Source organism: Paraburkholderia acidipaludis NBRC 101816 (assembly GCF_000684975.1).
In the GTDB taxonomy this organism is placed as follows: Bacteria; Pseudomonadota; Gammaproteobacteria; order Burkholderiales; family Burkholderiaceae; genus Paraburkholderia; species Paraburkholderia acidipaludis.
In genome coordinates, this window is sequence record NZ_BAXZ01000024.1 from 1 (window position 1) to 112,837 (window position 112,837).

The window sequence follows — 112,837 nt, forward strand, 5'->3', positions numbered from 1 at the left end:
CGTCCCCGCCGCGCATCGCCGCACAACTCTCTCAAAACCCGCAACAGTCAATCGCACACCAGGGTCTTTGTCGTACTTCGGGCCACTTCCAGACTACCGCCACAGTGCTGCAAAACCGTACGCAGCGCATTTCAGAATAATCCGTGGAGAGAGTCACCATGAAGCTGGTCATCCGCACCCTTGCCGTCACCCTGCTCGTCGCCGCTCCGATGGCCGCATTGGCCCAAACGAGCCAGCCCGTTACCCGCGCCCAGGTGGAAAACCAGCTCGCGCAACTCGAACAGGCAGGCTACAACCCGAACGACTGGATGCACTACACGAGCAGCCTGCCGCAAGCCGAAATGCGCGTTGCCCGGCAAAACAGCGGCAACACGGCTTATGGCGGCGCCAACGGCGGCACGTCGCAAGCAGGCAAGTAAGCCAGCCAGTCGATCAACGCCCGGACCTTGGGCGGCAGAAAGCGGTTTGGCGGATAGAGCATCCAGACCGGGCCGCTATAGGCCCGCGGCTCGAACTCCCATTCGGGCAGCACCCCCACCAGCCGGCCTTCGCGCAGCGCCTGTGCCGCTGCGAACTCCGGAAGGCTGGCAATTCCCCAGTCATCGATCGCGGCGTCGAGCCGTGCCCCGACGTCGTTGGCGATATAGCGCCCGCTGACCTGCACCGTATGCCGTTGGGCGCCGCGCCGGAACGACCAGCGGTTGTCGTCCGCGGTCTCGCCCAGATAGAGGCAATCGTGCTGCGCGAGGTCCTTCGGGTGAAGCGGCGTGCCGCGCTCGCGCAGATACGCCGGCGAGGCGCACGGCATCCAGCGCACCGTCCCTAGCCGCCGCGCGGCAAGCCCGGGCGGCGGCGCGGACGTCGGGCGGATGACGAGATCGACGTGATCCCGTATCGGATCGACCTCGCGATCCGTGAAAATGAGCTGGACCTCGACTTCCCCATAGGCGCGCAGGAAACCCGGAATCAGCGGATGGATCACGCTTCTCGCCACCGAAATCGGGGCGCTCAGACTCACGCGGCCCTGCGGATGTCCGGTCGACTGGCTGGCCGCATCCGCCGCGCTGGCAGCGGCGTCCACCATTTCCTGGCAGTGCCGATAGACCTGGGCCCCCGACTCCGTGAGCCGGATGCTGCGCGTGGAGCGCTCGAGCAGCCGCGCGCCCAGCGCCCGCTCGAGGCGCTGCATCTGGCGGCTGACGGTCGAAGGCGTGCTGCCGAGCTGGCGCGCGGCGACCGAAAAATTGCCGGCCTCCACCACTCGGGCAAACGTGGCCAGATCCGGCAGCAACGAAAAGAGATCGGTGGGATTCATGTCTGCCATGAGCCGTCCAGAAGGGCACGCATCTGTGCATTCCAGACATAAAAGATGTTCCTGGAGACCCGATTATCGCGCCACAAGCATCGTCGGACAATGTGGGCGTTTTCAACGACAGCCCGCAAGGGATCCTCATGAACGCACTCTCTCCCTCGTCCCCGCCGTCGTCCCGCTGGGCAGACCTGCTGGTGATCGCCGTGGCGCTGATCTGGGGCACCAGTTACGGCGTGGTCAAAGGCACGCTACTGGTCTACCCGGTGCTAAGCCTGCTCGCCCTGCGCTTTGGCATTACCTTCGTGCTGCTCGCGCCCGCGCTGCGCAAGCTCGCGAAACTGCGGCCGGTGCAACGCTGGGGCGTGTTCGGCGCGGGCCTCCTGCTGCTCGGCATCTTCCTCGCGGAGACCTTTGGCGTCGCCGCGACGAGCGCATCGAATGCGGCCTTCCTGATCAGCCTGTGCGTGGTCTTGACGCCGCTCGTCGAGTGGGCCTGGTTCGGGCGTGCGCCGCGGCCCGCCGAATGGGCAGCGGTGGGGCTTTCGTTCCTTGGCGCGTTCCTGCTGGCCGGCGGCCATTTCGTGTTCGGCTGGGGCGACGCGCTGATCGTGCTCGCCGCCTTGCTGCGCGCGCTGAGCAGCTGTGCGGCGAAGCGCGTGATGAAGGCCGGGGCCGTGCCGCCCCTGACCTTGACGGCCGTACAGGCCGGCACCGTCTCGTGCGGCTGCCTCGTGCTGGCAGGGACAGTGGCCTGCGGGCAATGGCAGCCGCCGCCGGCCTTCAGCGGACACGGCCTGTTCTGGGGCAGCGTGATCTATCTCGTGGCGGGCTGCACGCTGTTCGCGTTTCTTGTGCAGAACTACGCAGTCCGCCGCAGCAGCCCTACTCGCGTCGCGCTCCTGATGGGCAGCGAGCCCGTGTTCGGCGCGCTGTTTGCGTGCGTATGGCTCGGGGAACGGCTCTCGCTCCCGGCATGGCTTGGCGGGCTGCTGATCGTCGCGGCCTCGCTCGTTGCCGTCGCCCGCCGCGAGCCGGCGGCGGTGCCGGAAAGCGTGACGGCTTGATGGCTTGATGGCTTCACGAGGAGGCCATCGAGTGCGCAGTCACAACACCATCACGTCCCGGTATAGCGCCGCGGGAATGCGCACACCGTTGCGCTCGCTGCGCGCACGCGCTTCGAACCGGCGTTGCGAAGGCAAGCGTGCGCCCTGCCCCGTCACCGCTTCAAACAAGCGCTCGGCACGCGCCTCTCCCGCCCGATAGTCGTCGCCCAGGAAACGCCGCGGATCGATGGCGATCACGAGTTCGCCGTGACACGGGCTGGCGCCCGCTCCGGCATCGAAGGCTTGCGACTCCATGCTGGTGAGGTCGCCAATCAGCGCGCCCGCCAGCAATTCCACCATTGCGGCCAATGCCGAGCCCTTGTGCCCGCCGAAGGTCTGCATCGCGCCGGCGAGCGCCGCGCGGGCGTCGGTCGTCGGCACGCCATCGCGATCGATGGCCCAGTGCCCGGGAATCGGCTTGCCTTCGCGCGCATGCAGTTCGATGTCGCCGCGTGCAATCGCACTTGTGGCGAAGTCGAAGACGAAGGGATAGCCCCCGGCACGCGGCCACGCAAAAGCGATGGGATTGGTGCCGAACACCGGGCGCGTTCCGCCCGCGGGCGCAACCCAGCTATGGCTCGGATTCATCGCGAGGCCCACGAGGCCCAGCGCCGCGATCGCCTCGACTTCGGGCCATAGCGCGGAAAAGTGAAAGCAGTGGTTGATCGCCATCGCCGCAATGCCCTGCGAACGCGCTTTTTCGGCGAGTCGCGGCAGGCCCGTCTCGAACGCCAGCAGCGAAAAACCGTAGTGCGCGTCGACGGCAAAGAGGCCCGGCGCGATGTCGCGCAAGGTGGGTTCGGCGCGCGGGTCCACTTTGCCGCTTCCGATCGAGCGCACGCAGCCAATGAGCCGGTAAATACCGTGCGAATGGCATTCGTCCCGCTGGCCCTGCACGATCACGCGCGCGATGGCGTCCGCGTGCGCCGGCGAAGCGCCATGACGCACGAGCACCTCGCGCGCCAGCGCAAACAGTTCGTCGAGCGAAAGAACGACGTCTGCGTCTTCGTCAGCCATTCGGGTCTCCGCTTTGGCGTATCGCGTTGTCGATGGCACCGTCGATGCGCCGTGCGAGCCTGGCGGGCCGGCACGGCTGCGCATCAGAGACCGACGTCGGGCAGCGCGGGACGCGTGGCGAGCGCCTTTTCGACAATCGCCTTCACGTGAGCGAGCGCCTCGCCTTCCAGCGCCAGCCGCGGCGGACGCGTCAGCGCGCTGCCCCGGCCCACGAGTTCTTCGCACAGCTTGATGCACTGAACGAGATCGGGACGCGCGTCGAGATGCAGCAGCGGCATGAACCAGCGATAGAGCGCGAGCGCCTCGTCGAAGCGCTTTTGCTTCGCGAGCCTGAAGAGCGTTTCGCCTTCCTTCGGGAACACGTTGGACATGCCCGAGACCCAGCCCTGCGCGCCCACGGCAATGCTTTCCACCACCACGTCGTCGAGTCCCGCGAACAGCACGAAGCGGTCGCCCACGGCGTTGCGCAGGTCGATGAAGCGGCGCGTGTCGCCTGAGGAGTCCTTGAAGCAGACGATGTTTTCGCAGTCCTGCAAGGCGATCAGCACGTCGGGCGTGACATCGTTCTTGTAGATCGGCGGATTGTTGTAGACCATCACCGGCAGGTCGGTGCTCGACGCCACGGCGCGAAAGTGCGCGGCGGTCTCGTGCGGCTTCGCGGAATAGACGAGCGCGGGCATGACCATCACGCCGTCCACGCCCACACGCTGCGCCTCGCGCACGGTCTGCCGCGCGAATTCGGTGGTGAATTCGGCAATGCCGGCGATCACGGGCACCTTGCCGGCCGCCGCGTCGCGCGCGGCTTCGATCACGGCGACTTTCTCGGAGGTGCTGAGCGAGGTGTTTTCGCCCACCGTGCCGCACACCACGAGGCCCGACACGCCATCCCTCACGAGATTGCTCACGACCCGGTGCGTCGCCTCGATGTCCACCGAGAAATCGCGCTTCAACTGCGTACTGACCGCGGGAAACACACCGCTCCATTGGATAGCGTTACGGCTCACTGTGACAATCTCCTTCGTTGAATGTGTCGCTCCACGCTACGGCGGGAGGCATGGACGAAGTATCGCCATCCAGATCGCGCGAGGCTTGAGGGCAATCGCGGCGCAAAGAGACGAAATCAGCACAGTCGCGGCCCGGCAACGGCACAGCAGCGGCACAGTCTCGCGCGGATCAGCCCTCGTGGGAATCGGCGGCGCCGTGCTGCGACTGCAGCACGGCACGGTACTGGCTTGGCGTGAGACCGACGGTGGCCTTGAACTGGCGCGTAAAGGCGCTGTGATCGTTATAGCCGCAACGCGTGGCGACGTCGGTGATGCTCAGGTCGTCCGCCAGCATCTCCGAAGCGGCGTCGAGACGCGTTTTCAGCAACATCTGACGCGGCGTGAGGTGGAAAATCTTGTGGAAGTAGCGCTCGATCTGCGCGACCGACATGTCGATCAGCGTGGCGAGGTGCGAGAGCTTGAGCGGCTGCGCATAGTTGTCCTGGATGTACTTCGCCGCGATGGCGAGGCGCTGGTAGGCGGGGTGCGTGCCCTCGGCGGCCTGCAGGTCGCGCGAGATGCCGGCCACGCCCAGCACGCGGCCGTGAGCGTCGTGCAGCGGAACCTTCGAGGTGAGACACCAGCCGGGCTGCCGGCCCGGATACAGGTGCAGCTCCAGCTGGTCCACGAGCCGGATGTTCTGGCGCACGACGGCCTTGTCCTGCTCCGTGTAGATGCGTCCAAAACGCGCGGGAAAGACCTGCTCGGCCGTCTTGCCGAGAATCGCGCGCTTCTCCTTCACCGCGCAGCGGGCCGCGAGCGTGGCGTTGACGAGCACGTAGCGCGCCTCGTGGTCCTTCACGAAGAAGACCACGTCGGGCATGGCGTCGAAGAGCGGTTCGAGCAGGGAGAAGTGCGCCACCATCTGCGGCAGCGTCATGTTTTCCGCGGCGGCGGGCAAAACCAGATCGGGCATGGCTTGGTCGGGCGAGTCGGAACCGGACCGATTATGCCGGTCTTGCGAACGCTTGCGCATCGGCAATTCCATCAGGCGCGGGCTTTGGAGCCGCCCGTGCGTCGAGATTCAGGTGCCGGCTTCGGCCTCAGCTTCGGCTTCAAGCAGCGTGCCGATGCGCGCGGGCGCGAAAGGCGGGCGCTGTCCCGCCCCTTGCCAGCCGAAGCAGAACGCCGCCGCCTCCCCGCAGACCTTGCCCTGGCATGCGCCCATCCCGCAACGCGTCTGCAGCTTCGCGTCGCGCCAGGAACGGTGCTGCGCGGCCTCGCCGAACGAGACGTCTTCGCAGCGGCACAGCAAGGTGTCGGGCGTGGCGAGCGTTTTCAACTGCGGATCCAGCGCAAACGCGGCGTCGAGGCGCGCGGCGAAGCGCCGATAGCGTTCGCGCGTCGCGACGAGCGCGCCAGCCTTTTCGCGTTCGCCGAGCGCGGCATGGGCCGCGATCCGGCCTTCGACGGCCGAGAGCTCCATGCCCCCCACGCCCGTGCATTCGCCGGCCGCATAAACATCGGCTACCGATGTCGCCTGCCAAGCGTCGACGGCAAGCGCGGCCCCGCCCGCGCCGTCTTCGATTTGGCAACCAAGCGCGGCGCCCACGAGCGTATTCGGAACCAGCCCGTAGGCGCAGGCAAGGCGATTGCATTCGATGCGCTCGATCGCGCCGCCCCTGCGCACGAGCACATGCGTCAACTGGGTTTCCCCGCCGGCTTCGACAACGTGTGCGCCGCACCAGTACGGCGTGGCGCGCAAGGCGGCGCGCATGCGCATGGCCTGCGCGAGTTTGGCCGGAGTCGACACGAGGCCCAGCGCGAAGCGCGCCACACGCCGGGCATCGGCCTGCTCGACGACGGCCAGCACGCGCGCACCCTGCTCGTGCGCCGTAACGGCGGCAGCGAGCAGCAACGGCCCGGTGCCTGCGATCACGATGCGTTCGCCCCTCACCGGCATGCCGGCTTTCACGAGCGCCTGCAAGCCGCCCGCGCCGGTAACGCCGGGCAAGGTCCAGCCGGGATACGGAATGAACCGTTCACGCGCACCGGTGGCCAGAATCAGCTTGCCATAGCCGATTCTGAAACCACGCCGCGCGTCCTGCACGAGCAACTCGCGCCCCGCAAGCGCCTGCACGACGCGTGTGGCACCGAGGTAAGTCACGTTGGCGCGCTGCGCGAGCGGGTCCAGCAACGCACGCGCGTCGCGATTGGGCGCATGGCGCGGCCCCTGGCGCCAGATCTGGCCGCCAGGTTTCGCATTGTCGTCCACCACGCCCACGCTCGCGCCCGCTTCGGCCGCCACACGCGCCGCATTCAGGCCCGCGGGCCCGGCGCCCAATACGAGAATGTCGAATTTCATTGGCCCGCGCTCCCGGTCACGACTTCCATGCCGAGCGCGCAAACGGTTTGGCATGCCAACTGATGCGGCGTGCCGTCGATCGTGACGCGGCACTCCTGGCACACGCCCATGCCGCAGAGCGGCCCGCGCAATGCGCCGCCCACCGAGCGCCGCGTAACGCAGCGCCGAGCCCCGTCGGCGATCGCAATGGCGGCCACCACCGAACTGCCTGCAGCCACGTCCACCCGCTTTCCATCGACAGTAAGCGTCACGATCTCAGACACGGAATGCCTCCCTGGTCGCGAAGCGGGCGGGCAGGTAGGGCGTGGCATCGATCGGCAGGCCCTGCCCCGCATTCAGCATCTGGGCGGCAATGAGCTTGGCCGTGGCAAGCGCCGTAGTGACGCCAAGGCCCTCGTGCCCGGCGGCGAGCCATGTCGAGGGGTGCGCATCGACCGGTGCGAACGGGGCGGCCGGTCCGATCAGGGGCATGCCATCGCGGGTTGCGGGGCGCATGCCTGTCCACGCGCGGATTCCGTTCAGGGACGGCAGTTGCGGCAGGTACTCGGCGGCGCGCCGCAGCATGCGCGCGAGAATCGCGGGCTCCACCGCCGGATCGTCGTTGTCGAACTGTCGCGACGAGCCGATCAGCAATTGCCCCGTGGGGCGCGGCTGCACATTGAACGCCACCGACGTGCCGCTCGCGTTGTGCGCGCTCTTGATATAGCCGAGTTCGAGAATCTGGTGCCTCACTGTGCCGGGGTAGCGGTCGGTGATGAGCAGGTGTCCTTTCTTTGCCTGCAGCGGCAGCCCCGGCAACAATTCGGATGCCTGAAGGCCGTTGGCGAGCAAGACCGCGCCCGCTGCAACCGTTTCACCGCTCGCCAGCAAGACCCCGGTGCGCGCCACGCGCGCCACTGCCGTATCGAAGCGGCACACGATACGGCCCGGCCCGGGCTGCGCAAGCAGGTGAGTGCAAACCGTCGGCGCATAGACGGCCGCATCGTCGGGCACGATCATGCCGCCTCGCAAGCCTGCGCGCAGATGCGGCTCCGCTTCGCGCAGCGCCTGCTCGTCCAGCATGGCGCACGCCACGCCCTGATCGGAGAGCGCCTGCTGACGCGTCCTGGCGAGCGCATACTCTTCGTCGTCCGCAGCAACCCAGAGCGTGCCGCAACGAATGAAGGCATGCCGCGCGTCGAGCTGCGGCGCCAGCACGTGCCACAACGAGCGCGACCAGGCGGAGAGAGCAAATTCCGCCGGCGTATCGTCCATCACGACAAGGTGCCCCATGCCCGCCGCCGTCACGCCGCTGCCCGCGCCGGCGCGGTCGACGACGAGCACGTCGGCGCCCAGCTGCGCAAGCTCGTGAGCGCACGCCGCGCCGACAATACCCGCGCCGACCACCACGACGTCCGGATGCGTGCCGGGCGCTTTCATCACGCGCGGATGCCCCACGCGAAAGGATCGTCCTCGCCGAAGATCAGCTTCGACTCGGCGTTCACGTGTGCCGTGCCGCGAATGACCGGTCGCACGTAACCCGCCGGCAGCGCCGGATCCGTTTCGTAGCACGCCTCGAACACGCTGCCGATAATGCTTTCCTGGCGCCACGTCTCGCCCGGCGCGAGCGCGCCGTCGAGCGCGAGGCAGGCCACCTTCGCGCTCGTGCCGGTTCCGCACGGCGAACGGTCGTAGGCCTTGCCGGGGCACAGCACGAAGTTGCGGCTGTCGACATCGGCGCGCGCCGGTTCGGCGAAAAGTTCGATATGGTCGATGAGCGCGCCGCCCTCGCCCGTGATGCCGTTCGCTTCCAGCGCCTGCCGGATGCGCCACGTGGCATCGGTCAACGATTCGACGTTGGCCGCTTCGAGCGGCAGACCGTGGTCCGCCACGAGAAAGAACCAGTTGCCGCCCCACGCAATATCGCCATGCACGCGCCCAAGGCCGGGCACGTCGAGCGGCACGGCCTTGCGATACCGGTAAGCCGGCACGTTGCGCACCGTCACGCTGCGGTCCGCGTGCAGTTCGGCCTCGACCACGCCCACGGGCGTTTCGATGCGGTGCACGCCGGGCTGGATGCGCCCGAGATGCGCCAGCGACGCGACAAGACCGATCGTGCCGTGGCCGCACATGCCGAGAAAGCCCACGTTGTTGAAGAAGATCACGCCCGCCGAACACCCCGGGTCGTGGGGTTCGCAGAGCAGCGCGCCAACCAGCACGTCCGAACCGCGCGGCTCGTTGACGACACCGGCACGCACGCGGTCGTACTCGCGGCGGAAAATGTCGAGCCGCTCGTCGAGCGGGCCGCGGCCGAGATCGGGGCCGCCTTCGGTCACGAGCCGCGTGGGCTCGCCGCCGGTGTGGGAATCGATTACGGTTAGCGTTTTCATGCCGCTAATCGTAGGTCCCGCCCTCGCGGCCGTCTTGGTCGATTGCGTTGCCCGCGATGACGATTTCCGCATAGCGAAGCCGGAAATGAACCCCGCGTCATCCCTCTGATTAGCAGGGTATGACGGGCTGACCCGCTTCGATAGGATATTTGTAAGCAAGGGCAGTCAGCAGCCATTACACCGGGCCGTAAAGCGTCGAAAGAAACATAACAACCTGAGAGAACCACATGAAAACGCGGACGATGGAGGCGGCAGCAGAGAAGGTGCCGTATTGCGCGCAGACCGCCGACGCGGCCATCGCCCATCTGGAGCGGGTCCTGACCGTCGAGGGTGCGTGCGCAATCTTCGGGCAACGTTACTGGCTGGAGCGCGTGCAGCACCTGCTGGCCGCACCGGACCTGCTTCCGCCGCACCGCGTCCGTCTGATGCATCTGCTGGAACGCCTGCACGCATTGTCTGTAGCAGTCCAGACATAATCGGCGAGGCACGCCTCTGCCGCTATACCTGGCCCCTGTCCGAAGGCCAGACGCCTGTGGAAAGGTGCTTCAGCCACAGACTCATCAGGCCGGCGCGGCCACGCACGCCGTATTTGCGAAAAATCCCGGTGATATACGAATGCGTGGTCGAAACGGCCAGCCCTAGCCGCTCGGCAATCTGCTTCTCCGTCGCCTCCGTCAGCAGCATCGCGAGGACCTTGCGCTCGTGGGGCGCAAGCTGGGCCAACAGGGCCGGTACGCCCGTGACACCGCGCCTGAATTCCGTCACGTCGCGCGCCACCCCTATGCGCAACCGCTCGTGTTCGAGCCAGCGCGCCGACCAGGTGACGTAGACGTCGCTGCCATCCTTGTGGCGATAGCGGTTCTCGAAGCCCACCCGCTTGCGGCCCGCCAGCACCTCCCGCGCTTCCCTGAGCGTTGCGTCCTGATCGGCGGGAACGACGAAGTCGATAATCTGTTGATCGATGAAGTCGGACGGCGCATAGCCGAATATCTCCCGACAGGCGTCGCTCACGTGGCGTATGTGTCCCCGCTCGTCCACGAGAAAGGTGGCGTCCGGCGCAAACTGCGCCGAAGTAATGACGAGTTCCAGCGAAGATTCACGCTTCATGGCGGTCTGGATGCTCTCGTGCATGACGGAATCAGGCAGCGCATCTGGCGCCGGCGCCCGACGCACACGGCGGGCACAAGGGGCCTGATACAAACAGAATACAGCACGATCCAGCCGGCCGCGACGTCTTGTTCAACCTGCTTAGGGGACCGAATGTACTGGACATTCAAATGAGGAATTCTAAAATGCTAACGTCCGTGGCGAACGCCGCATAATCTGCCAGGCTTCCGTCAAGACGACCGCAACCTCCTCGCGCTGCGGCGTTGCTGCGTTTTTTACTGTTGCGTTTCCTTCAACAGGGAGGCGACATGAGCACAAACGGATCGGCACAGGCGCTCGACCCCTCGGAATATATCGCCCGGCATTTGCAGAGCTTCTCCGTGCCCCAGCCGGTGCCGGCGGTCGCCGGTCATCACGCCGGATTCTTTCCGTGGAATCTCTACGTGCTGGCTCTCGCGGCGGGCCTCTTTGTTCTGATGGCCGGCGTTGCCGCGCTCACGGACCGGCGGCCTCTGTTCCGTCTCCCCCGGAGCATGAGCTTCGGGCGGCGCTTCTACGTATGGTGGTCCTGCGCCTGGCGCCAGTGGCTCGCCAGCGCGCTGCTCTGCCTCGCCCTTCTGGTCGGGTACCACTCCCTGGATTTGAAGCTGGCCGCACCGCTCATGAAGCTCTCGACGGCGCTGACCCCGTCGGGCGCAACGGCACTAGCGGCCATCGTGCCGGGCGTCATCATGGCGCTGCCGCTCGTGGCGGCCGTTCTGGTCTACGTGCTCCTGAGCCTGCCGCTCTCGGGCTACATGGTTCGCGGCGGGCTGGCCGCGCACGCGTTGCCCGGGCCCGAGCGGCTCGGTCTCTGGCACGCAACCCTGCTCGGCCTGACCACCTATCTGTGGTCCGTACCGGGCAGCCTGCTGATTGCCGAGCTGATCGTGGTGCTGCCGCATCATGTCGAGGATGGGCTTCGCGCGATGCTCCTCGTGATCTGGAGCATGTACATCGTGCTGCCGCGCCAGCTGCGCCGGGTCGCGCGCCTCGCCGCGCCTCTGCATTGACATGCGGCTACCGTCCTAACGCATGCTCTCCGCGCAGTGTCATTACGGCGCTCGCCACCGTCGCCACCCGCTTGCCTGCACCTCGGACCGTCCTGCGCAGGCGCGGAAACTCGCCCTTCTGCCGGTGCCGGCGCGCACGAACGGACCCGACCTGGATGCGCTCGGCGCCGTGCTGCAGTAGGTACGCGAGACGATCGCGCGGTTTCCGGTGTGACCATCGCGTCATAACGCCCCCCGGCCGAATGAGACGTTCGAGCAGGATATTGCGTCGCCGTGGCATTCATTGGCGGGCGCGCTTTTTCTACACTGCCTCCATGCCGTGATGAATGGCGCGCCGCGAAATCGCGTGAAGCCCGTCGGTCACGTCCTGCCACTCAAAGAGGGATTGCGCCATGCGCACCATACAGAAAGACGTCGCCATCATCGGCGCGGGCACCGCGGGGCTGAGCGCCTATCGCGCGGCCCGTGCGGAAGGCGCCACCGCGGTGATCATCGAAGGCGGCCCCTATGGCACGACCTGCGCGCGCGTGGGCTGCATGCCGTCCAAGCTGCTGATCGCGGCTGCCGAGGCGGCGCACGCGGCAAGCCACGCGGCCCCGTTCGGCATCGACGTAGCCGGCGTGCAGGTCGATGGCGAGGCGGTGATGGCGCGCGTGCGCCGCGAGCGGGACCGTTTCGTCGGCTTCGTGGTGGAGGGCGTGGAAGCGCTGCCGGCAGAGGACCGGCTGGTGGGATATGCGCATTTCGTCGACGACCGCCTGCTGCAGGTGGGCGACCACACGCGGGTGCTCGCCGGGCGCGTGGTGATCGCAACGGGCTCGAAGCCCGTGGTGCCGGAGGTGCTGAACGGGCTTGGCGACCGCGTGGTGGTCAACGACGACGTGTTCGAGTGGACGACCCTGCCGCGTAGCGTCGCGGTGATGGGCCCCGGCGTGATCGGCCTCGAACTCGGGCAGGCGCTCGCACGGCTCGGCGTGCGCGTGAGCGTGTACGGCGGACGCGGCAGCATCGGCCAGCTGACCGACCCGAAGCTCGTGGAAGCGGCGCGCGCGATTTTCGGCGAGGCGTTCCATTTCGAGCCGAGCGGCACTATGCTGAGCGCAACGCGCGTCGACGACGGCGTGAAGCTGCGCTATCGCCGTCCCGACGGAACCGTTACTGAGGATAGCTACGAATATGTTCTGGCGGCCACCGGCAGGCAACCCAACGTCCATGGCCTCGGACTCGAGAACACGTCGATCGAGCTCGACAAGCACGGCATCCCCCGCTTCGACGCGGACACGCTGCAAGTGGGCCAGCATCCGGTGTTTATCGCGGGCGATGTGAACGGCGTCCTGCCGCTCCTGCACGAAGCCGCCGACGAAGGCCGCGCGGCAGGCCGCAATGCGGCGCGCTATCCCGACGTGGCGAAAATAGAGCGCCGGGCGCCGCTCGCGGTCGTGTTCTCCGACCCGCAAATCGCCCTCGTGGGTGCACGGCATCGCGAACTGCCCGAGGGCAGTTTCGTGACCGGCGAAGTGAGCTTCGAGGACCAGGGGCGCAGCCGCGTGATGCTGAAAAACCAGGGGTGGGCGCACGTGTACGTCGATCGCGCGACACGGCGCTTCGTTGGCGCGGAGATGTTGGGCCCGTCGGCCGAGCACATCGGCCACCTGCTCGCGTGGAGCCTGCAGATGGGCCTGACCGTCGATGCGATGCTGGCGATGCCGTTCTATCACCCCGTCGTCGAGGAAGGGCTGCGCACGGCGCTTCGGGATGCGGCGGCGAAGCTCGCGGCATAGGCCTCGGCCGCTTCCCGACACGAAAAGGCCGGATGGGTCGGCTCCCGCCCTCGCCTAAACGCGGGGCGGAAGCGCCTCGGCGAAAAACTCGGTTACGCGGCGCAAGCGCGCCGGCACGAACCGGCGCTTCGGCCAGACGAGGCTCACGTCCCGGCTGTCGCGGATGAAGTCGTCGAGGACCGTGACGACGTCCGGATGCTGGAGTTCCTCGGCAAGAGAGGCTTTCGTGAACAGGCCGATTCCCACCCCGGCCAGCACGCTGGCCCGAATCGTTTCGACGCTGTTGGACGAAAGATTGCCGTGAACGGCCACGCTGAATCGCCCTTCCGGCCCGACAAACGGCCAGTTGACCGATTCCATCAGGCCTCCGTATAAAAGACAGTTGTGGCCGGCGAGGTCCGCGGGGGTGTGGGGTATGCCGTATCGCTCGAAATAGCTGCGGGACCCGACGCACACGAGCGGGGTGCTGGCGATGGACTTGACCACCGCATCCGGTTCGTCGACGGGGCCCACGCGAATCGCCAGATCGATCCGGTCTTCCACCATGTCGCGCACGAAGTCGGAAAGGATCAGATCCACTTGCAGGCCAGGGTGGCGCGACAACAGCTCGGGTATCAACGGAACGACATGCAGGCGGCCGAAGGTCGAAGCCGCGGCGATCCGGACGAGTCCCCCGGCTTCGAGTGTGCTGCTCGCGAGTTCTCCATCCACTTCCTCCATCTCGTCCACGAGCGGCTTGGCCCGATCGTAGTACCGCTGCCCCTGATCGGTCAGGGTCACGCTGCGCGTGCTGCGGTTGAACAGCACGACGCCAAGGCGCTTTTCCAGGGCGCCGATGGCCTTGCTGATGGCCGACTGCGACTCGCCGGTCCTGCGCGCAGCGGCGGAAAAGCCGCCCGCCTCCACGACGGCAATGAAGGCGCTCAGTTCGTGAAACCGATCCACGGCATTCCTCCAGAGAATCAATACTGCGAAACGTGCCGCCATTATGAGCACTTTTGGCATGATCCACGTGACGCGGCCACAGCGGGCCGATTCCCCCTGCGAATAGGTCTTATGAAAAATCTGCGAATTATCATCGGCACAGCCGGCAATTACGATCTTCCTGTCACTCATCACTCGACGAAGGAGGATTCCCGTGTCCACTCTCGCAGACAAAGTTGCCGTCATTAGCGGCGGAACGACCGGCATCGGCCTGGCAATCGCCCAACGGTTCGCAGCCGAAGGCGCGCATGTTTTCATTTTTGGGCGACGGCAAGCCCAGCTAGACCAGGCCGCCATCCAGACAGGCCGCAACGTCACCGCGATCCAGGCCGACGCCGCGAATCTCGACGACCTCGACCGCGTCGCCGCGGCAGTGAGGGCCGAAAAGGGGCGCGTCGACATCGTCGTGTCGAACGCGGCCCTGGTGGAGCAAGCTCCCATCGACACGCTGACGCCCGAACATTTCGACAAGACCTTCAACCTCAACGCCCGTGGTCCCGTATTCCTCGTGCAGAAACTGCTGCCGCTGATGACACGGGGCGGATCGATCATCCTGGTCTCTTCGGCCATGCACGTCATGGGCATTCCCGGCCATACCGCCTACGCGGCGACCAAGGCGGCGCTGCGTTCCTATGCCCGCACCTGGGCTGCGGAATTCAAGGATCGCGGCATTCGCGTCAACACGCTGAGCCCCGGCGTCACCGACACCCCGATGCTCGACTCCCAGGTATCGACGCCCGAAGAGCGCGAGGCGCTGGTGAACATGTACCTGAGCATGGTCCCGCTCGGCCGGCTTGCCCGGCCCGAGGAGATGGCCAACGGGGCGCTTTTCCTCGCATCCGACCAGAGCGCCTACATGACCGGCGCGGATTTGATGACCGACGGCGGCGTCGGTCAGGTTTGAGTTCCCGCACCAAGGAAGGAGAGTTCAATGAGGTACGCAATCATCGGGCTTGGCAAGATCGGCACCGCCATCGCCCAGGCGTTCGCCATTCAAGACATCGAAGTCGCGTTAGCGGGCAGGCGGCCGCCGGAGGCCCTCGCGGCGCTGGCGGCACAGATCGGCCCTTCGCTCGTGCCGCAACGCGTCGAGGACGCGGTCAAGGCCGACGTCGTTATCCTGGCCATGCCCTTCGCGGCCCGCGGTGACATCGCGCGAGCGGCCGCAAGCTGGCAGGGGAAGCTCGTGATCGACGCCACCAATGCGCTCGGCGTCCCGCCGGAGGAACTGGAGGGGCTGCCCTCGACCGCCGCCATTGCGAAAGCGCTGCCGGGGGCGAAGCTGGTGAAGGCATTCAATCACCTGCCGGCCGCCACACTCGCCCACGGGGCGACGACACAGCAGGGCGGCCGACGGGTCATATTCGTCTCCAGCGACGACGACGCGGCCAGCGCCGCGGTGGCGGCCCTCGCCGACCGGCTCGGCTTCGCGCCGGTCGAACTCGGCAAGATCGCGGAGGGCGGCCTGCTCATCCAGGCGCGCGGCCACACGTGGGGCCGGCTCATTTTCCAGGACCTGGCCAGGTTCGACCCGCTGACATGGACAGGAATCCGGGGCCGCCAGCAAGACAGCGCGGATAAAGACGAAGTCTCGCCGGACGAACTTACAGGAATCCTGAATAGTTCACGATGATCGTGTCCGGGATGATCAGTGCCCCAAACCACTGGCTGCAATCTGCTGCTCCACGTACTGGGCGAACAGCGCATGCAAATGCGTAGTCGGATGCAGGTCGTCGGCGAACAGATACGTCTGGTCCGCGTTGGGCGCGACGTAGGTCGCCGGCGAGCACAGCAACGAGGTGTCGTCGGGCGTTTTCGAGGGATCGCACGCCTGGGCCGTGTTGGACACGGCAAAGCCGTTGGCCTGAAAATTCGCGATCATCTGGTTCACCCAGGTGTACGCATCGATCTCGATGACCTTGCCCTGCAGCCCGTCCGATTGCAACGCGGCATTCAGCGTCGTGTTGAACAGTTGCGACAACTGGGTCAGGTTCGCGCCGCCGTCGGCCGAGGCCAGCCCCTTCGGCGACAAGCCGATGTTCGGAACGTTGACCACCACGACATGGGTGGCGCCGCCCTGGACGATCTGCGTGACAACCTGGGCCAGTGTCGTTGCAGCCGTTTGCACGGTCGAGGTCGCGGACGGCGGGTTGCCGGCGCGAAGCACGTCGTTCGCGCCCGCCCACACCAGCACCAGTTGCCCGGAGTTGAAGCTGCCGTACGTTCCCAGATAGCTCGAGACCTGCTGATTGACGGGCATTTCCACATTGCCGATCACGTCGGTGAGAAAGTCGTAGTCGGTTGCCGGTGTTGCGACTGTCGCTCCGCCCTCGGCATAGCCAAGGCCGCCTTGCGCACTCAATTTATGGTCGAAGCCGATCGTGAATGCGGCGTTGAGCGTGTTGCCGTAGTACTGCGCGACGTCCTGGGTCCAGACCTGCCCAGGATTGGTCGTGAAGCGGCCGCCGCCCACCGCGCTCGCGATCGGCGCATAGGTGCCGACGTCCGACAAGCTGTCACCGAACGAAACGACCTGCAGCGCGACGCCGCCCGGCGGCCCGCCTGGACTGCTGCCGGTTGCACCGCTGTTGCCGCCGCCCCCTCCTCCGCAAGCCGTCAGCACTGCAAACAGTAGGGCATGCATTGCCAGACGAACCGTGTTGTTGAACCGTCGCATCGTGCCTCCTCGCCGCTCTCGCATGGGTTACGCCTGCCTCACGACAGATGTGCGAGAAGTGGAGGAGCAAAAAAGGTGCCGCTCAGTGCTGCATCGACCGTGCGGCGAGCAACTGCCGATGGCGTGCTTCGGTTTCTTCGTCGGCGGGAAACATGGATTCCAGCCGTAGCTCCTGAGCCGCAACGTTCTGCGGCGTGCCCACGGTCGTGACCATCGAGAAATAGCGAAGCACGACACCCTCGCTGACGAAGCCAAGTGGAATGACGGGCATCATGGACGCGGCAGGCGACCCATGATGCGCCTTCCAGTCGCGCGGCACGTCGGGATAGGCCAGCAGTTCGTCGAGCAGATGCTGCGTGCCGGCGTCGATCACGCGCCCCACCGATTCGCGATACACGCGTTGCAGCAGGCTGCGCGAGACCGTGTCCCAATCGGCCACGAACGGACGCATCCCCTGAGGATCGAAGACCAGATGGAGCATGTTGCGCGGGCTTTTGCGCGCAGCCATGTCGATGAAGCAATTAAAGAAGCGCGGTGCGGCTTCGTTGGTCATCAGAACGTTCCAGTGACGATCCATCACGATCGCCGGGAACGGCTCGTGCTGGCGAACGACCCGCTCCAGCGCGCGAATGACGCCATGCATCTCCTGCGCATTCCATGCCGCCTCCGAATACAGCGGTGCGTAGCCGGCAGCGAGCAGCAAGTCATTGCGCTCGCGCAGCGGCACATCGAGCGTTTGGGCGAGCGTCAGCAGCGTGTCCCGGCCCGGCACGCTGCGCCCGCTTTCGATAAAGCTGATTTGACGCTGCGAGATACCGGCGTCGAGCGACAGATCGAGTTGACTCACGCCGCGCAGATCGCGCCAATAGCGCAGCAAACCACCGAGTTCGTTCACCGGCGCTTTCGAATCGAGGCTGGTGGCATTCATCGTGTTTCCTGATCGAGTTGGATGAAAACGAAAAGACGACAACGGAAGAATAGAAGCCGCCATGCATGGCGCCAATTACATCCCATGTAATCATTGCACCGCAAAGTCCGCACCGCCAGCCAGTGTCCATGAGCCGAAGTCGCCGAAGAATAATCGGTAGCAGAACAAACGAGCAAGGGGACAATTCCACGCGCACATCTCGTCAGACAAGGCTGTTGCGATTCGCCACCGCAACGGACCCGTCGATTGATCTCCACGCCGAAGTGGTCCATATTCAAGCTAACGCTTTCTTCCATCGTCCACCGATCCGCACTATCCCGCACTATCAGGCATCGATTTTGCGGCGCCCCCTGACCCGCCGCTACGCCAGCGCGCATAGCGGCAGTCAGTCCGATCTCTCGACGCTATGGTTTTTCCCATGTCCAAAGAATTCGAGCGGGTCGAGCCTGGCTTGCGGCAGTGCCCCTGCTGCGGGACCAGGCTCACTGGACCCATGAAATTCTGTCCCGAATGCGGGGCGAACCAGATGAGCGCGTCTCCCCGGGTGGAGGCGGCAAGCGAAATCCCGGCACCCCGCTCGCGACAGCAGTTCTATGCCTTCGCCAGCGTGGCCGTGTTCGCGCTCGCATTCGCCGCCTACGGGATCGCGCATCACGAAGAAAAGGAATCAACGCCGGTTCAGATGGCCAACGGGTCGGTGCTCGCGCCGCAAGTGGTGGCGATCCCGGCCGCCCGTGCCACCGACGACGACGACGAGCCGCCTGCGGCCCCGCAAGCGTCACCTGAACTCACGCCGCCGCCGGCGCCTCGCGTGGCGAGTCTCGACACCGTTCAGCACAATGCCGATGCGCGAGTGAGCCCTCACGAGGAACGCGTTGCTGCCCGCAAGACCAGCGCAAACATACATGCCGACGTGGCCAGAAATCTCGCCATTGCACGTGCGAGTCTGGACAAGAGCAATCTTTGGCCGGCACGCAGGGCCATCATGAGCGCGCTCGCCGAAGAGCCCGGCAACGGCGAAGCGCTACAGATGCAAGCCGAACTGGTTTCGCGCGAGCAGGAGCGCGACGCCCTGCTTGGCTACGCCCGGTTATGCGCGCGTGAGGGACAGTGGGTTTGCGCGTGGCAGAATGCGGGCCACGCCCTGACCGTCGACGCGTCGAGCCACTCGGCGAGCGAGTTGCTCTCCCGCGCCATTGCGAAGCGTGGAGCGAGCACGGCGGGAAGCCTCGACGCGGGCCCGCCCGCCGATGACGTCGATCAGTAGTCTTATGGTTGGCGATCTGCCGCGGGTCTCAATACCACCCGGAAGCGCGCCTTGCCGCGCATCGTTCGATCGTAGGCATCCGCCGCGCCCGCGAATGGACTACGCAGGGTTTCCTGACCGGCGCGCCCCCGGGCCTGCTGCCCAAGCCTGCTGACTGGCCGGACAACGCGCGCCTTTGCGGGCAGCGGCAGCGTCGCTGAAGGCAAGCCGAAAGCCCCGTTACACTTCAGAATCCTCATTTTTCGCCGTTACAGTATTGATGGCATGTCTTGTTGCGCCCCGGCGGAAAGGCCGGTTCCGGGAAAGCCAGCGTAGACGGCCTTGAGCGAACAATCAGCTTTCTTAACAGCATGGAAAACCCTGAAATCGACGCCGAAAGCGAATACTCTGTGCCGGTCCACGGTTTGCCCATGCCTGTGATCCGCTACGATGCGCGCGGTCAACGGCGCCACATGAATCGCGCGGCGATCGCGACGATGAGCGCCGCATCCGGGCCCGAGCCGCGGCTGTACACCGAAGCCGAACTGCTGTCACCGCAAACGCTGCAGCTCTATCTCGACGCCATTCTCGAAGTCGCCGCCACGGGTGCCGCGCGCAAGCTCGAACTGTCGTTCGACGGCATGCCCGCGACACGGTGCGAGCACTATGTCGTGCAGTTCGTCAGCGACCCGCTGCAGGACGCCACGCCCGGCGTACTGGCAATCTGGTTCGACGTCACCGCGCGCAAACGCGCGGAAGCCAAGCTGCGCGAACGGGAATCCTTTCTCGAGTCCCTGCTCGATACCATTCCCATTCCCGTTTTCTCGAAGGACCGCGAAGGACGGTATCTGCATCTGAACAAGGCGTTCGAGGCATTTCTCGGCGTGCCGAAGCAGCAATTCGTCGGCAAGACCGTGTTCGAAACCAGCCCCCGCGAACTGGCGCAAACCTATTTCGACATGGACGAAGCGCTCTTCGCGAGCGGCGGCATCCAGCAATACGAATTCAAGGTTCGAAACGCGCGGCGCGAAGTGCGCAATGTGGAATTCAGCAAGGCGGTCTTCCACGACGGCGAGGGCCGCCAGGCCGGCCTGATCGGCGCGATTCAGGACATTACCGAGCGCAAGCGCGCGGAAGGCGAACAGCGCGCCCAGTACGAAAAGATTCTCCAGCTCAACAAGCGCCTCGAAGACAAGGCGCGGGAACTCTCCGAGGCGCGCGCGCAGTTGATGAACGTGCTGCACACCATTCCCGACATGGTGTGGCTGAAGAGCACGGCCGGCGTCTTCATGCTCTGCAATCACGGCGTCGAGCGCTTTGTGGGCAAGTCGAAAGCCGAAATCCTCGGCAGAACCGACTATGATTTTTACGAAGCCGATATGGCCGATTTTTTTCACGAACGTGAAAAAGCGGCAATCGACGCCATGCGTGTTTGCGTCAACGACGAATGGGTGGTCTCGCCGGCAACGGGCGAACGTGCCTTGCTCGAAACCCGCCGGCTGCCGGTGCTCGACGCGCGCGGCACCGTGACGGGCGTTCTCGGCGTGGCGCGCGACATGACCGAGCGGCGCCGCGCCGACGAAACCCTGGCCCGGCGCGAGCGCGAATTCAGAACCCTCGTCGAGCACTCGCCCGACACGGTGGCGCGCTACAGCAGGGATTTTCGGCGCATCTACGTCAATCCGACTTTCGCCTCGCTCCTCACGAACGGCGCGGCAGCCCTGATCGGCAAGACACCGGCCGAATCGCCGGGCGGCCCCAATATGGAGCTTTACGAGCAGCAGCTCGAAGCAGTCTTTGCCACGGCACGCGACCGGGAATTCGAATTGAGCTGGGGCGAACCCGGCGGCAAAGAGCTATGCCACCTCATCAGGCTGACGGCGGAGCTCGGGGCGAACGGCACCGTGGAAACAGTGCTCGCCGTAGGGCGCGACATCACGGAGCTGCACGCCTCGCGGGAAAAAATCCATCGCATGGCGTATTTCGACGCGTTGACGGCACTGCCGAATCGCGCCCGGTTCAACGAGTACCTGCGCCAAACCATCGCCACCAGCGCGCCCGGGCACCTGACGGCCGTGATGATGATCGACATGGACCGCTTCAAGGGCGTCAACGACACGATGGGTCATGCGGTGGGCGACGAGCTGTTGCGCGAAGCAGCCGTGCGGCTGCAGGCTTGCGCACGACCTGGCGACACGGTCGCGCGTTTCGGCGGCGACGAGTTCGCCGTGCTGCTGCCCGGGATTCGCGAGCGCTGCCTTCTCGAACAGATTTCCGCGCAGATCATCAAGCGGCTCGACGAACGTTTCCTGCTGGACGGCCGGGAGGTCTTCGTGTCGTGCAGCCTTGGCATCGCGCTGCATCCCGTCGACAGTACCGACGCCGAAGACCTGCTGAAGTACGCGGATTCGGCCATGTATCTCGCGAAGCGCTCGGGCCGGCGAGGTTTTCGCTTCTACACGAAAGAACTGACCGTCGAGGCGACCGCGCATCTGCTGCTCGAATCGGAACTGCGCCGCGCGATCGATCAGGGCGAACTCGAACTGCATTATCAACCGCAGGTCTCGTTTCGCAATGCCGAAGTGATCGGCTCCGAAGCCTTGCTGCGCTGGAACCGGCCCGGCGTGGGCTATGTGTCGCCCGTGCAGTTCGTGCCGGTGGCGGAGGAAACAGGCCTGATCGGCGATCTGGGCAAGTGGGTGCTTCGCGAGGCCTGTCGTTCGGCATCCGAATGGAATTCGGGAAGCAAAACGCGCCACAAGGTGGCCATCAATCTGTCCGCGCGGCAGTTCCAGTTTCGCGACCTGGCCGTGACGGTGAAGGAAATCCTGGACGAAACCGGCTGCCGGCCCGAATGGCTCGAGTTCGAGATCACCGAAAGCCTGCTGCTGGAGGAAGACGATGCGGTAACCGGCACGCTTCAGGCCTTCAAGAACATGGGGCTTTCGATCGCCATCGACGACTTCGGCACCGGCTACTCCGCGCTTGCCTACCTGGCGCGCTTTCCGATCGACACGATCAAGATCGACCGTACATTCGTGCAGCGCGTTACCACGGACCGGCGTCATGCCGAGCTCGTGAAGGCGATTCTTTCCATCGCCCGCTGTCTTGGGCAGCAGGTCGTCGCCGAAGGGGTCGAGACGATGGAGCAGGCCGCGTTTCTCGATGCTCACGGCTGCCAGGTCGCCCAGGGCTTCCTCTACAGCAAACCGTTGCGCAAGCAGGATATCGCGGCGCTGCCGCGCTACCTCAAACACCCGTGAACGCCGCGATCAGAAGCCTTCGAGCACCAGCTTGCCGCGCGCCCGGTTGCTTTCCACGAGCTCGTGCGCGCGGCGCAGGTTTGCGGCGTTGATGGTCCCGAAGCTCTCGTTGAACGTCGTGCGCAACACGCCTTCGTCGATCAGCGAAGCGACCCGGTCGAGCAAGCGGTGTTGCTCGACCTGATCCTTTGTCGAGAACATCGAGCGCGTGTACATGAATTCCCAGTGCAGCGCGACGCTCTTCGTCTTGAGCTTGCGGAAGTCGAAGATCTCGGGGTCGTCGATCAGCGCGAGATGCCCCTGCGGATTGATCGACGCCACGATCTCGTCGAAATGGCGGTCGGTCTGGTTGAGGCTCGCAATATAGTCCACGCCCTCGAAGCCGATGCGCTTGAGCTCCTGCGAAAGCGGTTTCGTATGGTCGATCACGTGATGCGCGCCAAGGTCGGCCACCCATTGCGTGGTCTCGGGCCGCGAGGCCGTGCCGATCACCGTCAAGCCGGTCAGCTTGCGCGCGAGCTGCACGAGAATCGAGCCCACCCCACCGGCCGCGCCGATCACGAGCAGCGTCTCCCCGGTGGGCGCCGCGCCCGCCGTGCTCTCCGGCACCTTCAGCCGGTCGAACAGCAGCTCCCAGGCTGTGATGCTCGTGAGCGGCAGCGCGGCCGCCTGCGCAAAGCCGAGCGTTTGCGGCATGTGGCCGACGAGGCGCTCGTCAACCGCATGCAGCTCGCTATTGGTGCCCGGCCGCAGCAGCGACCCCGCATACCACACGCGATCGCCGGGCTTGAACAGCGTCACGTCGCCGCCAACGGCGCGCACCACGCCGCTCGCGTCCCAGCCGATCACCTTCGGCTGGCCGGCCTCGGGCGCCATCCTCACGCGCACCTTGGTGTCGACCGGATTGGCCGACACCGCATGCACCTCGACCAGCAGATCGTGCGGACCGGGCGCGGGCTCCGGCAGTTCGAGATCCACGAGCGATTCCGGATCGCTGATGGGCAGATTGCGATAGTAGCCAACGGCCTTCATGGTCGATACCTCCAGCTGACAATGTTAGGAAGCGGAAGTCCTGGCCCCGTGGATCCGTTCACGCGGCCCGGCCGTCCGTCACAGCTCGATCATCGGTCAGCGCGCACGGCCCGGAAAGCGGCGTCGCGAGGAATCAGCTTCAAACCAAAATTGAAAATGGCCGCCGAACCCAAACCCGGCGGGGCCGGCGGGCTTCAGGCGGCATAGGTGGAAAGGCGTTCGCGCAGCAGGTCGCGCAATGCGTTGACGGTCGGCGAAAGCATGGTCCGGTGGGCACAGACGAGATGCAGCGGTGCGCTCTCGCCCTCGAAATCGGTCAGCGCCGCTTCGAGGCGCCCCGCCTTGAGATCGGCCAGCACGTCGAGCCGCGATTTGTAGGCGATGCCCCGTCCCGCCAGCGCCCAGCGGCGCACGAGATCGCCGTCGTCGCTGCTGCGGTCGCCGCGCACGCTCACGACCGTTGCTTCGCCGTTCTTGAGGAAGGTCCAGCGGTCGTGCAGCGTGTCGCTCAACGCATAGCGCAGGCAGTTGTGCTGCGCGAGCGCGGCGGGCGACCCGGGGCGCCCGTGACGCGCGAAATAGTCGGGCGAAGCACAGAGCACGCGGCGGTTCTCGGGTACGAGCGGCAGCGCCACCAGCGTGGAGTCTTCGGGCACGCCATAGCGGATCGCAAGCGCGATCGGCGCGCGGAACATGTCGGTCACGCTGTCGCCTGGATGCACCTGCAACGAAACGGCCGGGTGCTGGGACTGGAATTCGTCGAGCCAGACGGTGAGCACGTTGCGGCCCAGATCGGAGGGCACCGAAAGCGACACGGTGCCGCCTATCGTTTTGCGCCCGTGGGCCACGGCGTTCTGGCCCGCCTCCACCTGCTCGATCACGTTGCGCGCGTACCGAAGATAGCCTTCGCCGTCGGGCGTCAGGCGCAGGCTGCGCGTCGATCGCGCAATGAGGCGCGTGCCCAGCTCCGCTTCGAGGCGCTTGAGGCCCGCGCTGGCAACGGCGGGCGTGAGGTCCAGCTGCCGTGCGGCAGCCGAAAGACTCCCGCTGTCTACCGCGCTGATGAAAATGACGAAATCTTCCAGTCGTATCATGGGCCGTTGCGTGAAAGCAGTCGTGTGCCAGGCGAGACTGTACACGAAGCGGCGCGACGACCCATGCGTCTATCAGGAGTGCTAGTTGCGCTTCTTATATCCAGATGTCGTTTGCGACTGTCCTTTCGTTTTCCGCTTCGCCGGTGTTGACCACGCCTCGCGGTTCGATCAGCAACAGTTTCACCTCCGCCTGCGCGTAAGGTTTATGTTCGACGCCCTTTGGCACTACACCCATCTCGCCCGCCTGCAGTTCGATCGCCCCGTCGCGCAGGTCGATGCGCAAAGTCCCTTCGAGCACGATGAACGTCTCGTCGGTGTCGTGATGCGTGTGCCAGATAAAATCGCCGAGCAGCTTCACGACCTTGAACTGATAGTCGTTCATTTCGGCGACGACGCGCGGCTGCCAGTGCCCTTCGATCCGGCGAATCTTGTCGAGCAGATTGATCGTCTGACCTTGGCCGCGTCGCTCAGGCGCGCGGGAGGAATCGATGTCCATGACGGCTCCGTTACAGTGGGTTTCAACAGAGCTTAGGCCAGGCGCGCGCGAGGCGTCTTGAACGATTGTGCGCGGCATTTAAGCGGATCCTGCAGGCACGCCGCCTGCGCGCGAACCTTTCGTGTCCCCCTTCAGCCGCGCCATCGCTATGTCAGTTCCGCGCCATCCTGGGCGCGTAGGATGGTTGCCTGGCACAGAACGAGAGGCGCCCAATGGATTCGTTCCCGCTCTTTATTGTCGGTGCGCCCCGCTCGGGAACGACCTTTCTTTGCTCGCTTCTGAACGAGCACCCGCTCGTTCACCTGACCAATGAATGCCGGATCTTCGCTCTGCTGAAGGAAACCCTGGACGTCGGCAGCAGCCGCCCGGATCTGCTCAGCCAGCTCCATCGGGAATCATTCGTCCGCTTCGGCGCTCGCACGCTTGGGCCCTGGGTCGAGCGCTTCTATCGTGAAGCACTCCATATTTCCGCGCCGATCTGGGGCGACAAACATCCGCCCTATGCCGACCCCACCATACTCTCCGGCCGCCTCGGCTCCGTTGAGCGCTTGCCGCGTTCGGGCTCGTGCCTTCGGCTGATACGCGAACTGCTGCCGCATGCGCGCTTCATCCATCTCCACCGCGATCCCACCCGCGTGGCCAACTCTCTGGTGCGCAAACGCTGGATTGGGTCGGTCGATGACGGCGTTCGGGTCTGGGGACAATACGTTACGGAAATTCTCGACTTCTTCGACGAAGTGCCCGCGAACCAGACGTTGACGATCGCCTATCGCAGTCTCGTTGAGGATCCGGATACGATCATTGCGCGCCTCGGCGACTTTCTCACGCTGGCAGACCCTTCTTCCCTCGGCAATTTTCTGCACGCGCAGCGCCGCACGCCCACACCGTTCAGCGACCCCGTTACCGATCTTGCCGATCTCTACATTGTCCCGAACACCCCGCCGACCGATGCCAAGCTCCTCGCGCTCGCGCAAGACGCGGCAACGCGGCTGGGTTATGGCGCTGCCTAGCGCGAAGAAATTATTTCTCGAAAGCCGCGGCGATTTCGACGGAATTTTGCATCTGACCGCCAATATCGATACCGGCGATTGTCGTGCGCCTATAGGATAGGGAGACCCATCCTGGAAAAGGAATAATCCCATGGAAAGCACGCTGCAAGGGCAGCTCACATGCTGGCGCCAGCATCTTCACCAGAACCCGGAGACCGGCTTCGAGGAAGTCAACACCGCGGAGTATGTCGCGAACATTCTCAAGACCCTTGGCCTCGAGGTTCATCGCGGCATTGGCAGCACGGGCCTCGTAGCAAACCTGACTGTCGGGAACGGCACGCGCGCAATCGCGCTGCGGGCCGACATGGATGCGCTCAACATCGCCGAGCATGCGCCCAACCGCGCATACGCCTCGCTCAACGCCGGGAAGATGCATGCGTGCGGCCATGACGGGCACATGTCCATGATGCTCGGCGCCGCACGACTCCTTGCCGAAAGGCGCGACTTCAACGGCACCGTCCGTTTCATCTTCCAGCCCGCCGAGGAACATGGCCGCGGCGCCAAGGCAATGATGGCGGACGGGCTGTTCGACCGGTTCCCCGTTCACGCCATCTTCGGCGCGCACAACATGCCGGGCATGCAAGCGGGGACATTCGCAACCCGCGCGGGCGGCATCATGGCAAGCGAGGATAATTTCGTTATCCACATCAAAGGGCGCGGCTCCCATGCCGCGCGGCCGCACATGGGCGTCGATCCCATCGTGATTGCCGCGCAGATTATCCTCGCGCTACAGACCATCGTTTCGCGCAATCTGGACCCGAGCCTGCAGGCCGTGATTTCCTGCACCGAGCTGATAACCGACGGCATTCGCAACGTCATTCCGTCGAACGTCATCATCAAGGGCGACACGCGCAGCTATTCGAAGGCAGTCCAAACGCTGCTCGAGACGCGCATGCGGGAAATCAGCGAAGGCATCTGCCGGACCCACGGCGTGGAATGCAGCTTCGAATACACGTATGAGTTCGCGCCGACGGTCAACTCCCCGGAATTCCTCGATGTCGCCGTTCAGGCTGCGCGCAACGTCGCCGGCAACGCTTCGGTCGATGCAAACGTCCGGCCCATGATGATTTCGGAGGACTTCGGCGCATTCCTGCAAGCAGTCCCAGGCAACTTCATTTTCATCGGCAACGGCAACTCGCCCGAAAGCGGCGGCATTCCGCTGCACAACGCGAGCTACGACTTCAACGACGACATTCTCCTGACCGGCGCGCGGTATTTTGCGGAGATTGCCCGTCTCGAACTGCCGGCTGGCTGAACGCTGGATGATGCGGCCGAGCGGTCGTCACTGGCCGCCCGGTGTCTTGTCACCGCTCGATCTCGACCGGCACACCAAGCCCGACTTTAACGCGGCTCATGCTGACCAGGGTTTTGAATCGCTTCACATTGTTGTTTGAGAAGAACAGTTCACGCGTGAGCTCGTTGTATTGCTCCATGTTCTGAACAGTCAGAATCAGCACGAAGTCCCATTCTCCGGCAACGTAATAGCATTGTTGCACCCATGGGCAGGCAGCGAAGATGCGCTTCATTTCATCGAGCCGGTCGATCTGCTCGCTCTCCACCTCAACCGTGACCACCACTGTCAGGTTGTAGTCGACCTTCTCGGGAGCCACAACGGCCGCGTAATGGTCGATAACGCCGAGTTCCGCCATACGACGGAGACGGCGATTGACAGCCGCCGCCGACAAATTGACCCGAGTGCCGAGTTCGCTCTGGGGCGTCTGCGCGTCACGCTGGACCTCGGCCAAAAGCTTGCGGTCAAAAGCATCCAGAATGGGTCCCATATTGAGCGATGGCCTCCCGTAATGCCCGAAATAGTATTGCAAACCTCGGCCCGAAAATGGGCCGACCTTTCCTTTTTACGCAATTTTATTCCAGAAAACAAGGCATTTAGCGAGAAGCCAAGGCTGGATGGGAGTCCTTACACCGCTACCTTCGGCTGCCACGCCGATTGACGCGCCAATACGGCCTCGGCGGTCTCGCCAACGAGTTCGCCATACGTTTGCGGCGCCGTTGCGCCTTCGGTGTTGATGAGCAGAACGCGAGACGATTCGTCGAGACCCGCCTGCTTCGAGAATTGCTTGTCTCGCAGCAATACGGTCAGCCCCGCCAGCCCAGCGGCGCCCGATTCGCCCGCCACGATCGGGATATCGGCTTCGCTACCCGACGCGAGCGTGCGCATTGCCGCCACGGCGTCATCGTCGGCAATGGTCATGAAGTGGTCGACGCAAGACTCCAGAAATCGCCAGGCAAGAGGCGATGTCTCACCGCACGCAAGACCGGCCATGACGGAATCCACCGACCCCGTCGCGCGTGCCGCACGACCTTCGAGTGCGCTCTGATACAGACAATCGGCCTGCCGCGGTTCGACCACGACGAACCGAGGACGTCTGTCGCCGTGGAACTCCCACAGATAGCTGGCAAGACCTGCCGCGAGGCCGCCCACGCCGCCTTGCAGAAACACGTGGGTAAACGCGGACTGTTCGGGGCGACTGCGGCTTTGGTCAACGACCTCGGCGGCGATCGTGCCGTAGCCCTGCATGACGTCGCGCGGGATGTCCTCGTAGCCCTCGTAGGACGTGTCGGATACGACGTGCCAGCCATGGGTGGAAGCCAGCCGCGCCGCCTCCTCAACCGACTCGTCATAGTTTCCCGCAATGCGCACGATTTTCGCGCCAAAAGCGGCAATCGCCTGCTCGCGCTCCTTGCTGACGTTCGCATGAAGGACGATGACGCAGTGGCAACCGAGCGTTTGTGCCGCGGCGGCCAGGCCCTTGCCATGATTGCCGTCGGTCGCGCTGATCACCGTGAAGTGAGTCAGCATCTCGCGATAACGGCCTTCGAACAGACCGCGCGGGTCGAGATTGTGTTCGGGCCAAAGACGAAGAACGAGACGCACAAGCGCGACGGGCGCGCCCAGCGCCTTGAAACTGCCGAGCACGGAGCGAGCCGACTCGTCCTTGACGGCAACACTCGCGATATTCAGCTTTGCGGCGAGACCGGCAAGCTCGTAGAGCGGCGTGGCATCTCGTGCAATCTTGCTCCAGGTGCGGAGCCAGTTACGGCTCTCGATCGCCTTTTCTATACTTAGCACTGCTTTCAATGAAGAAGGGTAAGATATTTTTCTGGCACGTTGATTTTCTACTAGCATGATGGTTTTACTCCAGCGGATTCAGTCAATTCGGCAAGACGCCCATTCAGGCGGCAAGTCGCTTCAGCACGACATCCAGCAAGACGTTGGCGCCATCCACCAGCTGGCCATCGTCTGTGTGCTCGCGCGGGTTGTGGCTGACGCCACCGCGGCTCGGCACAAAAATCATGGCTGCCGGCGCGATACGTGCAATCATCTGCGCGTCGTGACCCGCGCCAGACGTCATCCGGCGATGGGTGAAGCCCATTTTCTCTGCCGACGCCTCGATGGCATCGGCGAGTTGCGCATTGAAAACGACCGGCTCGAAGCGCACGAGCCGCTCAGTCGAAATCTTGACGCCTTCCTTTTCCGCGACCTCGACGAGAAACGCCGCGAGGCGGTGCTCGGCGTCCTGCAAACGTAGCTCGTCAGGGTCGCGCAGGTCTACCGTGAACACCGCTTTGCGGGGAATGACATTGATGACGTTGGGTTCGATATGAAGCATCCCGATGGTCGCCAGGGTTGTGCCGGCGGAAACTGCAAGCTCGCGCAGGAAGGTCTGCACGGCGGCGGCAACCCACCCGGCGTCATGGCGCAAGCGGGTCGGCGTCGTCCCCGCATGGTTCGCGTTGCCCTGGACGGTGATCCGCTGCCACGAAATTCCCTTAAGACTCTCGACGACACCGATGCGTATGTTTTCGGCTTCGAGAATCGGGCCTTGCTCGATATGCAATTCCAGATACTCGTGCGGCACGATCGCACCGGGTTCAAGCTCGCCGGCATAGCCGATGCGGCTCAGTTCGTCGCCCAGGCGGGTACCGTCAATGCCGACCGTATCGAGCGCCTCCTCCACGGACAGTCCACCCGCGTAAACGAGCGAACCCATCATGTCCGGCTGGTACCGAATGCCCTCTTCGTTGGTGAAGGCAGCCACGGTAATCGACCGGGCTGGTTTCGTTCCCGCCGCCCGGAAAGCGCGAACAACGGCAAGGCCTGCGAGCACGCCATAACAACCGTCCAACGCGCCGGCATTCTTCACGGTGTCGATGTGCGACCCCATCATGAGAGGACGCCGGCTACCGTCGTCGGAGTCTGAGCGTAAGGTCCCGAAAATATTGCCGATGCGGTCGAATCCGACGTCGAGGTCCAGTTCGCGCATCCACTTCACAACGAGGTCACGGCCGGCCCGCTCGTCATCCGTCAAGGCAATCCGGGTGCGGCCGCCAACCTCCGGGTCGGCGCCAATCTCGCCCAGCTCATGCAACTGCTTGACCAGGAGCGCCCCGTCGATCTGAAGCGACGGGGATGGGAATGCCAGGATGCTCATTTACCTGTCTCCATGAAGACGCGCTCCTGGCGGAGGCGCAGGAGCTTGCTTCAGAGAAATTTTATTTCAACAGGCTCTGAACTTTCCCTCATTCTTCTGCGTGTGCCATGAATAAATTTGCAATATCCGCACCGCTTACGCACAAAGGATTCGTCGCGCAAAAGCCTTCGCAGCGCAGGCGGCATGCAACGACAAAGTTTTTCTTTAGGACGTTGACACATTATCTCCTTTGCCGGAACGACGGGACACGGGAAGAATGCTGTGAAAGCAAGGCTTTCGTTCTTCAAACCCACCAGCATCGAACAAGGAGAGGTTTCATGGCTTACTTGCAGATCACCCTCAAAATCGCCGAAGCCAATCGCGCGGCCGCCGCCCGAGTCTATCGGGAGTACAAAGAGCCGTTCCTCAACACCATCGTCGGCGCGCAGTCGAAAGACCTGCTGATTCGCGAAGAGGACGTGCAGGTATTGCATGGCTTCGACAGCGTCAAAAACGCCCGGGCCTATTTGACGAGCGAGCTGTTCGCCAACGACGTAGTGGGTGAGCTTCGCCCCCTTCTGGCCGCCGAGCCCGACGTGCGCATCTATCAGGTCGCTTGATTCATACCGCTCGCAAGAAATGCTTCGCCCCCGTATATTCAGCCGTACTACAAGTAAAACGCCATGCTGGTCAACGCCGACTTCTCGCGCCGCGTCATCATTACGCCCGCCGACTACCGCTGGATTGCGTCGCCACAAGGCGGGATCGAGCGCATGATGCTGGACCGGCTGGGCGGCGAAAGGGCACGGGCGACCAGCATGGTGCGCTACGCGCCCGACTCCCGCTTTCCTCTTCACGAGCATCCGGGCGGCGAGGAGGTCTTCGTCCTTTCCGGCATCTTTTCCGAAGGCCGCCATCACTATCCTTCCGGTTGGTATTTGCGCAATCCGCCCGGCTCATCGCATCAGCCGTACAGCGTGAGCGGCGCGATCATCTTCGTGAAGCTGTGGCAAATGCCACCGGCCGATCGTGAACTTGTCCGCGTCGATACCAACGATCGAACCACATGGCAACGCCATAACCGAAGAACAATTTGTCCGCTGTTCTCGAGCGACACGGAGCAGGTTTCCCTTCATCGACTCCCCCCGGGCGACCCCCTCTTCGATGGCGAGGTGAGTACGGCGGAAGTCCTCGTGCTTGCGGGATCCGTAACCGCAGGACTCCTCTCCTACAAACGCGGCACGTGGATACGCCTGCCTGCAGGTGAATATCCGGAGTTTTCCGCCGGGGAGTCGGGTGTCCTCTTCTACCTCAAGACGGGCCATCTCACCGAAGCCGGGCTGAAGGGATGACCATGCGGACTGAGCGTGTTGCCGTGATCGGTGCCGGCTTGAGCGGTCTCTACGCGGCATTCTTGTTGCAGCGGCGGGGCATCCATGATTACCTCGTTTTCGAGGCACGGAAAACGCTGGGGGGGCGAATCCTGTCGCTTCCCGCCACCGCTCATGGAAATGCCGATCGCGTCGACCTCGGCCCCACGTGGTTCTGGCCGGACATGCAACCGCAACTCGGCAATTTGATCCACGATCTCGGCATCACGAGTTTCGAGCAGCACCAGGCCGGAGACATGATGATCGAGCGCTCGCACGGCGAGCCGCCCGTGCGGCTGCGAGGCTACGCGACCGCGCCGGTCTCGATGCGGCTGGCAGGCGGCATGGCGACGCTGACCGACACGCTCGCCGCCGCACTGAACGCGAAATCGATCCTCGCGGGCGAAGCGGTGCGCAGCCTTCGTTGCACAGGTAGCAAGGTGGAGGTGCGCAGCGAAAACCTGGCGGGCACGGTCACGACCACATGGGTCGACCATGTATTGCTGGCGCTCCCTCCGCGTCTGATCGAGGCCAACCTCAGCTTCGAACCGGCGCTGCCGCGCGCGTTGGCACAGCAATGGCGCAGTACGAACACATGGATGGCGCCGCACGCCAAGTACGTTGCCACGTACCCGTTCGCATTCTGGCGTCAGTCGGGCCTTTCCGGCGAGGCGCGCAGCGCTTGCGGCCCGCTTGGCGAGATACACGATGCCTGCATGGAGCGCGGTGGCGCTGCCTTGTTCGGATTTTTCGGCCTGCCTGCCAGCGTTCGCCGGAACGCGACGGAGGACGTTCTACGCAGGCATTGTCGTGCGCAGTTGGCGCGATTGTTTGGCCCAGACGCCGCAACACCAAAAGCGGAATTCATCAAGGACTGGGCCAGCGATCCTCATACGGCCACAACTCTCGATATCGAGGGCGCGGCGCAACATGCCCTGCCGGCGGCAAATGCGCCGCTTGGCTCGTGGAACGGACGCCTGACCGGCATCGCGAGTGAATGGTCGCAGCAGTTTCCCGGATATATCGCGGGTGCGATCGACGCGGCATATCGCGGCGTCGAGGCGCTCACCCTCCACGATCGGTCGACGTCGAGCCATGGAAGAAAATGGCCTATTTGATGGAGCAATCATGAGAGCGGTTTATCGAGCAGTGCAAATTACCCGTCCCGGCGTTCTGGAGCTGGTCGAAAGGGAAACCCCGATACCGGGCGATGGTCAGGTGCTGATCGAAGTCGAAGCGTGTGGAATATGCGGTGCGGACGCACGCGATATCGAGAATGCGGGCCCGGCTTCGCCCCATGCGCGAATACCGGGCCATGAAGTGGTCGGCCGCATCGTCGCGAGAGGCGCAAACACGCCGTCAACGTGGGAAATTGGCCAGCGCGTCGGAGTGGGCCGGCTTGGCGGTCACTGTAACGCGTGCTCGCAATGCCGGCAGGGCAATTTCCAGCTCTGTCTAGACCAGCCCGTCCTCGGCGCATCTTGCGACGGCGGCTATGCCGAAATGATGCTGGCGCGCAGCACCGGACTCGTGTCGATTCCGGACGAACTGCGTTCGGAAGAAGCCGCGCCCATCCTGTGCGCAGGCATCGCCACGTTCAATGCCCTCAAGAAATGCGGCGCCGAAGCGGGTGACATCGTCGCGATCCTGGGCGTCGGCGGCCTGGGACACATGGCATTGCAGTACGCTCGCCGCATGGGCTTCAAGGTTGTCGCGATCGGTCGAGGCAGTGAAATTGCCGACGATGCCAAGGCATTGGGCGCTCATGTCTACATCGACAATAGCGAGGAGGACGCTGTGGCAAGGCTTATCGGCATGGGCGGCGCGCGCGCTATCGTCACCACCGTCGGTCACGCGAATACGGTGTCGCAAGTGCTGGGTGGACTGGCGCCTCAAGGCCGTCTGATTCTGCTGGGGGCCGGCAAGGACCCGTTGACGGTTTCACCGGGCTACTTCGTAGGCGGCGAGCGCAGCGTCCAGGGTTCTCTCACCGGCACACCCTACGAGAACGAGAAAGCGCTCGATTTCAGCGTTCTGGCCGGCGTTCGTCCGATGATCGAGGTCATGCCGCTCGAGAGGGCCAACGAGGCTTATCAACGGATGCGCTCCGGCGACGTCAAATTCCGCATGGTGCTCACAATGGCGCGTTGACGCGACCAGGCCGGCCGTGAACGCTTCTTCCGACCGCTACGCCCATTTCATGCGCCAGGGCCAGGAAGCCCGCAATGTAAGCGACGTCTTCTTCTCCCCGGCGCACGCCAAGATTGATGCTCTTGTTGATGCCGTGCTCCCCGAGCCGCACAGTGCGGATGGGAAGGCCCTCGCCTTCCTCCACCACCAGCCATTCCGGGAGCACGGCCACGCCGCGTCCGGCCGCAACCAGTTGCAGCATCAGGTCGACCTGCTCGGCGGTTCGGTGAAATTTCGGCTTGCAATGGGCAGGCACGAGAAATCGCGTATAGACGTCGAGCCGCTCCTTGCTTACCGGGACCGTGATGAGTTCCTCGTCAAGCAAGTCCTTCGGCAAGGCAAATTCGTGCGCAGCCAGCCGATGCGCGTCCGGCACCACCAGAACCAGCTCATAGTCGATTACCGGCGAGAAGACGACGTCCGGAACGTCGATAGGGTCGGGCGTAATCAGCAGATCGATTTCGAATCCGAGGAGCGCGGCCACGCCGTCAAAGCGAAATGCCGTCCTCACGTCGAAATCCACGTCCGGCCACGCAGCCAGGTAGTGCGGAGTGAGCCGCGTCAGCCATTTTTGGCAAGGATGGCATTCCATGCCCACACGCAACGAGCCTGTGCGACCTTCGGCAAAATCAACAAGCGTCCGCTCCGCGTGCTCCATCTGGGGAAGCACGCGTTCCGCGAGTGCGAGCAGATATTCGCCCGCATGCGTAAAGCGAAGGCCGCGGCCGTTCTTCGTCCATAGCTTGACGCCGTGCCGTTCCTCGAACTTGCGCACCATGTGCGAGAGCGCGGATTGCGTGACGTTCAACCGCTCCGCAGCGGCAGTGACACTACCAAGGCGCTCGACTTCCATCACGATCGAGAGGTATTGGAGGTCTAGCATTTCCTGTCTCCGTTTACCGGACCTGGGCTTCGTGACGTCAGCGCGAATGCAGCAAGACCGAATACCGGGCCGGGCACCAGGAGCCAGGTCGCATCGAGCCCGATATGCTCGAACAAGATCGTTGTAGCGGCAATCGATGCCACCGTCAGTGCAAAGCCGATTGAGTTTTGAATCGCGAGCGCGCCCCCTACGAGAACGGGCGGACACGACTTCGCCGCAAGCGCTGAGAACTGGGGCGAATCGGCAATAACCGAAGCACCCCAAACCATCAGCAAGGCCACGACGGCCTCGGGAGCAAGGTAGCGCCAACCGAGCGAAAAAATAAGCGCGCATAGCCCTGAAATTGCCAGCGCACCGACGGCAACCCTGGCACTCCCAACGTATCGCGACAGGGTTCCGCCAATCAGCGAGCCGAGGGCGCCTATGCCGATGACGATAAACGACCAGCCCGAAACCTGGGTGCCGGGAAAGTGCGTTGTCAGCGACGTCCGTGCAATCAGCAGCGGCACCGCGGTCCAGAACGTGTAGAGTTCCCACATGTGGCCAAAATACCCGAGTGTCGCGGCGCGAAACCCGCGAATCCGGAATGCCGCAAGCACGGACGGCTGCCGGGCCGCCGATCTGTTTGGGTCCGTCGCCCCGCGAGACCGCACAGCGGCATGCGGTCCGTCTCCCAGTGCGGCGATGATGCAAGCGCCGCCTATCGCGAGTATCGACGAGGCGGAAGTGATGAGTTGCCACGGAAAGCCCGTTCCCATCAAACGCATCGCATGAGGGAGTGCGGTGCCGAGCGTGAGCATGGCGACCAGTTGAGCGAGGGCCTGCCCCGTGCGCTCCGGTGCCCAGCCGACTATCAGCTTCATCCCCATCGGATAGATGCCGGCGAGGCAAACGCCCACGCCAAACCGGAAGAAGGCTCCGCTGACAAGGCCGGTGGAAAGCCAGGCAAAGCCGAAGTTGAAAACCGCTCCGGCGATTGCGCTGCAGACGAAAATCCGGCTCGCGCGAAAGCGGTCGGCTGCGCCGCTCAACGAAATAAAGAGGGTGCCAAGGATGAAGCCTAGCTGCACCGCGTTCGTCAACCACCCGATGTCGGCCGCGCTCGCGTGCCAGATTCGCATCAGGTCGGCGGCGGTGCTATTGGCACTGAACCACAACGCTGTCCCGAAGAGCTGCGCGATTGAGATCGACGCTACCGGGCCGAACCGATCGACGAGCAGCTTTCGCAGCCCAGTCGCCCTGATGGATACGCTTGAACTCATTGCATGTTCCGACGAAAACCGACTTATACAGCCGTCAGTTGGCCGAGCCAACGCGAATCTCGCGGGGACGGGCGACGATGCAGCCGCTTGTCGAGCAGCGTGCGCGCCTTGGCAGCCTCGCCGCTTCGCATGAGCGAGACGAGCAGCGTGTCCTCCACAATTTCGCGTTGCGCGCCGCTTCCGCCAATGCGCACGACGTCGCGGGCCACGGGTTCGAGAATTTCCACGCAATGCGCGTAGTTTTCGTCGGCGAATGCCAGGGCCGCCCGGCAAATCGCCGGGACAACGGGCCCGGCGGGCAGGTTTCCGGACTCCACGAGCGCGAGGAGGGCGTGGACGCGCTGCTCGAGCCCTTCCCTATCGCCTGTCGCCGCAGCAACCAGGGCCATGTGGAAGTCCGCAAAGGCGAAGCCGGCTTGTTTGAAATAACCGGAGGCGTACTTCGCGGCGGCGTCCCACATCCCCGCGGGGACCGTGTGGCCATACGCCTGCATGCGCCAAAGAAACGATGACGTGTCGCTCACGATATTGACGGGAACCCCCAACGAGGCCGATGGCGCAACGTGCTCGTCGTATACCGCGAGTGCCCGTTCGGTGTCCCCTCGCTCCAGCGCGACGAGCGCGGCGTGCCATGCGATGTGGCCATGAAGCACGCCATTTTTTCCGTACTCCGGCAGCCAGCCGGCAATCACCCGCTCCGCTTCGTCGTTGGCGCCGGCTTCGTACAGGACATGCGCAACCGCATGGACTGCGTTCACATTGTGACGGCGCAATTCGAGCGCGCGTTGCGTCAAGGCGCGCCCCAGCCGAACATCACCGTTCTCGCCGTGCGCCCAACCCCGATAGGTCAGAAACCACCAGTCGTCGGCATCGAAGTGTCGTGCGTGACGCTCGCAGAGGTCCACGCGCGCCTGGTCGTGGCTGGCCATCCCGGAGAACGCGAACAGGCCGAATGCGCCAAGCGGCAACGAGAGGACGAGAATGTCGCGCGGCCACCTGTCCGCATGCGCCAGCGCTGCCGCAAGCGCCTTCGGAGCCTGCCCGTTGATCGCAAAAGAAAGGACTTCTACATGACTGCGTTCACGCTCCGTTCCGTTGTGAAGCACCAGTTCCATCGCCTTTGCAATCTTCGCGCGCGCGTGAGTGACCTCTGCGCAAATAGCGTGCAAGCGCGCGCGTGCTGCATAAGCCAGCGCGAAATCCGGGTCTGCCGCAATCGCTTCGTCCAGTGTCTCGCCGGCACCCGGCCACAGCGACAGAAGAAGATCAACGCCAGCCTGATAGCGCTCGGCCGCAAGGTCGGAAGTCGTCGAGAGTGGCAGGCTGTAGCGGTCGAGGCGGGACATAAAGCAGGTAACTCCAGTGGCAGTCAGTGGCAATCGCGAGCGTTCGAGCACCGGTCGTCCGTTGCCGACGACGGCACGATGCTTCAGCACAGGAAAGCACTATTAGACCCATTTTTCCCGTGTCGGTATTTCGATGAATGGTCAAGATGTATAGAATATCGGTCAACCGGATCGCTAACATGAATTGGGAAACCATTGAAACCCCCGCTGGTGTATCACCCCCGGCTCCCCTCACGGTACGCGCCCAGTTCGTCCCTGCCCGCCACTTTTTCCCCGAGCATTCGCATCACTGGCACCAGATGGTCTACGCGATATCCGGCGCGCTAACCGTCATATCGGAAGCCGGGTCGCTCGTCATTTCGCCGGAACAGGCCGTGTGGCTGCCGACCGGCTTGCGCCATCGCGTCGGCTCGCTTCTGGGCGCCGAGTTCCGCAGCCTGTGGATAGCCGACGACATGGGCGATTCCCTGCCGGGAACGGGCCCACGAGTCTTTGCGGTTTCGCCTCTGCTCAAGGCGCTCATTGTCGAGGCGAACGAGATAGAGGGACAGGATGACGATGACGGATACGCCGGCCGCATCACGCATTTGATTCTCGACCAGCTCCGGCGTGCCCGCCCGCTGCCTACCGCGCTACCGTGGCCGCGCGACGAATCCCTGGCAGTGCTTTGCGAGGCGCTTTATGCTGACCCGGCGGACACGCGCGGCCCGGAGGAATGGGGGCGGATATTGGGCATGTCGGAGCGCACCCTCGCCCGGCGCTTTGTTGCCGAGACCGGAATGAGCCTGCGTTCGTGGCGGCGCAGAATGCGCCTCTTCAGGGCGATTGAACTGCTGGGCGGCGGTATGGGCGTGACGCGAACGGCGATGGAGCTCGGCTACGGCTCGACCTCGGCGTTTGTCTACGCGTTTCGCCTCGAGATGGGTAGCAGTCCGCAAGTTTATATGCGAGGCCGCGGCGATGAGCTGAGCAGTCGCGTCGCGCCGCAAGCGGCGCCGCTTTCGGCGAAAGCGGGTCGGTGAAATCGGAGACAAGAACGGCTTGCCATGGTCTTCCATGGCAAGCCGCGAGCGAGAGCGCGTCAGACCACGATCAAGCGAGCATATCCTTGGCGTCGCCGGCTTCTACGCTAACGCTGGTGCACGGCGACTCGTTTCTGACGTAAAACTTGTAGCCGATAAAAACCACGAAGACCCAGACGGCGGAAACGACCAGCGAGATACGCATGTCCGGCAGGATGGCGATGCCAACCAATACCGCTGCCAGGAAGATCAGCGCGATGTAATTGCTGTACGGATAGAAGGGCATCCTGTAGGCAATCTGGCCTTCGTCGCCCCGCTGCCGCCTGGCTTTTCGGAATCCGAAGTGGCTAATCACGATTGAGCCCCACGCACAGACCAGCGCGAATACCGTCACCGAAGAAAACAGTTCGAAGGCCTGCCCGGGCATGAAGTAATTCAGCAACACGCCTGCGAACATGGTCGCGAAGACCATCAAGATCGCCCGATGCGGAACCTTGCGGCTATTCGTGACACCCAGGAACGCGGGCGCATTCTTTTGCAGCGACAGGTTATAAAACGTCCGGCTATTGGTGAAGACGCTTGCGTTCACCGCAGACAGCACCGCCATGATGACGACCAGATTCATGATGCTCGCCGCCGCCGGAATGCCCATTTTCGTGAACACCTCCACAAATGGGCTGCCCTTGGTCGTCAAGGAAGTCCACGGGAAAACCGTCAGCAGGACTGCGATGGCGCCGACGTAGAAAATCAGCAGGCGCCAGAACGTCGCGTTGATGGCCTTGGGCATTGTGGTCTTGACATCCTTCGTTTCTCCCGCCGCGAGACCCAGATTTTCTACCCCGCCGAATGCAAAGGTGACCATCACAATGGCAAGGAACGTCCCACTGGCTCCCTTGGGAAAGAATCCTCCGTGGTCGACGAGGTTGCGATAGCCGATAGGCACTCCGTTGTTTCCGATGCCAAAGACGACCATGCCCACACCGAAAGCGATCATTGCCACAATGGCTGCGACCTTGACCAGCGCGAACCAGAACTCCGCCTCACCGTAGATCTTTACGCCGATGATATTGACCAGGAACATCAGCGACACGGCCGCCCCGGCCGTCACCCAGATGGGAATGGCCGGAAACCAGAAATGCATGTAGTTCCCGAGTGCGTTCAAATCCGCGGCACTCGTGGCAAGCAAGAAAATGAATGCATTCCAGCCGTTCAAAAATCCGGCGAATCGATGGATATAGCGATTCGAATAGGAAACGTACGAGCCGGAAACCGGCTCTTCCACCGCCATCTCCCCCAGCGCGCGCATGACGAAATAGATAGCGATAGCGGCCAGCACGTACACCAGCAGGATGGCCGGCCCTGCCGTCTTGATTGCCCACGACGACCCGTAAAACAGCCCGGTTCCGATTGCGCCGCCAATGGCGATCATCTGGATGTGCCTGTTTTTCAGGTCTCTTTTTAGATCTTCCTGCTCGTATGTCTGAATTTTATCGCCGTGGCTCATGTCGCCTCCTAAGAAATGTTCGATTGTTCTTGTGATTTAATATGCATTCCTGAATAAATATAAGCGTAGTCAGGAAGTACGCCGTCTCTGTCGACTATCAGAGTCCCGCGAGCGCGGTGGTCAGACGGCTGATCGCTTCGTCAATAGTGGAACGCGGGCACCCGAGGTTCGCGCGCATATAGCCGTGCCCTTCTATGCCGAACTTCTGACCCTTGTCGAGCCAGAGCTTCGCGTGGGTCAACATGAACTTGTTCAGTACGTCGGCATCCATGCCGAGACCGCGGCAGTCCATCCACGAAAGGTATAGCGAGTCGGCAGGCATTACCTCGATCTTCGAGGTAATGCTGTGCACCGCGCTGCGAAAATGCGCATGATTTTCGCGAAGATAGCCGAGCAACTCGTCGAGCCATGGCTCGCCATGGGAATAAGCGGCCTCTGCCGCGACCATACCCAGGACATTCACGGCCGGATACATGTTGCGGTCGAACTGGCGATGAAGCGCTTCCCGCAAGCGGCGGTTCGGCACGAAGAGGTTTGCGCTTTGCAAGCCAGGAAGATTGAAAGTCTTGCTCGGCGCGGTACAGGTGATACTGTTTTCCGCGAACCTTGCGTCCAGCGACGCAAACGGCAGGTGCTTTTTGAGCGGGTTGATGACGAGGTCCTGGTGAATCTCGTCCGAAATCACGAGCACGCCCCGGCGCAGACAGATTTCGCCCATCGCGCGCAGTTCGTCTTCTGACCACACGTTTCCGGTCGGATTGTGAGGGTTGCTAAGGATGAACAACCGGGTGTTGTCCTTGATCGCCGCTTCGAACGTTTTCTCGTTGAAGCGGTATGCCGTTCCCACGCGCTCAAGAGGGGCATACGCGAGATGGCGGCCATTTAGAAGGACGTCATCATGGAAATGGGCATAGACGGGGGGCTGAATCAGCACAGAATCGCCCGGCGCCGAAAAAGCCTGAATGGCGTTTTTGAGCGCGGTGATGACGCCGCTCGACTGGAGAACCCACTCCTTGGGCACGTCCCAACCAAAGCGCCTGGCCTGCCAGCCGGTCACCGCTTCGACGTAGCGCTCGGTGGCGCCGCGGGAGTACCCGAAGACGCCATGCTCGACGGCCTCATGAAGCGCATCGATTACCGGCTGGGGCGCCCGGAAATCCATGTCTGCCACCCACATTGGCAACGGGTCCGCAGCGTATTCGTCCGCGCAAAGCAGTCTTTCTCCGAACGCCCATTTCAAGGAATTGGAATGCTTTCGGTCGATGACCTCGTCGAACACCGACCTCGGCTTTCCGGATGAGGCTCCGCGGCCCTGCATTTCTGGATGAATCTTCACAGTCACTTCCATTCGCGATAGAACGGTACGCCCGCGGCGTAGCTTCGTATTGCGATTAGAGTAGCAGCGCGAAATTTTGAGCAACAATGGTATGTTCTCATGGTGCAGTGAGCGTAGCTCATGGATGCCCGGAGCCCCGCCGGACAGGGCCTCAGACAGCCAGCGCCACCAGAAAGCGCGAAACCATGTTGTATGCGGCGACTGTCGCTACCGCCTCCACGGTCTTCGATTCCCCAAAGCGTTCCTTCAATTCCTCGATGGTGGCGGCTTCCACCACGACGTTCCGGGTCGACTGATCGGTGAGCTTGATCAGCGCGATTTCCCGGTCGTCGAATGCGGGATGCTCGACGTGCGCCGATTTGAGAGCCTCCGCCTTTTCGCGTGTCCCGCCTGCCTCCAGATAGGCCGGGTAGTGCACATTCCATTCGAAGCTGGCGCCGTTGAGTACCGCGACGCGCAGCATAATGAGTTCGCGATACTCCAGTTCCAGACTGAAATCGGCGCGAACCCTGCGCAGCAGCTCGTTCCACCCGGCGGCAAGCGGAAAGCTCCTGAGCAGAACACGGTCGATCCCGATGAGCTCGCCGTTGGGACGGCGCGCGCGCATGCCGGCAAGCAATGCTTCGGGGGCTGCGTCACCGTCCTTCCATGGGGTGACACGTACACTGCTGTTCATAAAGCTCTCCTGAAAAATTCGCTTCGGCTCGCACGGCGAACTGCGCTCATGCAAAGCCGTCCAGCATCATTTTTCGGCACGCGCTGACAGCCCACAACTGCTATATTCTTTGCAGGACACAAAGAAAATCTTTCATGAGAGCCCCCATTTTTCTTAACGCCCTGCGCGCGTTCGAAGCCAGTGCCCGGCATCAGAGCTTCTCTTCGGCCGCGTCCGAACTCAATGTCACGCCGGCTGCGGTTGGACAACTCGTCCGTTCCCTGGAGGAGTGGCTGGGCGCGCCTCTGTTCCATCGGGAGAGCAGCGGTCGAGCCCGGCTCGTGCCGACGGAAACAGCCGAGCGGGCGTTGCCGGATATCCGCGCCGGCTTCGACCGCCTTGCCATCGGGCTGAGCCGCCTGCGCGAGAGTTCGAGGAACGGCGTGCTGACCGTGGCCGTCAGCCCGTCGTTCGCCGCAAAGTGGCTGCTACCGCGCATCGAACATTTTCATGCCGTGTGCCCGGAAACCGATGTCCGTCTGGATACGAACCTCAAGCTCGTGGACTTTGCCGCGCAGGGCATCGACATTGGAGTGCGCTATGGCCGCGGCTCATGGCCGGGTCTCGTCGCCGAAAAGCTGATGGACGAGAAAATCTTTCCCGTCTGTTCGCCGGCCTGGCTCGCGAAGCATGGCAAATTCAAACGTCCCGATGACCTGGCAGGCAAGGCATTGATCCATGACCTCTCGGTCGACGCGCATATTGGATTTGCGTCGTGGGCCGACTGGCTTCAACGGGCCGGCGCCACGAAGGTCGACGCGACGCGAGGCATGCAGATAAACAATTCCGCCGCGGTGCTGCAGGCCGCGATCGACGGACACGGCGTAGCGCTGGCGCGAAGCGTCATGACGAGTGACGACCTTGCCGCCGGCCGGCTCATCCGTCTCTTCCCGACGCTGGAGCAGGCCTCGGAACTGGCGTACTTCATTGTCTATCGCGCGGAATGCGCATCCTTGCCGAAGCTGGTCACATTCCGCGAATGGCTGATTCAAGAGGCCGGGTCGACCGCCTGACGAAAGCCGACCCGGCCCGGCGCCCGGTCGTTCGATCTCTGCCCTATGGCTCTATATGGCCCGATGATGGCCACCGCGGCCGTGCCCTACTCCACCGTGACCGATTTGGCGAGATTGCGCGGCTTGTCGACATCGGTCCCACGCAGGCATGCCACGTGATAGGCCAGCAATTGCAGCGCCACCACATGCAGCAGCGGCGAAAGCGGCCCGATCCACGCGGGCATGTGAATCACCCTCACCCCGGGCGCGAGCGTCAGTCCCGTGTCCAGATCGGCCAGCACGAAAAGCCGTCCGCCGCGCGCTCGCACTTCCTCCATGTTCGACTTGAGCTTGTGCAGCAGCATGTCGTTGGGCGCCGTGACGATCACCGGCATCGACTCGGTCACGAGCGCCAGCGGGCCATGCTTGAGCTCGCCGGCCGGGTAGCCCTCCGCATGAATATAGGAAATCTCCTTGAGCTTGAGCGCGCCTTCCAGTGCGATGGGATAGTGCGTGCCGCGCCCGAGAAACAGCGCGTGCTCGGTCGGGCTTAGCGCCTCGGCCCACGCCATGATCTCGGGTTCGCGTGCGAGCACGTTGCGCATTGCGTCGGGCAGCGCGGCGAGCTGCTGCATATAGGTCGCCGCCTCGCTCCCGCTCACGCGCCCGCGCTGCCGGCCCATCATCAGCGCGAGCACGAACAGCGCGACGAGCTGGGTCGTGAACGCCTTCGTCGAGGCCACACCCACTTCCGGGCCGGCTTCGGTAATGAACGCCCAACGGCTTTGCCGCACCATCGCGCTCCCCGCGACGTTGCAGATCGCCAGCGTGCGCAGCTCGCCCATCGACTGGGCATAGCGCAGCGCCGCCAGCGTGTCGGCGGTTTCGCCCGACTGGGAGACCGCCACGACGAGCGTATTGCGCTGCGCGACGTGGTCGCGATAGCGGTACTCGCTCGCAATCTCGGCCCGCGCGGTCACGTTGGCGAAACGTTCGAACCACCCGCACGCAGTAAGCGCCGCATAGTAGCTCGTGCCGCAGCCAAGCAGCAGCAGGTTCGCCACATCGCTTAGTTCACCTGCTTTCGGCATGCCGTCCTGGCGCGGCTCCAGGTCGACCACCGTCGCGAGCGTGCGCGCCACGGCCACGGGCTGCTCGAAGATCTCCTTCTGCATGAAGTGCTGGTAAGCGCCGAGTTCGGCATCCGCCGCGTGGCGCGCGAATGCGATCTCGCGGCGCGCGACCGGCTGGCCGTCCTTGTCGCAGATCTGCACGTTCTTGCCTTCGATATCGACGAGATCGCCCTCCTCCAGATACACGAAGCGCTCCGCGCAGCCCGAAAGCGCGAAGGTATCCGAGGCGAGAAATACGCCTTGTGCGCCGATGCCGACAACGAGCGGCGAGCCCTGGCGCGCGCCGATCACCCGGTTCGGCTCGTCGCGGCACATCACGGCAATCGCGTAAGCGCCTTGCAGCAGCCGCGTCGCGTTGTGAACGGCGGCCAGGATGTCGCCGCAATAGTGCTCGTGCACGAGATGCGCGATCACTTCGGTATCGGTCTGGCTATTGAACTGGTAGCCCTTCTCCGCGAGCGCCTTGCGCAATTGCTCGTGATTTTCGATGATACCGTTGTGCACGACCGCGATCTGCTCGCCCGAAAAGATCGGGTGCGCGTTGTCGATCACGGGCATGCCATGCGTCGCCCAGCGCGTATGGGCGATCCCCGTCACGCCGTCCAGCGCGACGGCGCGCGCATCGGCTTCCAGCGAGCACACGCGCGACAACGTGCGCACACGCCGCGCCTCTCCGCTTTGCAGCACCGCCACGCCACATGAGTCATACCCCCGGTATTCGAGCCGCTTCAAGCCCTCCAGCAGCGAAGGCACGATGTTGCTCCTCGATACGCCTGCCACGATGCCGCACATATGCGCCTCCCAGTTTCATCGGTCGATCGATTCGTTGTACTACTCTTGCGCGGTCTGGCGGGTGCATCGGTCCGATTCCGATGGCGCCACTTCGTCGCGCTCGCTGAAATCCGCTTCGCGCAGGCCGGTTGGCGAAAGCGAAACAAAATGCATGGAGTCGGGGCCGCGCGCGATGCCGATGGCACCGGTGTTGCCCCAGGCAAACGGCGCCCGTTCGAAGCCGCGCAGGCGAATGTCGCTCCCGGAGAGCGTGAGCGCCATCAGCCGTCCGTCGCGCGTGGGCACATAGGCCACGTTGCCATTCACTCCAATGCTCGCTTCGCGCACCGAGGCCGGCAGACAATCGAGCCGGGCCGTCACCTGCCCGCCCTCATCGATCAGTAATACAGAAGAACGGCCGTCCTCTGTCGTCGCTTCGAGCACGAAGCGCTCTACGGCGGGGACCCATGCGGCGGCGTAGACGTAGTACTGCACGCGCGGCATCTCGCTGGCGTCTGCGGGACGCACGAGCCGGCCGGTCACAGGGTCGAGCACTGCGTACTCGAGCTGGGCGATGATCGAGCCCGGAATGTACTTCTGCCACACGAGCAGTGCATGCGTAGGCGAGCCGGCGACGACCGGCCACCATTCGCGCACGTGCGCGGCCACGTCCACATGCAGCAGCTGGCCGCCACGATCGTTGTAGACCTTCACGTACACGCCGCCGCCCGTGCCGAGATTGTCCACGCCGCCGCCATCCACCCAGTCCGCCGAATAGAACACGACGAAGCGGTCGCCCACGGCGGTCACGTGGCCGGAATGGCCGCCGGATTCGACATCGTTCGGATAGGGCTTGATGGGCGAGAGGTCCTGGTGATAGACGCCATAGCGCTGGCTGATCGTGCGCGGCGCGTTCCAGCCGTCCTCGAAGCTGACCATGATGTTGCCGCTCGTGCTCTGGGCGACCGACACGGGCTCCTGCGCCTCGGGCCGGCTGATGAAAATGTGCACCTTCGCAAGATGGTGATGCGGCGGCGACCACTCGCCCACGTAGACATCATGGGGCCAGTTGCCGTCCGGATTCGCTCCGCGCGGCGGCAGCCCGGAGCTGCTGAAAAAGACCCAGCTCCGGTCTCCCCCGGCGCTCGCGTAACCAATGCCGTGCATGAAGCGCCGCTCGTCGCCGAGACCCGGCGCCGGCACGGCCACCACGGCCCCGGCCGGCGCGCGCCGCGCGCTAACGGTGTTCGGGTCGGCGCTGCGGCCGGGCGTTGCCAGCATGCCCAGCACGGCGGCCAGCATGGCCGCGGCGACGCGCGCACGCGTCCTGCGTTCGCGGCCGCGCCGCGGCATATCGAATCGACGGATCATGGCTGCAAGCCCTGTGTGGCATCGACGCGAGAAGCGTCCTTTGTGCCCTGGCGCGCTCAGTGCCGTCTATGGCCCGACGCGCGAGGCGAGCCGCCGGTCGGTGCCCCGCGCAACGTCTCGGCCGGCGCGCGCGGCAGCGAATACCGCAGCGGCGGCATCTGATTCAGGGCGTGCGGTGCGGAGGCACCACGCGGCACGTCGCCTTCGGCGAGCTCCGGCTGCGGCAGCACGCGCAATGCGGAAATCAGTCCGTTCGCGTCGTGCGAAGCAACCAGCACTCGCGGCACCTCGCCGCTCTCGTGCCGCACGCCGCTGGCCAGCGCGCCAGGCTCGACCGTGAGACCGGCTTTACGCCGCAAGAGCCGCTGGGTGCGCGATTTCGATGCGAACGGGTGCGCCACGCGCGCGAGGACCATCCACATCACCAGCACCGAAGCCATGGCGCCGATCGCGGCGAAGTAGGACAGCAGTTCCGGTATCGACAAATCGCCCTGTCCGAACGGCAGCAGATACCGGTACGCGTAGATCGTGATCCCGGCCCACATCGAACCGACGCAGGCCGGACGCAGCAGGCGGAACCAGAGGATGAGCGCGACCCCGCGCGTGAGGCCTTTATCCCTGATGATCAGTTGCGGGTGGCGCAGGGAGAGATCAATGACGGGCATGTTGTTCATGCTGAATACCTCTATCAGGGCTGGTCCAGACGGCCCGTTTGCCACGCCGTCCGAAAACGATGGCGGGCAGCGCGACAACGGTCGTGACCATGTTGATTAACCAGAACGCGAGCGGATACCAGACTGTGTCCATCAGGTACAGCAGCAACTTTTCGTCGTAGCACCGGTCGATCAGGCAACCGATGATGATCTGCAGCACGCAGGTCGCCACGAGCAGCATCCCGTGCCAGTGCGGCAGCAAGGAGACGTGCCAGTCGGGCGGCAACGGGTAGAAGGCGCCCACGAGCGCGAGCAGCAAAATGAAAGACATCGAGTACGCCCAGGCAATGCCGAGCGCGTACTCGACAAAAAGCGGCCACATCATGAAGCGGGGCGAAAAAAGCAGCGTCTTCGCGTACTTGAACAGCACTTGGATGCCGCCCTTGGCCCAGCGCAGGCGCTGCTTGTACAGGCCCTTGAGCGTCTCGGGCATCAGAATCCAGCTGAGCGCATGCGGCTCGTAGGCCACGCGCCAGTCGCTGCACTGGAGCTTCCAGCTGATGTCGATGTCCTCGGTCAACATGTCCGAGCTCCAGTAGCCCACGTCCGCAAGCGCGCTCTTGCGAAACATCGTGATGACGCCGGACACCGTGAAGATGCGCCCATAAACCTGCTGCGTGCGCTTGATGAGCCCGACGATCGACGAGAATTCGCCCACCTGCATGCGCCCGAGCAGCGAGGTGCGCGTGCGGATGCGCGGGTTGCCCGTCACCGCGCCCACGTTCTGGTCTGAAATGAAGTGCTCCAGCATCCATTCGATCGCGTCCTCGCCCAGCAGCGAGTCGCCGTCGATGCACATGAGATATGGCGCGCTGGTAATCGCCGCGGCCGTCGTCAGGCCGATCGCCTTGCCCTCGTTCTTCGCATGGTGGATCACCGTCAAACGAGGAATCTCCGTCGCCAGCTGGTTCAGGATTTCGCCGGTGCGGTCGCGGCTGCCGTCGTTGACGGCATAGATTTCATAGTTCGGATAACCAAGCGTATTCAGATGATGAAAGACCCGGCGTGCGTTCGCCTCCTCGTTGTAGCAGGGCACGATGATGGCGACCTTCGGCATCCCGGCCCTCGCCAGGGCGCGCTGCGAGCGGGTCCGGCCGTGCTCCAGAGCAAAGAAGTGGACGATCCCTCCTATCATCCACAGATACGACATGAAGAACGGATAGAAGAAAATGAAGTCCTGCAGCCGGTTGATGACGACGTGCATCATTGCGCGAGGCTCCTGTTGGTGCTGGCCTTCAACAGGGCCTGGATCGACGTGGGATCGAGACGCGAGCGCATCGACATGACGTCCGCCATCTCGACCTCGCTCGGCACGTCGCGTGCGAAATTGTCGGGGTAGTAGCCGTAACTCACCATGCCGTTCTGCCGCAGGTGGCGCATCTGGTCGGCGAGCCGGGCGGTGGGCACGCTCGCCCCCGTGTGCGAGTCCGCGGCCTCCAGCAGGAAAACGGTGCGCCGCGGACCATCCGGCTCCGCGCGCACTTTTTTGGACAGCGAATCGAGCCAGCTATCCACCGACGTAATGCCCTGCCGTGACGGCATGGCCAGCAGGCCCACGTAGTCGTATACCTGCACGAAAGCCGGGTAGTTTTGCGCATAGCGTTGCCCCGCGGCCGGATCGGTCACGACATCGGGGAAGATCGTACGCACGGCGAGTACGTCCGCGGCGTTCTGGCTGTCGACCACGACCTGCTGGAGCTCCCGCGTGAAGTCGATCAGATGACTCGTCTTCAGGTCGCTCCACCGCTTCAACCGGGCCGGATCCGCATGGATCTGGCTGATGTTGCCCGGCAGACTCCAGCGCGCCAGCTGCTGGCGCCCCGCCGCGCTGTTGTCCTCGTAGTCGGTCAACATTGCGTCTTCGCCGAAGAGCACGCCCGTGAACGCGGAGTACTTGCCGAGGTCCTCGTACAACTCGCGAACATAGCTGCGCGCAGCCGGATCGTAGGGGCTGAGGCGCTTCACGCCCGAGGCGCCCGGCGGCAGCGTGCTGCCCGAAACGGCGCTCACATACTGCATGCGGCCATCGAGCGCCGTGGGCGTCGCGAACGCGAGCACCGGCATCCACGCATAGACGTTGACGTCGGCGCGCGTGTTCAACTGCCATGCGGCCCGGCAGAACAGATCGGAGCGCATGGGCAGATGGCGGTTCGGGAAGTACAGGGCCCGCGCGAACCCGGATTTGTCGGGGTCGGAGTACGCCTGCAGGTACACCGAATTCGGCTTCAGGCGATACATCCGCTCGATCAGGTCACCCAACTTTTTCTCCTGCACGTCCGGCGAGGGGTCGTAGACGTCGTCCAGCGACACCACGACAGAGCGCTCCACCGGATTGACTTCGCCGCGGTTCTCCGCGGGCTCGCGCATCGAGCGCTCGAAGCCGCCGACGTCGATGTCGTACATCAGGAGAATGCGGCGCAGGCGATCGAGCGGAACGTCGCTCGTATTCGGCCCGGATTCGAGCGTGAACTGCGTAGGCATGCCGAGCTTCGTCGAGACATTGCGCACCTGCAGGTTCTCCGCGCCATACGGCCACACCATGGAGCGCACCGTGGCGCCGGTTTGGGCCTTGATCTGCCCGATGCATTTGGCGAGATCCCCGTGCACGCGCGCTTCGAACTCGGCGTCGGTCTCGTAGCGCGACTGATCCTTGAGATACAGGTGCGAGGTGGCGGCCGGCAATTCGTTGCCTTGCGGATTCGCAACCGCGCCGTGGTGCAGATCGTGTGTATGCGACGCGAGCTCGACGAGTCCCGATTTAGCCACGACGCGCACGTCGTCCCACGACATGAACGTGTCGCGCGGCACGACCACGGTGTCGGACAGGCGAATGCCGGTGTCCGCCGGGGTGTCGACCCACGACGTCACGATACCCATCACCGCGGGATAGTTGAACTCCTGGAGCAGCGGCAGCACCTTCGTGTAGTGGCTCTTGAAGCCGTCGTCGAACGTGAGCAGCACCGGGCGCGGCGGCAGCGGCTTGCCCCCGTTGCGCGAAGCGACAACCGCGTTGAAGCTGACCGCGTGATAGCCGTTCTCGTGCAGCCAGGAAAAGATCGACGTAAGCGTGCCGGTGTCGATCGCATAGGGATCGATCACATTGTTCGTGGCGAATTCGTCCCGCAGATTGTCACGGACGTCGTGGCAGCAGATGACCCGGAACGTCTTGCCGTCGGCCGGATCGGCCGGCGGCAGGATGTCGATCAGCTTTGCCGGAACCAGCGAGGGAAACAGCGTACACCCTGCCATGGTGCCCAGACAGCCGCAGATGAAACGTCTACGGGAATACATATTCGGCCTCCTTTCGATAGTCGAGATCAGAAGGGAACGGCGAGCGTCGCGTAGGCCGTGCCGGACCATTCACGCGCCCCGTCATAGTCGTGGCTGAGCGCGCCGAGGCCATACGTCAGGGTAATGTCGTGACGGAAGGTCCACGCATGCTCGAGGCGTACCCCCCCTTCCGCGCTCGTGCCGTAGCCGCGCTCGTTATAGGCGCCCGCGGTCAGATAGATCCGCTGCACCAGCTGCTTCTCGCCGGCGCGCCAGATGGCCCACTGATGCATCGCGACGAATTCGGCCGTGTAGTCGCGCGACGGCGAGTAGTACGGCTGATTCGCAAGCGTGTTGCTGGTCGTGTTCAGGTTCATCGAAACGTTCACGAACTGGTTCGGCAAAGTGAGGACACGCTGCGTGCCGCTCGCTGCAATCTCCTGATTGAAGTTGGTATCGGAAAAGCGCGTTGCCGTGTACGACAGCGAAGCCGAGCGTTGGTCGGCGTCGGTGTAGTTGACGCTCGCGCCGGCCGTCTTGCCCCACAGATGCTCGACGTAGGCCTTGAACGGCAGGTTGTTGGTATCGCTATCGACCGAAGCGCTTGCCGATATGTAATCGCTGAACGCATACGTGACCTCGCCGTTGCCGCCCGTGCGTGCGTCGGGGCCGATCGAGCGGGTGGCCTCGGCGGTGACGTCGAGCGGTCCGTTGCGGTAATCGCCGCCAACGCCGCTGCGTGTGCGGCTGACGTTGCCGATATTCGTGTTGGCATGGCCGAAGAACGTATCGGCGAACACGCGCCAGTTGTCGTAGATCGGCGGCGAATAGATTTGCGTCTCGATGCTGTACTCGTTATCCGCCAGCACCGAGTTGCCGTGCTCGCCGTTGAACTCGATGGACAGCTCCGGCGCGCGGTAGGCGTTGTAGTCGCGCTTGAAGCTGCGCACCGCGGAGTTCTCCGGGAAGGTGTCGTCGAATGCGCTGTCGACGAGCCGCGCATTCGAGTAGTCGTCGAGCATCAGCGAGGTGCGCCCGAGCCCCGCCAGCGCTTCTATGTTGTCGGGGTGATCGGTCAGCGTCGCTGTATACATGTCGCGCGCGCGGCGTGTCTGCGAAACGCCGAGCACCGCGTCGGCCTCCGCATTGCGCACGTCGGCACTGAACGGCACCTGTTGCTTCAAGCGTTCGAGTCCCGCCATACCCGCGCTCGTCTGACCAATGTAGATCTGGTACTGCGCGAGCAGCTGGTAATAAAGCATGTAATCGTCATTGGCAAGATTCCAGGGTTGAACCTCATTGGCCGGCGGCAGCGCTGCACGAATGTCTTCCAGCACCTGATGTGCCTGCGCGTACTTGTTCTGGTCCGTGAGTGCGTAGAACAAGCCCTCGCGCAGATCGATCGGCCGCGTATGCGTGCCGTACTGGAAACCGCGCGTGGCGGAGTCCGCCGTGGACGCCGTGGCCTGCTGGATCGCCTTGCGATAGACCTGCTCCGCCTTGCCCGGCTGCTGGAGGTAGCTGTAGGCGGAGCCCGCGGAGGCGAGCGCTTCGATGGAGATACCCGCGCCCGGCGGAATCGATTCGAACTCCGTGATGGCGTCTTCCATCCTGCCGCGTGCGGCATACGCCACCGTGAGGTCGCCGGCCAGCGAGGCGCGGACCTCGGTGTAATCGGGCGTTTTCGGCAAACTCGCCTCGAATTCGTGCGCGCGGCGAATCGCGTCGTCGAGCGCGTCGAACCGGTCATGGCTCGACATGGCGCGAACCTTTTCGCGTCCGCCTCGCACCTGCTGGCGAATGCTGAGCTCCTGAATCTGCGCGATGTCGACAGGCGAGAACACGTCGGGGCGGGCTTTGGCCTCTTCGAGCGCGCGAACCGCGCCGCCGCTCGCCGCGAGCCCGAGAACCTGCTGGCGAAGATCCGCGCCCGGCGCCGCGGCGGGCTGCGGCGGCGCCGGCTGTTCGGGCTCGCCGCCGGCCGAGCCTTGTTGCGCCTCTATGGTGCCGCGATTGGTGCCGAGATTGGTACCGAGATCCGCACCCTCATCCGGGGCCGCGGCGTCGTTCGCTTGCGCGGGTCCCGGCGCGGGTTCCTGGGCCGGTCCGCTCGTCGCTTCCGGCATGCCTTGAGCCGGCTGCGCGTCGGCGATCAGCTCCGGCGCGGGCTGCGGTGACGGCAGGGGTGTTGTGGGTGCCGCGGCACGTGTGGGCGCCATAGAGGCCGTTGGCGCCGCCGGCGTCGCATCGGCGACGATGACGTCAGGCCCTCGCGCGGCATCGTCCTGCGGAGCCGCTGGAGCCGCCAGCGGCTCCGGAGGACTCTGTGGAGAACCTTGCGCATCGCCCGCATAGGGATTCGGCACGGACTGCACCGTGTTCTCCGCGTAGACCGTTGGGCCGTCGGAGGCCGTTCGAACAGCATGCGCAGCCGGTTCGTCCTGCGCAGGCACGTCGGCCATGGCCACGGCAATGACCACCGGTTGCGCCACGTTCGCCTCCTGAGCGAGGCTGACCTTGCTCTGTAGTGCCGCATACGCGGACAAAAGCAGCACGGCCGCGGGCGCGCACGCACCGAGGGGCCGCCGGCAAGCCGATACTTGCAAACGTTTTATCTCGACCATCGCGGTATACCTCTGCTCGCAGGTTCATTTAAAAGCGAACGCCCACTGCGCAAATGCCATGCCGTAAATAGCAGACGAATTCAACAATTCAGAAATAAAATCAATTCATCCAATAAAAAGTCAATTACCTGAAAGACTCTTGAATCAAAGGCGGCCGGACCCGAAACACTTCCGCCCCGATCAACAGCCCACACTCCGCGAGCGCTGATGGCGGCCAAAACACATGAAGATTGCGGTCGACATCAGCCTTCAGGCTGATCGACGAAGCGACGTCGGAATTACCTCGTTCTTGACGCTACAGAGGAACACCGCACGACATATGGCGCCGAACGGGGCTCGTAGTGAACAAAGTATGGACTCCCGGAGAGGGTCCGCATGTGGCCTGTGGCGACCCCGCAACGCCCCCGTGCCCACCCTCCGGCGATCGCTCAGCAGTGCGAAAGCGCGCTCCACGCACTTCTATTTCCCTTCCGATCCCCGGCCCCGGACATTTAGATTTTTTTCGATTTTTTTTTGGCAGATTTGAATTGACCCCGCGTATCAACTCGTTACAAAAAATGCGCCGCCATTTTTTTAATTCCTCGCCACGGACATCTTACTTAATCATCGGAGTAAGCTCTCAACTGGATTTATCGGCGTTTATAGAGGGTTGAATTTCATCGGCACGATTTCTATGCTTGTTGCACATCAGCCAGGGAGACAACCATGGCGACCTTGAAAGAACGAGGTCTGTTCGCGCTCGCAGGCATGCTGCTCATCGCAGCCGCCGTCACGGCGCCAGCCGACGCACAAATTGCAAGGCCAGTCGGAACATCGGGCACACAGTCCGCGGCGCCGCTCGCACCCTCCACGCCGCCGGCCGGTTCTGCATCGCCGCAGCCAATGCTGTACTACGTATGCGGTAATCCCGGTATCGAATCGCAGGTGACTTCGCCCGATCCTCAACACCCATTCAACCTCGGCGTCTCTTTCATCGCCGCCACGAATGGTGCGCCGCTAACCAATGTCTCGGTCAAAGTGCGGCGGCATGGCCGCGTGTTGATGGATTTCGTCGCGGCGGGACCGCATTGTCTTTTCTCGGTCCCCGACGCGGACTACCGGATCGAGGGCACGTACCGGGGCGAAATGAAATTTGAAATCGTGCAGACCGGCACCATGAATGCGGAGATCAAGTGGTAAAGACGGGTACGGCGCTTGCGTAGCTCGCGCCGGCACACCGGCTTACTCCGTGCCGTTTGAAATGGCGGCATGACGCCCACCGACCCAGGGGAAACGCGCGCCATGGCGAATTTTTTCCGGCACCGGCACCGGTCTGCCGATAGCCGCCCGAGCAACGAAGGAACGCCGGCCGGGAACGGCAAGTCCCCGCCCTTGCTGTCGGGCGCCGGCCTGAGCGTGGCGTTGAGCGTGCTGTTCTACGTGCTCGTACTGGCAGCGGACGCGAAATTCGACAGCGGGCCTCGTATCGGCCGTAAAGCAGCCAGTGTGATGCAGGTCGCCAGCCGACCGCCGACGGACAGCGTGCCCATGCCTGCCGTGAGTGCGGAAGCGCCGGCGCAGTCGGACGAATCGGCCCATGTTCTGCTTGCCCGGGCGCATGACTGTGCCTCGGCCGAGCGATGGGACTGCGTATTCGACGCAACCACGAGTGCCATTGCTCTTGGCGGAGAAACACCGGAAACCGAGGCACTGCTCGAGCAGGCCATGAACGCAGGAACGGGAAAGGCGCCCCGGCCACAGGCAACCGCACGAGCGGTCAACCTGCACAGGGCAAGTCTGGAATCGAATGCTTCGACGAAAGGGGCCCGCGAAACAAGACACAGGCACAAGTATGCGAAGCGAGACAAGAAGGTAAGATACGCCGCGGTTGCGCGCCCCGCCTCCTTCGCGGACATGGCCACGCTGTACCATCAATAGCGCGTGCGGCGCCGGCCCGCAGGGCCATGCCGGCAGACCAGCCGACGATACAGCTACGTCTTGCGGATACCACGGGGCCTATTGCATAGGATGCCTAATATCATGCCAGCTTGCATCAGCGGCGACGTGGGCCGCCCATCATCGCGAGCCAGCGCGCGGGAGAGATTCCGTAGGCACTGCGAAAATGCCGCGTCATGTGGCTCTGGTCGGAAAAGCCGGCGGCGGCCGCGGTATCCGCCAGCGGCATGCCGCGCAGCATCATCGCGCGCGCCGCTTCGAGCCGGCGCATGGTCTGGTAGCGGTAGGGGCTCGTCCCGTAGAAAGTCCTGAAATCGCGCGAGAGGCTCCAGCGGTCCCGTCCACCCACGGCGGCCAGCGTGTCGAGCGTCACGTTCTCTGTGCAGGCCGCCTGCAAATAATCCCGCGCGCGCTGTGCCGCCGCGTAATCCGCGGATTTCCCGACCGGCCGCGCGCCCGCCGCAGCATCGAGCGCCACGGCGAGTTCGAAGATCGCGTCGTCGCGTTCGAGCGGTTCCATGTGGGCATGCATGCGGTGCAGCGCGTTGCGTGTCGCTTCGAACAGGCGCGGGTCCGTGGTGATCCCACCCTCGACGAACGGCAGCGTCTTGCCGCCGAGCACGGCCTGGATGGCGGCGGGCTGCACGTAGAGCATCTGGTAGCGGAACCCCTCGCTCGTGCCCGCCTGACCGTCATGGGCCTCGTCCGGGTGCAGGACCATCGTTTGCCCCGGCAGGCTGCGGCACAAGCCGCGCCGGTAATGAAAGCACTGGACGCCCGCGAGCGTGACGCCGATCGCGTAGGTGTCGTGCCGATGCATCGAGTAGGCATTGCCGTGCAAGAAGGCCTCGATCCGCTCAATGCCCTCGGCCGCTTCGGAGCGGGCAATCCAGTCGGTCTGATCCTTTCCGGTGCTGCGGTTCATCGCTGCCTCCTGCTGCGCTGGCGCCAAAGAGGAGATTGTGCAGCATTTGCCGTGCACCCTGCTGGCCCTTACGAAGCCGCCTCGTATCCGCCGCGCAGCATGGCGGCATAGGCCGCGGCACCAACGGGGCGCCCGAACAGGTAGCCTTGCTGACGCTCGCAGCCCAGCGATTTGAGGAACGACGACTGCTCGGGCGTTTCCACCCCTTCGGCCGTGACGCGCATGCCGAGCGAATGGGCCATGGCGACCACAGCCTGCGTAATCGCCGCCGAATCGCGATTGTCGGGCAGGCCCATGACGAATGAGCGGTCCACCTTGAGGTGATGGAGCGGAAAGCGCTTCAGGTACGAGAGCGACGAGTAGCCGGTGCCGAAGTCGTCCACGGAAATGCGCACGCCGAGGTCGCTGATCGCGCGCAGCATCGGCATGACCGTCTGCGTGTCGTTCATCAGCAGTCCTTCGGTAATCTCCAGCTCGAGCCCCGCGGGGTCGAGGCCCGTGTGAACAAGGCAATGCTCGATCTTCTCGACGAGCCCTTCGGTGAACTGGCGCGGCGACAGGTTCACGGCCATCACGAAATCGGGCGCGAGCAGGCGGCGCCATTGCGCGGCCTGCCGGCACGCATGCTCGAGCACCCAGTTGCCAATCGCGACGATCAGGCCGGTGTCCTCCGCCACCGGAATGAATTCCGCGGGATACACCGCGCCCAGCTCGCTGCTCTCCCAGCGCAGCAGCGCCTCCGCGCCGATCGGCCTGCCCGTCTCGCCGTCGACGATAGGCTGGTACACGAGCGCGAGTTCGCCCGACGCCAGCGCGCGCCGCAACGACTGCTCCACGAGAAAGCGGCGCTGCAGGCGGTCTCTCAGCTCGGTCGTGAAAAACTGGAACTGGTTGGTGCCGCGCTGCTTGGCCACGTACATCGCGGAATCGGCGTTGCGCATGAGCGCCGCGGCGTCGAGCCCGTCGTCGGGAAAACGGCTGATCCCGATCGAAGCGCCCAGGTAGTACTCGTTAGCGGCCACCGCGAACGGCTCGGCGATGGCGTCCAGCACGCGCTGTGCCAGCGTCACGAGCTCACCCTCATCGTCGTGATGACGCACGGCGATCACGAATTCGTCGCCGCCCACGCGCGCGAGCGTGTCGGCATCGCGCACGCAGCGCGCGAGCCGCTCGGCCACCACGCGCAGCAGCATGTCGCCCGCTTCGTGGCCACCCGTGTCGTTCACTTTCTTGAAGCCGTCCAGATCGACGAACAGCAGCGCAAGACGCCCGTCGCGCGCCTCGCTGTCCAGCAGGTCGCGCATGCAGTCGGCGAGCCACGCGCGGTTGTAGAGGCCCGTCAACGGGTCGCGCGTCGCGAGGTATCTGAGCTGCTGCTGCGCTTCGCGCACGGCGCCGATGTCGGTGAACGAAACGACCACCGAAACCGGCTCCGTCTCGCCGGGGCGAAAGATCGGCAGCACATTTTCCGTCACCCAGACGATTTCCCCGTTCGCCAGTTCGAGCGCCGCCGTCTCGCCGATGACGGCTTTGCCGGTGCGCAGCGCGCGCATGCTCGGGCGCTCCCCGCGGCGCATGGGCTGTCCGTCGCCGTCCAGCACGCGCGGAATCACGCTCATGATGCTCTGGCCGATCACGTCGCCGGAAAGGCGCAGGATACGCCGCGCACTGGGATTGCAGGCCAGCACCGTGTCGTCGCGAGACTGCACGACAATGCCCTCGTTCAGGTGGTCGACCACGAGGCGGTGATGTTCCTCGCTCTGGGCAAGCCGCTGCGCGATGCTCACCTGATCGAGCAATGCGGCGACGCTCTGGCCGATGTCGCGCAACAGCGCCTCTTCCGCTTCTCCAGGCCGCCACGGCGTGCGCTGGTAGACGGCCAATGCCCCCAGCACGCCCCCCGCGTCGTTGCCGAGCGGCATTGTCCAGCAGGCGCGCAGACCGCTCGCCGTGGCGATGCGTGCGTACTCGCCCCAGCCGGCCTCCACGAGGAAGTCTTCCACCAGCACGATGCGGTTTTCGTACATCGCCGTGCCGGACGGGCTGCTGCGCGGCCCGATAGGCGCGCCGTCGAACTCGCGGCGGTAACGCCCGGGCAGCGAAGGCGCACTGCCGACGCGCAGATGCTGGCCGTCCGCGTCGGCCAGCAGGATCGAGCATGATGCGCCATCGCCCAGCAAGCGCTCGGCGCGCCGGCATACCTCGGCGAGCAGTTCCGGCAGCGGCACGCTGCGTGCAATGAGCTTGAGCATGCCGCGCTCGAACGCAAACGCCTCCTCCGCGGAATCATCGGACGAACGCGCGCCGCCTGGCTGCGCCCCACCTGCTTCGTCCGTCCTCTCCGAATAGCTCATACCCGCGCTATCTCCTGGCGCGGCGGCAGGCCCATGCCGCCGCCGCGCCTGTGTGCGTTCGTTCGTGTATTCGTTCCAGTCCGGCGTGACGGCCCGGCGCATTCCTGCGCTCATGCGCCTTCATGCGGCCCGCCAGAAACCCCCACGCAATCCGCGATGGCCGCCAACGCCGACCTCGCCTCTGCGTTATCGGCACGCCGCGGCGGTTCTTGACTCCCGCGTAGCGGGGGAAACGTGCTTTTTCTGCGGCCGAGGCCGGATAATCCGACCGGTTGGACTGTTTATGAAGTCGGGCGAGTTGGCCGTTAGTTGCGAACTATGCCGCCGGCAGAACGCTCACCAAAGATTGTCGAGAAGAAAGTGGGTGGCTGCGTATGCACCGGAAAAGAAGAGCAGGCACGCCACGAACATGGCGGAGTCCACGTACAGGTGGAGGTGGTACTCGATGTGTTCGGCAAGCAGGATGTCCGGATCGACAGGCACTGCTGCTATCCCACGCGACTGTTGGAGCTTGACCATGATCGATTCGAACTCGTAAAGGATAACTAATATTAACTAGCGCGGATTGCGCGTTTCGTGGGGCGTGCCGTCGCCATCGAACATGACATGGGCAGCCGCCAGTGCGCCGAACGATATGAGAACGCCGACGAAGATTGCGCCTGTCAGCGCAAACCGGCTGCCATGCGTTTGTGCGGAGGCCGCCACTTCATCGCGCGCTCGCAGCGAGCCGGCCGGCGACGGCTGGGTGCGGTCATCGCCAACAATTGCGTGAGCGCGGTCGCGCATTGAGGAAACATCGATCAGGGAAAGCGGGCTCATGGCAGTTGTCCAACACCTGTGGTTAGCGGTATTTATCCAGGAACGAAGCAGCGTATTCTTCCCAGGCTTTCTCGAATGCGGCCATCTCGCCCGGCCCTGCTTTGCGCTGCACCAGATGGTCCAGCCAGTTTGCCTTCCAGAGTCCTTCCGGCGCTCCGGTATGTGCGTCTACGTCGCGCGCCAATCGGCCGACGGGATCGTCGCGTTCAGCTTGCGTTCGAATCCAGGTCAGGAACGATATGACCATCTACCTACTCCTTCTCAAATTGTGTCGTTTCGGGATCGCCCGGGCAGCACAGTGATCGGACTCGACGGAACAACTGCTTTGGAGTTCGAAATGTAAAGACGGGTCCCGATCCGGCGGCTCCGACTGACTGGAACCCAAAGCGGGGCACCTGAGCGCTGCATGAACAGGGTCGCGAAAACGCGCAATATCGACGAGAGCACCGCTACCTCCGTTACTGACTGTCTTTAGGACAGAGGTAAGGATAGAGGCGCTTAGACTACCGAGGCGTAGGACAAGTCCGACTTATGGTGCGACGGCACACCACACGGCCCGGAGGGGGTGGGGAAGCGGCCCGGCCTGCTCTTATGGCAGGAAAGCGACGCGCTGGGCAAGATTAGCCGCGGCTTTCAGGGCCCGAAAAGGGCCCGCCGGCCACACACCATTCCGAACTAGTCCTACATCTAGTACGCGGCTGCGCTCTTATCCTGATATTCATCCCGAAAACATTCATTCAGGAAATTGCCATGAGCCCGCTTTCGCTGCTGATTGACCATTCCCAACTGCTTGGCCGAGTTCAGACGCTGTACTCGTTTGCGCCCGATGCCGAAGTGCCCGCAGTCGAGCAGACTGCCGTAGCGGTCGAGGTCGTCGAAAAAGACGATGAGCGTACAGCCCAGATCAAGGGGCTTGTCGCGGGCACGCTGTTTTTCATGCCTTTTCTGATGGCCTATTTCCTCGCATGCGGTAGCCGGTAACAAGACGGTGAATGAGCCATACGGGAGAACCACCATGCAGCTCTATCGCACTTCATACTGGACCAGACCGGCCTTTACGCTTGGCGCGATTCGCAGGTTCGTCGTCGTTCCCCGTCGCCTATATCTAGCACTCACGCTCAGCGAACGAAAGTTGGCTGTGCGAATGCATCGCCACCCGTATAAGCCTCGCCTCGCCGGCTAAGGACGAAACCGACTGGCGTTTGTCGCGCCGTTGCAATGGCGAGCTGCCGTTCCCATGAGGTAGCGCGTCGGGTCTCTCCGCCCGGCGTTTTTTTGCGGGTGCGCTTTCAGGAGGCAACGCATCGTGGAATTCCTTCTGGCTACCGGATACATGCTGGTGGCGATGATGATCCTCTTGCTGTTCGCGCTCGCGGACTGGAGCGCGAGGAACAACCTTCCGCCAACGTTGCGACACGAGGTAGAAAAGATAATGGCGGATTATGGGCGTGTGGGAAATCACCCGGTATGTACTGGCCGGAATAGCGATACTGTCGCTGTTCATCAGCGTGGGGCGGAGTGCATCAAGCAATCTTTATGAGCCTCGTCCGCGTCCAGGAGCGCGGCGATGAAAGAACGCGGTTACCTCCGCATGGGCGAACGCATCGGCGCGCTGGGGTTGCCGACGCTGTTCGTGATGGACGTCGACGAAATCGGCATCAACGTGTGCAACGTCCTCGCAGGCTTCGAAGGCGGGCGCCACTCCCGCAATTGAGCGGCAGCACCCCGCCGGTCAGCGCGCCGCCAGCGTGGCCGGCGCGGTTCTCATCGCCACGTGATTTGCAGCCGGGTTCGCAGCCCGGCCTGCAACCGGCTGTGCGCCCTTTGCCTGCCCCACCATTTCGTTCTGCTCGATGATCTTCGCGATCTCCGCGTCGGCCTGCGCGCCGTACTGCGCAAACACGTCGGTGTGATAGCTCGTATTCACCGCCGCGCCAAGCTGCGTGCCGGAATCGTTGCGCGTCTCCACGTCGACGTCCATGGAGAGGCCGATACGCAGCGGATGCGCTTCGAGTTCCTTCGGATCGAGCTGGATACGCACCGGCAAGCGCTGCACGATCTTGATCCAGTTGCCCGTCGCGTTCTGCGCCGGCAAGGTCGCGAAGGCGCTGCCCGTGCCTGCCGAGAAGCCGATCACGCGTCCGTGATACACCACGCTCGAACCGTAGACGTCCGCCGTCATCGTGACCGGCTGGCCGATGCGCATGCGGCGCAGCTGCACTTCCTTGAAGTTCGCGTCGACCCACACGCCGTCGAGCGGCACGATCGACATCAGCGGCGTACCCGGAGCGACACGCTGGCCCACCTGCACGGTGCGCTGCGCAACATAGCCCGTCACCGGCGCGGGCAGCACGTTGCGCGCGTAGTTGAGGTAGGCGTCGCGAACCTTCGTGGCCGCGGCCTGCACGTCCGGGTGCTGCTCCACCGAGGTGCGATCCGTCAACGCAAGGTTCGACAGGGCCTGCTGGCGCGCGGCGTCGAGCGCCGCCTGCGCTGCGGTCACGGTGTCCTGCGCGTGCGAGACGTCCTCCGCCGACACGGCGCCGGTGCTCTCGACTGCGATCCGGCGCTGCAAATCCTGCTGCGCGCGCACGAGGTCCGACTCGCGCTGCGCAATATTGGCGGCGTAATAGTCGTTGTTCACGTAGAGCGTGCTTACCTTGCGCACGGCCTGCCCCAGCGCCGCTTCGGCGTTCAGGAGCGCGATTCTCGAATCGGCGGGGTCCAGCGTGACGACCGGCTCGCCCACTTTCACGATCTGCGTGTCGTCCGTGTTGACGGCGTTGACGGTGCCGGTCACCTGCGGCGTGAGCAGCACGAGGTTGCCGTCGACATAGGCGTCGTCGGTGGACTCGTGATATTGCCCGATCGTGAAGTAATACGAACCATATGCCGCGCCTGCGATGACCGTGCCGATGGCCAGCAGCGCGAGCCACCGCTTGCGCTTGCCCGAAGCGCCGGGCGGCGTCGGGTTCCGCGTGGCACCCGCGGGAGCATCGTTTGCACCGCTGCTCTTCGGCTGGGCCTGGCGAGCGTCCGTGCGCCCGGAAGTGTTGGCTTCGCTCATTTCAGTTCTCCAGATGATTTCATGGACGCGCCGTTTCAACGCGCGGCCACAACAGGGTTGGCAGGCGCGGCGGTATCCGCGCGGCGTGTGGCATCGGCGGTATCGGACGACGTATCGACGTAGCCGCCGCCGAGCGCCGAGGCCAGCGCGATCTGCTGGTCACGCCGGTTCATCAGCAGATTGGCGACCGCCTCGTCGGCTTGCAGCGCGGTCATGTCGGCGTTGAGCACCGTCAGTTGATTCGTCAGGCCGCCCTTGTACTGCGTGATCGCGAGATCGTCGGCCTGGCGCGCGGCCTGCTGCGCGCTCTGCGCGTCGCCCAGCTGGGTGTCGCTCGAGCGGATCTGGGCGATCTGCGTAGCCACCTCGCTCAGGGCGGAGATCAGCGTCTGGTTGTAGGTGGCGACCGCCTCGTCGAAATCGGCATAGCGTCCCCTCAGTTGCGCGCGCAGTGCGCCGGCGTCGAAGATCGGCAGATGGATCGCCGGGCCCGCGCTGGCCGTGCGGCTCGCGGCCGTCAGGAAGCGGCCGAAGCCGAACGCGTCGAGTCCGATCGCAGCGCTCAGGTTGATGTCCGGATAGAACTCGGCCTTCGCTTCCTTCACTTCGTGCGTGATCGCGTCGACACGCCAGCGGGCCGCGACGATATCCGGGCGGCGGCTCACCAGGTCGGCAGGCAGGTTGTCCGGCAGGCGCACCTCGTCGCCCACGCCCAGCGCGGGCCGCGCGATGGCGAGCCCGCGGTCCGGGCCTTCGCCCATGAGCGCGGCCAATTGGTAGCGGGTCGTGAGGATGCTGCCGTCATAGGCCGCGAGCGTAGAGCGGGCTGTCGCCAGATTTGCCTGCGCCGTCTTGCGCTCGACTTCCGTATCGAGCCCGGTTGCGATGCGGCTGGCCGTGATGCGGTCGATCTCTTCGCGGCGCTGCACCTCCTGCTGTGCGATATCGCGCAGCACGTAAAGCCGCGCGAGCTGATTATAGGTGCGGGCGATGGTAGTCGTGAGCGTGAGCTTGACGACTTCCGAGTCGGCCCGCGTTGCCTGCAGGTCGGAGACCGAAGCCTTCAGGGCTTCGCGGTTCTTGCCCCACAGATCCAGATCGTACGAAGCGCTTAGGAGTCCGTCATTCTCGGTCTGCCAGCTGCCTCCATAAGGCGGTGGGAAGTAAGTGGTGGAGCTGAACTGCTCGCGCTTGAGCGAGTAGTCGGCATTGATGCTCGGCAGCGTGCTGGCCTTCGCGGTTTCCGAATAGGCTTGCGCCGCGGCAATGCGGGCACGCGCCTGCGCAATCGTCGGGCTGCCCTTGAGCGCTTCGTCGATCAAGGCTTTCAGTTGCGCGTCGCCGAACTGGCCGGCCCAGTCGGCTGCCGGCCAGTGACCGCTTTCGGCGGGCAGGCTCTGCGTGGTCTCGAACTGCTGCGGCTGCGCCATCTGCTTGTCGCTGTGGATGCCCGCGTAGTTCACGCAGGCCGAGAGCACCGCCGCCAGCGTCACCGAGAGCCCCACTTTTATCGCGCGGAGGCCGCTGTCGCGCCTAGTAATCTGCATCTTCATTTTCTGACCTATCAGCTTTCTGATCAAAAAAAACGGGGGCATGCGATAGCGCTCACTCCCCAATGAATTTCTGCAGCAGGCGGTCCAATTCCTCGAACTCCGCCTTCGTAAATCGCTTCAGACGCCCATCCAGGACCTTGGGCGCGAGATTGGGAATTTCCGCCGCGACTTCATGCCCCTTCCGCGTCAGCACGAGGTTGACCACGCGACGGTCGTCCATGCTGCGCGAACGTGTGAGCAATGCCTTCGCTTCCAGCTTGTCCAGCATCCGCGTCATCAGGCCCGCGTTGATCGACAGCATCCTGGCGAGCTCGACCGGCGTGGCAGCCGTGCCGCGCTGCATCGCGACGAGGATGCCCACCTGCCGGCTGGTGATGCGAAGATCCTTGAGTGCCATGTCCATTTCGGCAATGATCAGGTTGCGCGCCTTGGTCAGCTGATATCCGACGCTTTGCGCGGGCGAGAAGGATGCGGTCGTGTAGTGATTCATTAAGATTCCTCAATGACTTTCTCAGTGACCGCCGGCGCCTGCTGCGCTCGCGGCTCCGTCCTTGCCGGGCTTCGTCACCCAGATGAGCGGGATGATGACGACGAAGATCAGCGCCGACAGCCAGAAAACGTCGTTCAGCCCAAGCATCGCGGCCTGCGCGCCCAGTTGCGTTTCGAAGAACGTCTGGGCCTTGAACAGGCTCGCATGCAATGTCGTCTCGATGCCGGAAAGCGCGTGCAGATAGCCCGGGTTGGTCGCGCCGGTCTGCTCGGCGAGCTGCGAATGGTGCAGGATCGTCCGATCGTTCCACGTGTTGCTGAGGAGCGACGTGCCCACCGCACCCGCGAAAACCCGCACGAAGTTCGAGAGGCCCGCGGCCGCGGGAATCTTCTCGTGTGGCAAGCCGGAGAGGATGATCGCGGTGAGCGGCGTGAAGAACAGCGCCATCGGAATGCCCTGCAACAGCGTCGGCAACACCAGCCAGTGGACGTCCACGTCCGTCACGTACCACGAGCGCATGAAGAACACGCCGGCAAAGCCGAGAAAGGCCAGTGTGGCCAGCACCCGCGGGTCCGACTTCGGCATGACCTTGCCCATCACCGGCGCGAGCACCACGGCGAAGATGCCGAGCGGCGCTGTTACGATGCCCGCATCGACCGCACGATAACCCAGGTACTCCTGAATCCACGTGGGCAGAATCACGAGGTTCGCGAAGAAGACCGCATACGCCACCGAAATCGCCACCGTGCCGCCCAGGAAGTTACGTTGTGCAAAGAGACGCAGATCGATAATCGGCTTCGCCTCGGTCAGCTCCCAGATCAGGAAGAACAGAAAGCCGAGCACGGCGACAATCGAGAGAATCCAGATGGTGGGCGATTCGAACCAGGCGAGGTCCTTGCCCTTGTCGAGCATGATCTGCAGCGCGCCCACCCAGACAACGAGCGAAAGCAGCCCCACCTTGTCGATCGGCAGCTTGCGCGACGGTGTTTCGCGGCTGCGATAGAGCATCCAGACCACGGCCGCCGCGAACAGGCCCACCGGCACGTTGATGTAGAAGATCCACGACCAGCTGTAGTTGTCCGTGATCCAGCCGCCCAGCGCCGGACCGGCGATCGGCCCGACCGTGGCCGTCATCGACCACAGCGAAAGCGCGCTGGCGCTTTTTTCTTTGGGGAACGAAGCAAGCAGCAGTGCCTGCGAAAGCGGAATCAGCGGACCGGCCACGGCGCCCTGCACGACCCGGGCGGCAAGCAGCACCGGCAGATTGGGCGCGAGGCCGCAGGCTGCCGAGACAGCACGAACAGCAGGATCGCGGCGACGAACAACTTCACCTGGCCAACCCGCTGCGTGAGCCAGCCGGTCAGCGGAATCGCCACCGCATTGGCCGCGGAGAACACCGTGATCACCCACGTGCCTTCGTCCACCGAGACGCCGAGGTCGCCGGAGAGCGTCGGGATCGCGACGTTGGCAATCGACGAGTCGAGCACGTTCATGAAGGTGGCGAGCGCGACGGCGAACGTACCCAGCGAGAATTGCCAGCCAGTCAATGGCGCCGGGGCGCTCGCGTTTTTTGGCGGATTCATGTTGCGTCCTTTCGGGATGTTGACGGGTGACTGTCGTCTGGCTGCCGCCATTTATCTGATATGTCAGATATTAGATTGAAAAAAATTGGCTCACTCATCCAGTAACTTGCGCAGGAGGTTGCTAAAAGTCGCGAATTCCAATGAGGTAAAGTTCTCCAGACGCCGGTTCAGCACCGCCGGCACGATCGCGCCAACCTGCCTGGCAACGTGCTGGCCGGCGTCGGTCAACGTCAGGTTGACCACCCGCCGGTCCGCGCTGCTGCGATCCCGGCGCACGTAGCCCCCCCTTTCGAGCCGGTCGACCGTGCGGGTGACTGATCCCGAATCGACACCCAACAGCCGGGACAACGCCACAGGCGTGTGCGCCATGTCCCGGGCAAGGAGCAGCAGCGCGCCAACGTGGGACGCGGAAACGCTCGCGCCGGCGCTCGCAAGGGCGGCCTCCAGTTCCCCCGTCAGCAGATTGCCCGCTTTGCTGAGCGCAAAGCCGACGTTCTGGACCGGCAAAAAGCTGTCTTCGTCATCGTGACTCATAGCTGACCTCTCTGTTACTGACTTTATTTTATCTGACTTTGCAGTCATATCAAGAAATTTTTTTGTGTCCCTCCATGTGGGCCAGGACGCGGCGGCGCCAAATCGTCCTTACAAATCGCCCCGCCGCCCCGGAAGGCACCCGCCGTAGGTCGATTCCCAGCCTCCGCCCAACGCTTTGCACAACGTAATGAGATTGGTGGCGGCCGCCGCCTTGCTTTTCTCGAGGTTGCTCTGTGCTTCGAGCAACTGCTTTTGCACGTTCAGAACGTCGAGATAATCGAGGGCGCCAGCCTGATAACGCTGGCGCGCGATCGTGAGCGCCCGTTCGTTCATGGTCACCGCCTCCGTCAACCGATCCCGCCGCTGCTGCTCGGCGTCGTAGACCACCAGCGCATCGTCCACTTCCTGCCAGGCCTGCAGCACGGTCCGCTTGTAGGCAATCGCGGCCTCCTGCTGCTGCGCCTCGCGCAGTTGAAGCGTTGCCTTCAGGCGTCCGCCTTCGAAAATCGGCATCGAAATGGACGGCCCCACGACGAACTGCCCCGACGCCCAGGAGGCAAGGCTCGAAAGCTGAAGGCTCTGCATCCCCGCGCTTCCGTTCAGCGTGATGCGCGGATAGAAGTCGGCCTTCGCCTCGCCGATCGACGCCGTCGCCGCATGCAATTGCGCTTCCGCTCTCCGGATGTCGGGTCGGCGCTGCACGAGTTCCGACGGGAAGCCGACCGGCACCTGCGCCGGAAGCGCGGGCACGTCGCGCGGCGCATCGAGCGTCTGGCGCAGCGCGCCCGGCTCCTGGCCGAGCAGCAGGCCGATCGCATTGATCGTCGTATCGCAGTGCGATTGCAGCGTCGGAATCAGGCTCTCGATATTTTCGACTTGCACCGATGCGTTGGAAACGTCGAGATCCGTGGTCACCCCGTCGCGCACGCGCACCTGTGTGAGCTTCAAGGTGTCCTGCGCGATCTCGAGGTTCTGGTTTGCGATCTGCAGCAGGGCCTGCGTACTGCGCAAGTCGATATAGTCGCGGGCGAGTTCGGCCCGAGCGCTCAACAGAATGGCGTTGCGATCCTCGTAGGAAGCGTCGGTGAGGGCCGTCGCCGATTCCACGCTGCGTCGCACGCGACCCCAGATGTCGATCTCCCACGTGGCGTCGAAGCCGACCTGGTACAGGTTATAGGCCGGCGAACCCTTCGCGCCCGGCAAAGGCGTCACGCCGGTAGGCGCGCTCCCCGAAGCCGATTGCGGCTGCGTGCCCGTCGGGGTCACGCCGAGCAGCGAGAGGATGCCGTTTTCGCTGCCCCGCTCGCGATCGTACGAAGCGGCGGCGTCGAGCGTGGGGTCCGCCGCGGCGCCCACCACGCGACGTTCCGCACGGCTTTGCAGCAAGTGGGCCGATGCCGCCGCCACGTCGAGGTTCGCGTCGGCCAGTTGTTTCTCCAGACCGTTCAGCACGGGATCGTTGAACTGCGTCCACCAGTCGGAATCGAACTGGCCTTCCACGGGCTTGCTCGGCGCCTGCGCGGTTTGCGTAAGGTTGAAGACTTCCGGCGTGGCGGGCTGCGGACGTTCGAAGTTCGGGCCCATCGTACAGCCCGCCATCACGAGACATGCCAGAATCGTCAGCACGATCTCGCGGATAGGGTATTGGCTCGCGTTCATTTTGCCTGTGCTCCTTCGTCCGCCGTTTCTTCACCGCGGCCCATCATCACTTCCGCTTCGACAGAGAGCCCCACGCTCAAGGCGGATGCCGCCTCTTGTCTGCGGTCGATCGTGATCTTCACGGGCACGCGCTGGACGATCTTCGTAAAGTTGCCGGTTGCGTTGTCGGGCGCGATGGGCGCGAAGCTCACGCCGGTAGCGGGAGCAAGACTGTCGATATGGCCGCGGATCACGACGCCCGGCAAGCTGTCGACCTTCACGCGCACGCTTTCGCCGGGGCGCATCTTCGCGATCTGGTTCTCCTGGAAGTTGGCCACCACATAGGCGTCCGAAAGCGGCACGATTGCGAGAACCGGAGCGCCGGGCGTCACGAATGCGCCTACCCGGGCCGAACGCCGGCCAATCTTGCCGTCGACGGGGGCGCGAATCTCCGTATAGGAGAGGTTGAGCTTTGCCTGCTCGAGCGCCGCTTCGGCACGTGCCTCTACGCCGGCCGCCTTGTCTCGCTCGGCGCGCAGCACGTCGAGATTCTGTTCGGTCGCCTCCAGCGCGGCCTGGTCGTGCGACTGCTGCGCGAGCTGTTCGGCGAGCGCGCTCGACGCCTGCTGCTGCTCCTGAGCGGTACCCGCACCGGACTGCGAAAGATCCTGGTAGCGCGAAGCATTGGCTCGCGCAAACGCGATCGACGCATCGTCGGAACGGAGCGTGGCTCGCGCCTGATCGACCAGCGCGGGCTGGCGCGCGATCTCCGCCTCGTCGTTCGCAACGGCTGCCCTGGCTGCCTCCACGTCTGCCTGCGCGCTCATCAGCGCGGCACGGAAGTCGCGGTCGTCGATGCGCACGAGGAGTTGACCGGCCTTCACCGACTCGTTGTCGTTCACCAGCACGTCCGTAATCTGCCCGGCAATGCGCGGCGCTACAAGGGTGAAATCGGCCGCGACGTAAGCATCGTTCGTGGATTCCGTGTTCGAGCCGGCGACGAAACCGGTGCCGACCAGCACGGCGGCGCCGACTCCGGCGATGAGCGCGGCAATACGAAGCATTTTCGAAGGAGGACGAATGAGCGAGGACATGATTGACTTCCCTTAATGCGAGGACGGCGATGACGGCGAAAGCGGTGACGAAGACATAGACGTGCTCCACGGCGGATAGATACGCACCGGCAACACGGGAATCAGGAAAAGCAGGGCAACGGCAATACACGCCATCACGCGATAGAGATCGGCCGAGGTCAGAACGACTGCCTGCTCGTGGATGCGCTGCGCGAGCTCGCCAAGGCCGTAGGGCGTGTCGGCGCTTTGGCCCATGAGCAGCGCACGATTGCCCAGCTGGTCGACGAGCATGGTCGAATGAAAGTGCTCGCGCGCCGTGCCCACGCCTTCGATCAGGCCCGTTGCCAGCGCTGCCGAGAACGTCTTGACCGTGTTGAACATCGCCGAAGCGAACGGACCTTCCGTGGGCGGCAATCCGGTCGTGACACCCATCAGAATCGCCATGATCACCATCGGCTGCGCGAGAATCTGCAACGACTGCAGCAGATAGAAGTTGTCGCGAATCCACTCGGACGTCATGAAGCTGCCCAGCATGCAGGTCGTGATCGTCAGGCCAAGACCCGTGGCCATCACCCAGCGGGAGTCCACGCGGCGCAGATTCAGCACGGCGGCCGTCAGCGGCAGCGCGATCAGCAACGGGCCGGCCAGCAGCAGCGAAAGCGGCGCCGTTTGAAGCGGCCGATAATCGTGGGCCCTGGCAAGAAATTGCCCCGGTATGGCCGCCACGCCCACCAGCAAAATCACCGTGCCCAGCAACGTGGTCAATCCGTGCAGGAAGTTCCTGCGCGAAAGCAGTTGCAGCTTGAAAAAGGGAAGCGGATGAAACCATTCGTTGAAGAGGAACACCACGAACAGCAGTGCCCCGCCGCCGAACATCGCTCGAATCGGTTCCGAGTTGAACCAGTCGAGGCGATCGCCCTGCAGGAGACCCATCACGATCAGGGCGACCGCCGGATACCCCGTGGCAAAGCCGGTCCAGTTGAACGAGCCAAGCCGTTCGAGCTTGAGCGGATCGTTCGGCAGTCCTCGCTGAATCGCGAAGCAGCACACGAGGCCGAGCGGCACGATCTGCCAGAACGCCATCCGCCAGTTGACGAATTCCGTCCACAGGGCAGCGAGCGGCGTGCCGAGCGCCGGCCCGAAGGTCGCCGTGAGCGCATAACCCGCCAGCCCGTAGAGCTTGATCTTCGGCGGGAGATAACGCAGCGCCACGATGATCAGCATGGGGGGAAGGCAACCGCCCGCCACGCCCTGCATCGCGCGCAACGCGTAAAGCGCGGGCAGGCTCGGCGCGAAGGGGCAAAGGACGCCCAGGAACAGGGTGGCAAGCACGGCGCCGATGGTGAATCGCTTCAGCGTGAACGTCACGCCGAACCACGGAGCGAACACCATGGTCGATACGTTGGCCGCTTCAAACAAGGCGGTCAGCCAGGTGCCGTCGTCATGACCGACCGAGAACGCACCCTGGATATCCGCCATCGATACCGCGGTGACCTGCTCGTTGAGGATGGCCAGCAGCGATGCCAGCAACATCCCGATCAGTCCCATGGCAAGGCGCAGCGTCAACGTGGCCTGCGCGGGCGCGGACGGGACCGTCGGCGTTTCCGTTTCAGTTATCAAAGGGTTCGCGGTGGTCATGACGATTACCTGACTTCTCTTGATTAGCTATCCTGCCTGTTTCCGCTTCACGCGGCCGGCTTCATTTCCGCAAAGTACTGCGGCGCTTCGCGGCGATCGAACATGCCGTACTCGCGGACGATGCGGATGTGGCGCAGCCGCACGCCCTCGGGCAGCGTGGCTTCGCGTTCGAACGCTTGCGCCGCCGGGATGTCACGCCACGTTGCAACCGCGATCACGTCGCCAGGTGTCATCAGCGCGTCGAACGCATCCCAGGCAACGAGGCCTTCCGCCCGCAATTCGAGTCCCAGCGATTCGCGCACGGCGTCGGCGCCGGCCCGCTTGACCCAATCCGGGTCGCGGCTGGCATCGAGCAGCGTGACCGCGGTTCCGGCGCCCACCTCCGTCACGTCCAGGCGCTGCTCGAGCAGGACTTCGCCCTCCGGCAAGCGGGTGTCCGCCACGGTTTGCCCAATGCGCAGCCGGTAGTCGGAGAACACGCGTTCGCGCGCTGCCTGCTGCACTTTGTAGTGCTTCGTTTGCACGCGCCAGCGAATCAGCGACTTCTCATCGCGCCAGCTCGACAAGGAGAGGAGCCACCCGTCTCGCGTCAAACTCGCGTAGCGGTTGTTGTCGATAAAGCCTTCGATCTTTTCGATCTCGGGCCGCAACATCTTGGCCATGCCGAGATAGGCATCGAATTGCTCGGGGTAGGGCTTGACTTCAAGCATTGCGGAAAACATATCAACCTCTCTCGTTTCGTTTGGGGTGACTTGATTGTGGGAGAGGAGCCGCCTTTCTTGAAGCGCGCGCAGATTGGGTTTTGGGCCATCTAGTACGAGAATCCTGCCAGGCCGCCCAACGGCACGCTGATTACGTCTATGCTCTGAAAGACACCCTTCCGGCGGCAGTCGGGAAAGCAGTGAAAAACGGGATGTTTTCTTACTATCGCCCTCCGTTTCAGGAGGCCCAGGCCGGAGATGCACGATGGACAAATTGCGCGAGATGGAGGTTTTGGTCGCCATCATCGATCGAGGGAGTTTCACCGCCGCCTCGGAGAAGCTCGGCATGTCGGCCGCCGCGGTCTCGCGAGCCGTCAATACGCTGGAGGCGCGTCTGGGCGCCCAATTACTGGCGCGCACCACGCGCTCGGTGCGCGCGACGGATGCCGGCGTGGCCTACGTGGAGGCATGCCGCAAGGTGCTGGACACCATCACGGACGCGGAATCCACGATTGCCGCGGACGCCGCCAATCCCGTCGGCACGTTGACCGTTTCGGCGCCGGTCTTGTTTGGTCAGCGATTCATCGCGCCGCTCATCAATGCCTATGCGCTGCGCTACCCCGAGGTCAGCGTCAACGTCGTCTACCTCGACCGCACGACGCGGCTTCTCGAGGAAGGTGTGGACGTCGCCATTCGCATTGGCCACCTCGGCGATTCGTCGACCTTCGCGGTACGCCTTGGCTATGTGCGCCGTCAAACTTTCGCGTCGCCGGCTTATCTTGCGCAGCGTGGCGAACCCGCTCATCCCGGCGAGCTCATCGATCACCATTGCGTGTCGTTCACGGGCGTGTCGCAACCGCTCGAATGGGTGTTCTACGAGAACGGTTCAAAGCTGCCGGTTCACGTTCAGCCGCGCATGATCGTCAATCTGGCGCCCGCCGCGATTTCGGCCTCGGCGGAAGGCGTGGGAATCACGCAGCTGCTCTCCTACCAGGCGGCGCCCGCGGTGGCTTCCGGCAATCTGGTGCCTATCTTGAGGGCGTATGAGCCGGAATCCATCCCGGTCAATCTGCTGCATATCGAGCGGCGCGGCAAAAGCGGAAAGATCCGCTCCTTCGTGGAGTTCGTGACCGAAACGTTGCGGGAAAACGCCAATCTTCAATGCGCGGACGGCCTGACGTCCGAAGGTCAGTGCACGCCGGAAGGAGTCGGCAGCACAGGCTCCTGAGCCTCCAGTCCGCCAGCCGGGCTCGGCGACGCGACGGCGCTACGAAGCTCGCTGTAAGCGGCCGCCAGCGCTTCGAGACTGAATGCCCGGTTCAGGCCGCTCGGGTTCGGCAGGACCCATGCGCGCGCGCCGCCGAAGCGGGCGGTTTGCGAACCCCACTCGATATCGCGCGCGCCGGACATGGCGCAAATCGCCGCCTTGCCGAGAAAGGCAATCACGTCCGGCGCGTATCGCCGAATCTTCGCTTCGAACTGCAGCGCCTCGGCTTCGATCTCCGCTCGGGACAGTTCGTCCGCGCGTGCCGTGGGGCGTGCAACCGCCGTGGTCAGACCATAGCCGTATTGCAGGAGCAGGCGGTCGTGCTCCGCGTCCAATAGCTCGGGCGTCAAGCCGGCAAGATAGAGCGCGCGCCAGAACCGGTTGCCCCTGCCGGCAAAGTGATGGCCCGTGGCCACCGCGCGCAGGCCCGGATTGATGCCGCAAAATACGATCGAAAGACCCGGCGCGAGCAGGTCCGGCAAAGATTGCGCCGAAGCGTCGGGCGTCACGGCTGGCTCGCGGCGTGCAAGGCGGCCGGGCTGCCAGGCTCGTCGACACGGGGGCGCTGCTGCACCCCCGCCTCCTCGCCTCTGAACCGCTGGCGATATTGCTGCGGCGTGACATTGAGCCGCCGCGAGAACGTTGTCCGCATATGCGTGGCACTGTGAAAGCCGCACTTGAAAGCAACGGTCTTGAGCGGCGCGTCCGAGTCTTCCAGAAGCTTTCTGGCCGTGTCGACGCGAACCTGCTCGACGAACACGGATGGCGTCACCTTCGCAAACTTCGCGAAGACGCGCGACAAGGTTCGCCGGCTCACCGAAGCCGCATTCGCCAGCTGCTCGATCGACAACGCCTCGGTGATATGTTCGCTGACGTAGCGATACACCTTGCTGAGGATCGGATCCTCGTCTTTCCCCGCTCCAATATACGGGCTGTACTGCGACTGGCCGCCTTCGCGCTGGATATAGACGACCAGACGCTTCGCAACCCTTACCGCCAGTTCATGGCCCCAGTCTTCGGCCACGAGAGACAGGCACAGATCGATACCCGCGGTCACGCCGGCCGACGTAAAGAGGCGCCCGTCGCGAACGAAAATCCTGTCCGGCTGCACGTTCGCGTGAGGAAACTCGTTGGAGAGGCGCCCCGCATCCGCCCAATGGGTGGTCACTTCCCTGCCGTCGAGCAGTCCCGCATGCGCCAGCACGAATGCGCCATTACAGACGGAGCCGAAGCGGCTCGCGCCGCGCGCCTGATTCTGCAGCCATTCCAGAAACTCGCCCGGCAGCTGCGCGTCGGGCAACTGCGGGCCCCCTGCCACCAACAGGAGGTCCCACTGAATGTCGAGATCGGCAAAGCCGCAGGAGACGGCGAGCTGCATCCCGTTCGAGCAGCTCACGTTGCCCGCCTCGCGCCCGACGAGCGAAACCTGGTAGTGCTGATGTGCGGGAAGAAACGTATTCGCTTCGGCGAATACATCGAGCGGGCCTGCAACGTCGAGCGCTTGCACACCATCGAACACGACAATGGCGACTTTCATGCGGTGACCTTGGTTGAGGGTGGCGATGTGGGGGGTACGCGCGGTCGATGCCTCGTGCCGACTGATCGGCTCGCCGCAACGGGTCTCGATCACGACCGTGACGCAGCTTACCGCATCGGCTATTCGGGCGGCAGAGAGGCGCCCGTAAAAGTCTTTTTCACCTGTGTAATAAGCTCCCCCGAAGCCGCCGCGCACCAGTGCGGCCAACCCGTTCGGGCCCGCGTGGCCCAAAACCCGCGTGATTTGGCCGGTGACAGCACCATCTGCGCATTTCCGCGGCGGCGCCCTCTGGCTAGACTGTTTTCGGCGGAGCAGTTGGTCATATGAACCACGTGTGTTTGCGGAGTAACGGCGCATGCATGTCGCGATGATGCTGTACGCAGGATTCCAGTTGCTTGAAGTAAGCGGTCCTATGGATGTCTTTCATGAAGCCAACCGGCTGTGCGGCGGTACGTACTACGAACAGCACCTCGTCGGGCCGTCGCCGGGGCCGGTCCTGTCCTCGAACGGCACGATGGTAAGCACGACGGAATGTCTCGTGGAAACGCGCACGCCGTTCGACGTCGTCATGGTGCCCGGCGCCCGCGTACTCGGCTCGACGGCGGAGCATCGGGCACTCGTGGACTGGCTCAGCGCAAGCGGACGTACCACGGGCAGGCTCGCCTGCATTTCCAATGGTGCGTTTCTTCTGGCGCGCGCCGGTCTTGCCGACCGCCGCTGGCTGACCGCGCATTGGCGCGACGCGCGACGCCTCGCGGCGGAGCATCCGTCGGTGCACGTGCTGCCGAGCCCCGGCTGTCTGCGGGACGGCAATCTGTACTCGTCGGGCGGCGCGAGCGCCGCGATCCGTCTCGCGCTTGCGCTCGTCAAGGAGGACCTTGGCGAGAAAGCGGCGAGAAACATTGCCGGCGCGTTGTCCATGCCGCCCCATTGAACCGGTTGCACGAGGCACATCGATCATGATCCGGAGCGGCGGCGCGATCCTGCCGACCTGCGATGCGGTGTTTCGCTTCAACGAAATGCACGCGGCGCACCCCGGGCGCCTGGGCAAGCACACCGTTACGATAAAGTTTTTCTTTTAGATAACGACACTTTATCTCGTTTGCCCCGGCATCGAAACCGGCGAAGAATCTCTCTGAAGCCAAAGCGCGAAGGCACATGCCATCGGCTGGCGCCGGGAATCCGCGAGTTGCTGACTGACTAAATAGATTTTCTTCCTGAAAGCAGCACATGCCCGTTCCCGGCTTTCTTCCACCAGACAGAAAGAGAGATCGAGATGAGCAACGAGTTCAAGGGCAAGAAGCTGCTGGTCGTCGGCGGCACCAGCGGAATGGGCCTGGAGACGGCCCGTATGATTCTCGCCGAGGGCGGCAGCGCGGTGATCGTGGGCAATCGTGCGGAAAAGGCCGAGGAAGCGCGCGAGGCGCTGGCCGCGCCCGGACAGGTCGCCGCGCTGAGCGCGGACCTGTCCACGGAGGAAGGGCTGGCCGCGCTGCTCAAGACGATCGACGAGCAACACCGGGATATCGACCTGCTCGTCAACGCGGCCGGCGTGTTCTTTCCCAAGCCGTTCCTCGAGCATCGCGAAGCCGACTATGACCAGTACATGAAGCTGAACAAGGCGACCTTCTTCATCACGCAGAAAGTCGCCGCCAACCTGGTCGCGCGAAACCAGCCGGGCGCGATCGTCAACGTCGGTTCGATGTGGGCGAAGCAGGCCATCGCGGCCACGCCGTCTTCGGCCTACTCGATGGCCAAGGCCGGTCTGCATGCGTTGACCCAGCATCTCGCCATGGAACTGGCGCCGAGGCATATCCGCGTCAACGCCGTTTCGCCGGCGGTGGTGCAAACGCCGATCTACGAGGGCTTCATCCCGAAGGCCGAAGTGCACGACGCGCTGCAGGGCTTCAACAGCTTCCACCCGATCGGCCGCGTGGGAACCCCGCAAGATGTCGCCGAAGTCATCGCGTTCCTGCTCTCGGAAAAAGCAGGCTGGGTCACCGGCGCGATCTGGGACGTGGACGGCGGCGTGATGGCCGGCCGCAACTGACGTGCACCGCCATCGGTCATGGCGCCCCGGCCACCGTAACAGAACTGACACGAAACTTTAGTCCGAGGAAACCAAACTAATGCTGCACGCGCCGGCGCCGTGCAGCGGCCCCGGCTGCGCCCCTGGCCATTCATTCCCCATGAGGCAGCAAGGCACACAAGGAGCACACCGCCATGACCGTTTCCAAGGGTTCGCACGGCCATACGTTCGGCCGCATGAAACCGTCGCATTCCGGCTACGCCATCCATCGCGATCCGCCGCGCGACACGCACTTCCGCGACCTCCCGCCGCCTACCGGCAAGGCGCCGTTCCGGCTCGACCTGAAAGACATCATCAGCAAGGCCGACTACGACGCCATCGTGAAACGCCAGCGTCTCGTGTTCCACCTGAACGGCGACATGGGCGGCATTGGCTATGCGGTTCCGCAGGAGCTCGTGGCCGCGGGCATGGAGACCGATCTGACGAAGGCGGCAAAGGACGGCTCGCTGCCGGACTTCCTCTACATCACCGGCGACTGCGTCTATTTCAACGGGCAGATCAGCCAGTACTACGCGCAGTTCTACGAGCCCTACGAGCTCTACCATCGCCCCGTGTTCGCGGTGCCGGGCAACCACGACGGCGAGAACCTGGCGACCGACCAGACGCTCGACGGCTTCATGCGCAACTTCTGCGCGAGCAAGCCCGGCACGAAAACGCCGGAGTCGATGGGCTCGTTCCGCACGGCCATGATCCAGCCGAACTGCTACTGGACGCTGCTCACGCCGCTGTGCTCGATCGTCGGCCTCTACAGCAACGTGCCCGAGGGCGGCGAGATCGTCGAACCGCAAACCGACTGGCTCGTGGAAGAGCTGCGCACACTGCCGAAGGACCTGCCGCTCTTCGTGGCGCTGCATCACCCGCTCTACTCCGCCGACGACTACCATTCCGGCAGCTCGCGCATGCGCAAGGTGCTACAGGACGCGAGCAAGACCGCCGGCCGCTACCCCGACATGATCTTCACGGGCCATGTCCATAACTATCAGCGCATTTCGAGCATGCACCCCGAGGTCGGCCTCATTCCGCAGCTCGTGACGGGCGCGGGCGGCTATCACAACCTGCATTCGATCATGAAGGTGGACGGCGAGAAGATGGTCGCGCCAGTGAACTTCGACGCCGGCGACGGCGAGACCGTCACGCTCGAAACCTACTCCGACGACCACCACGGCTTCCTGCGCATGGACGTGACGAAGACGCTGGTCACCGGGCGCTACTACGAGGTGCCGCGTCCGCAGGAGCCGCGCACGAAGGGTTCGCAGCTGTTCGATCACTGGGAGTACGACATCAGGAACCGGCGCTGGGTGCCGAACAAGCTATAGGCGCGGCGGGCGGAGGCGTCGCGGGTTTTCACCGCGCCGCCTTCGCGTGCGCCCGCTGCGCCAGTCGGGTGCGGCCCCGCGCACGTCGCACTGCTGCGGTGCACCAGCCGGCTCGCGGGTCTTCCCGGAACGCATCGCAACAGGGCCTGCCGCACGCTGGCATAGCGCTTGCTTTTCAGGCCGCATGCTGCGCGTCCTGCTCGTCACCGACACTGAGAAGCCCATCGGCGATCTGCGCGACGCCCTCGCGCGGCTCGGCTACGCCATGCTGCCCGATCCGGCCACGCCGCAGGATCTGCACCGCGTGGTCGAGCGCGCGCGCCCCGACGTCATCATCGTCGACACCGAATCGCCCTCGCGCGACACGCTCGAACAACTCGCCGTGATGAACGCCACCGCGCCGCGCCCCGTGCTGATGTTCAGCAACGACGCGAACCAGCGGCTCATCCGCGCCGCCGTGCAGGCGGGCGTGACGGCCTATCTCGTGGAAGGGCTCGCCAGCGAGCGGCTCGCCCCCATACTCGAAGTGGCGCTCGCGCGCTTCGCGCAGGAAACGGCGTTGCGCGAGCGCCTGACGCAGGCCGAAACCGAACTCGCCGAGCGCAAGCTGATCGACCGCGCGAAGCGCGCCCTGATGGAGCAGCAGAAGCTGAGCGAGCCCGCCGCCTACGCCGCGCTGCGCAAACGCGCCATGAACCAGAGCGTGAAGCTCGCCGAGGCCGCACGCCAGATCGTCGAGACGGCCGGCGCAAAAGAATGAGGCGATGCCCATGAACCCGACCACGCTTCCCGCATCCGCCGAACTGGGCGCCCCTGCGGATCGCCGGCCTCCCGAAAAGACCCATCTCAAGATCGGCTTCGTGCCGCTCTCCGACGCGGCGCCGCTCGTCGCCGCCAAGCTGCTCGAATTCGGCCACGCGCATGGCCTCACGCTGGAGCTCTCGCGCCAGCCCTCGTGGGCCGCGCTGCGCGACAAGCTGCTCGCCGGCGAGCTCGACGCCGCCCATGCGCTCTACGGCCTCGTCTACGGCGTGCAGCTCGGCCTGGGAGGGCCGCAGACCGACATGGCGCTGCTCATGGTGCTCGCGCGCAACGGCCAGGCCATCACGCTCTCGAACCGCCTCGCCGACGCGCTCGACGCACACGGCACGCTGCCGAGCGCGCTCGCCGCCCTCGGGAGAAAGGCCGTGTTCGCGCACACCTTTCCCACCGGCACCCATGCGATGTGGCTTTACTACTGGCTCGCCGCGCAGGGCGTGCATCCGCTGCGCGACGTGCAAAGCGTCGCGATCGCGCCGCCGCAGATGGTCGCGGCGCTCGCCGAAGAACGCCTCGACGGGCTGTGCGTCGGCGAGCCCTGGAACGCGCTCGCGCAGCAGCGCGGGGTGGGCCGCACCGTCGCATATAGCGGCGAGATCTGGCCGGATCATCCGGAGAAGGTGCTCGCCTGCCGGCGCGATTTCGTGCAGGCGTACCCGCGCACCGCCCGCGCGCTCGTGCGCACGATGCTGGAGGCCTGCCGCTGGCTCGACGGCGCGGGGCACCGGCACGACATCGCACAGTGGCTCGCGCGGCCCGAGTTCGTGGGCGTCGATGCCGCGCTGATCGCCTCGCGGCTGGACAGTGCAGGCACGCACGGCGCCCCCCCGGTGCGCTTCTTCGATGACGGTGTCGTGAACCCCCCGCACGCTTCGGAAGGCGTGTGGTTCCTCACGCAATTCGAACGCTGGGGCATGCTCGCGCGGCGCGACGACTATCGCGAGATCGCACAGGCGCTGAATCAGACCGGGCTCTTTCGCGAGGCCGCGCAAGGCCTGCTGCAACGGCTGCCGGAAGAAGGCGCGCCGCCGGTGTTGATCGACGGACGCGGCTGGAACGCCGCCGATCCCCGCGCCTACGTGGAAGGCTTCACGGTCCGCGCCTGAGCCGCCCGCACGCGCCGCGCGCAAGAAAACAAGCCGCCGCGTCTGCCTGAGACCCTGCCTCTCGGGCTATCATGCATGCCGCCACGGCGGCGAATCCTCCGCGCGGCGCGTCGAAAGAGCCCCCCGGCACTCCCAGGCGCGTCAAAAACCCGTGCCGCCCTGAGCGGCGCGCACGCGCGCGGTCAACCATCGCCCCCGGCAAATCGTTGACAGTCCAGAACGCGGGCGCGCCGCACGGCGCGCCCGGGGCGTCAAGCAACTGAAAGAACCAGGTATCAAGCGATGCGAGCACATTTTCCGGGCCTCCGAATGACCATGACCCAACGCGGCCTCTGCGCCGCCGCGCTTTGCCTGCTGTCGGCCTGCGCCACGCGGCTCGACCCGGCGCCTGTCGTCGACATGTCCGCCGGCACGAACCCCAACGCGCAAGCCGCCATGGCGGCCCCGGGACCGCTCGCCCCCGTTGCCGCCGCGCCGGTCCCGCTCGGCCCGCCGCCGCCCGGCTACTACCGCGTGCGGCCCGGCGACACGCTGTATTCCATCGCGCGGTCGAACGGCCGCAGCGGCCGCGATCTGATCGCATGGAACAACCTGCCGGATCCGAACCATATCGAAGTGGACCAGGTGCTGCGCGTGGTTCCGCCAGGCGAGGGCGGTGCGATGGCGGCCGCGCCCGCGCCGGCCACAGTATCGGCCGGCCCGGCGCCGGCGCCTGCCGTGGCCCCCGCCGTCGCCGCGGCTGACGACAGCGCGCCGGCACCCGACGCCGGCAGCCTCGCGCTCGCCTGGCCCGTGCGCGGGCCGCTGCTCGGCCGCTTCAACGACTCGACCAACAAGGGCATCGACATCGGCGGCACCGCCGGCGAGCCCGTGCGGGCGGCGACCGGCGGGCGCGTCGTCTATGCGGGCAATGGGCTGCGCGGCTACGGCAACCTCGTGATCGTGAAGAGCAACGCGACCTACCTCACGGCCTACGCGCACAACCGCGACCTCAAGGTGAAGGAGGGCGACACCGTGAGCAAGGGCCAGGTGATCGCCGACATGGGCAGCACCGACTCGGATCACGTGATGCTGCACTTCGAACTGCGGCGCGACGGCAAGCCCATCGATCCGCTGCGCTATCTGCCGCCGCAATAAGCCGGAGGGGCTTACCGCGGGCGACGCGCGTGCTTACTTCACGACAACCTGCGTGTGCCCCACCACCGGCGGCTTCTCGAAGTACGGGCCAACGAGCTGGCGCCACACCTGGAAGTCCGCCGACTCGCGGAAGTGCACCATGTGGTCCTCGACCGTATCCCACTGCACGACGAGGACATACTGGTTCGGCTCTTCGATCGAACGTTGCAGTTCGACGCCGCGGCAGCCGCGTGCGCGATGAAAGAGCGGCAGCGCTTGCGCCACACCTGCTTCGAATTCTGCTTTCTTGCCCTGCTGCACGACGATGTGCGCCATTTCGTAGACCACGAGACCCTCTCCTGATTCGGAACTGCGTTGCATGACCCGCTTCGTTGCGCCCGCAAACGACGCGCGGCGAAGCGGCCAGCCGCAACGTTAGCACGGAGAGATTTTCGCGTTCGTCCGGCGACCCTCGCACCCGGCCCGTCAAACGGCCTCGGGCACCTGGCGGGTCTTGAGAAACGCTTCGAGCGTTTCGCCGCGCATGCTCGCGTACATGCCGAGATTCGTGATCTTCACCACGCGCGCGAACTTCTCCAGCACGAAGAAGCACACGCCGTAGCGCACGAGCCCGAGCCAGTCGGTGCTGTCCACCAGCGCGCGCTCTTCTTCGGTCAACGCGGCCGCGTCGTAGGCCGCCTGGCGGTTGGCGAGCCACAGCTCGCGCGCGGCCGGCTCGCGCATCTGCCAGAAGAAGCGGTTCAGGCGCATCGCCTTCACGCTCTGGCGAATGTCGAACGGATAGGTGCCCGTCAGTTCCTCGATGCCCGCCAGCTGCGGATTCATTGCGCCACCTCTTCGTACACCGTCACGGCCATCGCGGTGCTCGTCGCGAGGTAGTAGTTGCGATGCACCTCGCGTATCGTCGGCCCGAGCGCGCCGCGCATGGCGAGCCACATGATCGTCTCCACGCTCTCCGCGCCGCCCAGGCGAACATAGTCCACGTGCTTCATGGCGGCGAGCCGCTCGGGATCGTTCACGATCAGGTCGAGAAACTCCATGTCCCAGCCGGTGTTGTTGAAGCCGCTGCGCTCGCCGTGCACCTGGTGCGAAAGCCCGCCCGTGCCCACCACCACAATGTCGAGGTCTGCGTCGAACGATTCGATCGCGCGGCGCAGCGCCTGGCCTAGCCGGTAGCAGCGCCGCGCCGTCGGCAACGGATATTGCAGCACGTTCACCTGAAGCGGCACGAGCGCCGCGGGCCAGCCGCCCTCATGCGGCAGCATGAGCGAAAGCGGCGAGTTGCAGCCATGGTCGAGCGGCTTGTCCTGGAAGATCGTGAGGTCGAACTCGTCGTTCACGAGCTGTTCGGCGATATGGATCGCGAGATCGGAGTGTCCCGCGATATCGGGCAGCGGCCGCTTGCCCGCGCCTTCGTCGGCGAACTCGTGCCGCGCGGAAACGCCCAGCGCAAAGGTGGGATAGCAGTCGAAGAAAAAGCTGTTGGCGTGATCGTTATAGATCATCACGAGCGCATCGGGCTTGCGCGCCGCGAGCCATTCGGCCACCGGCTCGTACCCTTTGAAGAGCGGCGCCCACGCGGGCTCGTTCTGCTTGCCCTTGTCATAGGCCAGTCCGATCGTCGGCACGTGCGAAGTGCCGATGCCGCCCACTATCCTTGCCATGTCGATGCCCTCGCTCAACGCCAGATTTACGCCAGATTCCACCGCGGCTGCCGCATGCTTGCAGTACGCGGCAGCCGCTCGATCGGAATATGAAATTACACAATAGCGGTTCGTGCAATAAGCGAGGGTTAACCTCCGGGTCCGGATATGTGCCGCCTCTTTCACGAGGTTTTCGCATCGCTGCGCGCCGCCTGGCCGGCCGCAGACCCGTATGCCCCAAGGAATTTCGATATCCCGAAACCAGACCCGCCCGGCGCGGCACCCGGCGTGCCGCCGCACTCAGCGATAAATAAAACAGATCGCCAAAGAATCAACTCGCAAACCCCGGGCTATTGCGGCCGCGGCGCGTTCGCGCGAGACTCCGCTGCGCCTCGATAAACCAGCGGCACGGTGCAATGCCACAGGCCGCCGCGACGGCATCGAACGCAAGCAACGCGCCCCGGCGCGCCAGGCGGCGATGAATGCCGGATTCCGGACGCCAATCGAGGAAGCCGCGCACAATCATGCCGTGAACGCCGCGCCCGGCATGCACGACCCGTCGTCCCTATCGATTCGAACGTGAGCCAGCCCGAACTCCTGAATCTCGCGCAACTGCGCGCCTTTCGCCTCGTGGCCGACACCGGCAGCGCCACACGCGCCGCCGCCGCCCTGTATCGCGCGCAATCTGCCGTGACGCGTTCCGTGCAGGAACTGGAGACCGCGCTCGGCGAGCCGCTCTTCGAGCGCAAGCCTTCGGGCATGCTGCCCACCGCGGTCGGGCGTGTGGTGCTCGAGCGCTGCGCGCGCATCTTCGGCGAGCTCGAAGAACTCGCGCACTGGTGTTCGTCGCGGCAGGCGCGGCGCCGCGCGCTGCCCGAAGGCGCGCTGCCCGCCTGGCTGCTCAATACGCGGCGGCTGCAGCTCTTCGTCGCGCTCGCGCGGCACCGGCACATGCCGAGCACAGCCAGCGCATTCAGCATCAGCCAGCCCGCCGTGAGCAGCGCCATGCGCGTGCTGGAAAGCGGCTCGGGCGTCACGCTCTTTCATCGCGGCCCGCGCGGCGTGCTGCTCACCGCCGAAGGCGAAACCTTCCTGCTGCACGTGCGGCGCGCGCTGAACGAGCTGCGCCACGTTCCCGACGATATCGCCGCCCTGCACGGCAATATTCAGGGCGCGGTGACGGTGGGCGCCCTGCCGCTCGGGCGCACGCTGATCCTGCCCGCGGCGATCGCGCGCCTGAACGCGCGCCATCCCGGCGTGCGCGTCGTCACGGACGAAAGCGCGTGGGATCTGCTGGTGGCCGGGCTGCGCGCGGGCGATATCGATTTCATCCTCGGCGCGCTGCGCGAGAACGACGCCGCCAGCGGTCTTGCGAACGAGCGGCTGATGTCGGAGAACATGGTGGTGTTCGCCCGGCGCGATCATCCGCTTGCGCGCGCGAAAGACCTCGGCGTCGGCGACCTGCGCAACGCGCAATGGATCGTCCCGCGCATCCATTCGCCCGCGCGCCTGTTGTTCGAGGCGCAGTTCAGGCGGCTCAAGCTCAAGCCGCCGGCGCCGGCCGTCGAAACCGCCGACCTCGCCGTCATCCGCGGCCTCCTGCTCGGCACCGACATGGTGGCGGCGCTCTCCGCGCAGCAGCTCTACTACGAGTGCCAGGCGGGTCTGATCGTGGCGCTCGATCTGCCGCTCCACAACACGCGGCGCGACATCGGCCTCACACTGCGGGCCGAAAGCGCGCCCTCCCCGGCCGCGCGCGCGCTGATCGATGCGGTCCGGCTCACGGTGGCGGACCTCGCCCCGGACGTGCGGGTGGTCGAAGGGCTGCGCGCGTAGTCCTGCCCGCGTCTTCGTTGTTCACACAACCAGATCGAAAGCAACGCGGTGTTGTGTAAACGCCGAATACCCACGTCCACGCCAATATTTTAAATGCAAATCATTATCATTTGCCATACAATTCGCGGCCATGCGTATGCGGTTTGCATGCCTGCTTCGTATCCACGGCGCGCCAGCCACGCGCCCGGTGCGAAACGGCCTGCCCCGCCCGATAACACGCCGCCCGGATTCCCCCGGCATCGCAGGGCGGCGGCCAACCACTCGCCCGTCACCCGTCCATGTCCGTTGCCCGCCCGATCGCGCCTCTCCTTGCCCCGCCCCGTTCCTCCAGCCGCTGCGCCATCGTGGCTGCCATTGCCATTGCTTTCGGCTGCCCCGCCGCCGCGCATGCGCAGGCCGCGCAGACCGGCGACGGCACAAGCACCAATGCGAACACGAACGGCACCTTGCCGAGCGTGAAAATCCAGGCGCGGAAAGACACCCTGCCCGGCGATCTCGCACCCACCTACGCCGGCGGCCAGGTGGCACGCGGCGCCGACTACGGCGTGCTCGGCCAGCAAAAGAACATCGACATGCCCTTCAGCATGACGACCTACACGTCGAAGCTCATGGAGGACCAACAGACCCGCACCGTCGCGGACGTGCTGGCCAACGATCCTGCCGTGCGCTCCGCCTACGGCTACGGCAACTTCCAGCAGGTCTACGTGATCCGCGGCTTCGAGCTCGATAGCGACGACGTTTCGCTCAACGGCCTCTACGGCATCACGCCGCGCCAGCTCGTGATGACCGACGCGCTCGAACGCGTGGACGTCTTCAAGGGCGCGAGCGCGTTTCTGAACGGTGCGTCGCCGAACGGATCGGCGATCGGCGGCAGCGTCAATCTGCAGCTCAAGCGCGCCGACGACCCGCCGCTCACCCGCGTCACCTTCGAAGGCACCGGCTCGGGCGAGTTCGGCGAACACATCGACGTTGGCCGCCGCTTCGGCAGCGAGGACCAGTTCGGCATTCGCGTGAACCAGTCGAACCACGACGGCGAAACGAGCATCGACGGCGAACACCGCCGCAGCGACCAGACGGCCGTTACGCTCGACTGGCGCGGCGAGAAGCTGCGGCTCGAAGGCGACTTTCTCTACCAGCGCCAAACCGTCACGGACGGCCGCCCGGTGGTCTTCGTGAGCGGCGACGCGATTCCCCCCGTGCCTTCGGCCAGCTACAACTACGGCCAGACCTGGGAATACAGCTCGGCGGAAGACACGGTAGGCATCCTGAAGGCCGAGTACGACTTCCTGCCGGGCTGGACCGCCTACGTGACGGGCGGCACGCGCCACACCAACGAGCATGGTGAGTACTACTCGCCGTACTACACCGACCCGACGACCACGACGGGCTCGCGCCTGGGCGTGCCGCGCAAGGACGACGCCGACTCCGCCGAAGCCGGTGTGCGCGGCCGCTTCGACACCGGCCCGGTGAGCCACTTCGTCACCGCGAGCGCCTCGATCACGCGTGTGGAAACGCAGTCGGGATGGACGCTGAGCGGCTCGTTCCCCGCGAGCCTCTACAACACCGTGCAGGTTCCGTACCCCGCCACGACCTTGTCCGCGGGCATGGACGGCAACCCGCCCACCACCGCGCTCACGCTCATGCGCAGCGTCGCCGCTTCCGACACGCTCGGCTTCCTCAACGACCGCGTGCTGTTCACGGTGGGCGTGCGCCATCAGGAAATCGTCTCGAACGCGTATTCGTCGTCCACGCTCGAACAGACCGAAGCCTATAACGACGGCATCACGACACCGCTCTTCGGCCTCGTCGTCAAACCCTGGCAGAACGTATCGATCTACGCGAACCGCGCCGAATCGCTCGCGGCCGGCGACCAGGCGCCGCTGGGCTCGAAGAACTACGGTGCGCTGCTCGCGCCCGAGCGCACGAAGCAGTACGAAGTGGGCATCAAGTACGACACCGGCCGCTACGGCGCTTCGTTCGCGGCGTTCCAGCTCGAAAAGCCGCAGACCTACACGAATAGTGACGGCTACTTTGCCGCGAACGGCACCGAGCGCCACCGCGGCCTCGAAGCGTCCGTGTTCGGCGAGCCGTTCAGGGGCGTGCGCGTGATTGCGGGCGCAACCTATATCGACGCCGTGCAGCTCGACACGGAAAACGGTGCGACGAACGGCAACCGTCCGGTGGGCGTGCCGTCGTTCCTGCTGAACCTGGGCGCCGAATACGACGTGCCGTGGCTCCAGGGCCTCACGCTCAGCGCGCGCTGGACGCATACCGGCCCGCAGTATCTGGATGCAGCCAACACCCTGTCGATCCAGGCGTGGGACACGGTCGACCTCGGCGCGCGTTATGCGACCACCGTGTTCGGCCGGCCCACCACGTTCCGCGCGAACGTGCTCAACGTGACGAACAAGGCTTACTGGGCTTCGACCATCGGCGGATATCTGACGCAGGGCGAACCGCGCACGGTGCTGTTCTCGATGACGACGGACTTCTGACGCGGCGGGAACCCGGCGCCGCTCGCCAGCACCGGGACCGCAGCCGGACCCGCCGCTTACGACTTCATCTCTCGCCGCATATCGCTGCAGATCGCCCCTTTCTGCTGATCGTATTCCTGCGGGTTGCTCGCCTTCATCTGCTGCAGGCCATTGACGGTCTGCGCGGCGTTCTTCCACCCCGCATCCCAGTCTTTCGCGAAATCGGGATCCTGGACGAATTTCCGGCTCGCGGTGTCCTTGTAGTTCGATACGGTCGAAGCATCGACACCGCAGACTTCCGCAGCCACGCGCGCGTTGTTCGCGGCAAACTGCACGCCCAGCTTTGCGAGCTTTAGCGTCTGATCCTGGTCCTGCGCATGCGCGATGCCCGCGACGGCAAACGTCACGACGGAAGCGAAAAATAATATAGGTCTACGAATTATCATGAAAATCTCCTCAACCCTTCGGACGTCAACCATAAAAGGCATAACCGGCGCGCATACGGCGAACGGTGCCTTAGTCAAAATGAATCATTTCCGGATGAGCCGTTTCGCATCGCACGAAAGATTCAATTCGAAAAGAAAATCTCAAGTCGCAAGAATACATTCGGCCTCATTGCCCAGCCAACTGATTATTTTGTAACAGAAATTAAAGCTTTGGCTAACCTTGGCGTAGCTCGTCAATAATGACGAGCGCATTGCCCACCTGATAATCGGCGTTTCGAATCGAGGATTTCATGGACCGGCTGACTGGCATTAGAGTGTTCGTCGCCGCGGTCAATAGCGGCAGTTTTGCGGCGGCCGCGCGGCACTATGGATTATCCGCGGCAATGGCCGGCAAATACGTCAGCGCGATTGAAACCGAGCTGAATGCGAGGCTGCTCCAGCGCACCACGCGCCGCCTGACCCTCACCGATATCGGCGAGGTCTATTACGAGCGGTGCAAGCGGATTCTCGAAGCCTACGACGAAGCCAATCGCGAAGTCACGGATGCCAGCGGATCGGCCCATGGCGTTCTGAGAATTGCCGCGCCGGTCACGTTTGGGGCAATGCATCTTGGCGAGGTGGTCGCGCAGTATCTGGAGGCGCATCCGCAGGTCAACATCGAGATGTCGCTGAACGACCGCTATGTCGACCTGCTCGAAGCCGGCGTGGACATGGCCATACGAATCGGCCGCTTGCCGGACTCCGGGCTCGTCGCACGGCGGCTCGCGCCATGCCGCATGGTGATCTGTGCGTCTCCCGCCTATCTGAGGCGCCACGGCACGCCCCGCGCCCCCGACGACCTGCGGCAAGCCGCACGGCTCACGTTCAGCGAGGCGGTTTCGGACGACGACTGGACACTCGCCGATGCAGACGGTCGTCGTCACGTTATCGACGGCCCGTGCCGGCTGGCCGCCAACAATACCCAACTGCTGCTCGCCGCCGCGCTTGCCGGAGCCGGCGTCGCCTATGGGCCGACCTTCGTCTTCGGCGAGCAGATCGCACTCGGTCAGCTCGTCGAACTGCTGCCGGAATACGATACGGCGGAGCTCGCGATCCAGGCCGTCTATCCGAGCGCGCGCCACATGCCGCTCAAGGTCCGCCGCTTCCTCGATTTTCTCGCGGCGGCGTTCGGCGACGAACCCCCGTGGGACCGCGGTGCGGCACGGCGCCGCGGCAGCCCGCGGGGTTCGCGCAGCAAGCCGAAAATCTAGGCCGCAGGACGATCGACGCAGTGCCGCTCGCGGCGCTGCGCCCGGCTCGGGATAATCATCAGGAATGCAGACGATACGGCAGTCTGCGGAGCGCTATACGATCACCTGCGTCTGCGCGAAGCGATCGTTGGCGAGCAGCGCGGAGAGTCGCCGCAATGCCGAGTGCAAGTGCACGCGGTCCGCCGCCGCGCCCAGCGAGATGCGGATCGCGCTCGTCACGTCCTGTCGCCCGTCGGCCGCGAACGCGGTGGACGGCGCAACCGCGAGGCCTTCCGTACCGGCCGCCGCGGCCAGATCGCGCGCCGACCAATGGCGCGGCAGGACGTACCAGAGATGGATGCCCGCGCCCGCCGGCGCGCCCAGGGCCTGAACGGCAACGCGCTGGCGCTCGTGCGCTTCGGCGCGCACACCCTCGAAAATCCGTGCGGCCGTGCCGTCGTCGATCCACTGGATGGCCAGCGCGTACGTGAGCGGCGCCGCCATCAGCGAAAACGAACGCAGCGCCGCCAGAAAGCGCGCATGAGCAGTGGCGTCGGGCAAGACGAGGAAGGCGGTGCGCAGGCCGGGCGTCAGCACCTTCGAAAGCGTGGACAGATAGCAGACCTGGGCCGGGGCGAGCCTCGCGAGCGGGGGCGGCGCATCGGGCGCAAAACGCCAGTACGGATCGTCCTCGACCACCAGGAGACCATGCCGCGCCGCCACGCGCAGGATGTCGCGGCGGCGCGCTTCGGGCATGGTCGCGCCGGTGGGATTCTGCAGTGTCGGATTGAGGTATACGAGGCGCGCGCCGTGGGTACGGCACGCCGCCTCCAGTGCGTCGGGCCGCATGCCGTCTGTGTCGGCGGCCACGGTTTCGAGGCGCCGGCCCAGTTGCGCCACCGCATGCGGCAGCCCGGGATAGACCAGCGATTCGCACAGCACGACTTCGCCCGGCGCACTGAAGGCGAGGATCAACGCGGCCAGCGCCGCCTGCGCACCGGGGCAGACCGCGACCTGCGCGGGCGCGACCGTGCCGAGCACCGGTTCGAGCCAGCGCGCGCCGGCCTCGCCATCGCGCAGGGTTCCGCCGCCCACGTGGTAGGTCATGAGCAGATCGGCGTCGCTGCGCAACAGCAGCCGCGAGAGCCCTTCGCGCAGCAGCGCCGCCATCTCGATGCCGAGCGGCGCCGGCGGGATATTCATGCTCAGGTCCACGCGCTGCAACTGCGCGGCGCGCGGAGGCGCGACGAAGGTGCCTAGCGGACCGCGCGACTCGATCAGCCCGCGCCGGCGCGCTTCGTTGAAGCCGCGCGTGACGGTGGTGAGATCGACGCCGAGCAGCGCCGCCAGCGCCCGCTGCGCCGGCATGCGCGTGCCGGCCGCCAGCGTGCCGTTAGCCACCGCGCGCTCGACGAAGTCGGCGAGCCGCAGATAGCGCGGACCGCTGCCCGCCTCGAGCGCCGCTGCCCACGGCGAAGCGCCCCTGGCAGCGCCGGAAGAAGGATTTCGCGTCATTGGATTTGCGTCATCTTGCCGCAGATGTATGCATCATGTCTTACTCTAGCATGCGGACACGAAGCGCGTAAATCCATACATATGATCATGTATGGCTTTTGACCGGAAAGCGCCGTCCTGTGCCGCTCCCGTCAAGACTACACAGGCCCGTAGGGATGGGTTTGCGCGATCGTCAACCACGGAACCCGACATGCGCAATCCCGACATTCGAAGAGAACCGGCCGCCGAAGCCGGCGCACCTCCCCCTCCTCCTCCCCGCCTGGGGCGTTCTATCCGCCCGCGATTGCGCGCCGCCGCCACGCTTGCGGCCACCGGCGCGCTCACGCTGCTCGGCGGCTGCCAGGCGGTGCTGCTCGACCCCAAGGGCGACGTCGGCGTGCAGGAAAAGAACCTGATCCTGATCGCGCTCGGCCTCATGCTGCTGGTCGTGATCCCGGTGATCGTGCTCACGCTGTGGTTCGCATGGCGCTATCGCGAGTCGAACACGGGCGCGACCTACGCGCCGAAGTGGGCGCACTCCACGGCGATCGAGATCGTCGTCTGGTCGATTCCGTGCGTGATCGTGCTGATGCTCGCCGGGCTGATCTGGCGCACCACGCATACGCTCGACCCGTACCGGCCGATCGAGTCGCAGCAGCAACCCATACGCGTGGACGTCGTCGCGCTCAACTGGAAGTGGCTGTTCATTTACCCGGACTACGGCGTCGCTTCCGTGAACCAGCTCGCGATTCCCGTCGATACGCCGGTCTCGTTCCGGCTGACCGCGGAATCGCTGATGAACTCGTTCTTCATCCCGCAGCTGGGCAGCCAGATCTACGCCATGTCGGGCATGGAAACGCACCTGCATCTGATCGCGAACCAGCCCGGCGTGTATGCGGGCCGCTCGTCCGCGTTCAGCGGCCCTGGCTTCTCCGACATGCATTTCGACACCATCGCCACGAGCCGCGCCGATTTCGACGCGTGGATCGCGCGCGCGAAAGCCTCGCACGCGACATTGAGCCTTTCGGCCTACCAAACGCTCGCGCAGCCCGGCGAGAAGGCCCCGGTGACGCTCTATTCGAGCGTCGCGCCGGGCCTGTTCGAAGGCGCGGTCAACAAGTACATGCGCGACGTCTACGGCAACCCCATCTGCGGCAGCGCCGCGCCTCCTCCCACCCTGAGCCGCGGCACCACCCTGGCAGCGGAGTAATCACATCATGTTCGGAAAACTCACGCTCGATGCCGTTCCCTGGCACGAGCCCATCATCATGGGCACCGGCGCCGTCGTGGCGGTGCTCGGACTCGCCCTGCTCGCCGCCGTCACGCTCGCCGGGAAATGGGGTTATCTGTGGCGCGAATGGATCACCTCGGTCGATCACAAGCGCATTGGCGCCATGTACATCGTGCTCGCCATCGTCATGCTGGTGCGCGGCTTCGCCGACGCCATCATGATGCGCGCCCAGCAGGCCATCGCGTACAACGGCGCCGCCGGCTATCTGCCGCCGCACCACTACGACCAGATCTTCACGGCGCACGGCGTCATCATGATCTTCTTCGTGGCCACGCCGCTCATTCTCGGGCTCATGAACGTGGTCGTGCCGCTGCAGATCGGCGCGCGCGACGTGGCCTATCCGTTCGTCAATTCGCTCTCCTACTGGCTTTCCGTGGTGGGCGCGGTGCTGGTGATGGTCTCGATGTTCGTGGGCGACTTCGCGGCTACGGGCTGGGTTGCCTATCCGCCGCTCTCGGAGCTCGGCTATAGCCCGACTGTCGGTGTGGACTACTACATATGGTCGCTGCAGCTCTCCGGCCTCGGCACCACGCTCTCGGGCATCAACTTCATCGTGACGATCCTGCGCATGCGCGCGCCCGGCATGGATCTCATGAAAATGCCGGTGTTCGTGTGGACGGCGCTCATCACCAACATCCTGATCGTCGCCGTGTTCCCCGTGCTGACCGGCACGCTCGCGCTGCTCACGATGGACCGCTATCTCGGCATGCATTTCTTCACGAACGAGCTGGGCGGCAACGCGATGATGTACATCAACCTCATCTGGGTCTGGGGCCATCCCGAGGTGTACATCCTGATCCTGCCGGCATTCGGCGCGTTCTCCGAGATCATCGCCACATTTTCCGGCAAGCCGCTGTTCGGCTACAAGTCGATGGTCTATGCCACGGCCTCGATCGGCATCCTCTCGTTCTTCGTGTGGCTGCATCACTTCTTCACGATGGGATCGGGCGCGAACGTCAACGCGTTCTTCGGCATCATGACCACGATCATCTCGATCCCGACCGGCGTGAAGCTCTTCAACTGGCTCTTCACGATGTATCGCGGCCGTATCCGCTATCACAGCGCGACGCTGTGGACCATCGGCTTCATGGTGACGTTCGCCGTGGGCGGCATGACCGGCGTGCTGCTGGCCGTGCCGGGCGCGGACTTCGTGCTGCACAACTCGCTCTTTCTCGTTGCGCACTTCCATAACGTGATCATCGGCGGCGTGGTGTACGGCTGTCTTGCCGGCGTCAGCTTCTGGTTCCCGAAGGTGTTCGGTTTCACGCTCAACGAGTTCTGGGGCAAGGTCTCGTTCTGGTGCTGGCTCGTCGGCTACTGGCTCGCCTTCACGCCGCTCTACATCCTCGGCTTCGAGGGCATGACGCGGCGCATGAACCACTATGACGTAGCGGCATGGCATCCGTGGCTCGTCGTGGCGCTCGTGGGCGCGGTGTTCGTCGGCCTCGGCATTCTCTCGATGATCGTGCAGATCGTGGTGAGCGTGCGGGACCGCGAGGCCAACCGCGACCTCACGGGCGACCCCTGGAACGGCCGCAGCCTCGAATGGTCGACCGCCTCGCCCGCGCCGTTCTACAACTTCGCCGTGCTGCCGAAGATCACTTCGATGGAGCAGCACTGGGACAACAAGGAGGCGGGCCGCGCGTATGTGGAAGCGACTGCCTACGAGGACATCCACATGCCGCGCAACACCGGCGCGGGCTTCATCATCGCCATGTTCAGCCTGCTGTTCGGCTTCGCGATCGTGTGGCACATGTGGGTCTTCGCGGCCATCGGCCTCGCGGGCATGATCGTCACCTTCATTCTGCGCACCTACGACGAGGACACGGACTACTGGGTCCCCGCCGCCGAGATCGCGCGCATCGAGAACGCGCGCTTCGAACAACTCGCGCAACTGGAAATCAGGGAGGCTGCGTAACTTATGGCGCACGCTGCAATCCATCACTCCGGTCATGCGCATGGCCATGACCACGACAGCACCCCGAAGACCACGTTCGGCTTCTGGATCTACCTGATGAGCGACTGCCTCATCTTCGCGACGCTCTTCGCCACCTTCGGCGTGCTCGCGAACGCGACGGCGGGCGGTCCTGGCGCGAAACAGTTGTTCGAGCCGTCCTACGTGCTGGGCGAAACGCTGCTGCTGCTTGCCAGCAGCGTCACGTTCGGCATGGCGATGCTGAATCTCCACGCGCAACGGCGCGCGGCGGTGATCGCGTGGCTCGCGGTGACGTTCGCGTTCGGCGCGGGTTTTATCGGCATGGAAGTCAACGAGTTCGCGAAGCTCGTGGCCGAAAACGCCGGCCCCGGCACGAGCGCGTATCTCTCGGCGTATTTCACGCTGGTCGGCACGCACGGCCTGCACGTCACGGTGGGCCTGCTGTGGATCGCCCTCATGATGCACCAGACCCTGAAGTTCGGCCTGACCGGCACGATCCGCCGCCGGCTCGCCTGCCTGAGCCTCTTCTGGCACTTCCTGGATCTCGTGTGGATCTGCGTTTTCACTTTCGTCTATCTGCGAGGTCTGCTGTGAGCCACTCTCCCGTCACGCATCCGGTCGGCCAGGGCCACGACCAGAACCAGGCGCATGGCAGCCTCAAGGGCTACATGGCGGGCGCCATCCTCTCGCTGCTGCTCACGCTCGCCTCGTTCGGAGTGGTCATGTTTCATGTCGTGCCGCCCGGCGCGGGGCTTGCGGCCATCGTCGCGCTGTGCATCGCGCAGCTCGTCGTGCAGCTCGCCTGCTTTCTGCATATCGGCTCGGCGCGCAGCCAGCGCGCGAACACGGGCATCTTCGCGTGCACCGCGTTTCTGATCGCAGTGATCGTCGGACTTTCGCTGTGGGTCATGCACAACGCCAACGTCAACATGATGTCGACGCATCTCACCGTCGAGCGCGCCATGGCGCACGACTAGGCGCGCCAGCGTCTTGCCGGCGGCCTGCCCCGTGGGCGGGCCTGCCGGCCTTCCGGTAACGCTCGCGCACACCACATCTCGCGACAAGGCAATCCTCGAACCACCCAGGGTAAAGATATTGCCCACCTTGTCGATATATCGCTGGAGATGTGGGCGAATCGTGTCACAGGTCCGTCACGCACCTGGTCGAAGTTACGTCTTCCCGCTTGTCAGCGCGGTGCCGGTTCCATCAGGCCAGGGTAGGCCGGGACCGAAGTCATGAAGCGCCTGCTTACATACAGATAGCTTCTTCGAGCATTCCGGAAGACCATGATTCGTATTGCAAGCTCGTTGCTCGCGAGGCCGATGCTGTTCGTTCTGGCCGGCATCGGGATCACGCTCGCCACCACGGCGGTCACGGTCGTCTCGTTGTACGAAATGCGCCTCGACGCGATGGCGCAGGCGCGCGACGCGGCGGAAAACCTCGTGATCTCGCTGCAAAAGGAGACCGAGCGCAATCTCGACATCTACCAGCTCGCCATGCACGACGTGGCGATGACCATCCAGACGCCGAGCCTTTCCGGTCTTTCCCCGGAAACCCGGCAGCTGATCGCGTTCAGCACGATCTCCAACGCGAAGGAACCCGGCGTCCTGTTCGCGACGGACGCCGCGGGCACGATCGTCTTCGGCTCTCGTTCGCTGGACTCGCTCAAGCCCAACGTAAGCGAGCGCGACTACTTTCAGATTCAGCGTCAGCAGAAACATGCGGGCCTCTTTCTCAGCGAGCCATTCCTGTCGCACACGAGCGATCCCCCTCAGCCGGAAATCGCGCTGAGCCGCCGGCTCGACGACGGGAATGGCCAGTTCGCCGGCATCGTTGCCGGCACGCTGCGGCTGAACTACTTCCGCCATCTGTTCGAAGGCTCGATACTCGGCCGGCACGGGACCATCACGCTGTTACGCACGGACGGCACCGTCCTGATGCGATACCCGTTCCATGCGGGCGATATCGGCAGTTCACTGGCGAAGGGCCATTCGCTCGATCCGCTCGTGCAATCGGACCACGGCACCTATATCGACATTGCGGTGCTCGACCACGTCGAGCGTCTCTACAGCTTCCGGAGAATCGGCAGTTATCCGCTGATCGTGGTGGTCGGCCTCGCAACCGGAGACATCTACGCGGGATGGCGCAAGCGGGCGATGGCCATCGGCGCCGTCACCGTGATTCTCGACGCGTTCTTCATTTCGCTGTCGCTCATGTTCGCCCGCCAGTTGCGCAAGCGGCTGGCGATGGAGTGCCAGTTGCGGCAGCTCGCGTGGTTCGATTCGCTGACGGGTTTGCCGAACCGGGCGCTGCTTCAAAGAGAGTCCCTGCGCGTGCTGACGAATCACAGCCGCGACGCAGCGAGCTTCGCGACGCTGTTCATCGATCTGGACCGTTTCAAGCGCGTGAACGACACGCAGGGCCATGCCGTCGGCGACGAAGTGTTGAGCGAGATCGGCCGGCGGCTGCGCGAGCATGTCCAGGCCGACGACGTGATCGGACGCCTTGGCGGGGACGAATTCCTCGCGATCCTGCAGCGCAGCGACGTGCTCAAGGCCACCCAGATCGCCGGGCGCATTCTGAACGACGTGTATCGGCCCATCGTCATCAACTCGAAGCACGATACCGGCATCACGATCAGCGCCAGTATCGGCATCGCGATCTATCCGCACGATGGACAGGACACCGATGCGCTGCTGCGCAATGCCGACCTGGCGATGTACCAGGCCAAGAGCGCGGGACGCAACCAGGTGCGGTTCTATGCGCCGGAATACGAGCGTCAGGCGAAAGAGCACCTCGAACTGGAAATCGCCCTGCAGCGCGCCTTGCGAAGCAACGCGCTGAGCGTGGCCTACCAGCCCAAGGTCGACGCCGCGGGCATATTGCGCGGCGCGGAAGCCCTGGCGCGCTGGCACAGCGACAAGCACGGCCAGGTTGCGCCGGACCGCTTCATCGCCATCGCCGAGGAAAGCGGCCTGATCGCGGAGATGGACGCATGGGTGATGGGCGAAGCCTGCCGGCAGCTTGCCGAGTGGCGCGCGGCCGGCGTGATCGTCCCCAACCTGTCGGTCAACGTCTGTGCGGCAGACTTCAGACGTCCTGATTACCCGGAATTTGTCGCGCGCACCCTTCTGGCCCACGGGTTGACGCCTGAGGACCTGACGCTCGAGATGACCGAACGGGTGCTGTTCGACGAGTCGGCCGAGGACGTTCGCAAGTCGCTCGACGCGGTTCACGCGCTCGGCGTGGCGTTTTCGATAGACGACTTCGGCACGGGGTACTCGTCCCTCAGTTACCTGCGGCGCTTCGCCGTCAAGGAACTGAAAATCGACAAGAGTTTCGTGCAGGGAATCGGCGGCGACGCCAAGGCAGAGTCCCTCGCCCAAACCCTGATCAACATCGGCGACGTCCTGAAGCTGACCGTTACGGCCGAGGGAGTGGAAACGGCGGCGCAGCGCGATTTTCTGGGCCAGCACGGCTGCCATCTGTATCAAGGCTATCTGTTCTCGCCGCCGTTGCCGCCCGCGGACTTTCGGTGCTGGGCAGAGACAAACGCGGCACGCGCGGCCCACGCGCAACGCTCGTGCGCGAGCGAACCGGGCTAGACCACGGCCTCTTCCGCGGCTTCGGCGACGCCGAGCGGATTCGAAATGGCCAGTTTCCACACGCCGTCGCCGCCGCGCACCATCACCTGAGTCGCCGTGCCGCGCTGGCGGGCCTCGCGCCCATCCGGTAATGCCACGGTCACGGTCCAGTCCATCAGAACCAGCGCCACGTTGCCGCTGACCAGCGAGCGCCGTACCTCGTTGTGAATACGAGGGCCTGCCTGCAGGAGTCCTGAGAACTGCGTACGCAACGCGTCATGGCCGCTCGCCATACTTTTGCCGTCGGCCATCCGCATGGTCGCGTTCTCGCTGAACACGGCCAGCATGCCGTCGACGTCGCCGGCGTTGAACGCGGCGTCAAAGGCCGCGGGAACCTGCTCGGGCGTCCCGGGTCCGCCCGCTTCCCGTTTGCCGACGAACTGCCGGATCAGCGCCGCGAGCGCGGCGGGCGCCTCCAGCGGCGACAAATGCCCGACACCCGGCAGGACGTGCAGGCTCGCGCCCGCAATGCGCGGCAACAGTTCCTTGCGCAAGGTCTCGACGCGGTCGACCTGATCGAGCTCGCCGGCGATCACGACAACGGGCACGTCGATCGCACCCACCTCGCCCGCGATGTCTTCGAGCATGCCGGCACCGGGCCACGCGGCCTTGGCTTGTGGCGCGCCGCGCAGACTGTCGGCCACGACCTGCTCGCGCAGCGCGGGCTCGAGCCGGTTCGCCGTGAGCACGTGGTCGAGCACCCGGCCGACGGATTCGCGCGACTCATAGGCTGCGGCCATCGCGGCGCGCTGCCCGGCAGGCAGCGCCATCGGCGACGGCGGCGAAGGCGCGACGAGCACGACACCCGCCAGCCCGCGCGGCCGACGCGACGCGAGCAGTTGCGCGACCTTGCCGCCCATCGAGTGGCCGACCAGCACATAGCGCCGCAGATCGAGCGCTTCGATAACGTCCCGCGCGTCGTTGGCGAGATCCGCGATCGCGTAGCCCTGCGCAGGCGCCTCCGAATCGCCCCAGCCGCGATGGTCGACGGCGACGGTGCGGTAGCGGTCCGATAGCTGCCCTATGACACCATCCCACGTGCGGGACGATCCGCCCCAATAGTGCAAAAACACGAGCGCGAGTTCGCCGTCGCCCTGGTCTCTCACGTGGATTCTCGGGCCGTTCGTCTGGATATACATTGCCATGCTCCCTGGTCTGATGTGCCGGCGGCACGAAAGCGAAGTGGCCGGGGCGACCCCAAACCGTAAGAGCATCGTAGACTCGGTCGACTGAATTGATAATTCGCTGTTCTTTATCGACAGTCGATCATGAAATGATCGAATTGAACCTGTGATCGCGGGAACGGTTGCGCCGGGCAACACCGGGCGACGAGGCCGAGCTTCCCTGTTTTAATGGCGTCCTTACTTTTCCGCCCCGCGCAACGCCGCCTCGACGATAACCGCCGCGAGTCGCCGCGCCGCCTCCTCCATCTGCGCACGGCCGAATCCGCCAAAGCCGAGTATGAGCCCGGGGCGCGCGGTGCCGCGCGCGAACATCGGCGACACCGCCCGCACCGCCACGCCGTTCTGGGCCGCCCGCTGAACGACCCGGCGGTCGTCGAAACGGTCTGCGAGCCACAGCACCAGATGCATGCCCTGATCGCCGGGTTCGATCCAGGCCAGATCCTCGGGCAACAGCTCGCCAAGCGTCCTGATCAACTGAATGCGATGCTCCGCATACACGTTGCGGACTTTTCGGATATGACGTTCGAGATGCCCCTCCGCCATGAAGGCGGCCAGCACGTGCTGATCGGCGGTGGGAGGATGGCGGTCCATGAGCACGCGCGCCCCGCAGAAGGCGTCGACAAGACCGCGCGGGACAATCGCGTAGCCCAGCCTCAGCGAGGGAAACAAGATCTTGCTGAAGGTGCCGAGGTAAATCACGCGGTCCGGGTCCAGGCCCTGAAGCGCCGGGAACGGGTAGCCTTCGTATCGCAGTTCGCTGTCGTAGTCGTCCTCGACCACCCGGGCGTTGCCGGCCCGCGCCCAGGCCAGCAGCGCCGTGCGCCGGGCCATGCTCAAGGGCATACCCAGCGGATACTGGTGGGACGGCGTGACGAATGCCGCGCGCGCTTGCGGCGCCATGCGCAGACCGGCCTCCACGTCGAGACCTTCGGCGTCGACGGGAACCCGCACCATGCCGTCACGGTGGCCCATGCTCTCCAGAATGGCGGTAACGCCGCGATAGGCGGGGTTCTCCACCCACGCCTGATCGCGCGGCCCCAGCAGGACCTGGCTCGCGAGAAAGAGTCCCTGCTGGGTTCCGCTCGTCACCACGACCTGATCCGCTTCGCAGCGCACCGAGCGGGACTTGCGCACGTAGGCGGCAATCGCTTCGCGCAGCGTTAGTGCGCCAAGCGGATCCGCATATCCGGTCGGCGCGCCGGGCCCCCTCGCGCGCAGCCGGTTGCCGAGGCGGCGCCAGGTGTCGGCGGGCGCGGTCAAACCGGTCGGCACCGATATGGCGAAAGGTATCGGCTCCAGCGGCCGGAACTCTCGCGCAATCTGCGCGAATACCTCGGCCCGTTCGGACAGGCCGGGTTCCGATGTCGCACGTGCGCCGGTCGCGCGGGATTCGCCGGCCGGCTGTGGCCGGGCCAGCGCCTGCGCGACGCGGGTTCCCGCGCCCGCCTTCGATTCGAGAAAGCCCTCGGCGATCAATTGCGCGTAGGCGTCGATCACCGTGCCGCGAGCCACGCGAAGCGAAGCGGCAAGCGAACGCGTGGACGGTAACGCATCGCCCGCCGCGAGATCGTTTTTACGCACCGCCGCCCGCAACGCCTCGGCAACCTGGCGGCTCAGATGGCCCGCGGTGCGGTCGAGCGCACCGAATGACGGCATCTCCGCAATTCGCGCCGTTCTCGCCATGATTCTGGCTCATCAAGAATTGAATAAACTGGATCTACAGGATAAACCACTTTTCGGGCAAACTTGAACCCGTTGCCGTGCCGGTCCATCGTCCCGTTCATTCCGCCAGCCAGAGGCATTCGCATGTACGTACCCGCTCATTTCGCCGAAACCCGCAAGGAAGTGCTGCACACCCTCATCGCCCAACACCCGTTTGGCACACTGGTCACGCACGGCCAAAGCGGGCTCGACGCCAATCACATCCCGTTCGAACTGGCCGCCGAAGAAGGCGAGCTGGGCGTGCTGCGCGCGCACGTCGCGCGGGCCAATCCGGTATGGCAGGACGCGGCGAACGGCGACGAGGTACTGGTGATTTTCCGGGCCGGGGACGCCTACATTTCGCCGAACTGGTATCCGAGCAAGCACGAAACGCACAAGCAGGTCCCCACCTGGAATTACCAGGTCGTCCACGCGCATGGACGCATCGCGATCCTCGACGACGAGCGCTATGTGCGCGGCGTGGTCAGCCGCCTGACGCGCACGCACGAGGCATCGCTGCCGAAACCCTGGAAGATGGGGGACGCTCCCCAGGACTATATCGATACGATGCTCAAGGCCATCGTCGGCCTGCAGATCGAGATCACGCGACTCGTCGGCAAGAGCAAACTCAGCCAGAACAAGGAAACCCGCGATATTCGCGGGGCCGCCGAGGCGCTCAAGGCAAGCGGAGCGTCACCGATTGGCGATGCCATGCTCGCCGAGGCCGCCAGGAAGCCGGAATAGCGAACCGCAGGCGGGGAGCCGACGGCCACTCCCTCACCGAAGCGAAGCGCGCGCGGAAATCGCCTACACTACAGAACCGGCGAACGCGGCCGCTCCGCGCGGGCTCATCATGGCGCACATCTTCTTCGCAGCCTCGATTCAGCGGCATGTCGCAACGCCCGAGCGCGAAGTGGACGCACGCACGCTCGGCGAAGCGCTCGAGACCGTATTTGTAGCGCAACCCCGGCTGCGCGGCTACATCCTCGACGACCAGGGCTCGCTGCGCAAGCATCTGTCCGTGTTCGTGGATGGCCGCCCGGTGCGCGACCGCCAGCATCTGTCCGATTCGCTCGGCGAGCAGAGCCGCGTGTACGTCGTGCAGGCACTGTCGGGCGGATAAAGGGACATCAAGGCTGCATTCGAGGAGACACTCGACATGAACGATCGATTGCTCGTCGCAACCCGCAAAGGGCTGTTCGTTCTGCATACCGATAGCCACGGCGGCTGGACGCTCGGCGACCCGCATTTCGTCGGCGAACCGGTGAGCATGGTGCTGCACGATGCGCGCGACGGATCGCTGTACGCCGCGCTCAATCTCGGCCACTTCGGCGTAAAACTGCATCGCCGGCGCGCAGGCGCGGCGGATTGGGAAGAGTGCGCGGTGCCCGTTTATCCGCCGCAGCCCGCCGGCGATCCGCTTGCCGACAACGGCGCGAACCCCGGCGCAGATGATAAGGACACCGATCCGTCGGGCCCGCCGCTCGCCTGGACGCTTCACCAGATCTGGTCGCTCGAAACGGGCGGGCCGGACGAGCCAGGCGTCCTGTGGGCCGGCACGATACCCGGCGGCCTCTTCCGCTCCGACAACGCGGGCGATAGCTGGACGCTCAACCGCCCGCTATGGGATCGTCCGGAGCGCCGCGAATGGGCCGGCGGCGGCTACGACTGGCCGGGCATCCATTCCGTGCTGGTCGATCCGCGCGACAGCCGGCACGTGACGATAGGCGTATCGAGCGGCGGCGTCTGGCAGACCTTCGACAGCGGCGCGACCTGGCACCTGAACGCCGAAGGCATGGAAGCCGACTACATGCCGCCGGAGCGGCGCGGCGAGGGCAACGTGCAGGATCCCCACCGCGTCGTGCAATGCCCCGCCAATCCCGACGTACTCTGGACGCAGCATCACTGCGGGATTTTCCGCTCGACCAACGGAGCGATGCGCTGGCAGCGGATCGAAGCGCAACCTTCGAGCTTCGGCTTCGCGGTGGCCGTGCACCCGCGCGAGCCCGATACCGCGTGGTTCGTGCCCGCCGTGAAAGACCAGTACCGGATTCCCGTGAACGGCCAGTTCGTTGTCACGCGCACGCGCGACGGCGGCCGCACCTTCGAGCGCTTCTCGAGCGGCTTGCCGCCCGCGCCCGCTTACGACCTCGTGTACCGGCACGGACTCGCGATCGACGACTCCGGCGCGCACCTCGCCATGGGGTCGACCACCGGCGCGCTATGGACGTCCGACGACGGCGGGGAGAACTGGCATCTGATTTCAGCGCATTTGCCGCCGGTGTATTGCGTCCGGTTTGGTTGAGGCGCGCAGCCGGCCGGGCGGCGCACGGCGTTATATGATGTGTCGCCTCCACGACCAGAACGACGCCATATGCGCCATTTCCCGCGATTGCCCGGACTCCTGAACCATGCGGCACACGGCACGGCGCTATGGCTCGCGTCCCTCGCGCTGATTGCCGCCGCCGCTTCGCAAGCGCACGCCGCCAAAGCACCGTGTTCCAGGGTCGATGCGGGCTACGTGCTCGACGACAGTCTGCGCGGCACGTTCGGCTCGACGAGCCCGGTCAATGCCTGCGTCGACGTGCTGCGCCCGCACAACGACGGACCGCGCCGCCTGCGCGTTTTCGTCGACGGCAAGCCGGTGCTCTCGAACGACTCCGTCGCGCTGGGCCCGAACGACGGCGGCGTGAATGGCGATCCGTTTCAGCCGCTCGCCAGCGGCCACGGTTCCCTGATCGTGCAGAACGCAGGCGGCGGCGGTCCGCTGCAATGGACCGAGACATGGCGTCTGACCATACGCGACGGCCAATGGATCGTGGCGGGATGGGACAACGACGCTACGGATACGCACAGCGCCGCGGACGGCGGCGGCGAATTCCATCTGAGCATCAACTTCCTCACCGGCGACATACAGGACAACTACGATCCGCCCGACGACGACAATGCGTCGTCGAAGCGCCCCGCGCGGCATGTCTGCAAGGTGCCCGCCGGGTGGCGCAGCCCGCCCGTCGCGCAAGTCGCAAAGCTACGCAATACAAGCTGGAATTGCGACGCGAAGCTTGGGAAGCCGCTATAGGACGGGCTACATAGGGCGGACTATGAAGCCGGCGCTGACCCGGCCGATTGCCGCTGGCTTCTGCGCGTAACGAGGCCGCGAATGCATACGCGCAGGCATCGAAGCGCCGGGTCGGCATCGGCGCGCGGATGCCACCCCTGCACGATCTGCTCGACCGGCACGGCCACCGGCAGCCGGAACATCGCGATTCCGAGGCTCTTTTCGACATTGCGCACCATGGGCTCCGCCGCGCACGCAACCAGGTCCGACTGTGCCGCCGCCATCAGCGAGCCGTAGGCGGTCGGCACCGTCAACGCAACCTCGCGCACGATCCCGGCTTCGGCCAGCGCGCGGTCCAGCACGTCGCGGCTTTGTCCGCGCTGCAGCACGGCAACGTGCTGCGAGGCGGCGAAGCGCTTGAGCGTGGCCCGCGAGCGGGCCAGCGGGTGTCCTGCCCTCACGGCTCCTACGATGTGCTGTTCGAGTAGCAGTTCCGTGTGGATCTCCGGGCTGCGATCGTACAAGGTCCCGATGTCGAGGTCGACGCGACCCTCGCGCAGCGCCATGACATCGCCGTCGAGTTCAGGCACGAAGCGCACGGTGGCAAGCGGCATGGCCTGCCGCACCGCCGCCAGCAACTGCGCGCCGAACACCACGGGAAAGCTGTCCATCGCACGCACGACGAATTCGCGGCGCATAGACGATAGTTGCGGCCCGTCCGCGGGCAGCATGAGTTGCCGCGCCTCGGCGACGAGCCGGCGCACGGGCTCCCGCAGTTCCAGCGCGCGCTGCGTGGGAATGAGGCGCTGGCCGGCGCGCACGAGGATCGGATCGCCTAGCGCCTCGCGAATGCGCGCGAGCGTATGGCTCATCGCCGGTGCGCTGAGGTGCATGCGTTCCGCCGCCTCGCTCACGCTGCCGGTACTGAGCAGCGTGTCGAGCGCGCAGAGCAGATTCAGGTCGAGTTTGTTCATTTCGTGCAGGTATCGATTAAGAACATTGCACTGGTCAAATGTGGGCCATCGTACAACACTGGCGCCCATGACTACGAGACCCGACACCGCGCTTCCGCTGGCCGCGACGTTCCTCGCCTTCCTCAGCCTCGTTGTACTGGCCGCGCTCGATCAGACCGTCGTATCGACGGTCCTTCCCGGCATTCAACGCGACCTTCGCGGCTCGAGCGACATTGCGTGGATATTCTCGGCCTACCTGATCACATCGACTGTCGCGGTGCCGCTATACGGAAAGCTCGCCGATCAGTGGGGCAGCAAGCCGGCTCTGCTTGCGGCCGCGTCGATCTTTCTGGCGGGCTCGGTTCTCTGCGGCGCGAGCAGCAGCGCCGTGGAACTCGTGTTGGCGCGCGGACTTCAGGGTGCGGGGGGAGGCGCGTTCATGACGCTGGCCATGACCTCGGTGGCGCGTCTCTTCGATCCGCCGCTGCGCTTTCGGCTACAAGGGCTGCTCGGCGCGGCGTTCAGCCTTTCGACCATGGCGGGACCGGTATTGGGCGGCGTCCTCGTGCAATACGGTTCGTGGCGATGGGCGTTTTTTTTCAATGTCCCCGCGGCGCTGCTCGCCATCGCAGTCCTCAATTTCACGCTGCCCCGCACGCGCCCGATACAGGCCGGCGGCATGGATTACCGCGGTGCGCTGCTGTTGACCGCATCCCTCGTGTGCATCATCGTGGGAACGTCCCGCAACGTGGCGCCGGGCGTGGGCCAGGCCGGCTGCGTACTGGCGGGTATCGCCCTGGCTGCGGTCTTTATCCGGCTTCAGGCGCGTGCGCCCAATGCGCTTCTTCCGCTCGAACCGTTTCGGCATCCTTCCTATGTGGTGGCGAACGTGCTGAGCGCGGCGTCGGGCATCGCGCTCTTTGCCGTTGTCGTGTTCATGCCGCTGTATTTCCAGTCCGCGCGCATGTTGACCCCGACCGCGTCCGGATGGCATCTGATGGCGCTGACGACCGGCATTACGCTCGGCTCGGCCGCCGGCGGCCGTTTTCTCACCGCCGCCGGGCGAGTACGCCGGTTGGCGACAACGGCGTGCGGGCTGATCTTCGTCGCCCTGGCGGCGCTGGCGTTTGCGCTCGCCAGCCATGGCGCTCCTGTGTTCGCGCTTGCCGCGTGCCTCGCGCCGTTGGGTGCCGGTCTCGGAATCCTGTTTCCGCTCGTCACCGTAGTGGCGCAGCGATCGGTTTGCCCAACCATGCTGGGCGTGGCAACGGCGAGCCCGGTCATGTTCAGGTCGGTGGCGGGCGCCCTCGGCGTGTCGGTGCTCGATGCGATCTTTTCGGGCGCCATGCGTCACGCCGGGACCACGCTCCCGGGCGCCGCATCGGGAACGGCCGCGTTTGAAGACGCATTGAGCGTGGTGCTATGGGTGGTCGCCGGCGTGGCACTCATGGCCGGCCTTGCGGCGTGGCGTCTTCCACGGCAACTCATACGCCTCGCACCGCTTCGGCCTGGCCTTAACGTTGCTGCCGGAATGGAGGCACAGGAATAACTCGATAACCGAACCGGCCGCGCGCGCTCACGCCGACCGCAGTTCCCGCAGCCCTCGCCCCAGCCTGCGGCGAAGCAGCGTTCGCAGCGTGGCGCCGTCGGCATAGCCCACTTCCGCGGCAATGGCATCCAGATCCATCGAGCTCGTTTCGATCAGATGCCGCGCGCGCTCCACCCGACGGTCCTGGAAATACGACAACGGCGATTTGCCGAGCACGGCTTCCGCGCGCCTTTGCAGCGTCCGCGGGCTGGTGGCGAGCGCACTCGCCGCCTCCTGGAGCGAAAAGCCACTCGCCAGGTTCGCGCGCGTCCAGCGCTCGAATCGCTCGATGAGCGGGTCGCTGTGCGCGAGGTGATCGGGAATGATGTACGGCGCCTGCGAGACCCGCCCGTCGACCAGCATGTACCGCGCCACGAGCGTCGCCAGCTCCGGGCTCGCCTGGCGAATCAGCCAGAGTACGAGATCGAGGTGTCCCATCGCCGCGCCGGCCGTCACGAACGGCCCGGATGGGACCAGCATGCGGTCCTTGTCGAGGCGTACCTTCGGGTAGCGGCTGCGAAAGAGCGGACTGAGCCACCAGGTCGTCGTGGCTTCCTCCGTGTCGAGCAACCCCGATTCGGCGAGGATGAATGTCCCGATGCAGGCCGCCGCGATGCGGGCGCCACCGGCGTGCCAGGCACGCAGCTGCGCCCCGGCATCGCGCACCGCGGGCCGATCGAGAAACCCGGCCAGCGTCTCGGGCGTCACGGTGCTGACCGCGGGAACGACGATCCAGTCGGCCGGCTGCGCGGTACGCGCCTTGTGGGTTTCGACCGTCACGCCAAGCGCCGTCTTGACGCGGGTTCGCAGGCCGGCCAGTTCGACTTCGAATGGCGGCGGCTCGCCGGGATGCGCGACCGCAAAGAGCCCATTCGCCATCCTGAACGCGTCGCGCACCACCGCGAGGCCCGTGTCGAACACGCCATCCAGAGGGAACACGACGATACGCATGGCGTAAATGATTCGAATAATGTCATTTGCGATGCTACCTTCGCGGGCGGTCTGCGTCTATTCTTTGCTGCACCACACGATCGATGCAGGAGAACAGCATGGCGGAAACGACCCTCGCCGAACAGAAAGCCGGCACCGCGCACCCGCTGGACAATGCGATATGGAATGCGCTCACCGGCAGACACGGCGCCTTCATGGAAGGCGACGGCCGCGTGCGGCGCTATACGGGCACGGTTGCGCCGTTCGGGGCAATGGCCGATACCAGCCCCGAGTCGTTCAGGACGTTGCACGCGCTCACCGGGCGGCACGGCCCGACCGCCCTCGTGACCGTGGACGAGATCGTGCCTCCCGCGGCGTTCTCCATCACGAGGCGCGACACACTGCTGCAAATGGTGTGGCAGGGCGAGCCCGATCACGAGGACAAGCCGGCGCATGTCAAGCTGACTGCCGGGGACGTGCCCGACATGCTCGCCCTCGTGGCGGCAACGCAGCCCGGCCCCTTCGGTCCGCGCACCATCGAACTCGGCACCTATATCGGCATGCGCCACGAAGGCAAGCTCGCCGCGATGGCCGGCGAGCGCATCAAGCCCGACGGCTTCACCGAGATCAGCGCGGTCTGCGTGGACCCGGCCTTTCGAGGACAAGGTCTTGCCGCGCGTCTCATGAAGCGGCTCATCTCGGCCATCGCCGCGCGCGCAGAAACGCCCTTCCTGCATGTGGTCGCGTCGAATCGCGGCGCCATCGCGCTCTACGAGAAGCTGGGCTTTGTCGAGCGGCGCGCCATGCATCTCATGGTGCTTGGCGTGGCGCAGCGTTGATCGTGAGACGGCCGCTCACACTGGAGCGGCTCCATGGTGGAAACCCCGGAATGGAGCGACGGCTCGCGAGGCACCTCGTCCCCTACACGAACGCGGCTCAGGAATGCAAACGCGGCAAGCGCACACAGCGGCGTGATCGCGGCGAGCCCATCGAGCAGAAGGCCAAACGCCGCATGGTAAGCGGCCCGCAGTGCGGCGGGCGCGAGGCCCGGCAGTCGTGCGGCTGCACCGGCCAGGTTCCCCGCCGCAAGCTGCGCGCTCGTCACGGTGCTCGGCCAGCACCCGATCGCGCCCGGCCAGTTCTCGATCCTGTGGCCGTCCAGCCGGCAGCTTTCGCCGAAGCTGCGCGTCTTCGTCGACTTCATGTGCGCACATCTGTTTCAGGAGTCCGCGCCTTCCGGCATCACCCCCGCCCGTGCAACCGCCGATGCAACGGCCCCAGCGCGAGCGAAAGCGCCACGCACACCAGCAGCACGCCGACGAGCACAAACATCGTAGTCCTGAACGCATGCGCGTAGTCGGCCACGGCGGGGTGTGCGCCAAGCGTCGAGAAGAACGCCCCGCCCAGCGTGGCAGCCCCCACGGCCGCGCCAATCTGCAGCGTCGCCGTCACCATTCCCGAAGCCACGCCCGCGCGCTCGGGCGCGACCTCGGCCAGCACGATCCGCACCACGGACGGCATCACGAGCCCCTGCCCCATGCCGATCGCAGCGAGCCCCACGTAGAAGCCCGAGCCGGGCGCCGTGCTTCCGGCGAGCGCGGCAGCGGTCGCCAGCCCCGCCGCCAGCAGCACATAACCCAGCGTCAGCACGCGGTAGGCGCCGAACCGGTGAACGAGCCGCGGCATCAGCAGCGGGCTCGAAAGAAAACCCAGACCGAACGGCAGGATCGCGAGCCCCGAGGCGAGCGGCGACCAGTGCAGGCCACCTTGCAGATAGATGCCATAGGTCAGGAAGAACGCGCTCATCGTGTAGAACAGGAACGCCAGCGCAAGGCCCACCACCACAACCGGGTTGCGGAAAAGACGCAGGTCCAGCAACGGATCGTGGCCTGCCGCGAGCCGGCGCCACTCCACGCGCAGCAGCCAGCCCAGCACCGGCAGCGAGCCGGCGAGGCAGGCCAGCATCCCGAGCGGCCAGCCGGCCTCCCGTCCGCGCGTGAGCGGATAGACAAGCATCAGCAGGAACAGCGAAAGCAGGAGCGTGCCGGGCAGATCGATGCGCTGGCCGCGCGGCGGCCGGCTTTCCGGGATGAAGCGCCAGCTGCCGAGGAGCGCAAGCAGGCCGATCGGCAGATTGACGAGGAAAATCGCGCGCCAGCCCAGCCCGAAAGGATGCAGGCTGATCAGCGCGCCGCCGCCAAGCTGACCGATAACGGCAGCCAGCCCGAAGACGAAGCCGTAAAACCCCATGACGCGCACCTGTTCGTGCGGCGTGAAGACGCTGCGGATCGTGGCGAGCACCTGCGGCGCCAGGATGGCCGCGAACAGGCCCTGGAGCACACGCCCGGCAACCAGCACGCCGCCGCTGCCGGCCAGCCCGCACAGCGTGGAAGCCACCACGAAGCCGGCCATGCCGATCATGAAGATGCGCCTGCGGCCGTACAGATCGCCCAGCCGGCCGCCTGTGATCTGCATGACGGCATTCGCGCAGGCGTACGCGGAGACCACCAGCTCCAGCTCGGCGGGACGCGCGCCGAGTCCGTCGCGAATGGCCGGCAACGCGAGGTTCACGATGAAGTAGTCGATTGGCGGCAGGATCGCGCCGACCAGCAGGACGACCAGCGCCCAGCCGTGATGGCTGCGCGCGGCTTCGGTAGTGGCGCCGCATGCCGGAGCGGGGGCGGCGAGGGTGCTGTTTGTCATGAGTGCAGTCTCGATGCTCGGGCCCGCCGGGAGAGCGGGCATTCGAGACGCTATTCTGGTCTTGCCTCATGATCCGGAAAAGCGGGAAATGGTGTTAGTATCCATCGCATAATCCGATGGATGAGGCGGGCGATGCGCGGTTTCGATTTCGACCAGTTGAAGACCTTCACGGCGGTGGCGGAGGCAGGCAGCCTCTCGGCGGCCGCGCCGCTGCTGCATCTGTCGCAGTCGACGGTCAGCGAGCAGGTGCGCAAGCTCGAGGAGCGCGCGGGCGTGCCGCTTTTCGTGCGCAGCAAGCGCGGCGTCGAGCCGACGGCCTCGGGCGCGCGGCTGCTGGAGCACGCGCGGCGTCTCGTGGCGCTCAACGAGGCCGCCTTCGACGAATTGCGCGGTCAGGCGATCAAGGGCGAGTTGCGTGTCGCAATCACCGAGTATTTCCGCCCCAACGAGGTAGCGGGCCTGCTCGCGCGGCTACGCGAGTGCTACCCGCGGCTCAGCCTGCACGTGCGCGCGATGAAGAGCGCCGAAATCGAGCTCGCCCAGGCGAAGGGACAGATCGATATCGGCGTGGTCATGAATCTCTCGTCGGGGCCATACCGGCCCGTCGCCAGCGACGCCCAGTGGATCCTGCGGCGCGAGCCGGTCTACTGGGTCGCGTCGGCGGCGCTGGCGGAGCAGTTGCCCGAGCGGCTGCCGCTCGTGCTGCTGCCGGACGACTGCATGATGCATCAAACGGCGGTGCGTTCGCTCGAAGAGAAAGCGCTGCCCTACGAGCTCGTGCACAGCGCGTCCGGCGTGGCCGGCCTGCAGTCGATGGTCGCGGCCGGACTCGGCGTGGGCTGTCTCTGCGCGTCGTCGATCCCGGATGGGCTCGTGCGGCTGGGTGCGAAGTACCGGTTGCCGGCGCTGCCCGAAGCCGTGTTCTCGCTCACGCCGCCGCATCCCAGCGAACGGGAAGCGGTGGCACAGGCGAGAGAGGTGCTGTCACGGCAACTGCTGGTGTGACGCCTGGCCAGGAGAGCCGGGCCGGCAGCGGGTATTACGGGCGGCTGTTACGGGCGCGTGCGGCGCACGCCTGCGGCACGCAGCGTGGCGAGATCGGGGAAGCCGTCGACCGCCATCAGCAGATCCGCTTCGGCGAGAATGGACCGCACCACGTGGACGACACCGGCCGCGCCGCCCAGCGCGAGACCATAGGCATACGGCCGGCCGAGGCCGACCATGCTGGCCCCCATCGCGATTGCCTTGACGACGTCGGTGCCCGAACGGATGCCCGAATCGAACCAGACCGGAACCTTGCCGCATGCCGCGACGAGCGCAGACAGAAGGTCGATCGACGCAATTCCGCCATTGGCCTGGCGACCGCCATGGTTCGAGCAGTAGATCGCGTCGACGCCGGTGTCGATGGCGCGGCTGGCGTCGTCGGGATGCTGGATGCCTTTGACGATCAGCGGCAAGCGCGTGATGGATCTCAGCCAGGCGAGGTCGTCCCAGGTGACGGTTTGTCCGAACACCGTCGCCCATTCGCGCACGGCCCCGGCAAGATCCTCTTCCGGCGGCGCCGCGAGCCTGGCCCGGAAGTGCGGATCCGAGAAGTAATTGGCGAGCGCCACGCCGCGCAGTTGGGGAAAGTTGCTGTCGTTGAGGTCGCGCGGGCGCCAGCCCGTGAGCCAGGTGTCGAGCGTGACGACAATGCCCTTGTAGCCGGCCGCCTCGGCGCGCCGCACGAAGCTCGCGGCAAGATCGCGATCCTTGGGCGTGTAGAGCTGGAAGAAGGCCGTGCCTTCGCCCAGCGCTTGCGCAACGGCTTCGAGCGGATCGTTCATCAGCGTGGAGGCGATCATCGGCACGCCGGCTTCCGCCGCGGCCTGCGCCGTCGCAATATCGCCGTGGCCATCCTGCGCGCACGCGCCGATCACGCCGATCGGCGAAAGCATCAGCGGGGACGGGTAGCGCTTGCCGAACATCTCCACGGAAAGGTCGCGCTCGCGCGTGTCGACCAGCATGCGCGGCACGATCCCCCACTCCGCGAAAGCCTCCACATTGCGGCGCTGAGTGGACTCGTCGCCGCAGCCGCCCTGCACATAGCTCAGGAGCGACGGCGGCAAGGCGGAGGCCGCCCGCTCCTCCAGCCGCTTGAAATCCACGGGAAGATTCGGCCGAATGCCGTGGAGGCCTTTGACGTAGATTTCGTTCTGGTAATCACCGAATGGCTTCATGGTCACCTGCGCTAGTGGGTGGGCGATCTCCGGCTGCGTCGCGTGGCCGGAGGCGTGGATGCATGATGTCGGTAATCCCGCGCGGATTCTGTCGGGTAGGCGACAACTGCGGCCGCGGGAACGAAGCGCGGCCGCGGTCGGAAGCCCTGCGCCCTCTCAGGCGCCGGCTGCGCCCAGCCCTTCCACTGAGACGGTCAGGCCGGACCCGTCGGCGTTGTTCTGCAGCGTCAGCGTCAGGGCCTGGCGCTCCGCAATGCGCCACGCAATGGAAAGCCCGAGCCCGCTGCCCGTACCAGGCACATGGCTGCCGCGGTAGAAGCGGTCGAGCACGCGTTCGAGTTCGCCCGCCGGAATGCCGGGTCCGTTGTCGATCACCTGAAAGCCGAGCCGATCGCCGCTGCGCGTCAGCACGAGATCGACCTTGCCGCCCGGCGGGGTATAGCGGACCGCGTTGTCGATCAGGTTGCCGAGGAGCGTGGCGAGTCCATGTGCATCCGCGAGCACGTCGCACGGGTCGTCCGGCGCGACCGGCGCGCGGTGTTCGAGGCCGAGGTCGATGCCCTTCTCCTCCGCCAGCAGCGAGAAGTCGCCGACCGCGTGTTCCGCGAGCCTGCGCAGGCTCACGCGCGCCGCGTCGCGCTCGGGGCCGGCGTCCTCGCGCGCGAGCGTGAGCAACTGCTGCGCAAGCCGGATGAGGCGATTGAGCCGCATGGAAACCCGTTCGAGCGTGTGCGCCTCGCCGCTCAGCGTGCCGTCGCGCAGCGCGGCCTGAAGCTGGAGCTTGAGCGCGGCAAGCGGAGAGCGCAGCTCGTGCGCCGCGTCCGCAATGAAATTACGTTGGGTCTGCGAAGCAATTCTCAGGCGTTGCAGCAAATCGTTCAGCGCCTCGACGAGCGGCCGCAGTTCGACCGGCGTTTTGCCGTCGATGTGCAACGGTTCGAGCGAGTTGAGCGAGCGCGTCGCGAGGGCCGTGGAGAGCGCATTCACAGGCGCGAGCCCGCGAGCCGCAACGAGCAGCACGAGCGCGATCGCCGCCGGCACGAGCAGGGCGAACGGCCACAGGGTATGCAGGGCGAGCCTGAGCGCGAGCCCGTCGCGCACCGAAACCGGTTGCGCGACCTGCACGTAGCGCCCCGCCTGCTGCGTGCCGTACACGCGCCAGCGATTCTCCTCGTGGTCGACCGTGCGAATGCCGCTCACGTAGCGCGGCAGCGTGGGCGCCATGCGCGAGTGGTAGACGAGACGCCCGGCGTCGTCCCAGATCTCGATCAGGATGCGGTCGTCGGCAATGCCTTCGTATTCCGGGTCGGGTTGCTCGACATTGCGCGCGGCTTCGAGATTCGCCGGCATCGAGAGCGCCACCGTGCGCAACTCGTAATCGAACAGCTCGCTGGCCTCCTCGCGCGCCGTGTGAAAGATGCCGAACGCGGAAACCGCCGAAGCGACGGCGAACCCGCAGATCAGGCCGCCCAGCAGCTTGCGGCGTATCGAGCTCATTCGCACCTCTTGAGCCGGTAGCCCACGCCGCGCACCGTGACGATCTGCTCGGCGCCCAGCTTGCGCCGCAAGCTGTGCACATGCACTTCGATCGTGTTGCTGCCCACTTCCTCCCCCCAGCCATACATGCGCTCTTCGAGCTCGGCACGCGTAAACACCCGCGCGGGCTCCTCGATCAGGGCACGCAGCAACGCGAATTCGCGCGGCAGCAGCGCCACGTTCTCGCCGTTCATCGTCACTTCATGGCCGGCCGGATCGAGCATCAGCGCGCCGTGCGTGTAGACAGGCTGCTTCTTCCCGGTGCGCCGGCGCAGCAGCGCGCGGGCGCGGGCCGCGAGTTCGTCGAGGTCGAAGGGCTTGATGAGGTAGTCGTCGGCGCCGGCGTCCAGAGCGCCGATGCGCTCGCTCACCGCGTCGCGCGCGGTCAGCACGAGCACGGGCGCATCGCCGTCGCGCAGGCGATAGTCGGTGAGCACCGCGATGCCGTCCTTCTTCGGCAGGCCCAGATCGAGCAGAACGAGGTCGTAGACGCCGCTGCCGAGCGAGAGCTCGGCCTCGCGCCCGTCATGCGCCCAGTCGACCGCGTAGCCTTCGCGCCGCATCGACTCGAGCACCGTCTCGCCGATCATCTCGTCGT

General features: G+C 64.9%; 101 protein-coding genes and 3 pseudogenes (1 of these 104 cut by a window edge). 45 read left to right on the forward strand and 59 right to left on the reverse strand.

The features are described from left to right. Positions 1-158: 158 nt before the first annotated feature. On the forward strand, positions 159-419 hold the full coding sequence (locus BAC01S_RS32375; RefSeq protein WP_043203464.1) for a DUF4148 domain-containing protein: 261 nt from the start codon (positions 159-161) through the stop codon (positions 417-419). Here the strand turns inward: BAC01S_RS32375 and BAC01S_RS23715 are convergent. Further along, positions 377-1,315, reverse strand: coding sequence for a LysR family transcriptional regulator (locus BAC01S_RS23715; RefSeq protein ID WP_027797002.1), 939 nt, complete (start codon positions 1,313-1,315; stop codon positions 377-379). The two genes, BAC01S_RS32375 and BAC01S_RS23715, sit on opposite strands and share 43 nt — an antisense overlap. A 137-nt stretch (positions 1,316-1,452) precedes the next feature. Between BAC01S_RS23715 and BAC01S_RS32380 the strand changes: the two genes are divergently transcribed. Beyond that, positions 1,453-2,376 carry a DMT family transporter gene (locus BAC01S_RS32380; protein WP_043203512.1) on the forward strand — a complete coding sequence of 308 codons (924 nt, stop codon included), beginning with the start codon at positions 1,453-1,455 and terminating at the stop codon, positions 2,374-2,376. Between the two features lie 39 nt (positions 2,377-2,415). Here BAC01S_RS32380 and BAC01S_RS23725 read toward each other — a convergent pair whose 3' ends face one another. The 7 genes from BAC01S_RS23725 to BAC01S_RS23755 all read right to left on the reverse strand — a co-directional run bounded on the left by BAC01S_RS23725 (position 2,416) and on the right by BAC01S_RS23755 (position 9,158). Further along, positions 2,416-3,432 (reverse strand): Ldh family oxidoreductase, encoded by a 1,017-nt coding sequence (locus BAC01S_RS23725; RefSeq protein ID WP_027797003.1) that lies wholly within the window; start codon positions 3,430-3,432, stop codon positions 2,416-2,418. A gap of 83 nt (positions 3,433-3,515) precedes the next feature. Next, entirely contained in the window at positions 3,516-4,436 is a 921-nt protein-coding gene (locus BAC01S_RS23730) for a dihydrodipicolinate synthase family protein (RefSeq protein ID WP_027797004.1), read from the reverse strand. A 169-nt stretch (positions 4,437-4,605) separates the two neighbouring features. Further along, positions 4,606-5,391, reverse strand: coding sequence for an AraC family transcriptional regulator (locus BAC01S_RS23735; protein WP_027797005.1), 786 nt, complete (start codon positions 5,389-5,391; stop codon positions 4,606-4,608). A 108-nt stretch (positions 5,392-5,499) separates the two neighbouring features. Continuing rightward, positions 5,500-6,780 (reverse strand): NAD(P)/FAD-dependent oxidoreductase, encoded by a 1,281-nt coding sequence (locus tag BAC01S_RS23740; RefSeq protein WP_027797006.1) that lies wholly within the window; start codon positions 6,778-6,780, stop codon positions 5,500-5,502. Beyond that, a complete protein-coding gene (locus BAC01S_RS23745; protein WP_027797007.1) occupies positions 6,777-7,043 on the reverse strand; it encodes a (2Fe-2S)-binding protein in 267 nt (88 codons plus the stop codon). The genes BAC01S_RS23740 and BAC01S_RS23745 overlap by 4 nt, the downstream gene beginning before the upstream one ends. Beyond that, a complete protein-coding gene (locus BAC01S_RS23750) occupies positions 7,036-8,199 on the reverse strand; it encodes an NAD(P)/FAD-dependent oxidoreductase (RefSeq protein WP_043203515.1) in 1,164 nt (387 codons plus the stop codon). The genes BAC01S_RS23745 and BAC01S_RS23750 overlap by 8 nt, the downstream gene beginning before the upstream one ends. Continuing rightward, positions 8,199-9,158 (reverse strand): 4-hydroxyproline epimerase, encoded by a 960-nt coding sequence (locus BAC01S_RS23755; RefSeq protein WP_281175946.1) that lies wholly within the window; start codon positions 9,156-9,158, stop codon positions 8,199-8,201. The genes BAC01S_RS23750 and BAC01S_RS23755 overlap by 1 nt, the downstream gene beginning before the upstream one ends. 218 nt (positions 9,159-9,376) lie before the next feature. On the opposite strand from BAC01S_RS23755, the gene BAC01S_RS23760 reads away from it, so the two are divergent. Then, on the forward strand, positions 9,377-9,625 hold the full coding sequence (locus BAC01S_RS23760) for a hypothetical protein (protein WP_027797010.1): 249 nt from the start codon (positions 9,377-9,379) through the stop codon (positions 9,623-9,625). 22 nt (positions 9,626-9,647) lie between these two features. Here BAC01S_RS23760 and BAC01S_RS23765 read toward each other — a convergent pair whose 3' ends face one another. Then, positions 9,648-10,256 (reverse strand): helix-turn-helix transcriptional regulator, encoded by a 609-nt coding sequence (locus BAC01S_RS23765; RefSeq protein WP_043203517.1) that lies wholly within the window; start codon positions 10,254-10,256, stop codon positions 9,648-9,650. A 308-nt stretch (positions 10,257-10,564) separates the two neighbouring features. Here BAC01S_RS23765 and BAC01S_RS23770 point away from each other — a divergent pair, with 308 nt between their 5' ends. Together BAC01S_RS23770 and BAC01S_RS23785 are read left to right on the forward strand one after the other, a co-directional pair. Next, positions 10,565-11,308, forward strand: a complete 744-nt coding sequence (locus BAC01S_RS23770) for a hypothetical protein (protein WP_052408829.1) — start codon at positions 10,565-10,567, stop codon at positions 11,306-11,308. A gap of 392 nt (positions 11,309-11,700) precedes the next feature. Then, entirely contained in the window at positions 11,701-13,089 is a 1,389-nt protein-coding gene (locus BAC01S_RS23785; protein ID WP_027797013.1) for a dihydrolipoyl dehydrogenase, read from the forward strand. A 54-nt stretch (positions 13,090-13,143) separates the two neighbouring features. On the opposite strand, the gene BAC01S_RS23790 is transcribed toward BAC01S_RS23785, so the two are convergent. Then, a complete protein-coding gene (locus tag BAC01S_RS23790) occupies positions 13,144-14,034 on the reverse strand; it encodes a LysR family transcriptional regulator (RefSeq protein WP_027797014.1) in 891 nt (296 codons plus the stop codon). Positions 14,035-14,227: 193 nt separating this feature from the next. Here BAC01S_RS23790 and BAC01S_RS23795 point away from each other — a divergent pair, with 193 nt between their 5' ends. Both BAC01S_RS23795 and BAC01S_RS32385 read left to right on the forward strand, forming a co-directional pair. Then, complete coding sequence (locus tag BAC01S_RS23795; protein ID WP_027797015.1) at positions 14,228-14,977, forward strand: SDR family NAD(P)-dependent oxidoreductase; 750 nt, start codon at positions 14,228-14,230, stop codon at positions 14,975-14,977. Between the two features lie 27 nt (positions 14,978-15,004). Next, positions 15,005-15,604, forward strand: a pseudogene (locus tag BAC01S_RS32385) (NADPH-dependent F420 reductase); the annotation flags it as partial. A gap of 117 nt (positions 15,605-15,721) precedes the next feature. Here the strand turns inward: BAC01S_RS32385 and BAC01S_RS23805 are convergent. After that, a complete protein-coding gene (locus BAC01S_RS23805) occupies positions 15,722-16,750 on the reverse strand; it encodes an SGNH/GDSL hydrolase family protein (RefSeq protein ID WP_027797016.1) in 1,029 nt (342 codons plus the stop codon). Between the two features lie 82 nt (positions 16,751-16,832). Then, positions 16,833-17,678, reverse strand: coding sequence for a helix-turn-helix domain-containing protein (locus BAC01S_RS23810; RefSeq protein ID WP_027797017.1), 846 nt, complete (start codon positions 17,676-17,678; stop codon positions 16,833-16,835). A 526-nt stretch (positions 17,679-18,204) separates the two neighbouring features. Here BAC01S_RS23810 and BAC01S_RS23815 point away from each other — a divergent pair. Together BAC01S_RS23815 and BAC01S_RS32390 are read left to right on the forward strand one after the other, a co-directional pair. After that, a complete protein-coding gene (locus BAC01S_RS23815; protein WP_156954521.1) occupies positions 18,205-18,945 on the forward strand; it encodes a hypothetical protein in 741 nt (246 codons plus the stop codon). A 350-nt stretch (positions 18,946-19,295) separates the two neighbouring features. Beyond that, positions 19,296-22,187 carry a sensor domain-containing protein gene (locus BAC01S_RS32390; protein WP_052408830.1) on the forward strand — a complete coding sequence of 964 codons (2,892 nt, stop codon included), beginning with the start codon at positions 19,296-19,298 and terminating at the stop codon, positions 22,185-22,187. A gap of 9 nt (positions 22,188-22,196) precedes the next feature. Here the strand turns inward: BAC01S_RS32390 and BAC01S_RS23825 are convergent, their stop codons facing one another. The 3 genes from BAC01S_RS23825 to BAC01S_RS23835 all read right to left on the reverse strand — a co-directional run bounded on the left by BAC01S_RS23825 (position 22,197) and on the right by BAC01S_RS23835 (position 24,809). Continuing rightward, positions 22,197-23,219: a zinc-binding alcohol dehydrogenase family protein gene (locus BAC01S_RS23825; protein ID WP_027797019.1), complete on the reverse strand. Its 1,023-nt coding sequence runs from the start codon at positions 23,217-23,219 to the stop codon at positions 22,197-22,199. A 194-nt stretch (positions 23,220-23,413) separates the two neighbouring features. Further along, positions 23,414-24,313 carry a LysR family transcriptional regulator gene (locus tag BAC01S_RS23830; protein WP_027797020.1) on the reverse strand — a complete coding sequence of 300 codons (900 nt, stop codon included), beginning with the start codon at positions 24,311-24,313 and terminating at the stop codon, positions 23,414-23,416. Between the two features lie 94 nt (positions 24,314-24,407). Further along, entirely contained in the window at positions 24,408-24,809 is a 402-nt protein-coding gene (locus BAC01S_RS23835) for a cupin domain-containing protein (RefSeq protein WP_027797021.1), read from the reverse strand. A 212-nt stretch (positions 24,810-25,021) separates the two neighbouring features. On the opposite strand from BAC01S_RS23835, the gene BAC01S_RS23840 reads away from it, so the two are divergent. Together BAC01S_RS23840 and BAC01S_RS23845 are read left to right on the forward strand one after the other, a co-directional pair. Continuing rightward, complete coding sequence (locus BAC01S_RS23840) at positions 25,022-25,819, forward strand: sulfotransferase family protein (RefSeq protein WP_027797022.1); 798 nt, start codon at positions 25,022-25,024, stop codon at positions 25,817-25,819. A gap of 130 nt (positions 25,820-25,949) precedes the next feature. Beyond that, the gene (locus tag BAC01S_RS23845) at positions 25,950-27,113 is read left to right on the forward strand and encodes a M20 aminoacylase family protein (RefSeq protein WP_027797023.1); all 1,164 of its coding nucleotides are present in this window, start codon (positions 25,950-25,952) and stop codon (positions 27,111-27,113) included. 49 nt (positions 27,114-27,162) lie between these two features. Here the strand turns inward: BAC01S_RS23845 and BAC01S_RS23850 are convergent, their stop codons facing one another. The 3 genes from BAC01S_RS23850 to BAC01S_RS23860 form a co-directional block, all read right to left on the reverse strand. Continuing rightward, complete coding sequence (locus BAC01S_RS23850) at positions 27,163-27,639, reverse strand: Lrp/AsnC family transcriptional regulator (RefSeq protein ID WP_027797024.1); 477 nt, start codon at positions 27,637-27,639, stop codon at positions 27,163-27,165. A 137-nt stretch (positions 27,640-27,776) separates the two neighbouring features. Then, positions 27,777-29,006: a diaminopropionate ammonia-lyase gene (locus tag BAC01S_RS23855; RefSeq protein WP_027797025.1), complete on the reverse strand. Its 1,230-nt coding sequence runs from the start codon at positions 29,004-29,006 to the stop codon at positions 27,777-27,779. Positions 29,007-29,052: 46 nt separating this feature from the next. Further along, a complete protein-coding gene (locus BAC01S_RS23860) occupies positions 29,053-30,312 on the reverse strand; it encodes a Zn-dependent hydrolase (RefSeq protein ID WP_027797026.1) in 1,260 nt (419 codons plus the stop codon). 317 nt (positions 30,313-30,629) lie between these two features. Between BAC01S_RS23860 and BAC01S_RS23865 the strand changes: the two genes are divergently transcribed. From BAC01S_RS23865 to BAC01S_RS23880, 4 genes are all read left to right on the forward strand, one after another. Further along, complete coding sequence (locus tag BAC01S_RS23865; RefSeq protein WP_027797027.1) at positions 30,630-30,911, forward strand: hypothetical protein; 282 nt, start codon at positions 30,630-30,632, stop codon at positions 30,909-30,911. A gap of 63 nt (positions 30,912-30,974) precedes the next feature. Then, on the forward strand, positions 30,975-31,643 hold the full coding sequence (locus tag BAC01S_RS23870; protein WP_027797028.1) for a cupin domain-containing protein: 669 nt from the start codon (positions 30,975-30,977) through the stop codon (positions 31,641-31,643). Beyond that, positions 31,640-32,779 (forward strand): flavin monoamine oxidase family protein, encoded by a 1,140-nt coding sequence (locus tag BAC01S_RS32395; RefSeq protein WP_043203473.1) that lies wholly within the window; start codon positions 31,640-31,642, stop codon positions 32,777-32,779. The genes BAC01S_RS23870 and BAC01S_RS32395 overlap by 4 nt, the downstream gene beginning before the upstream one ends. Positions 32,780-32,789: 10 nt before the next feature. Beyond that, positions 32,790-33,812 carry an alcohol dehydrogenase gene (locus tag BAC01S_RS23880; protein ID WP_027797029.1) on the forward strand — a complete coding sequence of 341 codons (1,023 nt, stop codon included), beginning with the start codon at positions 32,790-32,792 and terminating at the stop codon, positions 33,810-33,812. Here the strand turns inward: BAC01S_RS23880 and BAC01S_RS32400 are convergent. From BAC01S_RS32400 to BAC01S_RS23895, 3 genes are read right to left on the reverse strand one after another with little or no spacing between them, the layout of a single operon-like run. Then, positions 33,796-34,734, reverse strand: a complete 939-nt coding sequence (locus BAC01S_RS32400) for a LysR family transcriptional regulator (protein WP_043203475.1) — start codon at positions 34,732-34,734, stop codon at positions 33,796-33,798. The genes BAC01S_RS23880 and BAC01S_RS32400 overlap by 17 nt on opposite strands. Continuing rightward, positions 34,728-35,996, reverse strand: coding sequence for an MFS transporter (locus BAC01S_RS23890; RefSeq protein WP_043203477.1), 1,269 nt, complete (start codon positions 35,994-35,996; stop codon positions 34,728-34,730). Before BAC01S_RS23890 ends, BAC01S_RS32400 begins: the two co-directional genes overlap by 7 nt. Positions 35,997-36,019: 23 nt before the next feature. Next, positions 36,020-37,342, reverse strand: coding sequence for a tetratricopeptide repeat protein (locus BAC01S_RS23895; RefSeq protein ID WP_027797031.1), 1,323 nt, complete (start codon positions 37,340-37,342; stop codon positions 36,020-36,022). 179 nt (positions 37,343-37,521) lie between these two features. Here BAC01S_RS23895 and BAC01S_RS32405 point away from each other — a divergent pair, with 179 nt between their 5' ends. Continuing rightward, positions 37,522-38,364 carry an AraC family transcriptional regulator gene (locus tag BAC01S_RS32405; protein ID WP_043203523.1) on the forward strand — a complete coding sequence of 281 codons (843 nt, stop codon included), beginning with the start codon at positions 37,522-37,524 and terminating at the stop codon, positions 38,362-38,364. A 70-nt stretch (positions 38,365-38,434) separates the two neighbouring features. Here BAC01S_RS32405 and BAC01S_RS23905 read toward each other — a convergent pair whose 3' ends face one another. The 3 genes from BAC01S_RS23905 to BAC01S_RS23915 all read right to left on the reverse strand — a co-directional run bounded on the left by BAC01S_RS23905 (position 38,435) and on the right by BAC01S_RS23915 (position 41,880). Next, positions 38,435-39,868, reverse strand: coding sequence for an amino acid permease (locus tag BAC01S_RS23905; protein ID WP_027797032.1), 1,434 nt, complete (start codon positions 39,866-39,868; stop codon positions 38,435-38,437). A gap of 97 nt (positions 39,869-39,965) precedes the next feature. Then, positions 39,966-41,216, reverse strand: coding sequence for a MalY/PatB family protein (locus tag BAC01S_RS23910; protein ID WP_043203479.1), 1,251 nt, complete (start codon positions 41,214-41,216; stop codon positions 39,966-39,968). A 139-nt stretch (positions 41,217-41,355) separates the two neighbouring features. After that, entirely contained in the window at positions 41,356-41,880 is a 525-nt protein-coding gene (locus BAC01S_RS23915) for a carboxymuconolactone decarboxylase family protein (protein ID WP_043203482.1), read from the reverse strand. Between the two features lie 134 nt (positions 41,881-42,014). Between BAC01S_RS23915 and gcvA the strand changes: the two genes are divergently transcribed. Then, positions 42,015-42,932 carry a transcriptional regulator GcvA gene (gene gcvA / locus BAC01S_RS23920; RefSeq protein WP_027797035.1) on the forward strand — a complete coding sequence of 306 codons (918 nt, stop codon included), beginning with the start codon at positions 42,015-42,017 and terminating at the stop codon, positions 42,930-42,932. An 86-nt stretch (positions 42,933-43,018) separates the two neighbouring features. On the opposite strand, the gene glmS is transcribed toward gcvA, so the two are convergent. The 6 genes from glmS to BAC01S_RS23950 are packed head-to-tail and all read right to left on the reverse strand — an operon-like array spanning position 43,019 to position 52,661. Further along, positions 43,019-44,836 (reverse strand): glutamine--fructose-6-phosphate transaminase (isomerizing), encoded by a 1,818-nt coding sequence (glmS, locus tag BAC01S_RS23925; protein WP_027797036.1) that lies wholly within the window; start codon positions 44,834-44,836, stop codon positions 43,019-43,021. 39 nt (positions 44,837-44,875) lie between these two features. Then, on the reverse strand, positions 44,876-46,186 hold the full coding sequence (locus BAC01S_RS23930; protein WP_174442461.1) for a hypothetical protein: 1,311 nt from the start codon (positions 46,184-46,186) through the stop codon (positions 44,876-44,878). Between the two features lie 56 nt (positions 46,187-46,242). Beyond that, positions 46,243-46,860, reverse strand: a complete 618-nt coding sequence (locus BAC01S_RS32410) for a Biofilm PGA synthesis auxiliary protein PgaD (protein WP_156954522.1) — start codon at positions 46,858-46,860, stop codon at positions 46,243-46,245. Continuing rightward, positions 46,838-48,106 carry a poly-beta-1,6-N-acetyl-D-glucosamine synthase gene (gene pgaC, locus BAC01S_RS23940; protein WP_027797038.1) on the reverse strand — a complete coding sequence of 423 codons (1,269 nt, stop codon included), beginning with the start codon at positions 48,104-48,106 and terminating at the stop codon, positions 46,838-46,840. Before pgaC ends, BAC01S_RS32410 begins: the two co-directional genes overlap by 23 nt. Continuing rightward, positions 48,103-50,190 (reverse strand): poly-beta-1,6-N-acetyl-D-glucosamine N-deacetylase PgaB, encoded by a 2,088-nt coding sequence (gene pgaB, locus BAC01S_RS23945; RefSeq protein ID WP_027797039.1) that lies wholly within the window; start codon positions 50,188-50,190, stop codon positions 48,103-48,105. The genes pgaC and pgaB overlap by 4 nt, the downstream gene beginning before the upstream one ends. A 26-nt stretch (positions 50,191-50,216) precedes the next feature. Then, positions 50,217-52,661 (reverse strand): hypothetical protein, encoded by a 2,445-nt coding sequence (locus BAC01S_RS23950; RefSeq protein ID WP_052408832.1) that lies wholly within the window; start codon positions 52,659-52,661, stop codon positions 50,217-50,219. 837 nt (positions 52,662-53,498) lie between these two features. On the opposite strand from BAC01S_RS23950, the gene BAC01S_RS34820 reads away from it, so the two are divergent. Together BAC01S_RS34820 and BAC01S_RS23960 are read left to right on the forward strand one after the other, a co-directional pair. After that, a complete protein-coding gene (locus BAC01S_RS34820; protein ID WP_027797041.1) occupies positions 53,499-53,972 on the forward strand; it encodes a hypothetical protein in 474 nt (157 codons plus the stop codon). Positions 53,973-54,041: 69 nt separating this feature from the next. Further along, complete coding sequence (locus BAC01S_RS23960) at positions 54,042-54,710, forward strand: hypothetical protein (RefSeq protein WP_156954523.1); 669 nt, start codon at positions 54,042-54,044, stop codon at positions 54,708-54,710. Positions 54,711-54,825: 115 nt separating this feature from the next. Here BAC01S_RS23960 and BAC01S_RS23965 read toward each other — a convergent pair whose 3' ends face one another. From BAC01S_RS23965 to BAC01S_RS23985, 5 genes are all read right to left on the reverse strand, one after another. After that, positions 54,826-55,653: an AraC family transcriptional regulator gene (locus BAC01S_RS23965; RefSeq protein WP_027797043.1), complete on the reverse strand. Its 828-nt coding sequence runs from the start codon at positions 55,651-55,653 to the stop codon at positions 54,826-54,828. 68 nt (positions 55,654-55,721) lie between these two features. Continuing rightward, complete coding sequence (locus BAC01S_RS32415; protein WP_043203487.1) at positions 55,722-58,007, reverse strand: putative bifunctional diguanylate cyclase/phosphodiesterase; 2,286 nt, start codon at positions 58,005-58,007, stop codon at positions 55,722-55,724. Positions 58,008-58,343: 336 nt separating this feature from the next. Further along, positions 58,344-58,526 carry a hypothetical protein gene (locus BAC01S_RS23975; RefSeq protein WP_027797044.1) on the reverse strand — a complete coding sequence of 61 codons (183 nt, stop codon included), beginning with the start codon at positions 58,524-58,526 and terminating at the stop codon, positions 58,344-58,346. A 36-nt stretch (positions 58,527-58,562) separates the two neighbouring features. Next, on the reverse strand, positions 58,563-58,826 hold the full coding sequence (locus BAC01S_RS23980) for a hypothetical protein (protein ID WP_156954524.1): 264 nt from the start codon (positions 58,824-58,826) through the stop codon (positions 58,563-58,565). A 22-nt stretch (positions 58,827-58,848) separates the two neighbouring features. Next, positions 58,849-59,073: a YozE family protein gene (locus BAC01S_RS23985; protein WP_027797046.1), complete on the reverse strand. Its 225-nt coding sequence runs from the start codon at positions 59,071-59,073 to the stop codon at positions 58,849-58,851. A 503-nt stretch (positions 59,074-59,576) separates the two neighbouring features. Here BAC01S_RS23985 and BAC01S_RS23990 point away from each other — a divergent pair. The 3 genes from BAC01S_RS23990 to BAC01S_RS34825 all read left to right on the forward strand — a co-directional run bounded on the left by BAC01S_RS23990 (position 59,577) and on the right by BAC01S_RS34825 (position 60,540). Beyond that, the gene (locus BAC01S_RS23990; RefSeq protein ID WP_027797047.1) at positions 59,577-59,807 is read left to right on the forward strand and encodes a hypothetical protein; all 231 of its coding nucleotides are present in this window, start codon (positions 59,577-59,579) and stop codon (positions 59,805-59,807) included. A gap of 325 nt (positions 59,808-60,132) precedes the next feature. Further along, positions 60,133-60,366: a hypothetical protein gene (locus BAC01S_RS23995; RefSeq protein WP_027797048.1), complete on the forward strand. Its 234-nt coding sequence runs from the start codon at positions 60,133-60,135 to the stop codon at positions 60,364-60,366. 27 nt (positions 60,367-60,393) lie between these two features. After that, complete coding sequence (locus BAC01S_RS34825; protein ID WP_218001775.1) at positions 60,394-60,540, forward strand: hypothetical protein; 147 nt, start codon at positions 60,394-60,396, stop codon at positions 60,538-60,540. A gap of 18 nt (positions 60,541-60,558) precedes the next feature. Here BAC01S_RS34825 and BAC01S_RS32420 read toward each other — a convergent pair whose 3' ends face one another. The 9 genes and pseudogenes from BAC01S_RS32420 to BAC01S_RS24045 form a co-directional block, all read right to left on the reverse strand. Continuing rightward, positions 60,559-61,893: an HlyD family secretion protein gene (locus BAC01S_RS32420; protein ID WP_043203490.1), complete on the reverse strand. Its 1,335-nt coding sequence runs from the start codon at positions 61,891-61,893 to the stop codon at positions 60,559-60,561. A 35-nt stretch (positions 61,894-61,928) separates the two neighbouring features. Further along, positions 61,929-63,446, reverse strand: a complete 1,518-nt coding sequence (locus tag BAC01S_RS24010; protein ID WP_027797049.1) for an efflux transporter outer membrane subunit — start codon at positions 63,444-63,446, stop codon at positions 61,929-61,931. 52 nt (positions 63,447-63,498) lie between these two features. Beyond that, positions 63,499-63,936 carry a MarR family winged helix-turn-helix transcriptional regulator gene (locus BAC01S_RS24015; RefSeq protein WP_027797050.1) on the reverse strand — a complete coding sequence of 146 codons (438 nt, stop codon included), beginning with the start codon at positions 63,934-63,936 and terminating at the stop codon, positions 63,499-63,501. A gap of 21 nt (positions 63,937-63,957) precedes the next feature. After that, positions 63,958-65,519 (reverse strand): annotated as a pseudogene (locus BAC01S_RS32425) (DHA2 family efflux MFS transporter permease subunit). Between the two features lie 90 nt (positions 65,520-65,609). Next, a complete protein-coding gene (locus BAC01S_RS24025; RefSeq protein ID WP_027797051.1) occupies positions 65,610-66,053 on the reverse strand; it encodes a MarR family winged helix-turn-helix transcriptional regulator in 444 nt (147 codons plus the stop codon). A gap of 108 nt (positions 66,054-66,161) precedes the next feature. Continuing rightward, positions 66,162-67,712: an efflux transporter outer membrane subunit gene (locus BAC01S_RS24030; RefSeq protein ID WP_027797052.1), complete on the reverse strand. Its 1,551-nt coding sequence runs from the start codon at positions 67,710-67,712 to the stop codon at positions 66,162-66,164. After that, a complete protein-coding gene (locus BAC01S_RS24035; protein WP_027797053.1) occupies positions 67,709-68,785 on the reverse strand; it encodes an HlyD family secretion protein in 1,077 nt (358 codons plus the stop codon). Before BAC01S_RS24035 ends, BAC01S_RS24030 begins: the two co-directional genes overlap by 4 nt. 12 nt (positions 68,786-68,797) lie before the next feature. Next, on the reverse strand, positions 68,798-70,402 hold the full coding sequence (locus BAC01S_RS24040; protein WP_027797054.1) for an MFS transporter: 1,605 nt from the start codon (positions 70,400-70,402) through the stop codon (positions 68,798-68,800). Between the two features lie 47 nt (positions 70,403-70,449). After that, the gene (locus BAC01S_RS24045) at positions 70,450-71,124 is read right to left on the reverse strand and encodes an antibiotic biosynthesis monooxygenase family protein (protein ID WP_027797055.1); all 675 of its coding nucleotides are present in this window, start codon (positions 71,122-71,124) and stop codon (positions 70,450-70,452) included. Between the two features lie 262 nt (positions 71,125-71,386). On the opposite strand from BAC01S_RS24045, the gene BAC01S_RS32430 reads away from it, so the two are divergent. Then, positions 71,387-72,331, forward strand: a complete 945-nt coding sequence (locus tag BAC01S_RS32430) for a LysR family transcriptional regulator (RefSeq protein ID WP_322786909.1) — start codon at positions 71,387-71,389, stop codon at positions 72,329-72,331. On the opposite strand, the gene mug is transcribed toward BAC01S_RS32430, so the two are convergent. Beyond that, positions 72,292-72,879, reverse strand: coding sequence for a G/U mismatch-specific DNA glycosylase (gene mug, locus BAC01S_RS32435; RefSeq protein WP_043203493.1), 588 nt, complete (start codon positions 72,877-72,879; stop codon positions 72,292-72,294). The genes BAC01S_RS32430 and mug overlap by 40 nt on opposite strands. After that, positions 72,876-73,907: a GlxA family transcriptional regulator gene (locus tag BAC01S_RS24060; protein WP_027797056.1), complete on the reverse strand. Its 1,032-nt coding sequence runs from the start codon at positions 73,905-73,907 to the stop codon at positions 72,876-72,878. The genes mug and BAC01S_RS24060 overlap by 4 nt, the downstream gene beginning before the upstream one ends. A gap of 355 nt (positions 73,908-74,262) precedes the next feature. Between BAC01S_RS24060 and BAC01S_RS24065 the strand changes: the two genes are divergently transcribed. The 6 genes from BAC01S_RS24065 (at position 74,263) to BAC01S_RS24095 (ending at position 80,374) form a co-directional block, all read left to right on the forward strand. After that, positions 74,263-74,841 (forward strand): AraC family transcriptional regulator, encoded by a 579-nt coding sequence (locus tag BAC01S_RS24065; RefSeq protein WP_027797057.1) that lies wholly within the window; start codon positions 74,263-74,265, stop codon positions 74,839-74,841. 342 nt (positions 74,842-75,183) lie between these two features. Beyond that, the gene (locus tag BAC01S_RS24075) at positions 75,184-75,957 is read left to right on the forward strand and encodes an SDR family NAD(P)-dependent oxidoreductase (RefSeq protein ID WP_027797058.1); all 774 of its coding nucleotides are present in this window, start codon (positions 75,184-75,186) and stop codon (positions 75,955-75,957) included. A gap of 173 nt (positions 75,958-76,130) precedes the next feature. Beyond that, complete coding sequence (locus BAC01S_RS24080) at positions 76,131-77,312, forward strand: metallophosphoesterase family protein (protein WP_027797059.1); 1,182 nt, start codon at positions 76,131-76,133, stop codon at positions 77,310-77,312. A gap of 184 nt (positions 77,313-77,496) precedes the next feature. After that, complete coding sequence (locus tag BAC01S_RS24085; protein ID WP_027797060.1) at positions 77,497-78,072, forward strand: ANTAR domain-containing response regulator; 576 nt, start codon at positions 77,497-77,499, stop codon at positions 78,070-78,072. A gap of 10 nt (positions 78,073-78,082) precedes the next feature. Next, complete coding sequence (locus BAC01S_RS24090) at positions 78,083-79,237, forward strand: CmpA/NrtA family ABC transporter substrate-binding protein (protein WP_027797061.1); 1,155 nt, start codon at positions 78,083-78,085, stop codon at positions 79,235-79,237. Between the two features lie 309 nt (positions 79,238-79,546). Further along, positions 79,547-80,374 (forward strand): peptidoglycan DD-metalloendopeptidase family protein, encoded by an 828-nt coding sequence (locus BAC01S_RS24095; protein ID WP_245616666.1) that lies wholly within the window; start codon positions 79,547-79,549, stop codon positions 80,372-80,374. Between the two features lie 33 nt (positions 80,375-80,407). On the opposite strand, the gene BAC01S_RS24100 is transcribed toward BAC01S_RS24095, so the two are convergent. The 3 genes from BAC01S_RS24100 to BAC01S_RS24110 all read right to left on the reverse strand — a co-directional run bounded on the left by BAC01S_RS24100 (position 80,408) and on the right by BAC01S_RS24110 (position 82,038). Further along, positions 80,408-80,689, reverse strand: a complete 282-nt coding sequence (locus BAC01S_RS24100) for an antibiotic biosynthesis monooxygenase family protein (protein ID WP_407667954.1) — start codon at positions 80,687-80,689, stop codon at positions 80,408-80,410. A 150-nt stretch (positions 80,690-80,839) separates the two neighbouring features. Beyond that, complete coding sequence (locus BAC01S_RS24105; protein WP_027797064.1) at positions 80,840-81,199, reverse strand: protocatechuate 3,4-dioxygenase; 360 nt, start codon at positions 81,197-81,199, stop codon at positions 80,840-80,842. Then, positions 81,196-82,038 (reverse strand): gallate dioxygenase, encoded by an 843-nt coding sequence (locus BAC01S_RS24110; protein ID WP_027797065.1) that lies wholly within the window; start codon positions 82,036-82,038, stop codon positions 81,196-81,198. The genes BAC01S_RS24105 and BAC01S_RS24110 overlap by 4 nt, the downstream gene beginning before the upstream one ends. Before the next feature lie 558 nt (positions 82,039-82,596). Here BAC01S_RS24110 and BAC01S_RS24120 point away from each other — a divergent pair. Both BAC01S_RS24120 and BAC01S_RS24125 read left to right on the forward strand, forming a co-directional pair. Further along, complete coding sequence (locus BAC01S_RS24120; RefSeq protein ID WP_027797067.1) at positions 82,597-83,853, forward strand: LysR family transcriptional regulator; 1,257 nt, start codon at positions 82,597-82,599, stop codon at positions 83,851-83,853. Positions 83,854-84,131: 278 nt separating this feature from the next. After that, the gene (locus BAC01S_RS24125) at positions 84,132-86,348 is read left to right on the forward strand and encodes a TonB-dependent receptor (RefSeq protein ID WP_027797068.1); all 2,217 of its coding nucleotides are present in this window, start codon (positions 84,132-84,134) and stop codon (positions 86,346-86,348) included. Between the two features lie 56 nt (positions 86,349-86,404). Here the strand turns inward: BAC01S_RS24125 and BAC01S_RS24130 are convergent, their stop codons facing one another. Next, positions 86,405-86,773, reverse strand: a complete 369-nt coding sequence (locus tag BAC01S_RS24130; protein ID WP_156954525.1) for a hypothetical protein — start codon at positions 86,771-86,773, stop codon at positions 86,405-86,407. Positions 86,774-87,063: 290 nt separating this feature from the next. On the opposite strand from BAC01S_RS24130, the gene BAC01S_RS24135 reads away from it, so the two are divergent. Further along, positions 87,064-88,023, forward strand: coding sequence for a LysR family transcriptional regulator (locus BAC01S_RS24135; protein ID WP_027797070.1), 960 nt, complete (start codon positions 87,064-87,066; stop codon positions 88,021-88,023). Between the two features lie 93 nt (positions 88,024-88,116). Here the strand turns inward: BAC01S_RS24135 and BAC01S_RS24140 are convergent, their stop codons facing one another. After that, positions 88,117-89,517, reverse strand: a complete 1,401-nt coding sequence (locus tag BAC01S_RS24140) for an aminotransferase-like domain-containing protein (protein ID WP_027797071.1) — start codon at positions 89,515-89,517, stop codon at positions 88,117-88,119. 190 nt (positions 89,518-89,707) lie between these two features. Between BAC01S_RS24140 and cyoA the strand changes: the two genes are divergently transcribed. From cyoA to BAC01S_RS33395, 5 genes are all read left to right on the forward strand, one after another. Then, on the forward strand, positions 89,708-90,706 hold the full coding sequence (gene cyoA / locus BAC01S_RS32440; protein ID WP_084168815.1) for a ubiquinol oxidase subunit II: 999 nt from the start codon (positions 89,708-89,710) through the stop codon (positions 90,704-90,706). Between the two features lie 7 nt (positions 90,707-90,713). Beyond that, on the forward strand, positions 90,714-92,705 hold the full coding sequence (gene cyoB / locus BAC01S_RS24150) for a cytochrome o ubiquinol oxidase subunit I (protein WP_027797072.1): 1,992 nt from the start codon (positions 90,714-90,716) through the stop codon (positions 92,703-92,705). A 3-nt stretch (positions 92,706-92,708) separates the two neighbouring features. Next, positions 92,709-93,317: a cytochrome o ubiquinol oxidase subunit III gene (gene cyoC / locus BAC01S_RS24155; RefSeq protein WP_027797073.1), complete on the forward strand. Its 609-nt coding sequence runs from the start codon at positions 92,709-92,711 to the stop codon at positions 93,315-93,317. Continuing rightward, positions 93,314-93,700, forward strand: coding sequence for a cytochrome o ubiquinol oxidase subunit IV (cyoD, locus tag BAC01S_RS24160; RefSeq protein ID WP_027797074.1), 387 nt, complete (start codon positions 93,314-93,316; stop codon positions 93,698-93,700). The genes cyoC and cyoD overlap by 4 nt, the downstream gene beginning before the upstream one ends. 309 nt (positions 93,701-94,009) lie before the next feature. Further along, positions 94,010-96,328, forward strand: a complete 2,319-nt coding sequence (locus BAC01S_RS33395; protein WP_052408833.1) for a putative bifunctional diguanylate cyclase/phosphodiesterase — start codon at positions 94,010-94,012, stop codon at positions 96,326-96,328. Here BAC01S_RS33395 and BAC01S_RS24170 read toward each other — a convergent pair. Together BAC01S_RS24170 and pdxR are read right to left on the reverse strand one after the other, a co-directional pair. Beyond that, positions 96,325-97,506 (reverse strand): alpha/beta fold hydrolase, encoded by a 1,182-nt coding sequence (locus BAC01S_RS24170; RefSeq protein ID WP_027797075.1) that lies wholly within the window; start codon positions 97,504-97,506, stop codon positions 96,325-96,327. The genes BAC01S_RS33395 and BAC01S_RS24170 overlap by 4 nt on opposite strands. 222 nt (positions 97,507-97,728) lie before the next feature. Beyond that, a complete protein-coding gene (gene pdxR / locus BAC01S_RS24175; RefSeq protein WP_027797076.1) occupies positions 97,729-99,234 on the reverse strand; it encodes a MocR-like pyridoxine biosynthesis transcription factor PdxR in 1,506 nt (501 codons plus the stop codon). 123 nt (positions 99,235-99,357) lie between these two features. Here pdxR and BAC01S_RS24180 point away from each other — a divergent pair, with 123 nt between their 5' ends. From BAC01S_RS24180 to BAC01S_RS24195, 4 genes are all read left to right on the forward strand, one after another. After that, positions 99,358-99,996 carry an FMN-binding negative transcriptional regulator gene (locus BAC01S_RS24180; protein WP_027797077.1) on the forward strand — a complete coding sequence of 213 codons (639 nt, stop codon included), beginning with the start codon at positions 99,358-99,360 and terminating at the stop codon, positions 99,994-99,996. Between the two features lie 109 nt (positions 99,997-100,105). Beyond that, positions 100,106-100,375 (forward strand): MoaD/ThiS family protein, encoded by a 270-nt coding sequence (locus BAC01S_RS24185; protein ID WP_027797078.1) that lies wholly within the window; start codon positions 100,106-100,108, stop codon positions 100,373-100,375. A gap of 36 nt (positions 100,376-100,411) precedes the next feature. Next, positions 100,412-101,557, forward strand: a complete 1,146-nt coding sequence (locus BAC01S_RS24190; RefSeq protein ID WP_027797079.1) for a WD40/YVTN/BNR-like repeat-containing protein — start codon at positions 100,412-100,414, stop codon at positions 101,555-101,557. Positions 101,558-101,626: 69 nt separating this feature from the next. Beyond that, positions 101,627-102,331, forward strand: coding sequence for a hypothetical protein (locus tag BAC01S_RS24195; RefSeq protein ID WP_027797080.1), 705 nt, complete (start codon positions 101,627-101,629; stop codon positions 102,329-102,331). A 20-nt stretch (positions 102,332-102,351) separates the two neighbouring features. On the opposite strand, the gene BAC01S_RS32450 is transcribed toward BAC01S_RS24195, so the two are convergent. Then, positions 102,352-103,284, reverse strand: a complete 933-nt coding sequence (locus BAC01S_RS32450) for a LysR family transcriptional regulator (RefSeq protein WP_043203498.1) — start codon at positions 103,282-103,284, stop codon at positions 102,352-102,354. Here BAC01S_RS32450 and BAC01S_RS24205 point away from each other — a divergent pair. Further along, on the forward strand, positions 103,244-104,812 hold the full coding sequence (locus tag BAC01S_RS24205) for an MFS transporter (protein ID WP_218001772.1): 1,569 nt from the start codon (positions 103,244-103,246) through the stop codon (positions 104,810-104,812). The two genes, BAC01S_RS32450 and BAC01S_RS24205, sit on opposite strands and share 41 nt — an antisense overlap. 27 nt (positions 104,813-104,839) lie before the next feature. Here BAC01S_RS24205 and BAC01S_RS24210 read toward each other — a convergent pair whose 3' ends face one another. Beyond that, the gene (locus BAC01S_RS24210; protein ID WP_027797082.1) at positions 104,840-105,802 is read right to left on the reverse strand and encodes a GlxA family transcriptional regulator; all 963 of its coding nucleotides are present in this window, start codon (positions 105,800-105,802) and stop codon (positions 104,840-104,842) included. 98 nt (positions 105,803-105,900) lie between these two features. On the opposite strand from BAC01S_RS24210, the gene BAC01S_RS24215 reads away from it, so the two are divergent. Both BAC01S_RS24215 and BAC01S_RS35695 read left to right on the forward strand, forming a co-directional pair. Next, positions 105,901-106,620: a GNAT family N-acetyltransferase gene (locus BAC01S_RS24215; RefSeq protein ID WP_027797083.1), complete on the forward strand. Its 720-nt coding sequence runs from the start codon at positions 105,901-105,903 to the stop codon at positions 106,618-106,620. Positions 106,621-106,875: 255 nt separating this feature from the next. Beyond that, positions 106,876-107,004, forward strand: a pseudogene (locus BAC01S_RS35695) (LysR family transcriptional regulator); the annotation flags it as partial. A gap of 19 nt (positions 107,005-107,023) precedes the next feature. Here the strand turns inward: BAC01S_RS35695 and BAC01S_RS24220 are convergent. Continuing rightward, positions 107,024-108,484: an MFS transporter gene (locus BAC01S_RS24220; protein WP_027797084.1), complete on the reverse strand. Its 1,461-nt coding sequence runs from the start codon at positions 108,482-108,484 to the stop codon at positions 107,024-107,026. 132 nt (positions 108,485-108,616) lie between these two features. Between BAC01S_RS24220 and BAC01S_RS24225 the strand changes: the two genes are divergently transcribed. After that, the gene (locus tag BAC01S_RS24225; protein WP_027797085.1) at positions 108,617-109,489 is read left to right on the forward strand and encodes a LysR family transcriptional regulator; all 873 of its coding nucleotides are present in this window, start codon (positions 108,617-108,619) and stop codon (positions 109,487-109,489) included. 47 nt (positions 109,490-109,536) lie between these two features. Here the strand turns inward: BAC01S_RS24225 and BAC01S_RS24230 are convergent, their stop codons facing one another. The 3 genes from BAC01S_RS24230 to BAC01S_RS24240 all read right to left on the reverse strand — a co-directional run. Next, positions 109,537-110,703 carry an alpha-hydroxy-acid oxidizing protein gene (locus BAC01S_RS24230; protein ID WP_027797086.1) on the reverse strand — a complete coding sequence of 389 codons (1,167 nt, stop codon included), beginning with the start codon at positions 110,701-110,703 and terminating at the stop codon, positions 109,537-109,539. Between the two features lie 156 nt (positions 110,704-110,859). Beyond that, positions 110,860-112,200 carry an ATP-binding protein gene (locus BAC01S_RS24235; protein ID WP_027797087.1) on the reverse strand — a complete coding sequence of 447 codons (1,341 nt, stop codon included), beginning with the start codon at positions 112,198-112,200 and terminating at the stop codon, positions 110,860-110,862. Further along, positions 112,197-112,837, reverse strand: partial view of a response regulator gene (locus BAC01S_RS24240; protein ID WP_027797088.1) — the 3' portion only. Its footprint extends 22 nt past the window's final position; 641 of the gene's 663 nt are visible here — the last part of the coding sequence; its start codon lies beyond the right edge, outside the window; its stop codon occupies positions 112,197-112,199. Before BAC01S_RS24240 ends, BAC01S_RS24235 begins: the two co-directional genes overlap by 4 nt.

Bases quoted from the DNA above. Each gene is read 5' to 3' on its own strand.
- BAC01S_RS32375 (WP_043203464.1), top strand. From the start codon at position 159: ATGAAGCTGGTCATCCGCACCCTTGCCGTCACCCTGCTCGTCGCCGCT.
- BAC01S_RS23715 (WP_027797002.1), bottom strand. From the start codon at position 1,315: ATGAATCCCACCGATCTCTTTTCGTTGCTGCCGGATCTGGCCACGTTT.
- BAC01S_RS32380 (WP_043203512.1), top strand. From the start codon at position 1,453: ATGAACGCACTCTCTCCCTCGTCCCCGCCGTCGTCCCGCTGGGCAGAC.
- BAC01S_RS23725 (WP_027797003.1), bottom strand. From the start codon at position 3,432: ATGGCTGACGAAGACGCAGACGTCGTTCTTTCGCTCGACGAACTGTTT.
- BAC01S_RS23735 (WP_027797005.1), bottom strand. From the start codon at position 5,391: ATGCCCGATCTGGTTTTGCCCGCCGCCGCGGAAAACATGACGCTGCCG.
- BAC01S_RS23740 (WP_027797006.1), bottom strand. From the start codon at position 6,780: ATGAAATTCGACATTCTCGTATTGGGCGCCGGGCCCGCGGGCCTGAAT.
- BAC01S_RS23750 (WP_043203515.1), bottom strand. From the start codon at position 8,199: ATGAAAGCGCCCGGCACGCATCCGGACGTCGTGGTGGTCGGCGCGGGT.
- BAC01S_RS23760 (WP_027797010.1), top strand. From the start codon at position 9,377: ATGAAAACGCGGACGATGGAGGCGGCAGCAGAGAAGGTGCCGTATTGC.
- BAC01S_RS23765 (WP_043203517.1), bottom strand. From the start codon at position 10,256: ATGAAGCGTGAATCTTCGCTGGAACTCGTCATTACTTCGGCGCAGTTT.
- BAC01S_RS23770 (WP_052408829.1), top strand. From the start codon at position 10,565: ATGAGCACAAACGGATCGGCACAGGCGCTCGACCCCTCGGAATATATC.
- BAC01S_RS23785 (WP_027797013.1), top strand. From the start codon at position 11,701: ATGCGCACCATACAGAAAGACGTCGCCATCATCGGCGCGGGCACCGCG.
- BAC01S_RS23805 (WP_027797016.1), bottom strand. From the start codon at position 16,750: ATGCGACGGTTCAACAACACGGTTCGTCTGGCAATGCATGCCCTACTG.
- BAC01S_RS23810 (WP_027797017.1), bottom strand. From the start codon at position 17,678: ATGAATGCCACCAGCCTCGATTCGAAAGCGCCGGTGAACGAACTCGGT.
- BAC01S_RS23815 (WP_156954521.1), top strand. From the start codon at position 18,205: ATGAGCGCGTCTCCCCGGGTGGAGGCGGCAAGCGAAATCCCGGCACCC.
- BAC01S_RS32390 (WP_052408830.1), top strand. From the start codon at position 19,296: ATGGAAAACCCTGAAATCGACGCCGAAAGCGAATACTCTGTGCCGGTC.
- BAC01S_RS23825 (WP_027797019.1), bottom strand. From the start codon at position 23,219: ATGAAGGCCGTTGGCTACTATCGCAATCTGCCCATCAGCGATCCGGAA.
- BAC01S_RS23830 (WP_027797020.1), bottom strand. From the start codon at position 24,313: ATGATACGACTGGAAGATTTCGTCATTTTCATCAGCGCGGTAGACAGC.
- BAC01S_RS23835 (WP_027797021.1), bottom strand. From the start codon at position 24,809: ATGGACATCGATTCCTCCCGCGCGCCTGAGCGACGCGGCCAAGGTCAG.
- BAC01S_RS23840 (WP_027797022.1), top strand. From the start codon at position 25,022: ATGGATTCGTTCCCGCTCTTTATTGTCGGTGCGCCCCGCTCGGGAACG.
- BAC01S_RS23845 (WP_027797023.1), top strand. From the start codon at position 25,950: ATGGAAAGCACGCTGCAAGGGCAGCTCACATGCTGGCGCCAGCATCTT.
- BAC01S_RS23850 (WP_027797024.1), bottom strand. From the start codon at position 27,639: ATGGGACCCATTCTGGATGCTTTTGACCGCAAGCTTTTGGCCGAGGTC.
- BAC01S_RS23855 (WP_027797025.1), bottom strand. From the start codon at position 29,006: ATGCTAGTAGAAAATCAACGTGCCAGAAAAATATCTTACCCTTCTTCA.
- BAC01S_RS23860 (WP_027797026.1), bottom strand. From the start codon at position 30,312: ATGAGCATCCTGGCATTCCCATCCCCGTCGCTTCAGATCGACGGGGCG.
- BAC01S_RS23865 (WP_027797027.1), top strand. From the start codon at position 30,630: ATGGCTTACTTGCAGATCACCCTCAAAATCGCCGAAGCCAATCGCGCG.
- BAC01S_RS23870 (WP_027797028.1), top strand. From the start codon at position 30,975: ATGCTGGTCAACGCCGACTTCTCGCGCCGCGTCATCATTACGCCCGCC.
- BAC01S_RS32395 (WP_043203473.1), top strand. From the start codon at position 31,640: ATGACCATGCGGACTGAGCGTGTTGCCGTGATCGGTGCCGGCTTGAGC.
- BAC01S_RS23880 (WP_027797029.1), top strand. From the start codon at position 32,790: ATGAGAGCGGTTTATCGAGCAGTGCAAATTACCCGTCCCGGCGTTCTG.
- BAC01S_RS32400 (WP_043203475.1), bottom strand. From the start codon at position 34,734: ATGCTAGACCTCCAATACCTCTCGATCGTGATGGAAGTCGAGCGCCTT.
- BAC01S_RS23890 (WP_043203477.1), bottom strand. From the start codon at position 35,996: ATGAGTTCAAGCGTATCCATCAGGGCGACTGGGCTGCGAAAGCTGCTC.
- BAC01S_RS23895 (WP_027797031.1), bottom strand. From the start codon at position 37,342: ATGTCCCGCCTCGACCGCTACAGCCTGCCACTCTCGACGACTTCCGAC.
- BAC01S_RS32405 (WP_043203523.1), top strand. From the start codon at position 37,522: ATGAATTGGGAAACCATTGAAACCCCCGCTGGTGTATCACCCCCGGCT.
- BAC01S_RS23905 (WP_027797032.1), bottom strand. From the start codon at position 39,868: ATGAGCCACGGCGATAAAATTCAGACATACGAGCAGGAAGATCTAAAA.
- BAC01S_RS23910 (WP_043203479.1), bottom strand. From the start codon at position 41,216: ATGGAAGTGACTGTGAAGATTCATCCAGAAATGCAGGGCCGCGGAGCC.
- BAC01S_RS23915 (WP_043203482.1), bottom strand. From the start codon at position 41,880: ATGAACAGCAGTGTACGTGTCACCCCATGGAAGGACGGTGACGCAGCC.
- gcvA (WP_027797035.1), top strand. From the start codon at position 42,015: ATGAGAGCCCCCATTTTTCTTAACGCCCTGCGCGCGTTCGAAGCCAGT.
- glmS (WP_027797036.1), bottom strand. From the start codon at position 44,836: ATGTGCGGCATCGTGGCAGGCGTATCGAGGAGCAACATCGTGCCTTCG.
- BAC01S_RS23930 (WP_174442461.1), bottom strand. From the start codon at position 46,186: ATGATCCGTCGATTCGATATGCCGCGGCGCGGCCGCGAACGCAGGACG.
- BAC01S_RS32410 (WP_156954522.1), bottom strand. From the start codon at position 46,860: ATGAACAACATGCCCGTCATTGATCTCTCCCTGCGCCACCCGCAACTG.
- pgaC (WP_027797038.1), bottom strand. From the start codon at position 48,106: ATGATGCACGTCGTCATCAACCGGCTGCAGGACTTCATTTTCTTCTAT.
- pgaB (WP_027797039.1), bottom strand. From the start codon at position 50,190: ATGTATTCCCGTAGACGTTTCATCTGCGGCTGTCTGGGCACCATGGCA.
- BAC01S_RS34820 (WP_027797041.1), top strand. From the start codon at position 53,499: ATGGCGACCTTGAAAGAACGAGGTCTGTTCGCGCTCGCAGGCATGCTG.
- BAC01S_RS23960 (WP_156954523.1), top strand. From the start codon at position 54,042: ATGACGCCCACCGACCCAGGGGAAACGCGCGCCATGGCGAATTTTTTC.
- BAC01S_RS23965 (WP_027797043.1), bottom strand. From the start codon at position 55,653: ATGAACCGCAGCACCGGAAAGGATCAGACCGACTGGATTGCCCGCTCC.
- BAC01S_RS32415 (WP_043203487.1), bottom strand. From the start codon at position 58,007: ATGAGCTATTCGGAGAGGACGGACGAAGCAGGTGGGGCGCAGCCAGGC.
- BAC01S_RS23975 (WP_027797044.1), bottom strand. From the start codon at position 58,526: ATGGTCAAGCTCCAACAGTCGCGTGGGATAGCAGCAGTGCCTGTCGAT.
- BAC01S_RS23980 (WP_156954524.1), bottom strand. From the start codon at position 58,826: ATGAGCCCGCTTTCCCTGATCGATGTTTCCTCAATGCGCGACCGCGCT.
- BAC01S_RS23985 (WP_027797046.1), bottom strand. From the start codon at position 59,073: ATGGTCATATCGTTCCTGACCTGGATTCGAACGCAAGCTGAACGCGAC.
- BAC01S_RS23990 (WP_027797047.1), top strand. From the start codon at position 59,577: ATGAGCCCGCTTTCGCTGCTGATTGACCATTCCCAACTGCTTGGCCGA.
- BAC01S_RS34825 (WP_218001775.1), top strand. From the start codon at position 60,394: ATGAAAGAACGCGGTTACCTCCGCATGGGCGAACGCATCGGCGCGCTG.
- BAC01S_RS32420 (WP_043203490.1), bottom strand. From the start codon at position 61,893: ATGAGCGAAGCCAACACTTCCGGGCGCACGGACGCTCGCCAGGCCCAG.
- BAC01S_RS24010 (WP_027797049.1), bottom strand. From the start codon at position 63,446: ATGAAGATGCAGATTACTAGGCGCGACAGCGGCCTCCGCGCGATAAAA.
- BAC01S_RS24015 (WP_027797050.1), bottom strand. From the start codon at position 63,936: ATGAATCACTACACGACCGCATCCTTCTCGCCCGCGCAAAGCGTCGGA.
- BAC01S_RS24025 (WP_027797051.1), bottom strand. From the start codon at position 66,053: ATGAGTCACGATGACGAAGACAGCTTTTTGCCGGTCCAGAACGTCGGC.
- BAC01S_RS24030 (WP_027797052.1), bottom strand. From the start codon at position 67,712: ATGAACGCGAGCCAATACCCTATCCGCGAGATCGTGCTGACGATTCTG.
- BAC01S_RS24035 (WP_027797053.1), bottom strand. From the start codon at position 68,785: ATGTCCTCGCTCATTCGTCCTCCTTCGAAAATGCTTCGTATTGCCGCG.
- BAC01S_RS24040 (WP_027797054.1), bottom strand. From the start codon at position 70,402: ATGACCACCGCGAACCCTTTGATAACTGAAACGGAAACGCCGACGGTC.
- BAC01S_RS24045 (WP_027797055.1), bottom strand. From the start codon at position 71,124: ATGTTTTCCGCAATGCTTGAAGTCAAGCCCTACCCCGAGCAATTCGAT.
- BAC01S_RS32430 (WP_322786909.1), top strand. From the start codon at position 71,387: ATGGAGGTTTTGGTCGCCATCATCGATCGAGGGAGTTTCACCGCCGCC.
- BAC01S_RS24060 (WP_027797056.1), bottom strand. From the start codon at position 73,907: ATGAAAGTCGCCATTGTCGTGTTCGATGGTGTGCAAGCGCTCGACGTT.
- BAC01S_RS24065 (WP_027797057.1), top strand. From the start codon at position 74,263: ATGCATGTCGCGATGATGCTGTACGCAGGATTCCAGTTGCTTGAAGTA.
- BAC01S_RS24075 (WP_027797058.1), top strand. From the start codon at position 75,184: ATGAGCAACGAGTTCAAGGGCAAGAAGCTGCTGGTCGTCGGCGGCACC.
- BAC01S_RS24080 (WP_027797059.1), top strand. From the start codon at position 76,131: ATGACCGTTTCCAAGGGTTCGCACGGCCATACGTTCGGCCGCATGAAA.
- BAC01S_RS24085 (WP_027797060.1), top strand. From the start codon at position 77,497: ATGCTGCGCGTCCTGCTCGTCACCGACACTGAGAAGCCCATCGGCGAT.
- BAC01S_RS24090 (WP_027797061.1), top strand. From the start codon at position 78,083: ATGAACCCGACCACGCTTCCCGCATCCGCCGAACTGGGCGCCCCTGCG.
- BAC01S_RS24095 (WP_245616666.1), top strand. From the start codon at position 79,547: ATGACCATGACCCAACGCGGCCTCTGCGCCGCCGCGCTTTGCCTGCTG.
- BAC01S_RS24100 (WP_407667954.1), bottom strand. From the start codon at position 80,689: ATGGCGCACATCGTCGTGCAGCAGGGCAAGAAAGCAGAATTCGAAGCA.
- BAC01S_RS24105 (WP_027797064.1), bottom strand. From the start codon at position 81,199: ATGAATCCGCAGCTGGCGGGCATCGAGGAACTGACGGGCACCTATCCG.
- BAC01S_RS24110 (WP_027797065.1), bottom strand. From the start codon at position 82,038: ATGGCAAGGATAGTGGGCGGCATCGGCACTTCGCACGTGCCGACGATC.
- BAC01S_RS24125 (WP_027797068.1), top strand. From the start codon at position 84,132: ATGTCCGTTGCCCGCCCGATCGCGCCTCTCCTTGCCCCGCCCCGTTCC.
- BAC01S_RS24130 (WP_156954525.1), bottom strand. From the start codon at position 86,773: ATGATAATTCGTAGACCTATATTATTTTTCGCTTCCGTCGTGACGTTT.
- BAC01S_RS24135 (WP_027797070.1), top strand. From the start codon at position 87,064: ATGGACCGGCTGACTGGCATTAGAGTGTTCGTCGCCGCGGTCAATAGC.
- BAC01S_RS24140 (WP_027797071.1), bottom strand. From the start codon at position 89,517: ATGACGCGAAATCCTTCTTCCGGCGCTGCCAGGGGCGCTTCGCCGTGG.
- cyoA (WP_084168815.1), top strand. From the start codon at position 89,708: ATGCGCAATCCCGACATTCGAAGAGAACCGGCCGCCGAAGCCGGCGCA.
- cyoB (WP_027797072.1), top strand. From the start codon at position 90,714: ATGTTCGGAAAACTCACGCTCGATGCCGTTCCCTGGCACGAGCCCATC.
- cyoC (WP_027797073.1), top strand. From the start codon at position 92,709: ATGGCGCACGCTGCAATCCATCACTCCGGTCATGCGCATGGCCATGAC.
- BAC01S_RS33395 (WP_052408833.1), top strand. From the start codon at position 94,010: ATGATTCGTATTGCAAGCTCGTTGCTCGCGAGGCCGATGCTGTTCGTT.
- BAC01S_RS24170 (WP_027797075.1), bottom strand. From the start codon at position 97,506: ATGTATATCCAGACGAACGGCCCGAGAATCCACGTGAGAGACCAGGGC.
- pdxR (WP_027797076.1), bottom strand. From the start codon at position 99,234: ATGGCGAGAACGGCGCGAATTGCGGAGATGCCGTCATTCGGTGCGCTC.
- BAC01S_RS24180 (WP_027797077.1), top strand. From the start codon at position 99,358: ATGTACGTACCCGCTCATTTCGCCGAAACCCGCAAGGAAGTGCTGCAC.
- BAC01S_RS24185 (WP_027797078.1), top strand. From the start codon at position 100,106: ATGGCGCACATCTTCTTCGCAGCCTCGATTCAGCGGCATGTCGCAACG.
- BAC01S_RS24190 (WP_027797079.1), top strand. From the start codon at position 100,412: ATGAACGATCGATTGCTCGTCGCAACCCGCAAAGGGCTGTTCGTTCTG.
- BAC01S_RS24195 (WP_027797080.1), top strand. From the start codon at position 101,627: ATGCGCCATTTCCCGCGATTGCCCGGACTCCTGAACCATGCGGCACAC.
- BAC01S_RS32450 (WP_043203498.1), bottom strand. From the start codon at position 103,284: ATGAACAAACTCGACCTGAATCTGCTCTGCGCGCTCGACACGCTGCTC.
- BAC01S_RS24210 (WP_027797082.1), bottom strand. From the start codon at position 105,802: ATGCGTATCGTCGTGTTCCCTCTGGATGGCGTGTTCGACACGGGCCTC.
- BAC01S_RS24215 (WP_027797083.1), top strand. From the start codon at position 105,901: ATGGCGGAAACGACCCTCGCCGAACAGAAAGCCGGCACCGCGCACCCG.
- BAC01S_RS24220 (WP_027797084.1), bottom strand. From the start codon at position 108,484: ATGACAAACAGCACCCTCGCCGCCCCCGCTCCGGCATGCGGCGCCACT.
- BAC01S_RS24225 (WP_027797085.1), top strand. From the start codon at position 108,617: ATGCGCGGTTTCGATTTCGACCAGTTGAAGACCTTCACGGCGGTGGCG.
- BAC01S_RS24230 (WP_027797086.1), bottom strand. From the start codon at position 110,703: ATGAAGCCATTCGGTGATTACCAGAACGAAATCTACGTCAAAGGCCTC.
- BAC01S_RS24235 (WP_027797087.1), bottom strand. From the start codon at position 112,200: ATGAGCTCGATACGCCGCAAGCTGCTGGGCGGCCTGATCTGCGGGTTC.